Origin of the sequence: Schleiferilactobacillus perolens DSM 12744 (assembly GCF_001435585.1) — a bacterium.
GTDB classification, from domain to species: Bacteria; Bacillota; Bacilli; order Lactobacillales; family Lactobacillaceae; genus Schleiferilactobacillus; species Schleiferilactobacillus perolens.
The window spans coordinates 115,343-230,685 of the sequence record NZ_AZEC01000003.1 but is presented as its reverse complement, the minus strand read 5'-3'; the positions used below and the strand labels follow the sequence as shown (position 1 = coordinate 230,685).

Below are 115,343 nucleotides of genomic sequence, written 5' to 3'. Positions count from 1 at the left end.
CCACCTTGTTCGATGTAAGTATCGTACTTTTTAGGCATGTCTTGTACAAAAGAGTCAGCCTGAGCCATTTGACCAGCCTTCTCCACTTCAGCATCCGTTGCATGGGCATCGCCCCAACGCAAATTTTCGTAAATCGTACCGGAAAACAGTGTGTTATTTTGCAATACCATTGCCACAGCATCTCGCAAAGTACGTAAATCATAACGGCGCACATCGACACCGCCGACACTGACAGTTCCCTTGGTAATATCGTACAGTCGCGGAATCAACTGCACTAAGGTGGATTTACCAGAACCCGTCGCACCAATGATCCCGACGAACTCACCGGGTTTAATGTGCAGGGACACATTGTTCAAACTGGGATGAGCGGCATGCATGTAACTCATCGACACGTTCGCAAAGTCCACTGAGCCGTCCTTGACGGTGGTCACCGGATGTTCTGGATTCTCAATAGAAGGCTGCTCCCGCAATACGGCGGCGATTCGGTTGGCTGACGCTTGGGAAACAGACAGCATGGTGATGATATTGGAAAGCATCATCAAACTGAACAGAATACTCATTGTATAGGAAAAGAGTGACACCAATTGGCCAGTTTCCAGTGTTTTACCGACGATCATTTGTGCGCCAACCCAGGAAACCAGCAGCATGGTCGTGTTGATCATGAAGGTCATCACCGGGGCGTTCAAAGCCATCAGCCGTTGGGCCTTGGAGAAGATCGTATAAATACCGTTGGACGCATCTTTGAACTTGTTGGTTTCTTCCGTTTGCCGATCAAATGTCTTAATCACTCGGATGCCGCGCAGGTTTTCGTTCACGACCCGGTTAAGGACATCGTATCGCCGGAATACGCGCGCAAACATGGGATAGGCTGTATGGATAATGAAATACAGAATGACGGCCAAAATTGGTACCACAATGGCGAAGATACCAGACATTTCTGGGCTCACCCGATAGGACATAATCATGGAAAAGATGAACATTAATGGCGCCCGGAAGGCGATCCGAATTGAAATTTGATACGCCTGCTGAACATTGGTGATGTCAGTGGTCAAACGCGTCACCACGCTGGCCGTGGAAAAATGTTCAATGTTAGCAAACGAGAATTTTTGCACTTGGGCAAATTCGTCATGTCGTAAATTCTGGGCAAAGCCTGCGGCGGCATGACTGGAAAACCAGCTGGCGCCAGCGCCAGCAACCAGTGATACAATGGCGAGACCAACCAGCACCATGCCCCAGGTGTTGATGTAGTTCAGATTACCGGGGGTGATGCCGTAATCAATAATGTTCCCCATTAAGAAGGGAATATATGTTTCCAGGACAACTTCGATGGCGACTAATACGGGGGAGATGATCGACATCCACTTGTATTGCCGCACTGATTTGAGTAATATTCCTACCACAGCGAACCTACTTTCTAACTTTAAAGTCTTGATTACATATTTATGGACCGGTTTTTTAGCGGCCGTGCCAACATTGGAAAACAGCGTCCTAAAAAAATAGACCCTCAAAGGGCTTTCACACTTGCACTAACGTAATCATAACGCGATTTGTAAGTTTCTACACGTTTTGAGCTCACTGATTGCATTTGCCGGTTAGACTCGTTAAGCTGGTGACAAATACCCGAAAGGACGATGGCCAACATGCGCTATATCTGGCGTTTCTTCACTTTCTTGTTTCAGTTAGCAATCGTTGCTGGCCTACTGCTCCTGATGCTATTTGGCATTCGCAAGTGGCAAACTTACGACCAGGTACACCGGGTCAGTCAAATGATCTCTCAAGAACAAAACACCAGCGCCAGTGCACCCAAAAACTGGGATACATTGGAAGATTGGTGGTTGGTCAACGCAAATGGGCAGTTAATCTATAATACCAAAGCGTTGCCGCAATATCAAAACGAGGTAGCTCAAGCGGTCTCCTGGTGGAATAAAGCGGCGGGGAAACAGATCATCATTCCGCAAACGACCCAGACCATTGCGGACGTGTACTTTGCACCGGTGCGCAGTGAGTACCTCTCCTTCTCTGGCCTAGCTAGTAATAACCATAAGATTTTGTTTAACGAAACCGCGCAAAAAAATAATACAAATAACGCAGATGTGGTCAACATCTTCATCCACGAGTTGGGTCACGCGCTCGGGCTGGCCCACGCTCCGCAAAGCTATAATGATGTGATGTCCCCATCCCAAATCGCTTCCGGCGCTGTGCGCCAAGTTTCCCAGTACGATCGGGACGCGCTTACTTCTGCATTGAATCGAATCAATAAAGTTCGCAGCCAAAGTGTCTCCGCTGCGGCCTATGTCACGATTGCCGGGCAGCAGCCGGTCACCGCGGCCAGTTTGACCAACCTGAGCGATCCAATTCAAAATGCCCGCCAACCCTTGGCAGATGTCTTACAGCAAACAATTACCAAGGCGACTAATGCGGATAACGATCAAACCACGACGATTGATACAGCTAAACAGTATCTGCAGAAGTTGAAATATGACGCTGATGCCAATAATACGACGATCCACGCTGCCGAAAACGCATTGCGAGCGTTAATCGTGGCTAATAAGCAAGAGAAGTACTTCCCATTTGCTTTTTCGAATAGTGACACCCCTACCCAGCACAATGACGATTTGAATAACATTTTAGGGAACGATTAGTATTTGGCAGCGTTCTTTTCAAGCAATTTATCAAAGGTTTTCGGAAAATTGATCCTTTTCAAGTGTTTTGTCGTGCCAGCGGCGACCGAATGCATTACAATAGAGTTGTATCAAGTAAGAAAACAATGGAGGTATGAATTATGGCAGCAGTTGAAGATGGAACAGCAGGCGATCCTAAAGACATCGAAATGACGAGCATGCTGGACAAAAAGATGAACGAAGAGTTCGACTGGAGCGACAGCACGTTGCCGATTCGCGATGCATTGTGGGATTACTACATGGAAAAGAACAATCATAGCACTGACAAGACTGAGAAGGACATGGAACCCACTTTGAACATGTCTGACGATGACGTTAAGGCACTTGCTACGAAGTTGCTGAAGAAGTAAAGTTTGCCGTGTCAATATCATGGCGCCAGCAACGCTGATTATGAAAAGCACCGCGGGAATCCGCGGTGCTTTTTGTTGTAGCCAGAGGGCGGAGCGCCCCGGGTAGGCCCCGACCGCTAAGAACGGCCTGGGCATAAATCCCCCGGTCTTGGGGATTTTGACCAGGACGGGCTTAGCGCGAGGGGCCTGGGGCGCGGAGCCCGTTTCTGGAGGCTATGGTAAAGATTCCCCCCAGCCGTGCCAATGCTGCGCAAGCTACGGTGGGCTGGGGCTCAGCTTGCTCCACATTAGCACTACTTCCAGCAAACCCAAAAATAATGATTTTTTCCGCCGCAACCAAAAAGCAGGCCAGAATCCCCAAAACCGAATTCCAGTCTGCTTCACGTTTTTCTACCTGATAATGACTAGCTCAATTACTCCTCGCCGATCTCCATCACGTACATATTATTCGTATGGTGCGAACGGCCAAACGGTACGCCGAGGGTGATGACCATGCGGTCGCCCTTCTTAACGATATTTTCGCTCATCGCTACTTTTTCAGCGATCGCGTAGATCTCGTTAATATTTTCAGTGTCGTCAATCACGATGGGCTTAGTCCCCCAAGTGAGGATCAATGAATCAGCTACTTCTTGAGTGAAAGTCAACGCGATCAACGGAATGTTCGGGCGGAACCGGGAGATGCTGCGGGCAGTGAAGCCGTTGGCAGTCACAGCAACAATGGCTTTGGCACCAACGCGTTCTGCTGCGCTTACGACAGAGTAGCCTAAAGTGTCCGTGATACTGTCGTTGGCGTTGAATACATCCATGACGACTGAGTGTTGTGGTAAATCATCGTCAGAAGCCTCATCAATTTTGGCCATAGCGGTCACAGCTTCCACTGGATACTTACCATTGGCACTCTCACCAGACAACATGGTGGCGTCGGTACCGTCATACACTGAGTTAGCCACGTCAGCCACTTCAGCACGCGTTGGCCGCGGGTTCTCTTGCATCGAGTTCAACATCTGAGTAGCGGTGATAACCGGTTTGTGGGCCAGGTTGGCCTTGCGAATTAAAGACTTCTGAACTTTGGGTACTTCTTCGAAAGGAATTTCGACACCCATATCGCCCCGGGCAACCATTAAACCGTCGGCTACTTTCAAAATAGCATCGGCGTTGTCAATTCCTTCTTGGGATTCGATCTTCGGAATAATCATCACGTGGGGATTGGGGCCGGCATCCACGAGATCGCGAATATCTTTAACGTCGCTGGGCTTGCGCACGAAACTAGCGGAAATATAATTGAAGCCTTGTTGCAGACCCCATGTAATATCGTCGCGGTCTTTGTCGGTTAGGCCAGGCAAGTTAATGGCGACACCCGGTGCGTTGACACCCTTTTTACCGCCTAAGTCGCCTGCGTTTTCGACTACTGTCACCAGTTCCCGCTTGCTGTCGTCTTTTTCCAAGATCTTCATATCCAGCAAACCGTCATCAAACAATACGTGGCCGCCAACATGAACATCATCATACAAACCAGGATAACTGACCCCGATCAATTCTTTGCTGGTCCAAATGCTGGCATCCATACCGATGCGAACTTTGTCGCCCACAGCGAAATGAATTTTGCCATCTTCGTGGACATCTGAACTGCGGATTTCAGCACCCTTCGTGTCCAACATCAGGCCAACCCGTTTGCCAGTGACTGACATGGCTTCCTTAGCCTTCTTCACCCGGCCAAGTTGTTCTTCATGATCGCCGTGGGAAAAGTTGAAGCGGAAAATATCTGCCCCAGCATTGATCAGTTGCACCATGATGTCCGTGGTATTCGCCGCCGGACCGACTGTTGAAACAATTTTAGTTCTTCGCATTTAATCTCTAAACTCCTTCACTCGAATCAAATTATTTGAAAAGTGACACACAAACTTAGTATACGGGAAAACGGTTACCACGACAATATGTGCCGATTAATTTCGAGCAATTGGATAATCCGTATCCCCCTGGTCAGTGGCATTGACAGGAATCCGGACCAAAGTCCGCACTTGCTCTGCTGACGTGGTCAGGATGTTGTCTAAATAGACTTCTCGATGACCTTCAACGGTGCGCTTCATGTCATGGGCGGCCATGAATGTGGCCAGCGTATCCCATACTGGGTTGTCCGCCGTGACAGGTCCTTGCGTGAGTAATTGGACTTCAGTGCCTTCTGCCAACCGGCGATAGGCGACTTGCTTCGCCGCCCCGGTGGCGTCATGATCGGCCTGTTGCGCTTGGGTGAGTAATTCTGGCTCAGTAAAATTCGGCTGCTTAATCAGTAATGTGTACTGACCATTGGGTGCAATGTAGACACTCAATGGATACGGCACATAATCCCGATACCACGAAAGAGCCTGACTGTGCGCGGCGAGTTGATGAATGTCTTCCGCATACCGATACATTGCTATCGCAGCATCCTTGAATTCCGGGTTGGTTAATGTCGCCGGTCCAGCACCGTTAAACACGAGATAGTTGCGTGTTGTTAAAATGACGAGCGATGGTGTATCCCCCAAGTTGTACTCTGTTTGTTCAACCTCGCGATAATCAAATCGATCCATGAATTGGTCACTCCTTTTCAAAATTGACAAAGCTTTTTCTGCCTGCATTATATCCGGGAGTGACTAAAAATGGTGGCATAACGCTCATATCTATGGTGCGACGATTTCACCATATGTCGCAAAGCCTAATTTGCCCGGTTGGTCCGGGACGGAGACTAGTGGCGCCGCCTGGCCTGTCTGCCAATCATTTAACCAGTCAATCGTGGTGGCTAATCGTTGTTTTAAGCCGCCAAACCGGCTGTCCATCGTGTGCCAGCCGAATGTTGTCCGTTCCTGCCGCCACATTTGCCAGTATGCATCGTGCAATTCATCCAGCTGGTCGGCCAATACCGTCAGCTCACTGATGACCCCGGTCATTTCATCATGATCGTCATTGCGGTATGCATCAGTGAGTGCCTGCAGCACGTGGGCTTTGCGACTTAAATAGAGAGCCAGCTGATGGTAATAAGTGTACATTGGCCGGGTTTGCTGAGTCGTGACGGCGCTAGCGAGCTTATCCGCTAATACACGATAATGTTTTTCGGCATCGACACCGCCAAATTGGTGCCAGAATCGGGGATAGAGCCAATCCATGTAAAATAAAATCTTGCTGGGATTGCTGCCCTCTCGATTGGCTTTACCCCGCCGCTTGAAGTTGTCAAATTGATCCAGCGCCAAGAAACCATCGGCATCCTCATGCTGCATCAACCAAAACTGGGCGGCCACCCATTGTGGGGCCACCACAGTTTGATAGTGGTACTCTGCCACCATCTGCAGGCCCCATGCTAATGTTACCGCCGGGGTTTCTGCACCTTCCGAAAACAACGCTGCCGCCCACATGTCTTGGTCCCCTGCTGGCGTCGTCGCGGTCAAGTGCAATCGGCCTTGGTTAGGCGCCAAACCGCGATTTGTATAAAGCGGCACCACCGCACCGATCAGTGGTGAAGTCGCGTCTTCCCGCTTCCATGCGGTCACGGTGAACTGTAACCCTAACAAATGGGCATAGTGCTCTGCTGTCGCATAGTCCGTCCCCGGCATCGTGGCCACCAGCATCTGGTCATATCCGAGCATTGCTGCCCGCCGCAATAATTGCCGCAGCGCCGCGTCGTTTAAGCGGGCCGCCCCATGCTGATCCAGGAACAATCCCAGTTTCGCCGCCGGGGCCTTTTCCTGATAATCAAAATGTAATTCGTTTTGCGCGTGGGCAAGCCATTCAGTCAGTCCCCGCAAAAGTGTGGCCGCCGAAGAATACTGAATTGTGCCCGTGTCCGCCGCCCGGGAAATTCGTAGTCCGTCATTGCCCTGCGCCACGGTCAATTGCACCGCTGCCGTCGAAGTAACCGTTAAATCCCACTCCGCGGCCAATAAATCCACTGCGGTTTGGGCAGAAGACGGGATGCCATTTACTGCTAATTTCACTCTGCGCCACCTCCGCCAATAGTATAACGTACATACTCGCATTTCCGTGCCGAGGATGGTATCTTGATTAGTGTAAGCGTTCACGATATTGACTGAAAGAAGGATTCATTCATGGCTCAAAATGTATTTGTGGGGATTGATTTAGGTGGAACCAACGCTAAGGTGGCATTGTTTGACGACAATATGGTCGAGATTGGCGAAAAACGAGCACCCAGCCAGGCGACCGAAACGGCTGATGTCATTTTGAACAATTTACTGACCATTTTGGACGATCTGTTGACGGAAAAGAATCTGACTCGGAAAAACTTGACCGCTTTAGGAATTGGGGTACCCGGGTTAATGAATGTGCGTGCAGGGGTTTCCCATTATTTAGCAAACTTCCCCCAATGGCGAGACGTACCCGTGGTGCGCTGGTTTGAAAATCAACTGAGTATTCCCGTGGTATTGGATAATGATGTGCGGATGAATACCTATGGCGAATGGGCTAAGGGTGCGGCTAAAGGTGTCCAAAACGCCATTTTACTCACGCTGGGGACCGGCGTAGGCGCTGGCATTATCCTAGAAGGCCACATGCTTTACGGCACCACCGATAGTGCTGGCGAACTAGGCCATATGACGATTGATGACCATGGCCGCCCCTGTAATTGCGGCAACATTGGCTGCTGGGAACGTTACGTCTCAGCAACGGGATTAATTCAAACAGCCCAGGAAGCGCTGGTGGATGCACCGGATAGTTTGATGGGCCGATGGCAAAAAGCAGGCGAGCCATTGACCGGTAAAATGGTCTCCGATGCTTACGACCAGGGCGATGCTGTCGCCCACGCCGTTATGGCGCAAACCGGTGAATGGCTGGGTGCTGGTTTAGTGTCGATCATCAACGTATTTAATCCAGAAAAAATTATCATCGGCGGCGGGATGTCTGCCGCTGGCGACAGAATTTTAGTGCCTGCGCAAAAATATATTACTGCACATGCACTAGACCAACCACGCCAGGCCGTGCAAATTGTCCAAGCTGAATTGGGCGATCAGGCGGGTATGGTCGGGGCTGCAGCGCGGGGCCGCCAGAAGTGGGCAGATGCCCGTCAGTCGTGAGGTTAATCACAGATTGATTCCTTCAAATTTTTACTGTTTTATCGTCACAAAGTCTTCACACTTTCTGAGTAATATAAAATTGTCGAAAGGTAATACCTTTCCCCCAAACATTCTTTCTTTTCATGATTTTTCTTCTTTCCATTTTCCGCCATACATACTGTCCTCTCCCCAGGCAGCGGCGGAAAAATCGTACCACAGCGACCTCCCCTCGCTGTGGTATTTTTTTGTAGAGGGCGCAGCGCCCCGGGTAGGCCCCGACCGCTAAGAACGGCCTGGGCATAAATCCCCCGGTCTTGGGGATTTTGACCAGGACGGGCTTAGCGCGAGGGGCCTGGGGCGCGGAGCCCGTTTACGGAGGCTATAGTAAAGACGTCCACCCCACCCGTGCAATTGCTCCGCATTAGCACTAGATTTTCTCCACTTCTTACTTCTAGGCAACCTCACCACCCACAATTTGATCCACGTCAAAAATATTTTTATTCGCCAATATTCACCCGCTAATTCCGAACAATACCCATTGTTCGGAATTTTTTTATGGCAACAAATGAGTAGTCTGCCACCGACACCCTGTTCTTGTTCGGATTTTGTCCATCCGCTCAGTTTCATTGAAAACAATTGATATCAAGAATTTAATTTCCTCTCGCACTAATTATCAACAGGTTCGAATATAGTTCGGTGTTATCGTTCGGGAATATCTGCAGGCGTTTGTGAGAAGAAGATTAACACCAAAAAACACGTACGTTCTATAATTTTATCTATTTATAGTTAAGAATTTAGTTGTGCTCCCCCGGGCGTCATGCTAGACTGAATCCAATTCTTCTGATAGGGAGGTCCACATGGTAAAAGTTGCAGTCGTCATGGGTTCAGTCTCCGACTGGCCCACGTTAAAAGAAACATGTGCAGTGCTCCGGCAGCTGGAAATACCCTACACCACACAGGTGATTTCAGCGCATCGGATGCCAACAGAGATGCAGAAATTTGCCCAGGGTGTGCGGGCGGCGGGTTATTCCGTGATCATTGCAGGAGCGGGCGGCGCGGCGCATTTGCCGGGAATGTTGGCGGCCAACACGACGCTGCCGGTGATCGGTATTCCTGTCCAGACGCATGCATTGAACGGGATGGATTCTTTATTATCCATCGTCCAAATGCCCACGGGCGTGCCTGTTGCGACAGTAGCTATCGGTCATGCTGGGGCGGCCAACGCCGCGCTGCTGGCCGCTGAGATGCTGGGAATTCAAACACCAGCCATCGCGCAAAACTTAGCCGCTTATCGAAAAAAGCAGCACGACGCAGCTGTAGAAAGTGGGGTACAACTCGTTGAGTAAGTTATTGTTACCGCCAGCCACAATCGGAATCGTTGGTGGCGGCCAGCTGGGCCAAATGATGGCACTAGCGGCTAAGGCCATGGGTTATCGACTCATCGTCTTGGATCCGACGCCCCATGCACCCGCGGGTCAAGTCGCAGACGAGCAGATTGTTGCTGCCTATGATGATACAGAGGCCCTGTTACAGTTGGCCAAAGCCAGTGACGTGCTGACCTACGAGTTTGAGAATGTTGATCTCAACACTCTGCAACAAGCCCGACAGTTCGCCGCATTGCCCCAAGGCACCCAACTCTTAGCCATTTCCCGGGACCGAATTCGAGAGAAAACTTTTCTGGAAGACAACAGCTTACCGGTGACCCCTTTTGCCTCCGTGCCCACGGCCGCCGCGCTGCATGATGCCCTCGGCAAAATTGGCTATCCGGCCATTTTGAAGACCACCACCGGCGGTTACGACGGTCATGGGCAGCAAGACCTCAACTCCCCGGCAGACATCCCCGCCGCCTTGGCATTAGTCGACCAAACGCCTTGCATTCTAGAAAAGCGGCAGCATTTTACTCGGGAGCTATCGATTATGGTCACCCGGGATGGCGCAGGGACGGTCCGTTGCTTCCCAGTAGTGGAAAACCACCACGCCGCCCATATTTTGCACACCACGCTGGCGCCGGCGCCACGGCTTAATGACGGTAAGGTTCGGGCGATTGAAGGAATGGCTGCGAAGATTGCCAACGAATTGTCTTTGGCCGGTGTGTTGGGGATCGAATTATTTGATACTCCCGCCGGAATTTTAATCAACGAACTGGCACCCCGTCCCCACAATTCTGGTCATTACTCCATTGAAGCTTGCAACATTTCCCAGTTTGAAGCCCATATTCGCAGTATCTGCGGGTTGCCCATTCCGCCGATTCACCAACGCCGTAACGCGGTGATGCGCAATTTGCTGGGGGCCGACTTGACCACTGCGAAACACCTTTGGCCCAGCCATCCCGAATGGCATTTCCACGATTATGGCAAAGCTGAAATTCGACCTGGCCGCAAGATGGGCCATATCACCGTCGTCGCGGAAGAACGGCAATCCTTATCGACACTGCAACAATTGATTACTTGGAAGGAAGTTCATCATGACTGAAGCCACTCTCATTTATACCGGCAAAGCAAAACAACTATTGACCACTGACGATCCCGCTGTTTTAAAGGTTGTTTATCTCGATCAAGCCACCGCCCTGAACGGCAAGAAGAAGGTCGCCATCCGCGGTAAAGGCCCAGTTAACTGTGAAATCTCCACCTTGTTGTTCAAAACGGTCGCCGCAGCGGGGATCCCCACCCATTATGTAGCCACGCCCAACGACCACACCATGTTAGTCAAAAAATGCACGATGATCCCGTTGGAAGTGGTTTTCCGCAACTTTGCTTCCGGTCATTTTGAAAGTAAATTTCAAATCGACCATCTGCGGCCATTGACTCCCGCCGTACACGAATACTATTTCAAGTCGGACACACTGAATGATCCCTTCATCAACAACGACCAAATTCAAGCACTGGATATCGCCGACGCCGGCACGTTGAACGAATTACAGACTTATACGGATCAATTAAACGTCATTTTAACCGCCCGGTTTGCGGCTGCTGACATTCAATTAGTGGATGGCAAATTTGAGTTTGGCCGGTTGCCCAGTGGTGAATTGGTTCTGGCGGATGAATTATCTCCGGACAACTTCCGCCTGGTAGATATCCAGACCAAAGAATCCCTCGACAAGGATATTTTTCGCAAAGACGAAGGCCCATTGGTACCGGTGTATGAAGAAGTGCTGCGACGATTACAAGAGAGTGAGGCGTAACCATGTTTAAAGCTAAAATTTACGTGAACTACAAGCCGTCCGTGCTGGACCCTCAAGCGGAGGCTGTGAAAACTGCCCTCTCGCGCATGGGCCACGACAATGTGACCCATGTACTCTATGGCAAATATTTTGAACTCACGCTCACCAGCACCGACAAAGCCAGCGCCCAAGCAGAAGTGGAAACAATCTGTGATCGGTTGCTGGCCAATGTGAACATGGAAACGTACCGCTTCACCCTCGTTCCTGTACCAGTGGAGGTGGACTAATGCGGGCAGCGGTGATTACCTTCCCCGGTTCCAATTGCGACGAAGATTTGCAATGGGCATTGACTGAGATTAGCGGTATTCCAGCAGATCTTGTGGCGGCCACCGCCACCACATTAACCGGATACGACGCCGTCTTCCTGCCTGGCGGGTTCTCCTATGGAGATTACTTACGCAGTGGGGCCATTGCCCGCTTTTCACCGATCATGACCGCCGTCAAAAAGTTCGCCGCCGCGGGCGGGTTCGTCGTTGGCATCTGTAATGGCTTTCAGATCTTGACGGAAGCTGGTTTACTGCCGGGAACCTTACAGTGGAACACGTCTCTGCATTTCATCTGTGCCCCTGCACCGTTAGAGATCGTCAATTCTGACACCCCTTTTACCAACGCTTACCCGGCTGGCACCACCATCACCCTGCCGATTGCCCATGGTCAAGGCAACTATTATGCCGACCCGGCCACACTGGTGGCATTGGAAACCAATCACCAAATCATCTTCCGGTACACGGATAATCCCAATGGCAGTGTCCACGATATCGCCGGTATCACAAACGCGGCCGGTAATGTGCTGGGTATGATGCCCCACCCGGAACGGGCGATGGAGACGTTACTGGGCAGTACCGACGGTCGCGGTGTTTTTCAATCCTTAATTCACACCATGGAAGGAGCCGGCAGCAATGTTGCAAACTGAGTTGAGCCCGGAACAAATTCAAACCACTAAGCCTTACCGCCAATGGGATATGAGCGACGCCGAATACGATCGTTTCACTGCCCTCATCGGTCATCTGCCGACTTTTACCGAGGTCGGATTAGCCAGTGGCATGTGGAGCGAGCACTGTGCCTATAAATACAGTAAACCGGTTCTGCGGCAGTTTTGGACCAAGAACGAAAATGTCTTGATGGGTCCTGGCGAAGGCGCTGGCGTGATCCGCATCGGTGATGGCCTGGCCGTCGTGTTTAAGGCGGAAAGCCACAACCACCCCTCTGCCGTGGAGCCCTATGAAGGGGCCGCCACTGGCGTTGGGGGTATCATTCGGGATATCTTTTCCATCGGCGCTAAGCCTATTGCGATCCTCGATTCGCTGCGCTTCGGCGAATTAACCGACCCGCGCACGCGCCAATTACTGGATCAAATTGTCGCCGGGATCGCCGGTTACGGCAACGCCATCGGTATTCCCACAGTGGGCGGCGAAACAGCCTTCGATAATGCTTATGCCCGCAATCCCCTGGTCAACGCCATGTGCGTCGGGATCATGCGGGAGGACCAGCTGCAAAAAGGCCGCGCGGCCGGAATCGGTAATGCCATTCTCTATGTGGGCGCCAAGACGGGGCGCGACGGAATCAATGGGGCTTCTTTTGCCTCTGGAACTTTCTCAGATACAGAAGATGCCGATCGAGCGGCAGTCCAGGTCGGTGATCCCTTCATGGAAAAACTGTTGACCGATGCTTGTCTGAAAGTCACGAATGAACATCAAGACGCGCTGGTCGGGATGCAGGACATGGGCGCTGCCGGGCTGGTATCTTCCAGCGCCGAAATGGCCGCTAAAGCAGACAGCGGCATGGCCTTAAACTTGGATTTGGTCCCGCAGCGGGAACCGGACATGACGCCGTTTGAGATTATGCTCTCGGAATCCCAGGAACGGATGCTGTTGTGTATTGCCGAAGGACACGAACAGGAAATCATCGATATTTTTGCCGGCTACGGATTGGACGCTGTCGTGATTGGCCGGGTCACTCCCGGCCACGCCTACCAGTTGACCCATCACGGAGCCACGGTCTGCGATATCCCGGTGTCTGCTTTAACCACCGACGCGCCCGTGTATCACCAGCAATCCACCATGCCGGTGCGCCTAATTGCCCCGGCGGATGATTTCCAACCGGTCATCACCGATATGAATGCCGCCTGGATTGAACTCATGAACCAACCGACCATGGCGAGTAAAGCCAGCCTTTATCAGCGTTATGACGCCCAGGTGCAAACCAATACAGTGGTCTTACCCGGCAGCGATGCCGCAGTCCTGCGGATCAAGGGGACCAAGCGGGCCTTGGCCTTGACCACGGACAGCAATGGCCGCTACATTTACTTGGATCCTTACCAAGGCGGAGCGATGACTGTCGCCGAAGCCGCTCGGAACTTAGTGGCCAGCGGCGCCACCCCACTGGGCATCACCGACTGTCTCAATTACGGCGATTCCACCAAACCGGAAGTCTTCTTCGAACTAGAAGAGTCTGCTAAAGGAATGACAGCGGCGACTAAAGTATTCAATACCCCTGTCATTTCAGGCAATGTCTCCCTCTACAACGAAACCAACGGGACCCCCATTTATCCCACTCCGATGGTGGGGATGGTCGGACTGATCGAGGACTGCAGTACGATTACCACCCAAGAATTCAAACAAGCGGATGATTTGGTGTACGTGGTGGGCCAAACCCGCCCCGATTTCAATGGTTCAGAAATTCAAAAAATGATTACGGGATCGATCGGTGGTCGATTAGCCCCGATTGATTTACATGTGGAAAAAGCTCATCACGATTTAGTTTTAGCCGCCATTCGAACCCATTTGGTCACCGCCGCCCACGATCTGAGCGAAGGTGGGCTCTTGGCCGCGCTTGCAGAAATGGGTCTGCCAAAGTACATTGGCGCCGAATTACAGGTGGATATTCCCACTAGTTGGCTGTTTGCCGAAACTCCGGGCCGTTTCTTAATCACCGTGCGGCCGGAGCATCAAGCCGCTTTTGACGACATCATGGGTGATTCCGCTCGACTGCTCGGCCGCACCGTGGCGGCGCCACAATTTACGATTCAGGCCCCGAATCGGACCTTCACCACGACCATCGCCGCATTAGAAAAAAGTTGGGAGGACGGAATTCCATGCCGCATGAAATAAAGGAACTCAATGAAGAATGCGGTTTGTTCGGTGTATGGGGCGACCCCAACGCCGTCCCCATTACCCATCTCGGTCTGCATACCCTCCAGCATCGGGGACAAGAAGGCGCCGGTATTGTCGGTCTAACGCGAACCGGATTACGGCGCCACTATGGCCTAGGCCTGCTCAGCGAAGTATTTGCCAAGCCCGCCGATTTGGCCGAGATTGCCGGGAATGCGGCTCTAGGCCATGTCCGCTACGCCACGGCTGGTGGCCGGTTATTGGAAAACATTCAACCGCTGCTTTTTCGCTTCAGTACCGAAGCAATGGCGCTGGCCCACAATGGCAATTTAACCAATGCTTTGACTTTGCGCCGACAATTAGAAGACACCGGCGCCATTTTCCATACCACCAGTGATACCGAAGTGCTCATGCATTTGCTGCGCCGCTCGCCTCAACCCGGTTTCATCGGCCAACTCAAAGAGGCATTGAACCAAGTCCATGGCGGCTTTGCCTTTCTCTTACTCACAGAAACCGGCCTATATGCGGCTGTGGATCCCAATGGTTTCCGCCCACTGGTCCTCGGTAGACTGCCTGACGGTGGCGTGGTGATTTGCAGTGAGACCGCCGCCCTGGATGCGGTAGGCGCCAAATTTGTCCGAGACATCGAACCCGGTGAACTGGTCAGCGTTACCGCTGCCGGCGTTCATACGGAGCAATACACCACCCATACCCAGTTGAGTGTCTGTGCCATGGAATTTATCTATTTTGCCCGGCCCGATTCGCAGATTCATGGCGTTAACGTGCACCAAGCTCGGGTCGCCATGGGCCGCCGATTAGCCCAGGAGCAACCCGCCGATGCCGATATCGTCGTGGGGGTGCCGAATTCATCCCTGTCTGCCGCCATGGGATATGCCCGGGAAAGCGGAATTCCCTATGATCTCGGCTTGGTCAAAAGCCAATATGTGGCGCGCACCTTCATCCAACCGACCCAAGCACTGCGGGAGTTAGCCGTGAAGCGCAAGCTGAGCGCTGTCCGGGCCGTTGTCGAAGGAAAGTCCATCGCCTTGATTGATGACTCCATTGTCCGGGGCACCACTTCCATGCAACTGGTGAAGCTGTTGCGGGCAGCCGGTGCCAAAGCGGTGCATTTGCGGATTGCTTCGCCGCCGTTGCGGTTCCCTTGTTTCTACGGGATTGATATCCAGTCCACCCATGAACTGATGGCTGCCAATCATAGCGTGGCCGAAATGCGGGCAATGCTCGGGGTGGATTCGCTGGGCTTCTTATCCACCCAAGCCCTGGAAGAAAGCATTGACCTAGATCCCAGCGCTCCCCACCACGGCTTGTGTACCGCCTATTTTACTGGAGATTATCCCACGCCGTTATATGATTACGCGGCGACACTGCATAAGGAACTTGCTCAGTTAACGATGAATGTATCGGAGGTTTCGGCATGAGTATCGATTATCGTCAAGCAGGCGTCGACATCGTGGCAGGAGAAGAAACTGTCCGTGCCCTCGCCCCCTTGGCTGCCAGCACCTATGACGAACACGTGCGTACCGGCGTGGGCAGCTTTGCGGCAGCATATGCCTGGCCCAAAGACCCAGCTCAATTACTAGTCAGTGCCACTGATGGCGTGGGGACGAAGTTGCTCGTGGCCTTGGCCCAGCAAAAATTAGACACCATCGGCATTGATTTGGTCGCCATGATTGCCAACGACTTGCTCACCACCGGTGCCCAGCCATTGTTTTTCCTAGACTATCTGGCCGTGGACACCCTGCGGCCGACGGAAGCCACTGATATTTTGAAAGGGATCGTGGCCGGCTGCCGCCAAGCCCACCTGGCTTTGATTGGTGGGGAAACTGCAGAAATGCCGGGGATTTATCCGGCCAACCACTTTGACCTGGCCGGTTTCGGCGTCGGCCAAGTGGCGGCGGCAGCCCAATTGCCGCAGCACATCCAGTCCGGTGATGTCCTCTTGGGACTGCCCAGCAGCGGGTTGCACAGCAACGGCTACTCCTTGGTGCGCCAAGTCCTGCCCATTACAGATCCCGCACTGCTTATCCCGACCCGGATCTATGAATCCGTCGTCCGGCCACTTTTGGACCAGCAACTGCTCCATGGTTTGGCCCACATCACCGGCGGCGGCCTGGTCGAAAATGTCCCGCGGATGCTGCCGACAGATTTAGCCGCGCGGATCGATCCCGATCGCTGGACCTGGCCAACTATCTTCACTCGACTGCAGCAAACCGGTGACATTTCCCTCGCTGCCATGCGCCAGACCTTCAATTTAGGTATCGGCATGGTACTCGCGGCGGCGGCCGACCAAGTCACCGCGATTCAAGCGGTCTGCCCAGAGGTCATCACCATCGGCCAAGTTCTTCCCCGACGGAACGACGCATTGGAATGGGGGCCGTTGTAGTGAAACAAATCGCCGTTTTTGCTTCCGGCAATGGCACCAACTTTGCGGCGCTAGCCGATTACTTTGCCGATCCAACGCGTCAAGTGGAAATTGTGCGCCTGATTTGTGATCAACCAGGTGCCCCTGTGCTGGCCAAAGCCGCCGCGCGGCACATTACCACCCATGTGGTGGGTTATCGCCAATGCGGCAGCAAAAAAGCCGCGGAGGAAAACATTCTCGCCGCTTTACCCCCGGTGGACCTGATCGTTCTCGCTGGCTTCATGCGGATCATCGGTCCCACTTTATTGACCGCCTTTCCCCACAAAATCATCAATTTGCACCCGGCCCTACTGCCCGCTTTCCCCGGTCGCACCGGTATTGCTGATGCCTATGTCTACGGGGTGAAGGTGACTGGGGTCACCGTCCATTACGTGGACGCTGGCATTGATACCGGTGAAATCATTGCCCAAGAACCAGTCCGAATTCTGCCGGGAATGACTTTACCCGTGCTAGAAACCGCGATTCACCGGACCGAACACCAACTCTTACCTGCCACTATTGAACGCCTCATCGAAGAAGGAGCGATTTAAATTGCGTCGTGCATTGTTAAGCGTATCGGATAAATCAGGATTAGTGGAATTTGCTCAAGGATTAATTGACCAGGGCTTCATGTTGATCACCACTGGCGGCACGCGCCAAGCTTTGACCGCCGCCGGTGTGCCCAGCACGGAGGTCAGTGATGTGACCGGTTTCCCAGAAATGCTGGATGGCCGGGTCAAGACCCTGCATCCGGCCGTGCACGCCGGGATTTTAGCCCGCCGGGATTTGCCCAGCCATATGCAAGCTTTAGCCCATCACCATCTCGCCCCCATCGACCTGGTGTGCATCAATTTATATCCCTTCGCAGACACAATTAAGAAGCCCAATGTTACGCGGGCGGAAGCCATCGAACAAATCGATATCGGCGGTCCCACCGCACTACGGGCAGCCGCCAAGAATAGTGACAGCGTCTGGGCCGTGGTGGATCCGGCCGATTATGACACCGTATTAACGGCCTTAGCCGAAGACGATACCGATTATCGGCGGGCACTCGCAGCTAAAGTATTTCGCACCACCACCGCCTACGATGCTCAAATTGCCCACTATTTAACAGCTGATCCTTTCCCTGAACAATTCACGACCACTTATACGAAGAAGCAAAGCCTGCGGTACGGCGAAAACAGCCATCAAAAAGCCGCCTTCTATGCTGCCCCGGATGCCCCCGCAGATTCCTTGGTCAATGCCCGCCAATTGCACGGTAAGGAACTGTCCTATAACAACATCAAGGATGCGGATGCGGCATTACGCATGCTCGCTGAATATCCAGACGAACCCACGGTGGTCGCCGTGAAGCACATGAATCCTTGCGGCATTGGCCAAGGCACCACCATTGAAGAGGCGTGGGACCGAGCCTATGCCGCGGATTCCATGTCCATCTTTGGCGGTATCATTGCCCTCAATCGCCCAGTGGATGCAGCCACCGCCGAGAAGATGCACAAGCTGTTCTTGGAAATTATTATGGCCCCAGCGTATGACGATGACGCATTGCGGATTCTGGAAAAGAAAAAGAATGTCCGGGTACTCACGATCAATTTGCCAGAGCATACGGCGACACCCCGTTACGAAACAGTATCCGTCACCGGTGGTTTGTTGGTCCAAGAAAGCGACAACCGGCTAGAAGACGCTGATGATCTGACTGTCGTCACCGAAACTACACCGACAGACGCACAAATCGCAGATTTATTGTTTGCCCAAAGCGTGGTGAAACATGTCAAGAGCAACGCCATCGTGGTGGCTAAAAAAGGCCAGACATTGGGCATTGGCGCGGGTCAAATGAACCGGATCGGCTCTGTCGTCATCGCCTTGGAAGAAGCTCAGCAAAATGAACAGTTTGCCGGTGCCGTTTTGGCTTCCGACGCATTCTTCCCGATGGAAGACTGCGTCGATTACGCTGCCAAGCACGGTATTCGCGCCATCATTCAACCCGGCGGCAGTATCCGCGACAAAGATTCCGTGGCCAAAGCCAATGAATACGGCATTGCCATGGTCACCACCGGCGTCCGCCACTTCCGTCACTAATAAGGAGCAGGAATCGTCATGACGAAAATCTTAATTGTGGGTAACGGCGGCCGGGAAAGTGCCTTGGGTTTAAAGTTTTTACAATCGGCGCAAGTGGATACTGTATATGTCGCCCCCGGCAACGCCGGCATGCCCAAATTGGGTTTGCAGCCGGTCGCCATCAAACTGGATGACTTTGCCGGGTTAATTACCTTTGCTCAGGCCCACACAGTCGCTTTGACGTTCATCGGTCCGGAAGTGCCACTGGCCGCGGGCATCGTGGATGCGTTTGAAGCGGCCGGTCAACCGGTGTTTGGCCCGACCCAAGCCGCCGCCCAGTTAGAAGCCAGCAAGGCCTTTGCGAAAGACTTCATGCACCGCCATGGTCTTCCCACTGCAAAAAGCCAAACTATTCATTCTTTAGCCGCTGGCCAAGCTGTCCTCCAAGAATGGGGCATCCCGCTCGTCTTTAAGGCCAATGGTCTGGCCGCTGGGAAAGGCGTCATCGTCGCCATGACGAACGCGGATGCTGAAGCAGCAGTGGCTGCGTTGTATGCGCGAGATGCTGGTGCCACAGTTGTGGTGGAGGAATACTTGGTCGGTGAAGAAGCGTCACTGCTCGCCCTGTATCATCACGGGACCTATGTTGCGTTACCCTTGGCCCAGGACCACAAACGCCGCTTCGATCACGGCGCAGGTCCCAACACCGGCGGCATGGGCGCCATTGCCCCTGCGCCGCAATTCTCAGCGGACCAAAAAGAGGCCGCCCGCCACTTGCTCGTACAAACCATCGCGGGCATGAACAATGATGGCTTGGCCGGTTGCGGCGTCCTCTATATGGGGCTGATGTTTACGGCAGATGGACCGAAAATTCTAGAATATAACCTCCGCTTTGGCGATCCCGAAACCCAGGTCTTGCTGCCGCAGATTCAAAATGACTTTTATCAACTGCTGGTCGACTTGTTGGCCGATCGCCCAACACCTCTGCAGCTGAACGGCCGGACGTATGTCGGCATCGTCGCCGCGCATCCGGAATATCCGGGCGGCGCGATGAATCCCTTGCCGCTGGCGGAGTTACCCAGCAATTGGCCTATTGAGCGCTGGCTCCCGGCTGGGGTGAGCGAACAGGACGATCGGCTATACTCCCACGGCGGCCGAATCTTCACCGTCATCGGCAGCGGTGCCGATCTTCCGAGTGCACAAGCCGATGCCTATGCGGCCATGGCCCAAGTCCAGGGACCTCTGGCCATCCGCCAAGACATTGGTGATAAAGCATTGACCCGCTCTAAATAGGCGTTAGTATTTTTTGCACACAAATAGGGATTGGAACAAAACGTCGTCTCTGACCGCCGTGCCAAAGCTGCGCAATCTCCGGGAAAATGGGGCTGGAACGCTGTGACGGCGCTTTGAGCCCGCTGAGGAACGCGGTCTCAAAGTCGCCTAACCGCATATAAACTTGCCCAGGACCGGGGCAAGTTTATTGCGGTTTCCACAGCTGAGCCCCATTTTCCCTCCGATTGCTCCGCATTGGCACTGGTTGCGTCAGGGTCAGACACTGTTCCAATCCCTATTTGTGTTTGTCCTTTTCTAATTTTCAGTGCCGTTTAGGCTGTCCCAATTGAACTGGTTGCCGTATACCCGCAACCGGGCGGCGTAGCTGGGATGGTCTTCTTGGCTTTTGATCGTATCCTGTAAATCATGCAGATTATCCGTGATGATGCCGTCGGCGCCGATGAAGATCATTTCTTCCATTGTATCGGGATTATCCACGGTCCATGCCCAGACTTCTTTCCCCTGATCTTGGGCTTGATCGACAAAGTCCGCGCCTAGAGTAGTGTACTCCATCGTGTAAGCGTCGGCTTTGGTCTCAGGAAACACCAGATCGTAAGGAAGAATGAAGCTGGCATATAGTTTGGGTTTTTGCGCTTTAATGGCCGCAATGACCCGGTAATCTAAAGAATGAACGCGGTTATGATCCTTGATCAAGCGGTTGCCGTACTGTTTGATAAAATCATTCACTGCGTTCGGTGAATCGTGGGGCGTGGTCTTCACTTCTACGAGTAACTTCTGATGCAGCTTTTCAGCAGCGGCTAAATAGTCATCAAAACTGGCGACTGGGGCGGCGTGGTCATTTTCTTTCGCCGTTAATTTCGTCGCTTGGGCTAATGTTAACTGACGGGGTGTCTTATTCACACCGGTCAATGCGTCGTAGTTTTCGTCGTGCATCACGACCCACTGACCATCTTTGGTTTCGTGGATATCCATCTCAACATAATCCGGTTTCTCTTTTGCCGTAGTCTGCAGGGCAGGAATCGTGTTTTGCACGCCGTTGTGATCATCGACGCCCCGGTGAGAAATCGTGATGGGTGAGTAGTCAAAACCACCGGCCATGTAAACGGCGTTGTATACCAGGTAGATGCCGGCAGCGAAGATAATGACCAAAGCGGCCACGACCCGTGGCCACCGCTTGCGTTTCTTACGTTCTTTGACACTGATCGGTGCCGGCGCGGCCTTAATAACGGTATCTGGTGACACCAACAACAGATAATAGAGCGTGGTCGCCAGTGCAGTGATAAATAACCCGCTCACTTGCAAAGTGGCCATCGTCGCAATTGAACCCACATAGGCGAAGGTGGGCTGGGAATTATCCAAATAGGATTGGAGAAGAATAAGTCCTTCTGTCCACAAAGTTTGTACGACCGTGACTACCGCTGTGAGCCAAGTGATCCGCCAGAAGTAGAACCAGAAGTGTTTCCTTGTTTCTTGCCAACTATTATGCATTGCTTCGCCAGCACTTTGATCATCAAGAATCATGTACGGCAAGACCCGAATCAAGCGAATGCCCACATACAGCATGGCTAAGTAAAACATCCCAATTAAGAAACCATATAACGCATTCTCGTTCAGAAAATCTAAAATAAATTGCGGAATGCGTACCTTGTTCAACAAGGGGGAATTGATAATGCCACCCGCAAAAGGAATCACCAGGATAAAGTAGAAAACGAAGAAAAGGACGGTGGTCGGCCGAATGCGGCGCAAATCCCGCAAAGCCTCGCCGAAGACTGCCCGTAAGTTTTGCTGGCGTTGTTGGACTACGTTTTCAACCCCAATCAAAATCATCGCAAACTGGGCATAGACCAATAACAGCAGCAAAAAGAATAACAGCAGCAAAGCCACTGCGCCCCAGGTATGCTGCGTGATAATTTGGCCCAAATTATTGTATGACACATATGGAATACCGCTGGCCCCCAAGAGTGCTTGGGTCACATTGTGCAGTACGGGGACGATGATCAGACTAATGGCCTCGCCCACCACAAAGCTTAAAATAAAATAACTGCCCCAATGCCGGAAAAATTCCCGCAGCGCTTGTCCTGTATACCGAATGCTACGAAGTCCCATCTGTCATTCCCCCAAAATCATAACGTCACTCGCTATTATGCCACAATGCCCTGGCGTAAGCATATTTGACGCACTTTCAGCAAAAGGGACGTATAATAACCGCGCAATGTAAAAGAGGAGATGGGATTTTATGACTGATGTGCAAGTAACAAAAGACGTGATTTATGATACGGTCCATCAACAACCCACCGATATTTATACCAGTGAAGCAGTCACTGAGAAGTCACCCGCAATCATTATTATCCATGGCGGTGGTTGGTTCCGCGGGGATAAGTCTAAGGAAAACGACTTGGCCGAAATTCTGGCCGCCAAGGGCTATTTCACGATTGTACCCAATTACCGGTTGGCCCCCAAGGATCTCTTCCCGGCGTCCCGGGACGACATCGAGTCTGTGTTCACCTGGCTGAAGAATAGTGCGTATCCTTTCGATCATAGTAAAATTGCAGCGGTCGGGGCCAGTGCAGGCGGTAATTTATCCGTGGAATTGGCCTTGAAGTTTGGCATCCCGGCAGTATCCTGGTCCGGCATCTTTGATTTGTATGATTGGGTCAGCAAGCACCCCGACGTGGTCGCTGAACCGGACACCAAGCAAGACGCCACCAAACTGGCCAGTGCCCAGATCGATCAGGACGGTGCCCATGATGCTTTTTACAAGTGGTTCGTGCTGAACTACGTGGACGGTAACATGGATCAACTGAAAGAGGCCGATCCGATTCAACGGGTGAGCCGCCATTCAGGTCCGATTTACTTTGCGAATTCATTGAATGAACTGGTACCCATTAGCGGTGTGCAAAAAATGCAGGCAGAATTGAGTGCCGCGGGAATTGCCTCTATTGCTCAATTTATTCCAGGTAGTCGACACGGCAAAGCCTATCAAGCGGATGTGTTGAATAATACATTGGACTTCTTCACCAAGAATCTGCAGTAAGTCGTCATGACAAAAACAGCGGTCAACCCAGAATTCTGGGTTGACCGCTGTTTTTGTTGATCGTTTCGTTAAGGCAATTTAGCGGCTGCCTTGGCGGGGATCTCTTTTGGTTGGACTTGTTCCCAACTCAAAATGACATCGCGCGTCGGGTTGTAGGACACTTTGAGATAAGCATTGCGCTTTAAAGGTGTACTCCGATTGGAATTGAAAGTCACCTCGCGTTGCTTGCCTTCGCTATTCACCGCGGGCAAATCGTAATCATAAGACACTTGATATGTCTTGGGTGCGTCGCTGTCGATCACCCGCTTGCCACCGGTGGTGATCTTGACGTAGTAATCTTCACCTGTGTAGTTCTGGTGATACCACCACCCGCCGCCGATGGCCAATAGTGCGAAGATACCCAGTAATACCAAACCCACTTTTTTTAACATTTTTACTCCCCCCGTTGAAACTCCTCTGACTTCCCGCTGTGGAGCACAATACCGCTATACAGCTGGACGGTCAGGAAGTAATACAGCACATACAACACTAAGAAAATCAAGAATGGCAGCCAGATGTTGTGATACGGCTGCGGCAACAGTGAAGTGACCTTGAACATTTGCAACCCGAACAGAACGTGAATCACACCGAGGATACCGGGTAAGACGAACAATGTGCCAATCTCTTGGCGAATGGACTTCTTCAGTAAACTGCGGCGCGTCCCGATTTTTTCGAGCATCTGGTAACGCAGCGCGTCGCTGGCGGCGCCGGATAGGATCTTGAACATCAAGCAGGACGCCAGCATCGCCAGAAAAGCAATGCCCAAGAACAAGCCCATGAATTCAAAACCGGACATCATCGTATTGTATAGTGCGTAAACACTATACTTTTGATTCATCGACATGTTGGCGTTGGTGCTGCCCTCTTGTTTTTGGTCCGCAGCGACTAATGGTTTCAATTTATCCTTGATCGCCATGAAGTCTTTGGTGATATACAACTGAGTCGAATGGACAGTGCCGTTCACTTTAGCATAATCAGCTGCGTTCACGACGGTGATTGTTTGGTATGGTGCCTTTTGTGTTACTAAATCGGCCAATGTCTGCGTGTGGCCAGTGGGGTCTTTCAGCATCTCTGCTTCCCCGTAAGTCACTTTCTTGACCCCATAAGAACCGTCGGCGCGTTGTTGCGGCTGATTCTCTTTGAATGGTGCACGGTTAAAGTCAGAAGCTAGGAAATACACATTTTTGCCAGCGACCTTGTACTGATATGTACTGACACTGATTGGTGACAGCGCGTCGGCCTGCTTCTGGCTGGCTGTTGTGGGATCATGCAGCATCAAATCATAGGGTGAGATCTGTTCCGCCATGGTCTGAATGGTATCGTGGAAACCCAGCCCAACGGTAATTGCACCCAAGGCCAGAGCAAAGACGATCGACACCATGGAGAGCAAACGGGTGAAGTCCCGAATTCGAAAGCTTAACTGCCCCAAGGTGAAGCTGTGCAGTTCCTTGGTCCGGAAACGCTCATTGCGCCGCAACAACTGAATAATCATTAAGAAGAACGCATCAAACACGAAATATGAGCCTAAAACAATGGTCACCAGAGCGATGCCTAACCCAAACAATTGCAGCGTGTTGAGTTGAGCCATGCTCCAATAACCCACAGCCAAAAGGATCAGTCCACCGGCCACTTCAATCCCCCAAAGCACCGGATTGCGTTTGAACCGTGTCGGTGTTTTGGCTTGATTTAACAAATTCAGCACGGGTGTTTTTACCAATTTGCCAGCATTGTAGATGGCCGCAAAGGCAAACAATACCAGGAAGAAAACCGCTGTGACCAGCGCAGCCGAGGTGCTCCAGGGTGAGAAGTGGGTAATGGCAATATCCATCTGCTTCACCAGTACCTGACTGATGATGCTGGTTAACCCAACACCGACGGCACTCCCGACAACTGTCGAAATTACTCCGACTGCCACGGTTTCAATGAATATCAACTGGGCAATTTTGCTGGATTTCGCCCCCAGCATCATAAACATCGCGTATGTCCGCTGACGCATCGTGAGCAGAAACGAGTTGGCGTAAAGAATATACACTAAGGTGATGATTCCCAGCAGTACAGAGCCAAAATAGAAAATGAACACGATCATCCCCAGGGTGCTATTGGCCTTCAAAAATTCTGGATTGCTGGCGAGCGACTGGAACATGTAGAAAATAGCCGCGGAGATCGTGAGACCGGAGAAAAGAACGATGTAATCTTTGAGTCGGCTTTTAATACCGCCCAAGGCAAGTTTCCAAAGCATTGATGTTCTCCCTCCTAGTCTTCAAATGTCCCAAGTTCGTCCAGAATCTGGTGATAAAAAGTGGTCCGATCCTGATCCTTGCGCTTCAATTCCTGGCCAATCACCCCATCTTTGATGAACAGAATCCGCTGACAGTAGCTGGCGGAGAAAGGATCATGGGTGACCAGCAGGATGGAGACCCCATCGTTCTTGTTCAAAGTCGTCATGGTATCCAGCAGTTCGCGGGCGCTGTGTGAATCCAAGGCGCCAGTGGGTTCATCGGCAAATAGAATGGCCGGCTGTGTCACCAAGGCCCGGGCCGCGGCAACCCGCTGCTTTTGACCGCCAGAGATCTCAGTCGGATATTGATCCAAGATTTCAGTGATCGATAACTTCTCCGCGATGCTTTCGACTTGCGGGGCGATCTTTTTTGCACTGACCCCTTGCAAGGATAACGGTAACGCAATATTTTCCCGAGACGTAAGGTTCTCTAACAGATTGAAGTCTTGGAAAATGAAGCCGACTTCGCGGGAACGGAAGTCGGAAAGTTTATTACCTTTTAAGCCGGTAACATCTTGGTTGTTGATTTTGACATCGCCAGCGGTGGGCTTGTCTAAGGTAGATAATATGTTTAAGAGAGTTGATTTACCCGATCCAGACGCCCCCATGATGCCGATGAATTCTCCAGCTTGAACGTTGAAACTGACATCTTTGAGCGCCGTTGTTTGTTTTTCATTGGCCTTCCCGTACACTTTGCGGACTTTGTTCACTGTTACGACATTTGCCATAATTATGATTCCCACTTTCCAGAATTGAATATATTTTCCTGTGTTGCTTGACGTTTTCTAGTGTAGCAACGAAATAGATGGCGTGCGCTAACGATTCTGTCACAGAGGGCGGAGCGCCCCGATTAGAAGCGTAGAGATAAGGGCCAGCAGGCAAAAACCTAAGTGCGGGTTTTCTGCCTGCTGGCCCTTATCTCCTAGCTTCTGGGGCGCGGAGCCCGTTTGCAGCGGGCGCGCACTTAGGTTTTACGCCCTGCCGCCCTTATCCCCTAGCTTCTGCTCGGCTTTGCCCGTTTCGGAGAAACTAGCTTCTGCTGGCCTCCGCCCGTTTAGTGGGGCCCCTGCTTGGTGGAGCCCGTTTGCGTGAGCATGCAAAAGCAACAAAAAAACCGGGACAAGGGTTGTCTCCGGTCAACTATCTTTAGTGATTCGTTAATGGAACGAAACAAGCAGAGCCGCGGCTGCAAATAGCAAGATAAACCCAAGGACGATCATGTGGCGCCTCTTGTGCATGAGGGTGACGGCCACAAATTCGCGGAGAACAGCGTTAGGGAGGTAGTAGAATGAGGTATGCGCACCCTTGCCGTTAGCAGAGAGACCTGCATTGCGGGCGAAAAGACCTGCCCGGAAGATATGGTAATTATTGGATACGAAAATTGCCCGGTAGTGTTTGGTGAGTTCGCGTTTTTGAATTAACGCGTCACTAAAGCGCAGGTTTTCTTGGGTGGTGGTCGACATATCTTCTAGCAGCGTGTCTTCCAGCGGGATCCCATGAAGCACGGCATATGTGCGCATCGCTTTGGCCTCTGAAAGCTTTTCATCAGCCCCTTGTCCCCCAGAAAAAATCATTTTGGGCGCAGGTTGGCCCTTGGCAATTTGCTTGCGATAAAACTTCATTCCCCGTTCGATCCGCGCAGCGAGCAAAGGCGATACTGTATCGCCGTGGAGCAGTCCAGCGCCCAAGACAATGATGTACTGTTGGCGATAACGAATTGGGTAGAATTGGTAAAGAACCAGACTCGTAATGAAGTTAAAAAGAATCAAAGTGCCATAATTCAGGATGGTGTTCACGGTAAAGACCAGTACTTGCAACGGTTGAGGCAGGCGATCTACAAAAATCGTCAAAATGGTCAGGAGTAATAATCCCAGCCCGAGAAACAGCGTGAGCATGTTGGCCAAGCTGTGACTTTCCCGACGCCATACGATCCACGCATTCCACAGCAGCAAAATGGCCATAGATGCCCAAATCAGTGCCAGTATCAAGACAACAATCACAAATGCGGTGCCTGTAATCATAATGAGCAGATTATTCTGAGTCGCTATGATGGTAATACCCAACCACGCCCAAAAAACAACGAAGAAAATATTGAATATGACACCATTCAAAAGGCGGCGGGGTTCTGCCAGCCAGCACCACAGAAACAACGCCAACAAAATCAGTACACTTACCCCGCCGTAGCCAAATACATAGGGGAGATTGGGACTATTGAAAATTGCCAGCATCGCACGTAGGACCACCTATCATTGATTATTCCGAAACAGATATATACTGTAACTGTACCGAGATTTGGGGGGATTGTCCATTGTCAATTAGTCGATTTCAAGCGTTTAGCGATGGCGTTTTTGCCATCCTGATTACCATTCTGGTGTTAAACTTCAGTGTGCCGGAATACACAGTCGGCCACTTAGCTGCGGCTGTCTTAAAACAGTGGCCCACAATGGCTGCGTACATTGTGTCTTACTTCTATGTGGGCACCCTGTGGCTCTTTCACCATGATTACTTCAACACATTGAAAAAAATCGATCGCGGGGTCAACATTCTCAACCTATTACTCCTGTTCAGCATCACGTTGATCGATTATCCGATGTCCCTGGTGGCTCATACGCTGGCGACCGGTAATGTCGCAGACATGCGCCTCGCATTTATTCTATATGACCTGGTGGCGTTGTTTGTTTCCATGACGTTCTTCTTCATGTACTTATACCTGCATCGGCATATGGATTTGAAGGCCGCTCATGTCACCACGGATTTTTATACCACCATCAAATTTGATCCATTGCGCAGTGTGGCTATTTACGGCGCATCGATTGTGGCAGCCTTTTTCTCTATTCCTTTGTCCGCCCTGCTACTAATCCTTGGCATTCTGTTCCACTTCTTTGCCTATCTGCGCATGAGCGGTAATTTACGAAAAGCCAAAGTCAAAAAAATCCCGACGCCGCCGCGCCAGGATTCAGAACACTGATTACTTGTTGGCCGAAGCCGGAATTTCATTGAGTTCCTTGGTCATCCATTCGACGTAGCTTAACCCCTTGGGCTTTGTTTCTGTGACCCGCACCACAGGAACTCCAGACTTTTCAGCCAGAGTCGTTAATTGCGTAATCACCTTGCTGGTCGTTTGGGTATTAACCACGAAAAACTTGATGGACTTGTCTTTAATTGCTTTCTCGACTTTGGTATAAACCGCTGAAGAAGGATCCGTGCCGTTCTCTGTGGCGTTGGCGAAGGCTTCATCCATGACTTTATAGCCCAGCGCATCCAGCATGTTGCCAAAGACTGGCTCAGTCACAGCAACTTCGCCATTGTTGGTGGTCTTCTTTTCATCGATCAGCGGTGTCAGTTTGGCCAATTCCTTCTTGTACTTGGCGCCATTGGCCTCGAAATCTTTTTTATTCTTCGGCTGGAGCTTACTGAACTCGGCCACCAAGGCATCAGTCACTTTGCCCATTGTCTCTGGCCGATACCAAAGATGCTCATTGTCGCCATTTTTCGCACCCACGATCTTAGCCACCGTCAACAGCTTTACTTTGCTGTTGTTGGCGGCTAATTTATTCAACCAATGATCGTAACCTAAACCATTGACCAAGACGACGTTGGCCGCGGCGACCGTTTTGCCATCGGCTGTCGTCGGTTGGAAATCATGGGGGTTCACACTCGTACTATGAATAATCGGCTCGGCTTTACCATGACTACCTAAAACAGCTGCGGCAGGTTCCGCATAAAAGTCGGTGCTGGTGACATATGAAATCTTGTCATTGCCTGCACTGGCATTGCTGTTAGAGCAACCCGTCAAAAATAATCCGACAGATGCAAGTAAAACAAGAACTGGCCAAAATAATTTGCGCATATTAAAAATTTCCTCCTAAATAACAAATAAGGCATAAGCTCTTTTGATTAGCTTATGTCCCAGTATAAGCAGCCCCTGTCCGGGGTGCGTGCAAATATGTTCATATGCACATGTGTACAGACGATACGGTCATAAAACAGTGTGGTCGTGACCTAAGTAGTTGTGGTCAAAATCAATCTCAGTGGTTACATTGGGATAATACCGGCGCAAATCTGCTAGTATCCGTAAATTCAGTGTCTTATCATCCTCAGGATAATTGTCCGGGACCACCACATCGAATTGGACAATCCGAGTGTGATGGGGGCCAGGTTCAATATGAAAATCGTGGGTATGCAGGCCGCCGCCCATCTCCTGAATAATAGTTTGTAATCGCTCATAAACCTCGGCGGTTAAGCGATCATCAATATCGATCGGGTCAATGTGCCCCACCAATTCCACGTTAAATTTCTTCTGGAAATCCCGTTCAATCTTATCAATTTCTTCATGGGCCTGATCCAATGACCAACGGCTATCCAGTTCAATATGCACCGTGGCAAAAATCTGAGTCGGACCATAATGATGGATCATCAAATCGTGAAATCCGAGAATATCATCGTATTTGGACAGCTGATCGGTGTATTTTTGCACCTCTGCGTCTGAAGGCCGAATACCAATCAACTGATTGACCGACCCGCGAATACTCTGAATACCTTCGTAAATCAAATACAACGCCACAAACAAACCGATCCAGCCATCAATTTGAATGTGGGCAAATTGAGATAGAACAGCAGAAATCAATACCGCCGTGGTGGCTACCACGTCTGTTTGACTATCCATGGCGGTCGCCTTTAACGTATCCGAGGAAATTTCATCCCCCATCTGGCGATAAAAGAGATTCTGCCATAATTTAATAAAAATGGAGAGCAGCAGCGTAATCAGTACCACAAACGTGATTCGGTCCGCAGTGGGATGCTGAATCTTGCCGATCGAGCTTTGGACAAAATCAAGCCCTGCAAAGATCATCAACATGGAAACCAATACGCCGCTAATATATTCAAATCGCTCATGACCAAACGGATGGCCGCGATCTGGCCGTTTACCGGCCACTTTGAATCCAACCAGCGTGACGATGGAGCCGGCCGTGTCGGAAAGGTTATTGAAGGCATCCGCCATGATTGCGATGGAACCAGAGAATAAGCCAGTGGCCAGCTTAATCACGAACAACACAATGTTAGACAGCAGGCCGACGATCCCGGCCACCTTGCCCAAACCAGTCCGCTTTGTTTCTTCATCTGCATTGGCATGGGTGCGCTCATATAAAGCAATGACGCTTTTGGCAAACATCGGCAATCTCCTCCTTCAAAAAAATGTCCTACTTCCATTATACAGACTTTGACCAATTGTTTTGTGGGAAATGCCCGAAATCCGGTGAGCTGAAGCCAAAGTGTTAAAATGGATTTTGATAAATTAACGCGTTGGGGGAATTTCAGCATGGCTAAAACAAAGAAAAAGTGGTCCTTTAAGAAGAAACTCACAGTTTGGCTCAGCACAATCGTCGTCTTGCTCCTATTGGTATTGACTGGTGCCAGTCTTTATATGTACAACTACGGGTTTGTCCCCGGCAAGAAGGACTTCTTGAGTAATAAAAAAGATCCTGTCTTGGAACGGAATCAGCGATGGTTGGCGGCCACCAAGAAGTTTACTTGGCACGAAACCGCCGCCAATAGTTCATTGAGGTTAGTGGCCGATTATGTTCCAGCGGTCAAAAAAACGAACAAAACCATTGTAGTCGCGCATGGCTATATGAGTAACAAAGAAGGAATGGCCAACTACATCCGGATGTTTCACAATCTGGGGTATAACGTACTCGCTCCAGACGACCGCGGCCACGGTCAAAGTCAGGGCAACTACGCCGGCTATGGCTGGCCGGATCGGTTGGATGACATCAAATGGGTGAACCAGCTGATCGCGAAAGAAGGTACTCAGACACAGATTAGTCTGTTTGGTGTATCCATGGGCGGCGCTACTGTGATGTTCATGAGTGGCGAGAAACTTCCCAGCCAAGTCAAGGCGATTGTGGAAGATTGCGGTTATTCGTCAATTCATGACGAGTTGGCCTACGAGCTAAAGGAATTGTTTGGTTTGCCGCCTTTCCCGCTGATTAATACGGTCAATATCGTCGCGCAAATTCGGGCAGGATATAACTTTGATGACGGCGATGCACCCACCGCATTGGCTAAAAATAAATTACCGATTTTCTTCATTCACGGCAGTAAAGACACCTTTGTGCCGACCAAGATGGTATATACCAACTATCGTGCGGCCAAGCAGCCAAAACAGTTGTGGGTTGTGCCTGGTGCCACGCATGCCCAGTCTTATGAGAAAGAACCTACCCAATATCGGGCTAAAGTTCAAGCATTTCTTAACCATTACTGGCAATGAGCCAAATCGGGGCGGAACATCGAAGCGTTATGTTAAACTGACGGTGACTCACTAATGCCCCTAATGGCCGTTCTGATAGAAGGAAGTGATCCGCGTTTGGCAACCACCGACGCAAAGATTCAAGAAACCAATTTATCCACTGGCTTAACGACCGCCGAGGTGCAAAAGCGCCAAGCTGCTGGTCAACAGAACACTGCCCCCAAACCGTTAACTCGGACAGTCGGCCAGATTCTGCGGGCCAATATCATCACACTGTTCAACATCATCAACTTGCTACTGGGTGTCTTGATTGCCACGACCGGGTCATACAAGAATCTGTTCTTCTTAGTGGTCGTCGTCGTGAATACGGTCATCGGTACTTTCCAAGAAATTCGGTCAAAGCGGCAAGTCGACAAAGTATCGTTGTTGGCACGGCGACCATTGACAGTCCGCCGTGACGGTTCTGATCAAAAAATAGACCAAGAGGACGCGGTGCTGGACGACTTGCTTGTATTGCGCCGGGGCGATTCCGTCCCTGTGGATGGCATCGTTCGGGAAACGGCTGGCATCGAAGTCGATGAATCCCAAATTACGGGGGAATCCTTGCCCATCCGTAAAAGTGTGGGCGATCCAATGACATCTGGCAGTTTCCTGGTTAGCGGTACGGCCACTGTCCAAGTCACCGCCGTGGGTAATGCCAGTTTCGTGCATAAACTCGCGGCAGAGGCCAAGACCGAAAAAAGAAACAACAACAGTCAGTTATTGGACACCATCAACCAAATTATCCGGTTCATCACTTATGCGTTAGTGCCTTTGGGGGTGCTCTTATTTGCCCGCAGCATATGGCGGGGACGGACGGTCAATTATGCAATCCTGCGTACCAGTGCGGCAATGGTTGGCATGATTCCAGAGGGACTGGTGTTATTAACTTCCGTTGCCTTAGCCGTCGGAGCCATGAATTTGGGCAAGCGGCGTGTGCTGGTTCGGTCACTCACTGCGATTGAGGCACTGGCGCGGGTCGATATTCTCTGCTTAGATAAAACCGGCACCATCACCACTGGTAACCTGTCCGTCACTAAGGTCGTTGCGATGACCGGTTTTACCAATGACCAGGTCCAGCAGTGGCTCGCTCAAGCCATCTACACGATCAACGACGACAATCAAACCGCCATGGCTTTGAAACACTATTTCGCTAAACCAACCGAGTTGGCCCCCGCGCTGCATATCACGCCTTTCTCCTCTGCCCGTAAATGGAGCGGCTTGGGGTTAGCCAATGAAAGCATTTTGTTTGGTGCCCCAGAATTTATGTTCCATGGGTTGCCGGATCATATTTCCCGGGAAATAAATGATGCCGCCAAGGACGGTTATCGGGTGCTAGCCGTTGGTCGCAGTGCCGGTCCAATGACCAATGATACGATCCCCGCCGACCTTACCCTGGTCGGTCTGGTCTATATCGCCGATGAACTACGTAAAGAAGCCACGGGTACATTTGATTATTTACGGACGCAGGGGGTCACGATTAAAGTGATCTCCGGTGACAATCCGCTGACCGTAGCCAATGTGGCTGCCCGGGCAGGAATTCCGAATGCCAATGCGGCCATCGATATGAGTACGGTGGGTGAAGATGCCGATTTTGACCACTTGGTCGCCACCTATACCGTCTTTGGTCGGGTGACGCCGACCCAGAAGCGTAGTTTGGTGAAAGCCTACCAGAGGGCCGGTCACACTGTCGGCATGACTGGTGATGGCGTCAACGACATTCTGGCATTGCGGGAATCAAATTGTGCCATCGTCATGGCCACTGGTTCAGAGGCCGCTCAAGGAATCGCTGACTTCGTGCTATTAGATGCCAACTTCGACGCGATGATTTTCGTACTGAATGAAGGTCGCCGAGTCATCAATAACATCGAACGGGTGGCTTCCCTCTTCCTGGTGAAAACGATCTACTCCATCAGTCTGTCCTTGCTTAGTGTCATCTTCAGTCTGGAATATCCATTTATTCCGATTCAGTTGACGCCCATTTCAGCCCTGACCGTGGGAATCCCCACTTTCTTCCTGGCCCTCCAACCCGACTATCGGCCAATCGCTCGGAAATTCTATGAAAACGTGATGGCCACCGCCGCACCAGGAGCCCTATGCGTCATCATTTACGTCTTGGTAATCGGCGGTTTGAAACAATGGTTGGGCTTTTCAGCCGACACCACCGGTACGTTGACAGTCTTGCTGACCGGGTTGGTTGGTTTCACGGCATTAATGGCTGTGTCTCAACCGTTTGACCGGTTTAAAGTTTTGCTGGTGGTAGTCCTCATGGCGGCGTTCGCGGCTATCTTCATTATCCCAGCAGGTCGGGCATTCTTCAGCCTCACGTCAATCTGGACCGTGCGCAATTTGCTGGTGTGGATTCCGTTAACCGCCACGATTCCGGTGCTGTTCTTCCTGTTGCGAAACTTCTTAAGCAACCAGATTGCCCCACGGATTGCTTGGCGCAGTTAGACTTTGATGTTGATCACCAGTCATTCATTTCCACCTACATTGACGGGTTGGCTTGGCTTTCAAAGCGCCGTCACCACTTGCTACGCCTGCGGCTACGCACTAGCTGCGCGTCGCAGCGCCATTCAGCCGGAGATTGCGCAGCTTTGGCACGGCCGGCCCCCGGCATGAATTTCTTCCCGCTCACACTATTTTGAAAGAAGGTATTTTTCATGACTCAATATCAACTCCACACTGCTGCTGGTCAAGATGTCGCGGTCGATGTGACTGTACAAGACAATTCTATTCTGTTGAAAATTGATAATAATTCCTTTACCTGGACAATTACGGATGCGGGTAAGGCCTTTTTAGCCAGTCCAACTGAGAATATCTGGCCGGGCGGTGAAGGCGGGTCCGCCCCGATTCCTGCCAACGCCATTGGCCGGGCGGCCTTGGAAGAATATAGTCACCAATCTGGCCGGCGCGTGGTTTGCGGCGAGATAGAAACCGTCAGTCAATACGTTGATCGGGGTAACACCGCCGGGGTGATGCCCGTGCAAATTCGGGCTTATCGCTGCACCGATGAAGATATATTCCATATTCATTTCTTCCGCGAAGATGAAACCGATCATCACAATTACTCCATGTATCGTGATTTACCACAAAGTCTGGTCGGTCAACTCATGGCCGCGGATCGCTTATTTGCCATTGATTTTACGGACAAGGTCCGCGCCGCCATCTTTGGTCGGACCCTCGGCGAGTTCCTCACCAATTTAACTATGTTGCAACCGGGTCAACCGAAGTGAGAGGATGACACCATTGAAAATCGGTATTATTGGCGCCACTGGCCGAGTCGGTCGGCATTTGGCTGATGAGGCCTTGGCGCGGCAAGCGGACGTGCGCGGATTTGTCCGACACATTCCGCTATCGCATCCCCACGCCCTTAAACTGATTCAATCTGACTTGTTTACACTGACTGAACAAGATATTGCAGGCTTGGACGTGTTGATTAGTGCATTTCGAACCGCACCAGGTCGGGAACATGATTATGTCACTGCAGTGGAACATTTGGTTAGTCTCGTCCGCGCCGAACCAATTCGTCTGATTATTGTGGGCGGCGCCGGCAGCAGTTTTACCGACGATCAGAAGAAAACCTATTTCTACCAAACCCCGGATTTTCCACCATCGATCTATCGTATTTCCATGAATGTCGCCAGCGTCGCTAAGACCCTGGACTTCACGCCGAATATTAACTGGACCATGGTTTATCCAGCTGAATATTTCTTACCTGATGGCGACCGTACAGGGCATTATCGGACCAGTGCCGGTATCTTGATTCGCGATCAGAACGGCCGCTCCGCAATCAGTATGGCGGATTACGCCGTGGCAGTGTTAGATGCAATCGAAAAACCGCAGTATCCAAATCAAGAAATGAGTGTCGCATGGTAAGCACATCAACCCACAAAAATACCAGCCATCTAGTTTAGACGGCTGGTATTTTTGTATGGAATTAATAATCTTTTTGCTCTTTAGCGGTGTCCTTGGTCAGGTCGTTCACCATGAACATTTCCTCTGCTTCCCGTGATTCGTACAGTTCATCAACCGATTGATTTTGATAAATCATCCGAATAGCCTGGGCAATCAGCGGGCCGACAGACAACTGAACAAAACGATCACGAATCTTGTCCTCTGGTAATTGGATCGTGTCCGTAAAGACAATTTGTTCAAACGGTGCCGCTTCCAGCTTGTCGACTGCGCCAGCGGAAAATACGGCGTGCGTAATACCCGCGTAAATGCGTTTAGCACCAGCTGCTTGCAAGGAATAGGCCGAAGCAGCCATCCGAGTACCTGTATCGATCATATCGTCGACAATAATCGCAGTTTTATCCTTCACGTCCCCGATAATGTCCATCGGGTCCACAGTATCATCTGTCTCATCCCGCTTGTCTACGATGGCAATGGGCGAACCAAAATATTCACCTAAAGCCCGCGCCCGCTTGGTGGTCGAATGATCCGGCGCCACGACCACGATGTCATCGCCGCTTCCCAGATTTTGCTTGAGGAAATAAGTGGCAATTAACGGAATGGCCTGTAAATGATCCACCGGAATATCGAAGAATCCTTGAATCTGATCCGCATGCAGATCCACCGCGACGATCCGGGTGGCACCATCCATCTCGATCAAATTGGATACCAGCTTGGCCGTGATCGGTTCCCGCGACCGAGTCTTGCGATCTGCCCGAGAATAACCATAATATGGCAGCACCACATTAATTGTCCGTGCCGATGCCCGTCGCAAGGCGTCGATCATGATCATTAATTCCATAAAGTTCTCATTGACCGGATCAGCTACCGACTGGATAACGAAACAGTCATCCCCTCGCACACTGTGGTCAATATTGACTTGAATTTCACCATCGCTGAAATGCTTGACAGTGGCACCGCATAGCGGCATCCCGACTGCGTCGGCAATCCGCTGAGACAACGTCGGATTGCTGTTCAACGAAAACAACTTCAATTCTGGTATGTTACCCTTCTTAACCATGAGCGCCTCCAAAAGTTTTCACTAGTGTCATTATAATGGAAATTTCCTTCGCTGGCGACTGTTCCACCAGTTTCACTAAAAAAAGTCCGGAAATTCTGATCGGCACTATGCTAAACTGATGTCAATCATTGTTGAGAGGATGATTTTAATGACTGAACCGACTGCCTTACCGCTCCGTGCCGCTGTCCCTGAAAAATATACCTGGGACCTCACGACTTTGTATCCAACGGAAAAAGACTTCCATAACGCGTTACAACAATTTGCGACGGACTGTGCCGACTTTGTCAAAAATTACACTGGTCAAATTGATGACGCCCAAACTGCCTTAGAGGCATTGCCAGCGTATGCAGCGATTAATCGCGCCAGTGACCATTTAGGTACTTATGCCGAACTCTCCACATCAACTGATTTGACCAATGCCCACTTCCGTCAATTAGCTACCCAGGCGGAAGCTGTGCTCACCAAGGCCGAGGCCGATCTCACCTTTTTCACCAGCGCTTTGATGGACTTGCCGGATACCGAATTGGCCAAAGTTGCCGCCACCAATGATGACTATGCGCCTCTAGTACGGCATATCCGCCGGGATAAAAAAATTCGGTTAGATCCAGCCACTGAATCTGCGTTGGCCCAATTGCAACCGACATTGAATGCATTCAGTACCATCTATGGTCAAACCCGGTCAGCAGATATGCGCTTCCCTGACTTCATGGTGGCTGGCAAAACTTACCCGTTATCCTTCACCATGTATGAAGATCTCTACGCCTATAGTCCAAATACGGCTGTGCGGCGGACCGCTTTTCATGAATTCTCTAAAGTGCTGGCCCAATACCAAAATACCGTAGCCGCTAATTATTATGCCCAGGTCACTAAAGAAAAACGTATGGCGACTCTGCGCGGCTTCGATTCAGTCGTAGACTACCTGCTTTACGATCAGGAAGTGGATCGCAGCATGTTCAATCGTCAAATTGATTTGATCACCAACGAGTTCGGCCCGGTGATGCAACGCTACATCACCCACTTAAAAGAGGCCCGAGGCTTAGACGAAATGCAGTTTGCTGATCGGCTCATTGATTTGGATCCAGACTTTGCGCCCCAGGTCAGTGTAGAAGATTCTAAACATTATATTAGCGATGCGGTGGCCCAGCTCGGCGAAAAATATCACGACATGATCATGCAAGCCTACCCAGAGAGATGGGTGGATTTCTTGGGTAATATCGGTAAAGAAACCGGCGGCTTTTGTGCCCAGCCCTATCGCAGCCATCCGTTGATCCTGATGTCTTGGACCCACGAATTGGCCGATGTGTACACCCTCGTCCATGAGCTGGGGCACGCCGGTCAAGGGATTATGTCCGCTCAAAGCCACGGTCCCTTAGCGTTTACCCCTTCCACGTACATTATCGAATCACCGTCCACTTTCAACGAATTATTATTAACCAATTCACTGATTGCCCACACCAATGATGCGCGGATGAAACGGTTCGCCTACACGAAGTTACTGACTAATACGTACTTCCACAACTTTATTACCCATCTGCTGGAAGCGGCGTATCAACGGGAAGTGTACGCATTGGTGGATGCGGGTGAAAGCTTCGATGCCCAAACACTGAACGACATCACCCGCACGGTATTCAAACGGTTTTGGGGCGATAGCATGACATTTGACGCCGACAGCGATCTGACTTGGATGCGTCAATCTCATTATTACATGGGCTTGTATTCCTACACCTATTCCGCCAGCCTGACCGTCGCCACCCAAGCCTTCCTGCGTATTCGCGACCACCAACCAGGGGCCGTCGACAATTGGCTTCATTTCTTGCAACTGGGCGACAGCTTGGACCCGATCCAGTCGGCGAAAGTGGCAGGGGTGGATATCACCACCGACGCCCCGCTGCACAACACAATCCAATATCTCAGCAGTGTGGTGGATGACGTGATTCAGCTCTCAAAAAAACTCGACCACTAGTTGATAGAAGCACCAAGATAAAAAAGTAGCACCAAAAGTCGTCCTCACCGGCCGTGCTCATGCTGCGCAATCTCCGGTGGCAGGGGGCTGGAACGTGGTGACGGCGCTTCGAGCCTGCAAAGTGCGCAGTCTCAAAGTCGCCTAACAGCATATAAACTTGGCCAAGACCGGGCCAAGTTTATTGCTGTTCCCACCACTGAGCCCCCTGCCACCTCCGATTGCTCCGCATGAGCACTGGTTGTGTGGAAATAGATTCTTTGGTGCTACTTTTTTAATTTAACGTAATCCGCTTTTTCAACGGCCCTTTTGTGTCGGCAATCACCACGGCCATGTCTTGCGGCTGAGCCGTTTCTGAATGAACCCGGACGCCGGATTGGGTGACCAGTGTGAAGGGGTAATCGGCCGCTAGCGCCATTCGCAAAAGTTGTTTCTGCATCGTTGGTCCTAACCGACCGTTGATATAAAGATGCCCCGTGGGTAATGCCTGGATTGTCTTTTGCACTAAGGCCACCGGTAAACCGTTTTGAACCTGCCCCACCGTCAGTGCCAGTGCCACTCGATCCCGAAAATTACCAAGAAATTCGTGCTTATCGTCGGGATTGATTGTTGGATTGCCAAACATGTGGGCCTTGATATACTTCTCGACATCCATCATCGTGTTCACCTCAGCCGAATGCGGCTACTCGTTGATGTTCACTTTGTTCGTCAATGCCTTCTTATGCGCTCGCGAACGATCCTGATTAGCTCGGGCCACGTTAATCACATGCTGAATGCGGGCATTGACGACCACGATGTCCCGCGCTTTTTTTGCCCGATTAATGCCCTTATGGATTGCACTGTCGTCGCGCTGCACATAGTGATACAACGGTTCATTACTCAAATAATAATAATCACCCAGTAAAATGTACCGGGTATTAAAAAGCTGGTCCTCCATTAGGGCCACATCCGTATCAAACCGTAATCGATGCTTACTGATTAGTGCCCGCCGATAACACTTGTTCCATAAATATCCGCCAATCGGGCTATTCATGCGATTCACATAGTTGACCATCGTCTTTTGATCGACAATGCCCCGCTTACGAATGCGGCTGCGTTTGCCAAGTGGTTCTTTGATGAATCCGCACGATACCATGGCCACTTCGGGATGAGCAGCAAACTGGTCCATGTACCATTCGATTTGATTAGGCTCCACCCAGTCATCACCATCAGCGAACGCTAAAAAATCCCCAGTGGCCGCTGCCAAACCCGCATTGCGGGTACGTGAAATACCCACGTTGGTCGGCATTTGAACCAATTGTACACGGGAATCAAGACGCGCAAACTCCTGCGCCACCGCGCTGGTTTGATCTGTTGAACCATCGTCAACAATGATGACCTCCAGATTGTGGTAGGTCTGCTGCAAAATCGATTGAACACTGCGATTAAGTAAAGTTTCTAAGTTATATGCCGGGACAATAACGGATACGAGCGGTTGCAAGTGCAGATACCACCTTTCGCAAGTATTATAACAGACGGAGCGACAGTTGCTATAATGGAAGTGAGGTGAAAGAAATGGCTAACCGTGTTGTACCCATCGACGGCAGTGTCAATTTACGCGAATTAGGCGGTATTCCCACTGCAGATGGCCGCACCATTAAGTCCCACCAAATATTACGCGCAGGTACTTTGTCGGGCGTCACTCGCAAAGGCCAACAGCAACTTTGGGACTATGGGGTGCGCGTCGTCATTGATTTTCGTTCCCAATCAGAAGTGGATAGCACCCCTGATCAATTACCCGCTCAGATTGCCTACAATCACGATCCAGTTTATTCCATGACAGCTGGAGATAATGCCGGGGTGTTTGCCAAAATCAAAGCATTCTTCCATGGCCAATCGCAACCGCCCAAGGACTCCTTTGAATACGCGCCAGGTCTGGCCGGACTGTACCAACAGATCATCCTGGACCCGTTCAGTCAACGGGCGTACGCGTTCATGTTTCAGCAACTGCTTACCCACACCACTGCCAACCAGAGTGTCTTGTTCCATTGTGCCGCCGGCAAAGACCGCACAGGCATTGGCGCTGCACTCATTGAAAAAGCCCTGGGCGTGAGCCAGGCAGTGGCTGTCCAGGACTATTTATTGACGAACTTGGTTTTGGGCGGCATGAGCGATGACGAAATTGCCCACTACTTACAGGATCCCCAGGCGGATAGCCAGATCACCAAGATGAATATGATGATGGGGGAAGAAACCAATATTCCTGCCGTTTATTCCGCGATTGATGAAGTTTACGGCAGCTTTGTCGATTTTTGGGAAACAGGATTGGGATTTAGCCAAAAAGATTTAACCGATCTGCAATCCCATTATTTAGAATGAGTCTGATCATTGTGACGGTCATTAATCTTAGTTGATTGATGGCCGCTTTTTGTATCCTCCTCGTTATCCAACCGCTTCTGCAGATGATTACCCACAATAAAGACAGTAATGAACCCTGGTAATAATGAAATGAGGGCCAAGGTGCCAAAACCAGACCAGTAGAATCGATTACCCTCTAAAGCATAGGCATCCACCAAAATAATGGCCCAAAAGATTGCCGAATACAGCAAGAATCGTTCATTCGCGGACCAGTTATTCAGCGGCAACAGTACTGGTAGAGCCACGATTAATGTCATATATAGCGCATTAACCAGTGGCTGTTTAATGAACAATCCAGTGAGTGGTTGATGCAGGATCCAGCTCACCAGTACCGTTAGCGCCATGAAAAGAGCGAAGAAAAACAGCGTGTACAGCCACGGGTAACGAAACGGCCAATTAGGATTCTTGATCTTCGTTCTGATCACCTCCACCAAGGTTTTGCCACTGTCGAACAAGTGCGTCCTCAGTATACTGCTGGGCGATGGTTTGAGATGTTTTTTGGGCGGTGTTTAAACTTTTTTTATGGTGCAAAAGATCTTGAATTGCCCGAGTCATTAGCGTGTTTTGCCCCGCCGCCACGACGGTCCCATTTTCACCCCGGCGAATAAAGGGATTCACTGCATCCGGGTGATCTGTCGCCGCCACAATTCCCAGCCCATAGGCCAATGCACTAATCATGAAGGCGGGCGCCGGATATGGATCCACAGTCACAAAAATTTGATTCGTGGTCAAGGCCGCCTGCCACTGCTGGGGCGCCGTCAGGAATTGGACACTGCCCACCTGCTCATTGGCTGGCGTCACCACTGGCGTGCTGGCCAGATGAGGCTGATAAATGGTCAAACGAATTCCGGCCACTTGTTGCCGTAAAGTGGTAAATAGGTTCATCAGCACCCGGAGTCCTGCCCCCTGATCGTCCTCGCCTAAATAGGCCAACACAGTCCCGTGGGGCCGTTTAACCAACGGCGGAATCTCACCGGTGGGGAATTCAGCATGATACGGAAATTGCGCCACCATTAATTGTTCCCCCGTACGGGCGGCCCATCTGGTGGCGATGACCGCATCCGGGACGATCACCCCGCTGAAATCATGTAATAATGTCTGCATGTGATCCCACAATGAATCAGTTTGTGTTCGGTGCAGCAAAGAACTGTGGTGGGCAAATACCAGCCGCCGCGGCGTCGTCATTGCGGCCAGAGCATGTAATACCACTGGCGTATCCTGAGCCACCACCGTGCTCTGGGCCAGGTGACCATCCCGGGTGATCATATCACTCAGCAAAACGCCCATGGCGTGGGCCATATCAGTGCAGACCACCTCGCGCCCAGCCAATGCCGGTAAAATCACCATCCCGCCTCGAGCGACATGGTGCGGCACTGGGGTAAAGTATTGTTCCAATACTGCCGCCCCGTGAACATCCCAATAGATTTCCTGTTGCACATCGCCCACGGTGTTGAGATATTGGCTTACCGATTTGAAGCCGCGCCGATCATAGAAGTCCCGTTTACGTACAATGTCTCCCGGGGCATAATAATCGACATAGTCCAGCTGCGGGGAGTCGATGATCGTGTGCACCACCGCCAAACGCTGGCCGTCCCGATGATATTCTTGGGTAGCCATATTAATCTGCCAATCCTGCTGCCGACCTAAATGGAGATCCCGAAAGGTCAGCACCCGTTTGCTCAACTGCCCAACTTGTTGCAGTTCGTCCCAAACGTTGCGAACCAGCTGCTGGGCCGCACCATTCACAGGCGTCCGTTTGAGTAATCGATCATAATTCATCGTAAGCACGGTGGCGGCAGTCTGGTACTTTTGCAAAATTAGTGCCAGATCGATGCTTTGGGGGACAAAAGTGTCCGTCCCTTCTGGCAATTCATTTCCTAGAAAATAAAGCATGGCGGGAATCCTTTCTACAGTCAGTGCACGAGTGGTCTGGTAATCCGGTGGAGCGAATATGCTAAAATAAAACAGAATTCAGATGGAGGTAAAACAACAATGGCTAAATGGACTTTGGATGCTGATACATCCCATGGTGTCGTATATTGGCTCGCCTATTGGATCATTTTGGGCGGTGCACTGACCGCGTTACTTTGGTGGGGCAGCTGGCTGCTGGGCAGCACCTGGCCGGTATTGACCGCGCTGACCGTCTGGGGCGGCGCCACGGTGTTACTGGCGATCACCACCCTGCTGTTCAGCCCATTCGTGATTACGGTCTGTTTGGTCTTGGGCTTTGTCAGTATTTTGGTACTCTTCATCGCGACCCTGATTCACCTATTATAAGATATCGACACTGAAAGGAGCGAGTCATGAAATTAAAGAAAGTATTGCAAATTGGTGCCCCACTCGCCTTCTCGACGGGGACCGCTGTAGTCTCTGCCATTTTATATCAATATGCATTCAAACGGGCGGATGTCCCCGCCCAACCACCACGGATCACCGCAGATTCACCCTATTACGTCGGTGACCAATGGTATCAACAAGTCGCCAAGGAAAAGTGGCAGTTGAATCCCAGCGATCCTGAGCAGCAAATCCAGGGCTTCTATATTCCAGCGAAGGATCCGGACTCGAAAAAGGCCGTTATTATTTCCCACGGATACAAAGGCGAAGCCCGCAACATGGCAGGCAGCGCTAAGCTGTTTTGGGATGATGGCTACCATGTTTTGATGCCGGACAATCGCTCCCATGGCGGCTCGGCCGGCAAGTATATCAATTTTGGTTTGCTTGATCGATTGGATTATTTAGACTGGATCAATAAAATGATTGCGCGGTTGGGACCGGACTGTGAGATCGTCCTCTACGGAATCAGCATGGGCGGTGCAACGGTCATGATGGTCAGTGGTGAAGAACTGCCCAGTCAGGTGAAAGCAATTATTGAGGATTGCGGCTATTCGTCGGTGACGGAGGAACTCACATATCAGATGCGGGTTCAGTTCCATTTGCCAAAATGGCCATTTTTGCCGGTGGTTAGTGGGATCAACCGGATCACTTTGGGTATTTCATTGAACGATTCGGTATCGTCGATCAGTCAGTTGCACAAGAATACGCGACCGATTTTCTTTATTCATGGGGCTGAGGATACGTATGTGCCGACTTATATGTGTATTGATTGTTTTAATGCGACGGACGCGCCGAAGGATATGTGGATCGTGCCGCATGCCACGCATGCGAGTTCCTATGCGACTGATCCGGGGGAGTATACGCGGCGGGTGCAGCGGTTTTTGGCGAAGTATGTGCCAGCGGAGAAAGAACGGGATTAAGACTCTAGTCCACTCTTGCCGTGCCAAAGCTGCGCAATCTCCGGTGGCAGGTGGCTGGAACGCTGTGACGGCGGTTTGAGCCACCTGCCACCTACGATTGCTCCGCATTGGCACTAACTCAGACGAAGCTCAAAAACATTGTCTCCGCGTTAAACAAGAGATAATAAAACCATCAATTCTTTGCGCGGTGGGCGACGATGGCCATGACGTCGCGGGCGATCATGACTTCCTCGTTGGTGGTCACGACCATGGCTTTAATTTTTGATTCCGGCATCGTCAACATGCCGGTGCCTTGAATCGCCATTTTCGCTGGATTCTCAGCGATGCCCATGAAAGCGACGCGGTCGAGGATGCGGTGGCGGATGTAGCCGATGTGTTCGCCGACGCTGCCGGTGAACACGATGACGTCCAGACCATGCATTTCTGCGGTATAGGCGCCGATGTACCGCACGACAGAATTGACAAAGATTTGTTCCGCCATGGCCGCCCGCTCGTTACCGAGTGAGGCGGCTTTGTCGATCTCTCGGAAATCTTGGGAAAAGCCGGTTAAGCCCAGCATACCTGAATGGTCATTGAGAATCTTAATCATTTGATCGAAGGTTTTATCAGTCTTTTTTGCCAAATACGCCACCAGTGAAGGATCAATATCCCCTGACCGGGTACCCATAGTGAGCCCAGCCAGCGGGGTGAAGCCCATGGAGGTGTCCAGTGAGTGGCCCGCTTGGACGGCCGTGGCAGAGGAGCCGACGCCGAGATGAATGGAAATCATGCGCAGATCCTCCAGGGGAATCCCTAAGTACTTGGCCGCTTCATGGGCCGCAAAGTCATGGCTGGTGCCGTGGGCGCCATAGCGACGGGCACCGAACTTTTTATAATACGATATCGGAATGCTGTATAGAAAATTCACTGGCGGCATCGTCTGGTGAAACGCAGTATCGAATACAGCCACCATTGGTGTCTTGGGCAGGCGATGCATGAATGCACCCATATAATCCGCTTCAATCGGGTTATGCAGCGGCGCATATTCGGACAACCCCCGAACATCATCAATGACACGTTCGTCTACTCGTGTCGGGGCTGAGAACTCTTCGCCGCCGGCCACCACCCGGTGCCCCACCCCAGTCACGTCATCTGGATCAGCTAAAACATCCATTTTCGCTAAGTCAACCAAGACTGTGTTGACCGTGGCCGAGACATCCGTGAGACCGTGTCGAAAGGTGCGCTGCTTACCGGCAGGGGTCGTGATTGTTAAAACCGCCTCTGGGGTATTTGCCTGTTCAATTTTTCCTGCTGCGAGTGCAATCTCTGCAGGCATTTCGATCACTTCAAATTGGAGTGAGGTGTTCCGCGCATTAATTGCCAGTACTTTTGCCATGAAAATCCTGCTTTCCACCATTGAGTTCACTAATTTTCATTATAACATCCCACCTTCCATTGTCTTCGCCACCAAGCAAACAGCTCCGGTGAAATGACCAAAAATGGTAGAATAAAGGTATTGTTTTTCAATACGCTGCAAAGGAGATTTCCCATGAAGATTGCAATTGTCGGTGCGGGTCCCCGCGGTTTGATGACCATGGAGCGCCTTGTCGCATGGCAGCAACGCGACCACTTTCCATTGACGATATCGATTTATGATCCTGCCGGGATTGGCGGGAAGGTCTGGCAGCCCACCCAACCGTTGGCTTTGATCATGAACACCATTCCTATCCAAATCACCCTATTCACGGATAGGAGTGTCCGCTTGAGCGGTGGCCCTGTAACCACTGGGCCCAACCTTTATGAATGGGCCCACACCATCGCTGCGAACTGGTTGCCGCAACAACCTTGGCCGACACAGACGGCGTTGCAGCAAGAGGCAGCTCAGTTACACCCCCGGGGTTATGCCACCCGTGCGCTTTATGGGGCTTACACGCATTGGTTTTACGAGTACGTCACAACCCATGCATCTGCTGAGACCGAGATTCATTTTTCACCGATGATGGTCACCGATCTGCAGTGGCAAGATGACCACACAGTGCTGCTCCAAACAGCTGCCGGAACAACCACTTTCAATGGCGCCGTGTTAGCCTTGGGCTATAGTGAAAACCAACTGCCCGCTGATCAGCAAAAGTTAGCCGATCATGCGGCCGCGAACAAGGGCTTGCACTACATCCCCCAACGCAACCCAGCGGATGCCGATCTGTCCAACATTGACAATACGGATACCGTGATCTTGCGCGGGTTGGGCCTTAGCTTCTTTGATTACACCACCCTGCTTACCGCCGGTCGCGGCGGCACCTTCACGGAATCAGCCGAGCACGGGTTTAAATACCATCCCAGCGGTCGTGAACCCCGCATTCTGGCTAGTTCCCGCAGCGGGTTCCCGTACCGGGCCAAGGGGTATAACGAAAAAGACGACGGCGAAGAAGATACTCCGCAGTTTCTGACTGCCGCCCGCTTAGCCGCTTGGAAAAAAGCCGGTCATGTCGCGGGTGCGGAATTTTGGCAGCTATTACAGGCGGAAGTGGAATACGTCTATTACAGTTTGCTGGTTCAAAGGGAGTTTTCAGCCATTGATTTGTCTCAACTCCAAGACCAGATGCGGAAAACCGCTACCCCCACAGCGGCTGCTCAAGCGGCCGGTGTGCCGACCGCTCAACTGTGGCAGTGGCCAACGATTTTGGCACCACGCAAAGCTACCGATGCCGCCCAGTACGCTGACTATTTGCTCAATTACTTAATCCAAGATTATCAAGAAGCGGAAAAAGGCACCAAAACCGGACCGTTCACCAGTGCCTTGGAAGTTTTACGGGATATGCGCGATCCGATTCGCCAAATTGTGGAAACCGGCCTATTGACCGATGACGACTATGACCATGTCTTTCTCCATGAATTCCAACCGGCTAATGATTTCCTGTCTATCGGTCCACCCGCCCATCGTATTCAGGAACTGGCCGCTCTGATTGCCGCTGGCGTGGTGACGATCGTTGGCCCGGACATGACCGTATCTCCCACCACGGGCGGTTTCACAGTATCGTCCCAGGCCTATTCAGACCGCACCTATCGCGGAAATGTCCTCATTGAGGCCCGTTTGCCGGCGGTTCATTACCAGACGGCGATTAATCCGTTATTACGACAAATGAACGCTCATGGCCTGCTCCATGGTTACGTTTTACACCCGTCGGGACAAACCGTCCCAACGGGTGCCGTCACTGTTAATCGCCAAAATGCTGCGCTGATTACTGCGACAGGTCAAGAGTTACCGAACGTGGCTCTTTACGGTATTCCCACTGAGGGTTACCACTGGCTAACCACCGCCAGTCCGCGCCCCGATGTGAATGATCTCTCACTGCGAGAGACGGATGCACTGGTGGCAGCACTGATTCAACATCTTAGCTAGCCGCCCTCGGTCTACAGACCGATTTTACTTACAGCAAGTTTAAGAAAGCCCATCCGCCGTCAAGGGGGTGGGCTTTCCTGGTAAACTAAAATTATCAAAGAAGTTATTCAGGAGGAATTCCAATTATGCGTCGATTGACACGCTATCTATTAATTATCTTGGCGGCCGTCACCAGCTTGCTCGCACTGGCGACACCAGCCCACGCCGCCAGCAACGATTGGAGCGAACCCATCGTCACGCTGGGCAGCAGTTTAACAGACAGCCAGCGCAGCGGAACGGTTTCCACGCTGACCCAATCGTTCAACGGCAGCAATTACAACACCATTACGGTCAATGGGGCGACCTTGGTCAAATATCTCAACCCCAGCGGCGCCAACTTCACTACCAGTTCCGGTGTATGGTCCAGTGCCGCCGTGCAAAAGACCAGCAGCGGCAGCGGGATTAATGTCCAGATCTTGGACTATAACGGCAAAAACAACATTACCCAAATTACCGCGGATCAGTATAAAAATGCCGCGTTAACCGCTGGTGTCACCGATGCCAATATTTACGTCACTTCCGCGGTACCCATTGACGGTTCCGGCGCCTTAGCCGGGGTTTATGCGGCGTTTGCCCAAAATGGTGATGCCCTTAACCAAAGCCAAGTCACTGCCGCCCAAAATGAAATGGGGACCTTAAACGATATTACCCAGGCCAACAAGGGTAAGGACGGTTACTCTGACGCCCAATTGAACAATGCCGTGGCCGGCGCCAAAGAAGAAATGGCCAAACAAGGTACCAACATCACCGTGGGCCAGATCACCACGATTGTGAACAATCAGTTGAACAAAAATAATCTGGGTACAATTATCAACAACAACCAGAAACAACAGATTATCAATGTCTTAGTACAGGTCCGCGATTCTGGGGCATTAAAGAGTGACAGCTTCAAGGAGCAGGCCGGTAAAGTGATGAGCGACATTCAAAGCTCAGCCAAAGGTATTTTCGATAAGCTCAACACCCAGGAAAACCGCAACTTCTTGCAAAAGATTCTCGACAGCATCGGCCAATTCTTCCAGAGTGTGTGGAAGGAAATCCAGGGACTGTTCAGTTAATCAAGTTCCTAACGGGTTGAAATTCGTGGCAGAGCTTTACAGTATGAATGCATGTCGTGCCAATGCGGAGCAAGCGGAGGTGGCAGGGGGCTCAGCTGTGGAAACGTCACAGCGTTCCAGCCCCCTGCCACCGCAACTTGCGGAGCATTGGGACGGCAGCCAACGACAATTATTAATTTACACTTAGATTCCCGAAGGCTCAGACGTTGTCTGGGCCTTGTTTGCATTCCTAGAAATCGTTTTACAAACATGATAAAATATTTTTCTCACAATTGATTTTTCTGGGCAAAAATTCCCACTATAATCATGGTAGAGAGTCATCGTATTGGGCATGCTGTTCTTGTTTCCCGACAAAAATTTGGCCATTCGGTATTTTTCTGATTGGCGAGTGTTTTGGTGGGACTTTACAGAGACTGCGAGATATGATGAATGGGGCTTGCAGACAGACTGCGCCCTGCCCAGCGGGGCCCGGGCAATACCTGGGGCCGCGCCATTTAGACGAATAGGCTTGACAGACTATTCTCTCCATATTGGAGGGTAAACAAATGAAAAAAGAGGACTTACTGGAATCACGGACACGCCAAGATCTGGCTTTTATTCAGTATCTATATACCCACAACGGACACGCATTACGGAAACAGATGGCGACGGATCTGCAAGTGGATCCCCGACTCATCACCGACCACATGGCAGCTTTGGGTGACCAATTGAACACACTCTTTCCCAATGCGCCCTTTCATCTGGGTCCTTCAGAAACTGAATATATTCTCGATCTGGTTAATTTGCCCACACTGGAAGACATTACCAATCTGCTTATTCGCGAAGGGTATTCCTTCCAGATTTTGGCTTACATTTTTTGGCATAACGAATTCACCATGAGTGGCCTACAACGGGCGCTGCTCATGAGTTCCTCCACGCTTTTTCGCCATGTATCACGACTAAACACCCTTTTGGCGGAATTCAATATCGCCATTCGAAACAACCGGCTCATGGGCCGGGAACTAGACATTCGACATTTTTATTATCAATTATTTATCGTCTTAAACGGTCATGATCCTCGGCTGAGTGATACGAGCAATCGGGCCATCGAACGGTTCATCACTCTTTTTCAACAACGGATCACGGGTCCTTTGGATGAGAATATTCAACAAGCCATTCGCGTCTATTTGCATATCGTGCTGCAACGGGTGGCATCCAACCACCCCTTGAATGACAGTGTCGGTGTCTTTAAGTTGAACACCTTGATCAAGCTACCCAAAGTGCGGGAAATGCAGCAGATTTGGGAAGAAATGTTTGGCCGTAATCACCACATCGCTATTGAGTTCGAAAGTGTCGCGTTCTTTGTGTACACTTTTTATGCGCGGATTTTACCCTTGAAAAGCGATCTTTACCGGCAATTGTACCTGGGCACCTCATCATTCAGCATTAAAATGCGCGGTTATGTGCACACTGTGATGGATATTTTAAGCTCCAAATTCGAGATGCACAGCTATCATGAGGAGTTTCAGTTAATCTTTTTCACCGAGCTGACCACCATTGCATTACTGCCAGGCGTGATCACCACCGCCCACCAACTGATTTACACTGCCATGCAGGGGGTGTATTGGAAACCAGAATCTGGTCAAATGCGGTTCATCCGCTACATTATTGCCCAATTGCAAAAGAACTCCGAGGATTTCAGTCAACCTGGGGCTGTAGACGAACTTGAAGAACGGCTGCTGATGACGGTACTGCTGTTACTGCGTCACACTCACCGGCAATTTCAGATTGGTTTGCTGACCAGTAATGATTTGCCGATCAACTTCTACCTGTTGCGCGCGCTGAAGGAACAGATCGGAGCCAATTTCAACATTCACATTGAGAATTTCGACAGGCATCACCAATACGATATTATTTTGACGACCAGTATGGAATTGGCCGCCCAATTAGGGTTAAAAAACGATTTACCGCTGATTCAGTTGCAGGATTTTGGCACCAGTTCCGATTTTGTCGTGCTCTACTGGTACCTAGATACCCTGGTGTCCAATTATCTTAAGACTGATTTGGTGCTTTCTTGATTAATTCATCCATGGTCTTATTTAACAATTCATCCACAAAGACGTTGCCACTATTATTGGCGTGCCCTTTTGTCCAGACGAAATCGATGTGGGGAAAAGCGGGGAGTTCCGCGGCTAATTGCTGCCATAATTCGGCATTCGCCAACGGCTGATTATTAGCCCGTTGCCACCCTCGACGCTGCCACCCTGCCAGCCAGTGGTCGTTGATTGCCGAAAGAACATATTTGGAGTCCAGTGTCGCTAAAATCGGTTCACGATTAAGTTTGAGTGCTTGGAGCCGGCGCAGGCCTTGCAGCAAACCCATGATTTCCATGCGGTTGTTGGTGGCGCCAAACTCCCCAGCCGAGCCGCTGTACTGTATGCGTGTGCTTTCTGTCACAATGAGGTACGCCCAGGCTGCTGGGTCCGTGGTGCGCACGTGGCCGCCGGGAACATTGCCGGTATTACGGGACCCGCCATCGCTCCAAAACGCTACCGTGTATTGCTTGTTTGTCGACGGTTGGGGCGCCGCTTTAATATTTGCTTTAGTTGCTGGCTTCTTCTGTATAGGGCCTCCCGCATTCACCCAAGCTTGGGCTTCCTGGCGGGTGGGGAAACTCTTGTAGCGCGCGCCCGGGAATCCAGACACTTGTTTTTGAGTCGTTGGCCAATCTGTGAAAACGCCTGTTTTTTTACCCTTGGCCACTGCATAATACCTCTTTGCCATTTCCTGCCACCATCCATTCCATCGTTCCATCTTACCCAATCTCCAGCCAGCCGGCAACGCACATTCTGTGCGCCGCTGGTTGGCCTTTGTTATACTGGGGACAGAGACTAAAGGCGGTGCAAGCCGTTCTGGTGAAGGAGATTGAAGTATGGAACAATTCGAAAAGTATCACCCCATAATGACTCCTCGGTTTACGTTTGATTGGCTGACTACGGCCACTGTGAAAGAAATTTTTGCTCTGCGCCACGATCCGCAACTGGCCGCGCAAACCAATCGACCGGCGGATGATACGATTAACCAAACCGTCGACTACATCAGTCAAACCATGTTGGCCATCATGCGCAATCAGCAATTGACATGGGCGGTCTCCGACCGGGAAGCGGGTAAAGTGGTCGGAATCTTCGCTATCGCACCAATTGACGCGGACGCTGGGCAGGCAGGCCTGCATCTGGAAATCCAGCCGGATCTGCTCACAGCGGCCACGATCCGGGAAATTATCGGGCACATGTCTGCTTTTTGCTTTGCAGAGCTGGGCTTATCCTCTCTTACGATCTGGGTACCGGCCAATGCGCCGTATCAAGACACTTTGGTAACCCTGGGTTACAAAGCCGATTCTTTCACGGATAGTGATTATGCGGACTTCGATCTTTACCAAATCAGCCGGTCAGTATCCATCACCCCACCGACGAAATAGGTATTAAGGCTGACGCGCGCACTAGCCTGTTAGGCTATGATATGCCTATACGATTCAATTGAAGGAGTGAATTCGCGATGTTTTTTCCGATGTTCTTGTGGTATGACCCCACGTTCTATTTGGTCATTATCGGCCTGGTGATCTCATTAGCGGCTTCGGGTTATGTGAACAGCACATTCCGGAAGTATGATCAGGTACCCAGCCGGTCCGGAGTCAGTGGTACTGATGCGGCGGCCTACATTTTGCAATCTGCCGGCATCCATGATGTTCAAATTCGAGAAGTATCCGGCAATTTAACGGATAATTACAATAGCCAAGATAAAACATTGAATCTGTCCCAGTCGACGGCGCGTTCCACTTCTGTGGCGGCCATCGGCGTGGCAGCCCACGAGTGCGGGCACGCGGTACAGGATAAAGTACGGTATGCGCCGATGAACTTGCGAGCAGGGCTGGTACCAGTGGCCAACTTAGGCTCGACATTGTCCTTACCGATCATTTTTGCCGGTGTAATTTTTGGCATGAATCATATTATCATCAGTATTGGTTTGTGGGCCTTTGCGGCAGCGTTGATTTTCCAGCTGGTGACATTGCCGGTGGAATTCAACGCCTCTCGGCGGGCGGTGGCAATTCTTTCCAGTTCGCCATTGTTGTCGGGTGATGAAGTGGTGATGGTCAAGAAGGTTCTGTTTGCGGCGGCGCTGACTTATGTGGCGGCGGCGTTGACGACTTTCTTGCAACTGTTGCGGTTGATTATCTTGTTTGGTGGTAACCGGGATAATAATTAGGTTCAGATAAAAAAGCTGTTCGCCCGTGAGAAGACTCATGGGTGGACAGCTTTTTTCGTGTGGGCGCCGTGCCAGTGCTACGCACTGGCACTAAATCCGACAAATTCAAAATTATTTGTCGACATGTATTAACGGATAAAAGCCGGCACTTCTGAAGTCAGAAATGAATGTAATTGTTCGTTAAAAGCGGTTGGGACTTCGGCCATGATGTCGTGACCGCAGTTATCGATGATCGCGGTTTGGATGTGCTTGTTTTGGGCAGCACACCATTCTGCGTAGCCGTTGGGGAAATAAGGGCTTTGTTTGGCGCTTAGCATTAATGTGGGGACGGTGATTTGGGTCACCACAGAACGCCAATCTGCACTGAGATGGTCGATCAAAAGGCTTTGGGCGGCGATGCGAAAGAATGGGCGAGCGTGTTCGGCAGCCATCAATTTGCTGTATACACCGTCGTCTAAGCCATGTAATGTTTCATGCGCTTTGTCCATCCGTTTAAAGAAAGCCGGACAGTCGGCTTCGTCAAGGCCGCGAAAGCCATACCACCATTGGGCGGTATTGACCATCTTGGGACTCTGGTCAATGGTGACCACAGCATGGACCGGAAAATCCGGGTAATCTTTGAGAAAAGCCCAGATGACACTGGCCCCCATGGAATGACCAATTAAAATCGGCGATTTGATCCCCATTTTGGCCAACAGGGTATGCAAATCGCCCGCCAACTCCGTAACACTCGTTGCCACGTTACCAGTCGATGCGCCCTGTCCCCGATAATCGAACGTCACCACTTGATAGCCCCATGTGGTCAACGGCTTAATCTGAGCGGTCCATATTTCCTGGAAGCCGCCAAACCCGTTCAATAAAAGAATGGGCTGACCATGACCATATGTGTTCACGGCCAACTGTGTATTTTCTGCCACTTGTACCTGCATCTCAATCGCGTCCTTTTCTCTTGGCTGTTATTTTACTGCGAAAATTGAGAAATCACAAAATTGGCGATAACAGGCGGGAGAAATACTGCTTAAAACGCAGCCAGCGGGATTGTTGGGCAATGATTTCCTTCGTCAGTAAAGTACTATCCGCGATATCTGCGTTGAAGATATCCGTGAACTCTTGACTGACCTTGGAATCATAGATGAAGCAGTTTGCTTCAAAATTCAACGCATAACTGCGAATATCTTGATTCATCGACCCCACAGTAACGACTTTGTTATCCATCACCGCGGTTTTAGCATGGATGAAACCTTTATTGTAAATGTAAATTTTGATGCCTGTCATTGTCAGTAGATTAGCATAGTACTGCGTCGCCCGGTAAATAAACGGATGGTCCGGCCGATCGGGAATCATGATCCGCACATCCACCCCAGAAGCAGCAGCAATCATCAAGGTGTCAATCATACTGTCGTCGGGAATCAGGTAAGGCGTCTGAATCCACACCGATTTTTCCGCCAACATGATCATTCGCATCATTCCGCCCTTCAAAATCTGAGCGGTGGTATCTGGACCATCAGAAACAGTTTGAATATTGGCATGACCGCCCAAATCTGGGTCGGGGTGACGGAAGTATTTCGGCTGGAACGTGATCAATTCTTCATTTTTGCCCACTGAGGCGTTCCAGTCCATGACAAAGCGTTCCTGCAAAGACAATACCGCCGTCCCCACTAGACGAATCTGAGTGTCCCGCCAATAGCCAAACTTGGGAGTTGGCATCACATACTGGTCGCCCACGTTGAAACCGCCCGTGTAGCCGATCTTCCCATCAATGACCACGATCTTACGGTGTAAGTGATAGTTCAGCCGAGTCTTGGCGACCACGTTCTGAGCGGTAATAAATGGCACGACATGCCCGCCGGCATCGCGAAATGGCTTAAACCAGCGATTGCTGGTGTGCGGCGATCCCCATGGATCATAGATCAAGCGGACTTCCAATCCTTCTCGCGCCTTTTCCGTCAATAACGATAGGAATTGATTGCCAATATTGTCATTAAAAAACGCATAATACTCGACATGGACCGTTTCCTTGGCAGCTTTGATATCTGCGAAGATGGCTTGAATTTGATCTTGTCCATCCGTGTAAATTTTCACCGAATTTCGTTTCGTCAATGGGGCATCTTCCGCGTTGACAAAATACCGAATCAACTGGCGGGCGGTATGTGTGGTGGTGTGATCAGAGCGTTCATTATCCGGATCGGTTTTATCATCCGTCAAAATCATCCGCTTTAAATGTTGCAACCCAATATGCTCTCCGTGACTGATATCAAAAATCTTCTCTTGGGCCAAGCCACGACCCAAAAAAGCGTACAGAATAAAACCCAAAACTGGCAATAATACCAGTACCAAGAGCCAGGCTAACGTGCTCGCAATATTCCGGGGACGGTGAAAAACTGTCACCACAGCCCCGACGGTGTTGAAGATGAATAAAATGATCAAAATGTTGAGCACGATACCCACGAAAGTCACACTCCTCGATGTTCGTTATCTCCAGTATAAGCGTTGGCGCGGGTGAGGGGCAAATAACGGAATTGTAAGGACAGAGGGCGGAGCCGACCGGTTAGGGGCGTAAGCGCAAGAGCGAAGGCGCAGAAAACCCGCCCTTAGGTTTTATGTGCCTTCGCTCTTGCGCTNGGCGGAGCCGACCGGTTAGGGGCGTAAGCGCAAGAGCGAAGGCGCAGAAAACCCGCCCTTAGGTTTTATGTGCCTTCGCTCTTGCGCTCTAGCCCCTGGTCGGCGGAGCCCGTTTTGACAGCGCGTGGAAAACCTCGCAGTACGCTTTTAGGCCCGCCACTTCACGTATACGAAGGAATGGAAAAATGCGGATTAAGAACCAACACCACCTCCGTAAACGGGCAAAGCCGACCAGAAGCTATGTCAGAAGACCGGGGCGGCAAAAAAACCTAAGCGCGGGTTTTTCTGCCGCCCCGGTCTTCTGACGCCGCTTCTAACCGGTCGGCTTTGCCCTCTGGTACTTTTCTCTTGCCTTCTCTCCCTCCATGCTTTACCATAAACATGTAAGCACTTTACTTATTTTTTGATAGTAAGTGCCGCGAGTAAGAGATACACCATTATTTGAGGGAGGCTTTTTTAACATGGCGGATAAAATTAATGCATCCGATGCGATGATCAAGGTATTGCTCGATTGGGGGATCGATACGATTTACGGTTTACCGGGCGGTTCATTCGATTCCACGATGAACGCCCTTTATAATTTGCGGGACCGAATGCACTACATTCAGGTACGGCATGAAGAGGTCGGGGCGTTAGCAGCAGCCGGGCAAGCGAAGGTCTCAGGTCAGATTGCGGCCACTTTTGGTTCAGCCGGGCCTGGCGCTGTGCATTTATTGAACGGTCTTTATGACGCCCAATATGACCATGTTCCCGTGTTGGCATTAGTCGGCCAAGTACCGACGGGGGCCATGAATACATCTTACTTCCAAGAAATGAACGAAAACCCAATGTTTGCGGACGTGTCTGTTTACAACCGGACCGTCATGACAGCACAGCAAATGCCTGCGGTCGTGGATGAGGCCATTCGCCAAGCTTACCGGCACTCTGGGGTGGCCGTGGTGACCATTCCTAAGGATCTGGGCTGGCAGCAAATTGACGATAATTATGTCAGCTCGGCTTATACTTTCCAGAAACCGATCCTGCCAGAACCAGATTCTGCATTGATTGAAAAAGCGGCGGAGATTCTCGCCAATGCCAAACGTCCTTTGATTTACTTTGGTTTAGGTGCTAAGGGCGCCGGTAAAGATATCATTGCCCTATCCGAAAAACTGCACGCACCGATCATGTCTAGTGCCATTGCTAAGGGAATCGTCCCAGATGACTATCCTGCTTATCAAGGCGCAGCTGGCCGGGTCGCCACCAAACCCGGGGTAGAAACCATGGGCCAAGCCGACACCGTGTTAGCGATTGGTACGGATATGCCATTCCAGCCGTACTTTATCAAGCCAGATGCCAAATATATCCAGGTGGATATTGATAACACGAAGTTCACTCGCCGCCATCATGTTGATTTGGCTATTTTGGCCGATGCCACGAAGACGATTCAAGCCTTAAGAGAAAAGATTGCTGCATGGCCGGAAGATGGCTGGTATAAGGCGACTTTGGCCAACCGGGCTAACTGGACGAAATGGGTCGACAGCTTTGCTGATGATGATCGTACACCGTTGCGCGTTGAACCCATTTTCAAAGAAATCAACGCCATGGCCACTGACGATGCCATCTTCCAAGTGGATGTCGGCAACGTCACGATTGATGGCTATCGGTTCTTGAAGATGCATGATCAACAACGCTTCACCACCTCGGCCTGGTATGCCACCATGGGTTATGGTGTCCCTGCCGCTATCGGTGCGCAAACCAAGTATCCAGATCGTCAAGTATGGTCCATCTCCGGTGACGGCGGCTTCACAATGGTGATGCAGGATATCATTACCCAAGTAAAATATAACTTGCCCATCATCAACGTGATCTTGTCTAATGATTCCTTGGGCTTCATCGAAGCAGAACAAGATGACACCAAACAACCTCACTCCGGCGTTGCTTTGCAAGATGCTGACTTCGGCTTAGCGGCTAAAGCCATGGGGGCGACTGGCTTCACAGTACACACCCTGGCAGAATTACGTGATGCCTTTGCTCAGGCCAAGAATGCCAAGGGCCCTGTTGTCATTGATGTTCACATCGCTAATGACCGACCGCTGCCAGTGGAACAATTAGTCTTAGACAAAAAGACCCAAGACCCCGCAGCTGTTGACGCCTTCGTGGCCAAGTACCAAGCCCAAGGCCTCACACCATTAACTGACTTCTTAGCAGACAATAACGCCTAAACATCATCTTCTGTCTCAAAGTCCACGAATGTAAGTGGGACTGGGATAAAGTTTCAAATCTTGACGAGTGTAGTGCCAATGCGGAGCAATCGGAGGTGAAATGGGGCTCAGTGGTGGGAACCACACAGTGCGCGCACTTTGCGCACTGATGTGGTTAGGCGTCTTGAAGACCGCGTACTTTGCGGGCTTCAAGCGCCGTCACCACGTTCCAGCCCCATTTCACCGGAGATTGCGCAGCATTGGCACGGCTCCCAAGCTGAAATTTTATCCCAGTCCCCTTTTTTGCTCACATATCTCATTCTAAAGTCCATAGGGTGAACATGAGCACTGTGATATACTATTCACGAAATTAGTAAAGGGTGAAAAACGATAATGATTTGGACAACACTCATGTTCGCCATCGACGCGATGCTTCTCATCGGCTGCCTCGTCGCTATCTATTGGCAGGGACAGATCGTCATTCGGTCTCGCTACAATTTGTGGCCGTTATTGATGGGACTGCTCATCATGTCCTTTGGCTCCGTCGGTACGCTCGGACTAGATCAAATTGATAAATGGCTGTTTATCGTCGGTTTATCAGCGTTCATATTAAACTGCATTCAAGCCGGTGTCGGCGGTATCGGCGACAAGCGGCTGGTTAACAGCGGCTTCTTTTCCGCGACGGTCCAATACGATCGGTTAGCCGGTATCACGCTGATCCCACTCACTTTACCCAACGGCAAAGAACGGGTAGTCGCAATTTTTGTGACCAATGCCCAGCAGCGGATTCAATTATCGTTTTCCCAGGCGCTGCCCACGATTCAAAAAGAATTGCGGTCACTCGTGCCAGGCAATACCCCAATTGAAGTCCAAAATATCGAACAGTAAACTGACCACACCATCAAAAAATAAGGCCTTGAGTCCACTTACGGATTCAAGGCCTTATTCTGTGTTCTCTAAAGGATATATTCGCTTTGCATGTCCCGCAAAAAAGCGTCAAATTCCTGGCGGTACTTAGCAATGGCCGCCGGATTGTGATCAGCCAATAGTTGAATGAGCTGCCGTCGTTTGTTTTCAAACTGTTGACGAATGGCGCCATTATTTTCATTAGCTAAACGTTCCAGTTGCGTCAAAATCAATTGGTCTTCCTCTTCGTTCTTTTGCGGTACGGCGAAGGCATTTACCCGCTGCACAGTGGCTTGATCCACGGGTTGATTGACCACCGTCGGGGTGACCTCGATCGTCTGCTGAGTCAATTCATCCGTGGCTTCATTGCTCACCAAGATCTGCAACTCCCCATCGGCAGCCAATCGGAACGTAATGACGATTAATTCGTTAGCTTGCGGATGCTTTTGCAGGTGACATTCACCAATTTGCAGATTGTTGCGATTATGCATGCTTTCCCCCAAAAAGATGGGGATAAATACTTCAGTATCCGCTGGATTCGTGGCCAGCTTCACTGTCTTTTCAACAGGGAGCGGCTGGCCGCGTTCAATCAGCGGCACAAACCCGTCCGTTAACCAACCCGCAAAAGTTTTCCGCCTAGTTTGAATCCCATAAGAATGAGCGGCTGTGGGCGTCAAGATCATTTCCGGTCGCATCAAGTCTTGCAACGGCATGCCAGCTAACGCTGCCACGCCCAATGCCACCCGATCGCCAGGCGTATCACTGACAATGCTCAAATTGCCCTGCAGTGTGCGCACATGTTGCTGAATGACTGGAAATTCACCGCCGGCGCCGCTAAATACAATTTTATCCACCGCGGCCAACTGCCAGCCCACCCGATGCAAGACAGTCGCAAAGGGCTCAGTCAAAATATCGATCAACGGCGCAAATATTTTGCTCAGATGTTCCGCGGTTAACGTATATGTATATTCATCTCCACGCACAGTTAAAAAGACAGTTTCCTGATTTGTAAAATGAAGTCCCCGCTTGATAATTTCCATTTGGGTGGCGATTTGCATATAAGCTGCCGCATCCAACTCTGACAAACCCTTTTGCACAATGAAATCATCGACTAGTGTTTGGGTGAAATCAGCGCCGCCCAAGTGATTGACGGTGGCTTGGGCGGTCACTTGCCGCGTTTTGCCAATCGTATGCACGGCGCTCACTGTAAACCGGTCTCGACCCATGTCCGCCACCAAGACCCGACTTTCTTGATCCGCTGAAATCCCACTGGCCGCCAGCGCTGCCACTGGATCACAGACCAGCTTCATGACCGTTAACCCAGCCAGCTGTGCCGCTTGAATTAATGCATCGCGTTGCTGATTGTCAAAATACGACGGGACGCTCACAATTGCCTCACTAATTGTCTCGTGCAAATAGCGTTCAGCACTGATCCGTTGACTCTTAAGTACTAACGCAGTCAACTCAGTCGGCGTGAACTGCCGGTCTCGTAAATGATACTGTTTTGCTGTCCCCAACAACGATTTGAAGTTGGCAGCGGTGGCGTCTGGGTTTAAAATTCCCCGGCTTTGGGCCACCGCCCCCACGGTGACTTGTCCGGTTTCATCCACATTCACCACTGTGGGCGTCACTTCTGCGCCCCATTCATTGGGGATAATACGTGGTGCTTGACCATCGAAATATCCCACTAAAGAATTGGCTGTGCCAAAATCAATTCCAATTACCGTCATTGGTGCACCTCCCCCATTTTCTCAGACCCCATTCTGAGAATGCTTGTCTATATCATATCGGAAAATGGGAAAGCATTGGATTTAACTTTTAGACATAATTTTTGCCAATGGTGCATTTATTTAAGGAAAAAGGGGCGAACGTCGTGATAAGTGCTGCGCGATCTCCGGTGGGCTGGGGCTGCGAAGCGCAGAAAGTGCGAAGCCGCAGGCGTAGCAAGCTGTGACGGCGCTTTGAACCCGCTGAGGTACGCGGTTTCAAAGTTGCCTAACAGCTGAGCCCCATCCCACCTCCGATCACTCCGCACTTATCACTAACATGCGGGTGCCACAACTGCTCCCCTTTTTAACCTAGAATACCAAAACGATACCCGTTGTTTTTGTAATACTGAATAATGCTAGGGAGGGTTTGTAAAGTGACGTTCTTGTCTTCGGCATCGTGCATGAGGACGACGCGGTAGGCGCTATTGGGATAGACATTGAGTGAGGCGGCATGGTATTTCATTGAGGCCGACACGTTTTTCGGGGCGGCCGCACCGAGGGCATCGCCGACCGCTGCGTTCCAATCCATCCAGGTCATTCTTAACTTGGCTAAATCGGCATCCGCGGCGGCCAAGTTTTGCCAGGACATGTGACCGCCAGGATAACGCCAGGCGTGGGTCATGAATTGTTGACCCAGCACGCCGCGCATGGCGGTGAGTGATTTGATTGCTTCGTTATAAATTGCTGTGGGATTGGCTTTACGCTTAGGGTAGAGGGTACTGTACACGTGGGTGAAGCTGTGGATGCCAATGCCGTTGCCCTCATCATATTCCTGCTTCAATATTGGTGCAGTCTGGGCATTGATCGTATCGCCCACGACAAAGAAAGTCGCGTGGACCCCGAATTGTTTCAAAACAGCTAAGACCCGTGGACTCATCTTCGTATTGACACCATCGTCAAAGGTCAAGAAAACGACTTTTTGTTCACCTGGCGTGGCTCGTTGCGCCATTTTTTCCCGGACCGCCGCCGGATCATACGTATACGCATTAGCACTTGTAATATGATTTTCTCCGTCAGTGGGAACAGATGACAGACTGGCTTCTTTGGCACTAGTGCTGTGGGCGGCAGACGCTCGGTTTGACCGCTTAGCCGCCGACCGCTGAGACGACTGTTTTTTCTTGACAACCCGACTTTCCGCCGTACGGTTGGCCTGGGATAAATACCGCCACAAGACAGCTCCACCACCGCCTAAAAGGATTAACGCCCCAAAAATAATAACCAGCTTATTCCGCAACCGCATGAATCATTCCCCAATTTCTTGTGATTTGTAAATACTCCGCGCCATTATAACGAAAAAAACGACAAGAAAAAAGCACGTCGACTCACGGTCAACATGCCTTAATCAATTCATTACTTGTCTTCATTCTTAGCCCGTTTAGCTAAAAATTCCAAGATTTCAGTGGTATGCTTTACGCGTTTCTTAGCGCCATCCCGAGATACTGGCCGGCGATTGCTGGAAACACCTGTGTGGGTATTTTGTGACACGAGATCGTCCCCCTTTCCGCACATATACTAAGATACTATATAATTAATCTGCCCCTGGCGTCAATAGCCAGTTTGGACATGGCGTAAATAGGCTTGCTGTCCCAGTCCGGGATTGATACGCACCCGCCGTAAACTGAGCAGGCCCTGACTAGCGGTGGCTAATCCCGGCGCGGTGGTCAAACCAAGCTGGTACCCCGCCGCCGCAGCGTATCGCAATGTGTTCGCATTATAACGACCGGAAGGATAAGCAATGGTATTGGGCGCGGTACCTAATATTTCTCCCAGAACCCTGCGGGAATCGGCCAGTTCACTTTGTTGGCGCACATCGGGTAACTTATTCAATTCCAAATGACTGACGGTATGCGAGGCAAAATCCACCCCAGCCTGTTGCATCTCGTTAATCATCGCTTTCGTCAGATTCCAGTGGGCATTAATCGCGCCGCTAATTTCATTGATTGTGACCCGGGATTTGGTTTCTTTGAAGATCTGTAAGCCCGGGGTATACATTGAGCGATAGCCATCATCAAACGTGATCCAAACGAGTTTGTCCTGGGGTACTTTATTTTCTTTCAACACCACATACGCTTCTGCTGGCGTGAGTTCATAATACCCCGCCTGCTTCAGCCAGTTGAGCTGATTGCGTAATTGATCCGCTGGCATCTTCAAGGTATTACCCACATCAATGTCGTGATACATCAAAATCGGCAAATTGACTGGCGCATCGGCCTGGTGCCAGCGATCCAGCGGAATCCGGTCTGTACTGGTGGGATCAACGGCAGCTTTTTTAACCGCCGCCCTTTTCTCACTGGCCGCCCGCCGTTTACTGCTCGCCGCCGCCCGCTGCTGCCGTGATCGACGCTGCCGCACTGCTTCTTGACGGGCAGTCATCGCTTGTTGGTGCACTGTGTGCTGATGCCAAAAGAATCCCCCCGCAGCAATCAGTAACACGACAATGCCCAACAACCAAATTCGTTTCTTTCTCCCCATTTGATTTTTGCATCCTCACTTTGTTTGATTCTGCTTATCGTCAGATTTTGATTGATCCTGCGCTTGCCGCTGTCGCCGAGTATAATCCCGCAACCGATGCTGTACTTCTTTGACCCGTGGATCTTTAGCCAAATGAGCCATCGCAAACGCCTGCCACTGTTCCCGAGTCATCTGCCGACCGACATCCATCCCCTTGTCCGTCGTCGGTGCGGACTCATCATTGGCCACCCGACCATCCAGCCATTGCTGCAGTGTTTGCGACCAATCCTGGGGTTTGGCCTTTTTCCCATCTGCCCGCTGCTGACGGCGCTGTTTTTGCACTTGTTGCTGAAATGCCCGCATTTGTTCCGGTGTCAACTGCAAATACTGCGACCGCTGATCTGGAGTCAGTTGTGCCGCATCGTTCATTTGCTGCCGGGTAGTACCATTAAACAGCAAGTCCCGGACGGGATAAGATAGATAGAACCAAACCGCAATTTGTGGGAAAAACCAAGCAATCACCAGCAAGGCCAAATTCCAAATGAACAAAATTGGGTTTTGGGCACCATAAATTTTACCGTAAACCTGCCGCATTTTAGATTTATCCGTGTACCGGAAATGAATCACTGCTTTAGCCAATAGGCGGAAACAAAACGACATGACAATATTCAATACGCCATACGCCATCACCGTAATTCGAGTCGTGTTCGAGGCCATCATATTGGTGGCCAAGGGCATTAACGACAATACCGCCAGAAACAAAAAGTCGTACAACATGATGCGATAAGTCATATCGTCAATTTCACTAAAGGCAGTGGCATGCTGATACCACATATTGGCCACCAGTGCAAAACTGATGAAATAAATTCCAATCTCCTTGAGCAGACCCATGTAGGCTGGAATACTATTACGCAACACTGGCGTCAGATCCAGCACCATGATTGTCATGATGATGGCAATCACGGCATCACTGTATGCGTCCAAGCGGTTCTTAAGCTTTTTCATTTTAAATCAATTTCTTTCGAATGGAACCGGAAATAAAGTCCACTAGAGTGACCATGATGACAATCCCTAAGAGGATAATCCCGACCCGGGACCAGGCCCGTGCGGAAATGGCAAAGATTAACGGGGTCCCGATACCACCGGCGCCGACAATACCTAAGATCGATGCCGACCGAATGGCCAGTTCAAATCGATACAGGGTATTGGAAATCAGTTCCGGTAATAACTGGGGAATGGTGGCCAACATCGTGACATCCATCCGTGTACCCCCAGCCGAAGTGACCGACTCACCGGCCCCATTATCCAAGTTTTCAATAGCCTCTGAGAACAGTTTGGCCAACATCCCCACTGAGTGGAACCCGACTGCCAAGACCCCGGCAAAGGCGCTGGGACCAACAGCCTTGATGAACATTAACGCCAGCACAATTTCTGGGAAGGTCCGAATCGCTGTCAGCAAGAACTTGCCGCTGCGGGTGACCAGCCAAAACTCATGCTTGGTGTTCGCTGCCCAGAAGGCAAAGGGCAGACTGACAATGGCAGAAATGAACGTCCCGATAAAGGCGATGGCGATAGTTTGGAGTAAGGTGGACACCAAGTCTTCCCCATCGCCGCGGTATACATACGCCCAATCTGGATGGAAAATACCGGACATAATCGAGCCGCCGATTTGACCGGCGTTAGGCTTAATGGCAAATGCCGGCATGCCCACAAACGCCCAGATAATCAATGCTGCGACAAATGCCCAGGCTAAATACTTGGGCCATTCATTTTTCCGCTCACGAGGCGGCAATTTCTTATTTGTGGCATCCATTACATCAGCACCTCCCGCGTCTTCAATGATACATAGTCAATGACTAAGACGACTGCAAAAATAACCAAGACCATGATCGACACCCGATCGTAACGGAACTGACCCAGTGCCTGCTGTAAGAATACCCCGATACCACCGGCACCGACGTACCCCAGCACCGTAGACGCCCGGACATTGATTTCAAAGGCATACAGGAAGTAACTGACAAAATAGGAACTCACTTGGGGAATCACGGCGTAACGTACAATTTCCCATTTATTCGCCCCACTGGCGGTGAGGGCTTCAATCGGCCCTTCGTCAATGGTTTCCACCGCTTCATAGAACAGTTTGCCGACCATGCCGAAGGTGAAAATCGCCAGGGTAATAATACCCGCGACAGGACCAATCCCAACCACTGCGACGAATAGTGCTGCCAACAACAGATCCGGGATCGTTCGAATAATATTCAAGATGAAGCGCAAAATACCGGTGACAAACCGATTCTGAATAATATTGCGGGACACCAGGAACGCGTATGGCGCAGCCACTAAAGCGCCGATGGTCGTACCGATCACAGCCATTTTGATCGTTTCAATTAAAGGGGCAATCACATAGCTGGTGTAAGACCAGTCCGGACTCATCATTTGATCAAATATTTTCATAAACTGATCAAAATTGGCAAAGAACATGGGAATGTCGACGTTTGTTTCACCGGCTGACCAAAGAATCCCGGCGATCATCAGAATCGTCACAATCAGCTTTTCCCAACCAAACGGCTTTTTGGGCAGCGTCATCTGCGGCGCCGCCATTTTGCGGTCTGCCATGATTAGGCGCCCTCCTTCTCAGTATCCTTACCGGAATAAATCTCTGAGATCGTCGCATCATCCGCGGTGGCCACAGGACCATCGAAGACTTTCTCCCCCGCCCGAATTCCCACAATCCGAGAGCCATATTCCTTGGCCAAATCCACAGAGTGTAAGTTGATTAGGACCGTGATCCCCAGTTCCTCATTAATCCGCTTCAAGTCATCCATGACGTGACGGGTGGTTTGCGGATCCAAACTGGCCACCGGTTCATCTGCCAAGATAATCTGTGGATCTTGGGTCAACGCCCGGGCGATGGAAACTCGCTGCTGCTGGCCGCCGGATAATTCGTCTGCACGGGCGTAGACCTTATCGCCTAAATCCACGCGTTGCAATGACTCGTATGCCCGTTGTTTATCTTCTGGTGAAAAGAGACCAAAAATCATTTTCCAGGTGGGATAGTAACCAACCCGGCCGGTGAGGACATTGCGCAATACGGAAGCCCGCTTCACCAAATTAAAGTTCTGGAAAATCATGCCGATACCCCGGCGGATTTCCAACAATTCCTTGCCTTTAGCCTTCGTAATCGAGCGACCACCAATTTGAATATCGCCAGACGTAATATCGTGAAGTCGATTCACCGACCGCATCAGAGTACTCTTCCCGGCTCCGGAAAGACCAATCACGACGACGAATTCGCCGGGATAAATCTTGAGATTGATGTCTTTTAAACCTAACGCGCCGTTATCGTATACTTTTGACACGTGATCGAACTGAATGATCGGCTCCTGTGGCGCCGCTGTGGTACTCGGTACTTGCTGTTCAGCCATGCTAAGTGTCCTCTTTCTAGATGAATGTATAAAGCTGCACTTACCTATGAGTATAATGCCTTAAAAACGATAAAAATGCTAGAGGGCTGCGCCGACCGTTTAGGGGCGTAGGCACAGGACAGGGCAGGCAGAAAACCCGGTCTTAGGTTTTATGTCTGCCCTGTCCTGTGCCCTAGCCCCTGGTCGGCGCAGCCCGTTTACGAAGAACCATAAACACAAGAGCGCAGTGACAGAAAACCTGTACTTAGGTTTTATGTCGCTGCGCTCTTGTTATCTACGCTTCTCGTTGGCTCCGCCCGTTTACAGGGCCAAGCGCAGTGAAGAACCCGCACTCAAACGCCCGTACGCAGACAATCAACTGAGCCTAGTAATCAGGTTATTTCTTATTGTCGCCAACAATCTTCTCATACTGCCGCACAATGTCGAAGTTACTGTCCTTAGACGGCACATACGCTTCGTGGCTGTACACAGTGGAGATGATTTCGTGGCCCTTCTTCGTCTTAGCAATCTTGATGAAGGCCGCACTTAACTTCTTGCGGAAAGCGGCACTCATATCAGAACGAACAGAGATCGTATCGTTGGGAATGGGCTTGGTGAAGTAGATTGGTAAGACTTTGGTCATGATATCGGGATCATCTTTTTTAACCAAGTTACGGGCATCCTCGAAGACGAAAGCGGCATCTGTATCACCGTTCAAGACTGACAACACGCCCTGATCATGGCCCTTCACGGTCACCAATGTATCGTCCTTTTGCACGTCGATCCCTTTTTGCTTTAATTCTGCAGAAGGCCAGATATAACCGGCGGATGAAGTCACATCCTGGACGGCGATCTTCTTGCCCTTGAGATCCTTGTAAGACTTGATGCTGGAACCCTTCTTGACCACGATCATCGAACGATACGTGTTGGTCAATGTGGTGCCGTTACGGCCGCCGGGTTGCACGATCTTGTAACGTTCAGCTTGGAGCAATACATCGGCGTACCCTTGCTTGTGGGCTAATACATAGCCATCAGGCGGCAGGAAACCGACATCCACTTGTTTTGAACCCATGGCTTCAACGATAGTGTTATAGTCCGTTGAAACTGTAACCTTAACCGGAATCTTCAGTTCCTTTTGCAACAATCCAGCCAGTGGCTTCGCCTTGGCTTCAATCGTATTGGCTTGAGACGACGGTACGAATTGGACATTCAGACTCTTGGGTGTATAACCGCTGCTGCTCTTACTGCTGGCACTGCTGCTCTTGCTGCTATTGCCGCAAGCGGCCAGGGTGAACACGCTCACTGCAGCTAAGGCAGTGAGGGCAAGCTTTTTCCAGGACTTCATGAAAGTAACCCCTCCACAGGTTTGTGTGCGGGTCGGCCGATTATCACGTCATCCCCGAGCGGCCCGCACTTATTTTTCAATTCGTTCGTATTATACGAAAAAAACGCGGTTTGTACAACGGTTTAATTGTAAAGGATGTGTAAAAACCCGAACTATATTTTGTAAAATCCCATGCCATTCGGGAATGAAAGCACGTCCCTATGGGGTTTTCTCCCTTTTACAAGAATTTTACCTTTGTGCGGAGGGAGAGCGGCCAAAATACTTTTTGAACAACTTAGAGAAGTAGAGGGGGTCACTATACCCGACCCGACCGGCCACTTCTTTAATCGTGAGCGTGTCGTTAGGCAACAACTGGGCAGCCCGGCGCATGCGGATATCAGTGAGATAATTGCTCGGCGTTTGGCCGACCACAGTTTTAAACAGCCGCGATAAATGGGCACTGCTGACATGCAGATCGGCGGCTAACTGGGCTAAGGAAACATCTTCGGCGTAATGGGCGTTCAAATAATAGAGGGCTTGAGTCACAACAGCTTGGCTTTCTGCCGGCGACTCTTCACCGCCCAGAATCTGATCGTCGGCCACCGCGTTCTCGGGCAGCGCCCGCAATAAATACACTAACAGTGTAGTGACCAGCGATTGTTCCAAGAGCAATTTTCCCAATGCCTGCTGACTGCTTTCTTGAATCAGCTGATCAACCACATTAAAGAATGCCGTTTGCTGAGTGCCTAAATCAATGACACTGCTGGCGAAGGGCAGCTGATCGCTGCCGATCCCGGGCAGCACAAAATGGCGGAAACCGATGTGCACCTGTTCGCTGCTCGTCCCCACTGGCTGAGTTTCTTGATGCCAGGTGTGGGGATTAAACACCAGCACCTGCCCTTGAGTAATGTGGTAATAGCGATCTGCAATCCGATAATCGGCACACCCCTGGACCATGATCGAAATTTCAGGAAAATCATGCTGATGGTAGGGGCTGGTGCCTGGTTTGTGATTCGTATAGGGAAAAACGTAGAGTATTTCCGGTACGGAGCCGGCCAAATCCAACATGGCTCACCACAATCTTTCTACATTGATATCTTCATTATAGCGCTTTCGCCTGCTGGCTTATTGCGGTTCTTTGACGGCTGGGAATCACCCCGCGCACTCCGCCCCGGGGATCGGACATATCCCCAACATAGCGCGGGATCAGATGGCAGTGGCAATGGAAAACCGTCTGGCCAGCCGCTGCCCCGCAATTAAGACCGATGTTGTACCCATCTGGTTGAAACCGAGCGGCAAGTAATGCCTTGCCTTCTTCCAGTAACGCCGCCATGGCTTGCCTTTCCACATCCGTCATGGCAAACCAATCCCGCCGATGGGCCTTGGGAATGATCAACAAGTGCCCTGGATTCACTGGGGAACGATCAAAGAAGGCGACACACAGGTCGTTGGCCAACACGATTTGTGCGGGTGCAAGATGGCAAAATGGACAGTCAGCGGCTGTGTTGTGATTCTCAAGAGACATTCAATTACCTCCAAAATTTCGTATGCGCTTAATTTTCTCCTATTGGCAATTCCAACACAACATTTGTTTGAAAAAGTCAGGTCGACAAAATACTCCATTGTTATGGTCAAATCTTTCCATTCTCTTCTGTTGATTCTCCCGCATAATAGCTCGTAGTCATTATTTCGCACTGATTTTTGCACAAATACGGGAGGATAATTCATCATGAATCCATATCAATGGATCTGGCGGTATGCCCGGCGTTACAAGGGCAAAATGTGGCTGGCCGCCATCCTAATCATTGGCAACAGCCTGGGGATCATTGTGGTACCGCTGCTGGGCGGGGCCATCATTGACCAAGTCATCAACCAAGGCCACACGGAACGGCTGCCTTGGATGCTGGCCGTCATGATCGGCACCACCCTGGTACGCACGCTGATGCGTTATACATACCAAATCCTATGTGAGCGGGTCGGCCAAAATACGCTTTATGATGTGCGTAAAGACCTTTTTAACAAGCTGCAATCCTTGGATTTTAACTTCTTCAATACCGTCCGCACTGGCGATATCATGGCCCGGATGACCGGCGATATGGACGCTATTCGTCACTTTGTTTCGTGGGTCTCCTACCAAGTCATTGAATGTGTGCTCTGGTTTTTTACTGCCGTTGTGGTGATGAGCACCATTTCCTGGCCGCTGATGCTGGCGCTGGTAGCGGTCACACCGTTAATTGGAATTTTAACAATTAAGATGAGCCAGGCCGCTCACCCGGTCTTCTTCCAAATCCGCCAAAGTTTCTCCCGGCTCAATTCGATGGTCGAAGAAAACATCTCGGGCAACCGGGTCGTGAAGGCCTTTACTCAAGAGCCCTACGAAATTCAGAAATTCGATAAACTGAATGACGATTACAAGCAGCGCAATATGGCTTCGGCGGCAGTCTCCCGCCGGTATTTGCCCGTTCTTGATTTTCTCGCATCCATTTTGACCGTCATCGCGCTGCTTCTCGGCGGTTATTTTGTCATCACCAAGCAGATGACCTTGGGCGACTTGGTCGCTTTCAACGGTTTTTTGTGGATGCTGAATCAGCCAATGCGGATGAGTGGCTGGCTGATCAACGATATGCAACGTTTTTCCGCCGCCACCATTAAGATCCGCCAGATGCTCGGGGCCAAATCGCAGATTCCTGTCAACAACGCCGATCATTACGAAAAAATTCATGGCACGGTAGAATTTCGCCATGTGAACTTCGAATATGCCGACGATCCAACTCAGCCGGTGCTCCACGACATTAATTTCCAAGTCGCACCAGGTCAAACCATGGGTATCCTTGGAGAAACGGGGTCTGGGAAATCCACCCTGATGAACTTGATCACCCGCTTTTACGATCCCACCAGCGGAGAAGTATTGATTGATGGTAAAAATGCCAAGGACTATCCGGTCCGCCAACTGCGGGATCAAGTCACGATCGTCATGCAGGACCAATTTCTCTTTTCCGATACGATTAAAGACAACATCAATTACGGTAATCGCCAAGCGGATCCGGGCTTCATTCACGCCATGGCAGATGTGGCCGACGCGGAAGACTTCATCACCGATATGCCAGCGGGATACGACACCGTGGTGGGTGAACGAGGCGTGGGCTTATCCGGTGGTCAAAAACAGCGGATTTCTTTGACCCGGGCCTTGGTCAAAGACCCGGCCATCCTAATTCTCGATGACACCACATCTGCCTTGGACATGGAAACCGAAGCAAAGATTCAAAAAGAACTGCGGCGCATCACCGCGGACAAAACCACATTTATCATTGCGACCCGGATTTCTTCCATTCGCCAAGCCGATCAAATCATCGTGCTCCAGCACGGCCGCATTATCGAGCGCGGCACTCACGATGAGTTACTGGCGAAACACGGGTATTACTTTGACACCTATCAAAAACAACTGGGCGCACTAGGCGTGGCCCCGGGAGAGGAGTGAGCGGCATGGCCAAACGCAATACGTACCAAGAAGACGAAACATTAGAACAGGAATTTAACTGGTCCTACTACAAGCGGTTAGGGAAATACTTGAAGCCTTACCTGCGCCGCCTGCTCGTGGTGTTAGCCAGCATCTTAGTGGCCAACATCGCCGTGATCATGGGCCCGTATTTGACCAAGGTGGCCATTGACTCCGCCATTCCCAATCGTGATATGGGTCAATTGTGGCTGATTGCCGGTATCTTCCTGGTGACCCTGATCATCGCATTCTTTTGCATGCGCTATCGCATCTGGGCGATCACAGAAATCGGCCAGGACATGCTGCGGGATATGCGCTCCGATATTTTTAACCACCTCCAAGAACTGCCCTTCTCTTACTTTGATTCCCGCCCCCACGGCAAGATCCTGATTCGTGTGGTCAACTACATTAACACTTTGTCCGATCTGCTCAGCAATGGGTTGATCAACCTCATCTCGGATTTGATCAGTCTCATCGTGACCTTGGTCTTCATGTTCTTTATTGACTGGAAACTCACGCTATACAGTATGGTGCTGTTACCAATTCTGTTCATCTGGGCCTGGGTTATCAAAAACAAGCAGCGGGTAGCCTATCAGGTTCTGAGCAACAAACAGTCGAACCTGAACGCCTATATTCATGAAAGTATCGCCGGCATCAAGGTCACCCAAGGCTTTGCTCAGGAGGATAACGCCGCCAAGCGCTTTGCCGATGTGTCAGAGGAATACCGCACCACCTGGATGCACGCGGTGAAGATCCAATTTGCCCTGTGGCCAGGCGTGCAAAACATTGCCATCATGACCACAGCACTGATTTATTTCGTCGGGGTCAACCGTATCGGCGTGGCGGTGACTACCGGGACACTGATTGCATTCATCGGCTACATCAACAACTTCTGGAACCCCGTCATTAACATCGGTAATTTCTATAATTCCCTCATTACCGCCACGGCCTATCTGGAGCGAATTTTTGAAACGCTGGATGAAAAGCCCGAGATCGAAGATGCCCCAGATGCCTTCGCCCTGCCACCTATTAAGGGCGATGTGCGGTTTAATGATGTCTCATTCAAGTATGAGGAAAACGGGCCGATGATCTTACAACATGTGTCTTTCCACGCGACACCGGGGCAATCAATCGCGCTAGTCGGCCCCACTGGTGCGGGTAAATCTACGGTGATTAATTTACTGTCGCGCTTCTACAACGTCACGGATGGCGAAATCTTGATTGACGGGGTAAACATCAATCAAGTCACACTGAAGTCGCTGCGCCAGCAAATGGGAGTCATGCTCCAGGATACGTTCATTTTTTCTGGGACAATTCTGGATAACATTCGCTATGGTAAATTGGACGCCACCGAGGAAGAAGTGATTGCCGCAGCCAAGGTAGTCCGTGCCGATGATTTCATCCGCCACTTGAAAGACGGTTATCACACGGAACTGCAGGAGCGGGGGTCCACCCTCTCCGCTGGCCAGCGGCAACTCATTGCCTTTGCCCGGACGCTGCTGATCGATCCGCGCATCCTCATTCTAGATGAGGCCACAGCGGCGATCGATACCCAAACAGAGATTTTATTGCAGCAAGGATTGAATGCCCTTCTTAAGGGCCGAACGAGTTTCATCATCGCTCACCGGCTATCCACGATTCAAAATGCTGATCAGATTTTTGTGATCGATCATGGTGAAATTGTGGAACGGGGCAGTCATGCCACGCTGATGGCAGAACATGGCGCGTACTATGATTTGTACGATGCGCAGTACAAGATGCTGCAATCGATGTGACGATTTGAAAGAGGGCGCAGCCGACCGGTTAGAAGCGGCAATTGCTTGCCCCCCACCTAAGAAAACCCAAAAAGGACCGCCCGCAGTCATTCCTCTGCAGACGGTCCTTTAATCTATCCTATATTCCCTAAATCAAAGCTGCTGGCGCCGGATCACGCCGCGCAACTCATTGATCAAATCATTCGGGTGCCGTGTTGGGGTGGCCACGGTCTTGATGTTTAACAAGTCTTTATCAGATAAGTTGTGGGAAATTGAGTTCTTGCCGTAAGAACCAGTACCCAACGTTAACGACGGCGTTAAGGCGTTGAATAAACCGCCGATACCGCCCAAAGATGCGGGTTGGTTGACCAGAATCCGGCAGGCGGGCATCTTTTGACCGAAGTCGGCGATAACTTGCTTATTTTTCGTGTGCAGTGCCGCCGTATGGCCCAGGCCGCCGTAATTGAGCAGGGCCAAGCAAATATTGAAGGCGGCCTGTTCATTGTTGGCACGATACATGGATAATACCGGCGACAGCTTTTCACCGGACAGCGGATAATTCACACCAATGCCGCTGATGGCAGCAATTAATACTTTAGTTCCGGCAGGTACTTTGATACCGGCTAGCTTAGCGATCTTTTCAGCTGATTGACCAGCAATCGGACCACGGACGGTATGGCGTTCTGGATCAATGACGGCATCAGACAGCTTTTGCACATCTTCAGCGGGCACAAAGTAAGCCCCTTGTTTGGTGAATTCGGCTTTGACTTTGTCTTCAATATCGGCATCAATAACAATGCTGTTTTCAGAGGCACAGATCATGCCGTTGTCGAAGGTCTTGCTCAGCATAATGTCGCTGACCGCAGCATGGACATCGGCACTCTTTTCAATATAGGCCGGGGCATTACCGGGGCCAACGCCCAAGGCCGGTTTACCAGTGGAATAAGCGGCCTTGACCATACCTGGACCGCCAGTGGCTAAGACAATGGCCACTTGGGGATTATTCATTAAAGCGCTAGTGGCTTCGATACTCGGTTGATGGATGTATTGAATCAAATTCTCTGGCGCACCGGCATTCGTCGCTGCTTGGCTCAATACTTTGATCGTGGCGGCACCACATTGTTGGGCTTGGGGATGCAAGCCAAAGATAATCGCATTGCGGGTCTTTAAGGCCATCAAAATCTTGAAGATGACTGTCGAAGTGGGGTTCGTGACAGGTGTGACGCCAGCCACGACGCCAAGAGGTTCGGCATACGTCGTCAGTCCATGAACCGGATCTTCAGCAATCTTGCCGACAGTCTTATCATCTTTGATGTTGTTCCAAATATATTGACTGGCATAAATATTCTTGATCGCTTTATCTTCGGCATTACCCCGGCCAGTTTCCTTCCAGGCTAAGAAAGCCAATGCGCGGGAATGAGCGATAGCGGCGTTAACCACAGCCTGGCAAATCGCATTCACCTGGGCTTGATCAAATTGTTGGTATTCTTTAAAAGCGTGTTGGGCCTGGGCAACTAAATCGTTCACTTCTGTAGCGACGTTTTGATCTGCGTTATAAACCTTTTTCAATGCAACTGTCATGAATGACATCTCCTGATTACGATTGATTTCACAATTACCATAACGCCTCTGAATAACAATGTAAATAGCGTGAAAACGGGAGATAACAGCCGAAAAATGCTGTTAACATTTAATTTCACAAACTCGTCATAAGGCTATTCAGACCTTGTTCGAGCGTATTTCACAAATGAAAAATGGACTCGTTTTCAATTTCAACGACTATAACAGATATTTTTTTCAATGGAACAGAACAAAATTGCCTGACCTGCGGATACGGGTCGTATCAACAAGTCAGGCAATTTTAAAAATGAAACAGATTTATTTTTCGGCGGCCTTTTGCAACCGATCATAATCCGCCGTGGTCAAATGCAAGATGTCCGTTTGATGGTCTGCATCCACTAACGCTTCGTACCGATCATCTGGGAGCGCCGCGAGGAAAGTTTTCGCATCCACACCCACAGGCTGGAGCCAGCGTTCCAAGTGATGGGCATTGAAATAGCTGCTTTGCTGACGGTAGGTGGACTGGGTGGCGGCGGGATCGATTTCGATCTGGGTCGAATCCTTGGCAATCGTGATGGATGCTAAAGGTGCGGTGACTAAATAATGGGTGCCCAAATCAGTCACCCCCGTAATCGGATCGGCGACCTTCGCCACGGAACGCAATTGATCTTCGGGTAAAATATGCCATACCCGTTGGACAATTTTTTGCCGCCGGGCAAACATGATCAAGGTGCCGCCAGTGGTGATGACTAAGCAGGCTTCAATGAAGATGACAAAGATCAATGGTAATTGACCGCCCTGCTTGGTGCTGATCATTATCTGTTGAATAATCGCAATGACCAATGCGGCCAGCCAGGTCCCCGCGGTGATCCGCAAGGCCAATTGAATGCGGCGGCTGGCCTGAATGAGTTGTTGAATAGGTGCTTGTTCGTTGACTGTCATATAACAACTCCCCCTCCTAGGCCTGCATCACACCGAGCAATATACCGCCAGCGATGATGAGCGCACAGCCAAACAGTGTGTATACCAATTCTTTATGGGTTTTGTGCTCCCGCAAAATCAAGATTCCGCCTAAAGTGGAGATGACCACTCCCATTTGTGATAGCGAGAAACTGATGGCCAACCCGCCGAGTTGAATAGCCTGGGAATAAAATAGATTGCCCAGGCCCCAAAGCAATCCGAGAATGACATTGTAATACGTAAACCGGCTATTCATTTTGCGCGCCGGTTGACTACTGGCCGCCGCAAAACCCTCAATCATCACACCCACGGCTTGGGGTAAAAGCAATGCTGCCGGATCAGGACTGAAGGCTTTATTCACGATGGAATAAAGGGAAATGCCCACACCGGATAAGAGCACAGCCACAATGCCGACCACTTGCCGTTTGGCTGGAGTCACGGTGACACTTGGTTCTTGTTTCTTTTCTTTCACCGAAGTAAAAATAGCGCCGACAATCAAGATGACCAATGCGCTCAAGCCGAATAAGTAATCACGGCCATTGGTCCATTCGCCAAAGACAATTGCGCCCGCTAAGGTGGTGATAATTAACTGGGAAGCAGTCGAAATTGGCATGCCCATGGACACGCCGATCTCTTCTAACCCACGGAACTGTTGGTTTTGGCCCCAACAGTAAAAAAGACCCGACGCGATCCCGACCAAAGTAGTCTGCAAATCGATCGTCGGTTGAACGACAAAATAATACAACAGCGCAAACAACAGAATTCCGTAACTTTCGCCCAGAATCTGATTTTGGCTGTTGCCGCCAATCTTATGACTCACCACGGAGATGCTGCCCCAACACACCGCCGTGATCAGCGCGTACATAATGCCCACGTCCACCACTCCTATTACTGAAAAAGCGTATGAGCTACTTTACCATATTTCAGCCTTTTTTTCATTTCGCATGCTTGCAAGATACTGTTTGAACAACTCAATGTAAAGGTTGATGAACCGGTGATACGTGGCTGTACTCACCTGATTATCTGGGCCGAGGGCCACGGTGGCTAAACTGGGTTGGCGCACATCACCAGGAAATAGTCCGGCAGTCACAGGGACAGTTTGTTTCAGATGCTTTTCAGCAATGGTGGCAGTGAGTTGGACGAGGTCGGTAGCTGGGTCAGCCGTGGTGATTGCTACCCCGGAAGGACTGACGGCTGCTCCGATGATCAGTCCAGTCAAGCCTACCCCGAATTGCCGACTGATGCTTTGATTCGTACGACCCGCTGTCATGGCCAGCAGGCGGACTGTGCCAGGTAAAATGACACCCGCGTCATGGAGTTGAATGAGGGCAATGACGCCAGCTGCTAGCGCTGTGGTACCGGTCAAACTCACAAACCCCAATGTGGGCGAAGAGCCGCTGCCGATTTCTGCCAGCAGCGCAGTTTGGCGAGCGTGATCGGTAAGGATGTCGGCGGTGATGCGGTGTCTGGTGAGTAGTTTCTGTAGATAGTGGTTTTCCTGTGTTGGGTCATCAGCAGCGTCCAGCAAATCCTCCAAAATCCGATCATATTCAGCAAGACGCATTATTACCACCCCTTTAAATGTACCTCCATTGTAATCGGTATAGTGGGAAAGAACGAATAATTTGCTTACAAAAAAAGAGAGCCAAAAGTGGACAACGACCACCGTGCTAATGCTGCGCACTAGCACTCGTTGTATCGAAGTTCAGGCTTTTGTCTTCTCCCTTGGAAATGATTAATTACTTATCGAGGTGCATCGGTTGCAATTGTGGTTCGATGTCTTCGCGCTTCACGCCTGCCTGCAATAATGCGGCGGCAGTGTAAGCACCTTCGATGAATGCGACATCGTAGCGGTAGAGAGTTTTGTCGGTCATGTCTTTGACGAGATCGAGGTTCATCTTGGCACTGCCGAGGTCGTAGAAGACCATTAAATCGTCTTTGGCGTTTTCATCAATGGCTTTCAAAATATGGGTGGCATCGGTGCCGATGTCGCCGTCGCTAGTGCCGCCGGCGGTAGTTAAGGCGATATCCGGGGCCACTTGGCGGATGAGTTTGCTGATACCGGCGACGATTTCTGGTACATGGGAAACCAGCACCATGCCGGTTTTTTCGTTAGCTGCCATAAGCGTCCATCCTTTCTGATTAAGCGGTGGCTTGTAAGAGAGTCTTCAGTAACATGCCTGTGCTGACAGCGCCAGGGTCTAGGTGCCCGATGGAACGTTCACCCAGATAAGAAGCCCGACCCTTCAGAGCGCGCAAGGGCTTAGTGGCATCGACTAATTTATCAATGTTGGCGTCATTCAATTGACCGGCCTGGGCGTCCTTGGCCGCAGGTTCCCAGACATCGACCATGGTCTTATCGCCAACTTTGGCGCCACCGCGTTTGGCCACGCCATCCGCAGCCACTTGCAGCAAATTCGGAATATCCGTACCGCCAGATTTGGCTGCCTTGGCCATTTCTAGGAACGCCGTACCATACAGTGGACCAGCGGCACCACCGACTTTGCTGATCAGACTCATGGCGATGTTTTGGAACGCATGGGCTAAATCAGCGGGCTTGTCTTTTTCTAACCCGTCGGCCACAGCGGTCATGCCCCGAGCCATGTTGTTGCCATGGTCGCCATCACCAATATCTGTATCTAACTGGCTGAGGTAATCCTTGTTTTTCTCCACTTCAGCCTGGTACAACGTCATCCATTTTTCGACTTGTTCAACGTTCATTCCGAGAGTCCCCCCATCCAATTGTTGCGGCTGGTGCATTCAGATAATCCAGCCACTGATCATCCTGCATTTGTAAGAGTGTCAAAGATAGGCCAGTCATATCCAGTGATGTGACGTAATTGCCGACTTTGGTAAAAATCACGTCCGCCTTAGCATCCTTCAGCTGCTCCAAGACATCATTAGCGAATACAAACTGTTCACCCAACGGCGTCGCCCCAAAACCGTTCACTAAGACTGTGAACTTCTTACCGGCCACGCCGCCATCAAAATGGCCGCCGATCTTGCCCAGCAATTCTTTCGCTAATGCAGCAGAAGGCACCATCTTTTCTCGCTTGTAACCCGGTTCGTTATGGATGCCGACGCCGTATTCCATTTCGTCGGGCCCCAGTTCAAAACCAGGATGCCCTACTTCTGGCACCGTGGCAGCATGCAGTGCCACGCCGATCGTCTTGGTTTGAGCGATGACGGCTTTGCCTAATTTCACCAATGCCGCCAAGTCTAGACCGGCTTCTGCAGCGGCCCCGACGATCTTTTCGACCAGCACTGTGCCGGCCACACCGCGGCGGCCTTGGGTATAAAGTGAGTCTTCCACGGCCACATCATCATCAACCACGATGGATTCTACCTTGATATCATCAATGCTGGCCAGGTCCTTGGCCATATCAAAATTCATGACATCGCCGGAGTAATTCTTGACGATCAGCAAAACCCCTTTGCCTTGATCGGCGGCCTTCACTGCGGCATAGATCTGATCAGGGGTCGGTGAAGTGAACACTTGCCCTGGTACGGCGGCAGTTAACATGCCTTGACCTACAAAGCCCATATGTAAGGGCTCATGGCCGCTGCCGCCGCCGGATACGACACCGACTTTTGGCGCGTGTTTTTCATTAAATGCCCGGTCATTGCGGACCACCGCGAGGGTATCCGGAATTTGCCGGATATACTGCGGATAGCTGGCCACCATACCGGAGACCATTTCTGGTACTAAATTACTGGGATCATTCAGAATCTTTTTCAAATCGAAAACATCCCTTTCTATACTGGGATGGGACTGGCATAAAAAACGTCCTCCGCGCCGTACCAAAGCTGCGCAATCTCCGGGAAAATGGGGCTGGAACGCTGTGACGGCGCTTTGAGCCCGCAAAGTGCGCGGTCTCAAAGTCGCCTAACCGCATATAAACTTGCCCAGGACCGGGGCAAGTTTATTGCGGTTTCCACAGCTGAGCCCCATTTTCCCTCCGATTGCTCCGCATTGGCACTGGATACGTCAAGAATCATTATTCTATCCAGTACCACCACCTTGCTTACGCTTCCATTATAGGACAGTGGATGCGGTGGCGTGAAGGTGTTGGGAAAAGCTTTAAAAAATCAGTATTGATTCTTTTTTTAGAACTATTATCAAGTAAATCGTTCACAGCATTGAATCGGGCGCGTAACCCATGCTACACTGGAAGAGTATGGTTGTTGACAATTTAATTTCACAAAAAGGAGACGTGACAAAATGAAAGTTATTGTAGTCGGTTCATCTCACGGTGGTTACGAAACGGTGCGGGGAATTCTTGCGGACCAACCCGATACAGAAATTCAATGGTACGAAAAAGGTGATTTCTTATCTTTCCTATCCTGCGGTATGCAGCTCTACTTAGAGGGTGTGGTCAAGGACGTTAACACTGTCCGTTATGCCACACCAGAAGGCATGCGTGCCCAAGGTGTACACGTCTTTACACGCCAAGAAATCACAAGTGTGGACGCCGCAGCGCATCAAGTGACCGTCCATGACTTGGCCAATGACACGACACGCCAAGAATCCTATGATAAATTAGTATTGAGCGTGGGGGCGGTGCCTGTTAGCCTGCCCGTTCCCGGGACTGATTTGCAAAACGTCTACGCGATGCGTGGGCGGGACTGGGCGATTAAGCTGAAGGCCAAGACGGTGGATCCGACTGTCCACAACGTTGTGGTCATTGGTGCTGGCTATATCGGCGTCGAAGCCGCTGAAGTCTTTGCCAAAGCCGGTAAACACGTCACTTTAGTGGACATGATTGCCCGACCGCTGGGCGTTTATCTGGATGCGGAATTCACCGATGTACTCACTGACACGATGAAGGCCCACAATATTTATCCGGCGACTGGTCAAATGGTGAAAGAATTTGCGGGCCAAGATGGCCGCGTGACAAAAGTGGTCACAGACCAAGGCACCTACCCGGCAGATTTGGTCATCCAAACTGCGGGGATCAAAGCCAATACTGGTTGGCTCAAGGGTGTTGTCGATTTGGATGAAAAGGGCTTGGTCAAGATTAACGACCATCTGGAAACATCCGCTCCGGATATTTACGCTGTGGGCGACGCCACGAAGGTACCATTTGCACCAACTGGTGACTTAGAGCAAATCGCTTTAGCCACCAACGCCCGGCGTCAGGGTCGAATTGCTGCGATGAACTTGTTAGGCAAAAAGACCACTATGCCGGCTGTTTCGGGCTCTTCTGCCCTGTCTGTCTTTGATTACCACTTTGCTTCGACTGGGGTCAAGGAAGGCACTGCTGACAAATATGGGGTGAAAACAGCCTCTGTGTTTGTGACAGACTCCACCCAACCGCCCTTCGTTCCCACTGAAGCGGGCAATACCCAAGTTGACTTTAAGTTGACTTACGATCCAGAGAGTCACCGCGTCTTGGGTGCGCAAATTATGTCGAAGCGGGATGTCACCGCGAATATCAACGCGATCAGTTTAGCGATCCAAGGGAAGATGACGTTAGAAGACTTGGCTTATGCTGACTTCTTCTTCCAGCCTGGATTTGACCGGCCTTGGAACGTGATGAACGTGGCGGCGCAGAAAGCTTTGTTAGCGGAAAAACAGGCTGTCCGTAACTAGTATTGAACTGTCTGTTGCGCCAATACTGCGCAATTGGGACCTGGAATTATTCCAGGTCCTTTTTTTCGTCAAAAATCTTTAGGAATGCTCTGGCAACTGGAGATTGGATGCTGTTTTTGGGCCATATTAAGGTCATGGCAGTCGTCAATTTGGGAGTGAAGGGAATGAATGTGAGGGTTTGGTCGGTGGGGTCGAGGAGATGGCTGAGGGTGACTGCATAGCCGACACCGGCTCTGGTTAATAGTGCGGCGTTATAAATCAAGTTGTAGCGAGTGACCACTTGATTTTCGGTCAGAGGTGCCCCAAGCCAGTTCTCTACCATCTGCTGAACGGCGGCGCGGTCAGAAACCATGATTGGCAGGCGGGCCATATCCGCTGGCGTGATCCCCTTTTTCTTGGCGAGCGGTGCTGTGGGCAGCATCGCCAGACCCCAAATGTTGCGCCCGGGGATTGATGTCCAGGCGTATTTATTTTTGTCTGCCGGATCAATGACGACACCAAAATCTAATAACCCGTGATCCAACCGTTCAAAAATCTCATCCGCATTGCCGCTATAAATCCGCAAGTGGACCGCGGGGTATTGCTGGACTAGTTGCGCGGCGGCGGTTAAGACCGGCTGGTTCAGCGGGGATTCACCCAGACCGATCGATAGTGGTCCACTCAACGGTGTTTGTTGATCCAAGGCTGCGACCGTGCCATCCGTCAGCGCTAAAATCTGACGTGCTCGATTCACCAGATACGTCCCCGATGAAGTTAAGCTAATCCCCCGGCCGGACCGGTCAAATATGGTGGTGTGCAGCTCTTCTTCCAAGTCCATGATTTGCCGCGATAAGGCCGGTTGAGAGACATGCAATAATTGTGCGGCAGCAGTCATAGTGCCAGCATCGGCGATAGCCACTAAATAACGTAAAGTCCGTAGTTCCATGTTTTTTCCTCCTATAATCTGTGTGCATGGCGCCCTATCATCTATTAGTATTATACATTGTGTGGCCGGTGCTGTATGGTAATCATGAACACAAAGGAAGGACTCTTCGATATGACAAATCACGCAGAAAAGGGCGGTCTCTTCGGCTTAGGAGCCAAAAATACCGCTTATCAAAAGTATTTCATTGGTCAAAGTTACTTAAACGGCTTGATTCAAGCCGACGATGATATTGACGTCAATGTCGCAAATGTCACCTTCGAACCCGGCTGCCGCAACAACTGGCACATTCATCACAACGGTTTCCAGTTACTGCTGGTGACCGCTGGTGAAGGCTGGTATCAAGAAAAAGGAAAACCGGCCCGTCTCCTCCATCCCGGCGATACGGTGACCATTCGCCCAGGTGTCGAACACTGGCACGGCGCCACTAAGGATAGCTGGTTCACGCATTTGGCCATCACCCAAGGAACGACAGAATGGTTGGCCCCCGTGACTGATGCGGAATATGCCCAACTGGATCAAAACAAATGAACGACAAGCAGGCAATAGAAGGCTTTTCTAAACGTATTGCTCCCTTAGTCGGGGCAGTTGAACACTCTGGCGCCATGCACTTGAGCAGCGATCGGTTACTGATTCCGTTAATTGCTAGTATCTGTCAGGGAACTATTCCGCCGATCACGGCGCAAACCCAGGCCATCCTGGCCGCCGGCATCTCCCCGCAAATCCTACTGGAAACAGTGTATCAGCTCTCCCCAGTGGTGGGATCTTTGCGTGTCGAATCCGCACTTGCGGCCATTCAGGATGTCTTCACGGCCCAGCAGATCACGTTTACCCCTGCCATCCCCGATCAGACTGACGGCTTCGGTGCCCAAGCTCAAGCGGCGCTTTACGGCACTGAAATCAAGAATTTGTTGAAAGATTTGCCAGATAGTGCGGGCGAATTTATTCCTGCCGCCTTGACCAATCATTTCTTCAACGATTATTACCAATACGGTGTCTTAAGTGTCAAAGATCGGGAACGGTATGAACTGTTAGCGTTGATCACGATGAATGTCAGTTTTCAAATCAATGCCCATGCCCGCGGCAGTCTCAAGGCCGGCAATACGGAACGTGAATTGGTTTGGTCCGCCATCCAGCTGCTGCCCTATATCGGCTTTCCTTTGGTGATCAACAGTGTCCAAGCGATTCACCAAGCAGCTTTGGCGTTAACTAATCACAATAATTAATAAACACATTGGAGGTTATTTTATGGCTAAAAAACAAACGGCTGGTCGCGATCGTTTAGGCGACTTTGCCCCGAAATTTGCGGAACTGAATGATGATGTTTTGTTTGGTGAAGTATGGTCCCGGGAAGATAAGCTGTCTGCCCGTGATCGGAGTATGATCACTTGTGCTTCGCTTATGTCCCAGGGACTTTTCCCACAATTAGAGTCCCACATGAAGATGGCAAAGCAAAACGGTGTGACCAAAGACGAGATGGTCGAACTGATCACGCAGTTAGCCTTCTATGCTGGTTGGCCTAAGGCTTGGTCCGCATTTGGTTTGGCTAAAGAAATCTACACAGATTAGCAGAAAGGGCAGATCGCCACGACCTGCCCTTTTCTTATGCGCCAACAACCAAGCCTAGCCAAACTGCCGTCAAGCCTAGAATCACTGAGCCGCCCTCGTATAGCATTGCCCAGGACCATTGGCGGTTTCGCAATTGAATGACCATGTCTACTGTGAAAGTTGAGAACGTGGTGAATCCGCCACATAGACCAGTTAACAGGACCGTTTGCGCCATGGGCGACAGACCGGCCAAGTTGGTAAAAAAGCCCGCCGCGAAGGCTCCCGAAATATTGATGAGCATCGTGGCCCACGGCTTGCCGGGCCACCACGCCTTGCCCATCGTCGTCACGCCATACCGCAAGGCAGATCCGATCCCAGCACCAATTGCAATCCAAAGCCAGATCATCGCGATCCCTCCCGTTGAATTGTGGCCCGATCGCCTAGATAATAACCGAGGCCGGCAAGCAGTGCTCCGCCAATCAGATTAACCAACAATAAGCCCAGTGTTCTGCTGGGGGCCTGGTCGATGTTCGTCACAGTCGCCAGCATCAACGTGGAAAACGTCGTGTAGCCGCCAATTAAGCCCGTGCCCAGCCCGAGCACTAAAGTATCTGACAAATCACTATCCACAGCATAAGCAGTTAACAGCGCCAACAAGAAGCTGCCGCTCAGATTTTCAATCGTGGTTCCCACCAAATTAGTCGGATCACCAACCAATTGATTTAACCCGTATCGAGCCATCCCACCCAGCGCGCCGCCGAGAAAGACGACGACAATATTCCGTATTATTTTCAAATTGTTACTCCTTCCATCAAAAATGACGTCTACAGCGCACTGCTTTGGCAGCAACTGTAGACGTCATTAATTACGTTCTGTAATGGTTACGGCGAACGTCATCACCGATTAGATGCTTCACATTTTACCCGGAAAAGCCCCATCGCACAATGCCTAATCTGTATTCAGTCTCTCCCACCAACCACGATGGGCCTGATACCAATCAATCGTTTCCGACAGACCGGCATCAAAGGAAATGGTGGGTGCCCAGCCAAGCTCCCGCCGAATCTTGGTGGCATCCAGGGCGTATCGGGAATCATCACCCAATCGGTCTGGGACAAGCTGAATCAGCTGAGGATCAATATGCAGTTGTTGAATAATCCGGTGCACAATGGCGAGGTTGGCGTGTTCGTTATTGCCGGTCACATTGTAGATTGATCCGCTTTGACCCCGGCGCAGCACCAGGTCAATGGCGCGGCAATGATCGGTGACGTGGAGCCAATCCCGCTTCTTTTGACCATCGCCGTAAACAGGTAAGGGTTCCCCGGTTAACCCGTGCTGAATCATTAACGGAATCAGTTTTTCTGGATACTGATAGGGTCCGTAATTATTGGCACACCGGGTAATCACGACATCCAGTCCATAGGTATGGTGATCGGCCAGTGCCATCAAATCCGCGCTAGCTTTACTGGCGGCATAGGGGGAGCTGGGGCGCAACGGAGCGGCTTCTGTGACGTGGCCTGTGCCAGGAATGCTGCCGTATACTTCATCAGTGGAAACTTGGAGAAAGCGCGTAATCTGCGTTTGACGGGCCACATCCAATAGTGCGGCTGTCCCCCGCACATTCGTATCCACAAACACTAATGGATCCGCAATACTGCGGTCCACATGGGATTCAGCAGCAAAATTAACGATGGTGTCGACCTGGTACTGACGAATCACTTGGGTCACTAGATCACGATCCAGAATGTTGCCGTGGACAAAATGATAATGCGTCCCTTCCGCCACATCGGCCAAGTTGGTTAAGTTGCCGGCATAGGTTAACGCATCCAAATTGATTAAGACATCGTCCGGATGTTTTTGCCGCATGAATCGAATAAAGTTGCTGCCGATAAAGCCAGCGCCACCGGTCACTAAAATATGCATAGAATTCTCCTCAGCAATTCGCTCGTCCACGATTTTTGTTTCTCTATTGTTCATTCTACCAATGGTTGGTATAGTTTCACCAGATTCAAAAAAGCGATGGCCTCTGTGACCACCGCTGAAAAATGGAGATATTAATTTGGAATTATTCACGATCCACAATCAACACGCACACCGCTACCCGATCGTCATCAGCCTGCCCCATAGCGGTACCTGGATACCAGACGATATGCGCCAAGCCCTTCTGCCTGATGCAATTTTGGCCAACACGGATTGGTTTTTGCCGGAACTGTACCGGTTTTTGCCAGATGCCGGGTTCACCACTTTAGCAAACCACGTGAACCGCTATGTGGCCGATCCGAATCGGCCGACTATTGTCGCCCCAGTGGGCAGTTATCAGCGAACCACGATCTACCAGCAAAACACATTTGGGCATCCGCTTTACGCCGAACCGTTATCTTTAGAGACTATCCAAGAACGATTAAAAGCATACTATCAACCGTACCGCGGGGCGTTACAGCAACTATTGGCGGACAAGATCGCCGCATTTGGTCATGTGACCCTGATCGACCTGCACAGTTTTGCGTTTTATCCAGGCCAGCCGGGGATCAACCCCCAAGATATCGTTCTAGGCAACGCCCATGACCAAACAAGCAGCAAGGCCTTTCGCCTGCAGATCACAGATGTCTTGAATCAGGCTGGTTTTTCCGTCTCCAACAACTATCCGTTCCGGGGCGGCGATATTACACGCCATTATGGCCAAGATCCGCGAGTCACAGCCTTGCAAATTGAGCTGAATTACCGCTGCTATATTGGTCGCCGACGATTTGGCGAAGAAGAGCTGACCGGTTATGATCGGCCATTGTTTATCGAGGCATCACGCCGCCTGAGTCCGATAAAACAGTTGCTTGAGCAGATCCAATAACACCGCAAAGATGATTACCCCCGCAATGACGATCAGGTAAGGACCAATCGCCACTTGCGGCGTGATAATCCCGGTTAAGGCCATGATTGTGGTTAACACCATATTCAAGCAGGTCACACCTAGGACAGTCCGGCTGGGAATTGCCCGCCAAAACGCACCGCGGGTCCGGGTCATATAAATTGTCGCCATTGCAGAGAAGATTAAATAGGCAAAGAGCAAGGTACTGACATTATCTGCGGGCAGTTGAAGTTGATATTCAAAGTACCACAACAGTGCAAAGCCTAATACCAACCAGCCCACGGTCAAACCGCTGGCAATTTTGGCTAAATCGCCTAAATGCCACCGGGTCGGACGATCACTGGGATAAGTTCGATCTGTTCCCAGTGTGAGGGTCACCGAATCGTTCATCATGACGATGAAAACAATCATACTCAATGAAATTGGAAAATAACCAGTAAACAGATAGCCGAAGGTCAACAGGATCGTCAACTGGGCCGTCCGGGTCAATTTAGTGATGATCCAGGTCATCATCCGTTGATATACCCGTTGGCCAGAGTCCACGACATCATTAATGGCGCCCAGGTCTGGTTCGGTCAAAATCACATCGGCCGCCAGTTTGGCAATATCGGTGGCGGTGGTGACGGCGATGCCGACATCTGCCTGTTTCAAGGCCGGGGCATCATTCACCCCATCACCCAACATGCCAACCACGGCGCCGGTCTTTTGTAAATCTTGGACCAACCGGAACTTATCGGCTGGCAAGACATTGGCAAAGCCCGCATAATCCCGCGGGGCGCGATCCATATCATCAGGCGTGCCGATGTCCCCCTGCAAACCAACTTGGCCGGCCACGGCCTGGGCCGTGGCCCGGGTATCACCAGTCAGCATAATGACCTGTACTCCGCGGGTCCGCAACCGTTTGATCAATTCTGGAACGTCCGGTTTGATCGGGTCGGCAATGGCGACCAAGCCAATAATGGCGCCATCAACCGCCACGGCCACCACCCGCGCGCCGGTGGCCGTCAATTTCGCCAATTCGGCTGTGAGATTATCTGGCACTTGGGCTTCCTTCATGAGAATCGTGGGCGAGCCTAATTGCACAGCATGGTCGGCATTTTGCCAATTAACCGTGGCCTTCGAATATTTCGTGGCCGGATCAAACGGTGTAAAAGTCGCCGGTGCCAGCAAAGTGCCTTGTTTCTGGGCGCCCTCGCGAATGGCTCTTTCAATGCTGCTGCGGCCCTGGGGATCACAGGCAGCTGCCGCCAGAGTTAACACAGCGTCCTGATTAAAAGTAGTGGGCTGCAGAGCCGTGACGGCTGCCAAAGCAGTGCGATCCTGAGTCAGCGTCCCAGTCTTGTCCACCAGTAACACATCCAGCGAAGCCGCTTCTTGAATCCCCGTCAAACCACTAACGAGGATTTTTTTCTTCGCTAACCGCGACGCTTCCACCGAGTTAGCCACGGTGAAGCTGGACGGCATCGCCACAGGAATCGTGGCAATGAACAAAATAACCAGGAACGGCAGCAAAGTCATGATGCTCGTGCCCCGCAGTAACGCTGTCGCAGTCAAGACGACGACCAGGGCCACATCCAGAATCACCAATAAACGGACAATGCCGAATAGGAGTTTTTCCAATCGGCCAGGGGCCGTGGCATGGGTCAACAGTTCGGCGGTTTTACCATAACTGCTGTGTGTCCCGGTCTTAGTCACTTGCACAATGGCATCACCGGAAACCACCGTAGCAGCTGCATAGACGGGGTCTTTGACCGCCTTCGCCACTGGTACGCTTTCACCAGTCAAAGCCGCCTGATCGGCACTAAGGCTGCCAATAAGCACTGTCCCGTCGGCGGGGATCACATCCCCCAGTTGAATGTGGACAATATCCCCGGGAACGAGTTCATCCGCAGGCATGTTTTCCCATTGAGTCCCTCGCTTGTCCCGCGATTGCGTGCGCAGATCGGCGTGCAGGCCGCCCAAAGCTTTCATCGACCGTTTCTTTTGCACAGCGCCATCAACAGCGGAGAAAACCAGCAGCAAAAGAATAAATGTCGCCTGCAGACCTTTACCGAGAAAGAATTCCAGGATAATGGCGGCCTCCAATAACCAGGGCAGCGGTCCCCACAAACCGTTTAACACCAAGCACCAAAACGCGGTGGGCAGCGCCGGTTGCCGATTGGCCCCAAATTCTTTTTGTTTCGCAGTGACTTCTGCAGAGGTTAGCCCCGCTTGTGTATATTGTTCTTCCATTGGCGTTCCAGCCATGATGCGCCATCCCTTTCTTTACTCTACAAAAACAATTATACCCATGCAGTTAACAAAACCTGCATGGGTATAACTGAGATAATCACATGTCTTAACTAAACCGGCATGGCCGGTATTAATTTGGGACTCGGCTGATTAGTCTAAGTCAACGTTATCGGGGAAGTAGGCAATCTTAGCTTGGTCACCCAATTCTTCCTCGATCCGCAGTAATTCATTGTACTTAGCCAGTCGTTCACCACGGGCTGGCGCACCAGCCTTAAGTTGTTCAGCGTGCATCGCGACAGAGAAGTCAGCGATGAAGTCATCGGTGGTTTCACCAGAACGGTGGGATACCATGACCGTGCAGTTGTTCTTGCGAGCCAACCGAATGGCCTCCATGGTCTCGCTGACAGTACCGATCTGATTCAACTTGATCAAGAACGATGTGGCTAAACCAGCCTTGATGGCCTTACGAATCAGCTTCGGGTTGGTGCAGACATTATCATCGGTGACAATTTGCACCCGATCCTTATTCTTTTGAGTAAACTTAGAGAAGTTGTCCCAATCATTTTCACCGAAAGGATCTTCAATAGAGACAATGGCTGGATACTTCTTCAGCAAGTCCTCATAGTAGGCGGTCATTTCGGCAACAGACCGCTTCTTACCCTCAAACAAGTAAGTGCCATCTTTTTGCGCAAAGCTAGAAGCGGCGGCATCAAAGGCAATCCCGATTTCCTTGCGGGGTTCGTAGCCGGCGTCCTTAATGGCCTTGACCAGTTCTTGAATCGCTGCTTCATCAGACGGCAAGTTCGGGGCAAAACCGCCTTCGTCGCCTAAGCCAGTGGACAAGCCTTCTTTTTCAAAGTTGGCCTGTAATTGATGATAGACATTCACGATCTTCTCGAAACCATCGCGGAAACTCTTGCGTTCGATGGGTGTAATCATGAACTCTTGGATGTCGATATCATTGTCGGCATGTTCGCCACCGTTGATGACGTTGTGGAAGGTTTGTGGTAATTCCAAATCCACCCCGCCAAGGTAACGATACAACGGTTCGTGCAGGGAATCAGCAGCCGCCCGCGCAACGGCCATGGAAGTGCCTAAAATGGCATTGGCCCCCAAACGACCCTTGTTCGGCGTACCGTCTAATTCAATTAACTGATGATCGATTTCGGCCTGATTGAACGGTGAAACGCCCTGTAAGTGTTCGTTGATCTCACCATTGACATTACCCACGGCCTTCAACACACCTTTGCCGCCAAGACGAGAACCGCCGTCGCGTAATTCAACGGCTTCATTTTCCCCAGTGGACTTGCCAGAGGGTACGCCGGCACGGCCAAAGCCGCCGTCGCTCAAGCGGACATCAACCTCTACTGTGGGATTGCCCCGTGAATCAAAAATTTCGCGACCATGTACTTGACTAATCGTAACTGCCATCACCAAAAACTTCCTTTCCCAAAAATAAATAAAAAGACGCCTACAATAGGCCGCTCGCAGCGGAATATTGCAGACGTCATCAATTACGGAGTGTAATATTTGAAGTGCTGTTAAATACAGCACCACTGGCGAACGTCATCGCCTATTTACTTATTACTCTTCAAGAATAACGCTCGGTTTTGGAAAGTGCAAGGTAGTTTTCAGAAATTGGGTCTTTGGCAGCCGTGCCAATGCTGCGCAATCTGCGGTGAAATGGGGCTGCGAAGCGCAGCAAGTGCGAAGCCGCAGGCGTAGCAAGCTGTGACGGCGCTTTGAACCCGCTGAGGTGCGCGGTTTCAAAGTCGCCTAACAGTATATAAACTTGGCCAGGACCGGGCCAAGTTTATTACTGTTTCCACAGCTGAGCCCCCTGCCACCTTCGCTTGCTCCGCATTGGCACTAGATCCGGGAACATTCAAAGTTTTCAGTGCTACCTTATTCGTCCTCTCTTTTTCAGAGAGAAATCCCGGCAATCACGAGGCGTTCGGCGAGGTCGGTGTTTTGGAGGACTTGGACGCGGTTCTCTTGGACATAGCCAACTGCTTCGTCCTCTTCTTCGGGGAGGTGGCCGGTGGTGACAAACCATTTGATGGGGACAAAGGTGTCGAATTTTTCGAAAGTGGTGTATTGATAGGCCACCATTTTCTGAATGCCAGCTTCGTCGACCACACCGTCATCTTGTTGGGCATGGACGAAGACCACCGCGCCAAGTTTACGGAAAACTGCAATGACATCCGCCGCAGCACTGGGTTCGTCTGTGGTGGGCAACTGGGAGATCGCCGGAAAGATGATTTCGGTGGCACCTAATTGAGTCAAATAGTGGGCAATTAACTGATGATATTGTTTCTCGGGCATCTTCAGTAACGCTGCTTGCATCTGTGCAATGTCCTTTTGACTTGGTTCACTTGCCTGGGTTTCCTGGCTTGGCGTGAGCAAAGCTTGGACATCGGTAACCGATTGACCGGTCAGTTTCAGGTCAGTCCCCCGAAATTTCAAAATGGATGTCAAAGCCGGTCCTAATTGGCGCTTGGTGGGAACCACCATGTCCAAAGGCTTCACGGTCACCACGAAGCCGATATCATGGGCCTGGGCAATGGCCGGTTCGACTTGCGGGCCATTGGTGACTTTAAAGAGATGGAAATGATGGCCCTCCGGTACCACCACGACATCCCCCGCATCTAATTGCAGAAAATAATACAGCCAGTGGCTGCGGGTACCAGTGGCCCAGGGTAAGTTCATTTGTTGGCCTAAACCTTGGAAATAAACGGCAAAATCAGACTTTGTCATTTGCTGGGCGTGACGGATCAAGTTCTCGCCTTCGCCTGCTATGACAAAGGCTGCGTATCCGGTTGATAATTTGTTTTCTTCTTCCAATAACCGCTTTTGTTCTGCGGCAGATGTCTGGTTATAAATGCGATGCATTAAGTACACGGTCGACAAGCCCCCTCAATGATGATCCGCGCTGGCAATCCCCAGATGGTAACGCCTACGATAGTATCTTAAGGTATTATACCAATCATTAACCGATTTCTAAAATCGAAATGATAAAAATAGCTTAAAGATGAGCTGCCGGGGTGTGGGCCATTCAATTCGAAATTTAACTTTAAGCCATCGTTCTGCGCTGTCAAATCAGATTATCTTTCAGACACGACTATCAGATGACTGTCTTGTAAACGCCAGACCACATCACAGACACCTAGAGTTTCTGATCGATGGGTGATCATCAGGACCATGCCGGAATAGTAGTGTTTTACACTAGTCAAGATGATTTTTTCGTTTAAGACATCGAGATTACTGGTGGGTTCATCGAGGATCAGGAGGGATGACGGGTGCAGGAAGGCACGGGCTAAGGCAAGGCGTTGTAGTTCACCAGCGGATAGTGCTGGGGCAGTGGGATCGATAATGGTTTGCAGGCCCTGCGGTAATTGGGCAATGCGGTGGGTCAATTTCACCTGTTCAAGGACTCGGGTGATGGCCGGGTCTGTAATCTCGGTGTCGCCTAGGGTCAGGTTTTGCTGGATAGTGGTGTGGAAAATTTGGGCCTGTTGGGGCAAGTAGTTGATCCGCTGCCACAATGATTGAGTCTGGATGTCAGTAATAGACAAATCGTTGATCCGAATGGTGCCGACGGGCGCCGGGTACCATTTCATCAGGAGCTTCACCAGGGTCGACTTGCCCGCCCCGCTTTCGCCGATAATGCCGCCAATTTGACCACTATGCAGTGTTAACGAGACATCCTCCAGGATGGTCTGGGACCGCTCAGGATAGGCAAATGTGAGGTGGTCCACGGCGATTTCGTCAATTGGTCGCGCCAGTTTAACTTCTCCGGTATTGGTGACCGGTTCTGGCGTGTCCAATAGTGCAAAAATGCGGCGGGTGGCACCTAATCCTTTACTTAATGCATCTGGCAGACTTGAGAGCGCCAGCAACGGTCGGAAGGAAAAGGGAAAAGCCAACAGTAACGGCACCAGTGTCCGGGAAAAATTCGTTTGTACCCCGATCCACGCGGCCAGCAGCAACCAACTAGCCAAAATAATGACCCATGCCAGCCAGTTCTTTTGCCAGTTAAGCAATCCCACTTTCTGCTGGGCAGGGGCTTCTTCTTGATACTGATCATCCACGGTTTGCATTTGCTGATCCACGGCAGCCAACTGCAATAGGGCATCTCTCCCGCGCACGGCTTCTAACATTTCTTGTTGGGTGGTGGCTTGCACTGTGGCTAATTGGGCATTGGCCTGGGCCAACTGGTGATACTTAAAAAACGGCAAGGCAAAGCCAATCACTGCCGCCACTAGCAGCATCACCACTGCCGCCGCCAGACTAATTTGGGCGTATCCCACCGCAAGGATGATGGTGAAGCCAATCCCAATGGCGATAGGTACTAACGTGTGGGCATAAAAGACTTCCATGGCCTCAATATCACTGCCCACTGCCTTTAATAAATCACCAGAGCGCTTGGCAGAAAGGCCAGCCGGAGCCAGCCGTTCCACTTTGGCGTAAACCGTATTACGCAGATCAGCCAATACTTTGAAGGCCACATAATGTCCGGCATATTGCTCCGCGAAGGCACACAATGCGGCCAGAATCACGCCTGCGGCCAAGGTCCACGCAAGGCTTTGCAATTGGGTGCTGGGACTGATCAAAATGCGGCCGGTTTGCCAGGCGACAAACACTTGCCCCAACTCGGCTACCATCCCGGCCAGCCAACTCAGTATCAATACGGGCAATAAATAGCGGACATACGCCACCATTCGTTTGATCATCCCGCCGCTTCCATTTCTTTTTGGGTATCCAGTAACCGTTTGAAACCGGCATTGTCTTGATACAGCACAGGTGCGGCCCCCGTGGTGATGTGCTGATTGGTCAAGAAGTGAATAACCGCCAAGGCTTCAATGGACCGCCATTCATGAGTGATGCACAGTACAATTATCGATTCGCTCAGCCTTTTCATCACAGTCATCATCACTTGGACATTGTCAGCATCAATATTGGCCGTGGCTTCATCGAAAATATAGATATGTTTATTCATCAATACCAAACGGGCAAAGGCAATTTGCTGCCGCTGCCCCGGGGAAAGGAACCGCCCGTTTTCACCAATGGGGGTGGCTAGCCCCTCCGGGAGAGTCTCCACGAATGCACACAGCCCCAGTTGCCGCACTTTTTGCCACCAATCTGTTTGATTCCTCACCCCGAGGCTAATATTCTCGGCAATCGTCCCAGAGAATAAATAGGGATGGTCATTGAGGTAACCCACATGCTGGAGAAAATCGGCGGTGGTCAGCTGATCGATATCGGTTTGATTAAACTGCACCTGTCCCGCGGTAGGTGCTAGTTCACCCCGTAAAATTCGAGCCAGGGTGCTTTTCCCCGTGCCATTTTCTCCCACGAGACCGTAAAGCTGGCCCGGCTGCAAAACGAAGGAAACGTCTTGCCACAAAGGCTGACCGTCGGGATAACCAAAACCAGCTTGGGCAAAAGTCACGGTGTGCACAGGTGCAGTCACGGCTGTATAAGCCGATTGCGGTACCTCTCCACCGGCCGCAATAACCCGAAAGATATTCTTCAGTGCTGGCCGGGTGGACATCACAATATGGAAGAAATACCCCAACTGCCGCTCTGCGACTAATAATTGAGCCAGCAGCAGCCATAACACGCCGGCCTGAACAATGGACAGGCCACCGTTAGCGACGGCCGGATAAAGAACAAACGCCCCAGCACCCATGGTCGCAAAGACCAGACCGTTGAGAATAAACAGCGACTGCAACTGATATTTCAGCAAAGCCATGGTTTTGCCTCGGAAAAATTCAGCGTCCTCGGCGAAGGATTGTCCGTAACGCTTCTGGGCACCATACATCACCAGCGTGTTCATACCGCCTAAATCATCTAAAAAAGGACCGCCCAACCGCAGGAAACCCTGTAAGTATTGCCGGTTGATATTAGGACTGATTTTTTGCAAGCACATCATCCCCACTCCCATCAACAGGAAGCAAAGAATAGGCAACAGCCACAGCCAGCTGTGCCAGGCGATGGCGAGGCCAATCAAAAGGAGAAAGGAAAAGCCGCTGGCGCAGATCGCCGGTAGAAAGACGCCGTAAAAACTGTCCAAGCGGCCAATTCCGGCCAGATCCCGCTGAATCACCTTATTGCTGGTTAATTCCTGGGAATCCGTCAGGCTCGGGGTAAATAATCCCCGCAAATAATCACGGCGAATCTCGCGTTTAGCCAAAACGGTCCATTGCTGGATCCGTTGGCGTGCGCCTGGCGTGAGAAAGTAGATGGCATAAACCAGTACGAACCCACCAAGCACAACCGCGCCCCACCAATTCAAGCCGCGAGCCGTCCACCAGGACAAGACGATCCCACCAGCCGCCACCGGCAGCACCAGCAGCAGCCACTCATCCACCATTTGCTGGATTGCCCCGCTCCGGCCGGCGCGGCCGTATTTAAAAAGTTGTTTGATCATCTGTTTTTCTCCTATTCAACATACTATCCAACCAACCAGAAATCATGATCGATGGATAATCCCGACAAAAAAGCAGCACTCGGCAAAACCATACCGAGTAATCACTTTTTTGTCATCGGTATGTTGAATTCAGAATACAGCAGTACCCCCTTAATTTCAATCTGAATAAACCGCTTAATTAATGCAGGATCGTCTCTCTCGTGCGATTCCTATTATTTCTGATTTTTCCCATTCTCAAGCGCATACCGCTGCTGCGCCCTGTTCCATTTATACGCCTTAATTAGGGCCAATGCCCGGGCTTGCGTTTTCTTGTTGGGACTGTGCAAGCGCCGGTGAGCACTCGCCATATCTGTTTTTTCCGTCACAATCAAAGATCTCCATTTAGTAAGTTACTCGGTCCATGCTACAGCAAGAAAAACGGTCATGAATGCAGATATGAGCATGTGCGCAAATAGCCATATAAAAAGGCCAAAACTCAATTATGAGTTCTGGCCGACATTATGGATTCATGCCTTAATCTGTCGCTCCTGCTCGCGATACACCCGCGGCGACACGCCAACCTGCTTCTTAAACACCTTATAAAAATACCCGTTATTCTGGTACCCCACTTCTTCCGCGATCAAACCAATATCCAAACCACCTTGCCGCAGCAAGGACTTGGCTCGGTTAATGCGCCAATCGGCTAAATACTGGGAAAAAGTCTGGCCAGTTTCCTTCTTAAAAAGCTGACCTAAATAGACAGCGTTCAAATGCAGCTCATCTGCAATATCGGTAATCTGCACCGGCTCATGATAGTGGTGCTGAATAATATCCACGACCTGCTGCACGCTAGCGGAATAGTTGGTGTTCTGCACGGTTTTGGCGGTGAGGATCGCCGCTCCCAATGTCTTGGTCAAACCAGATACCGTGTCCGCGTTATTAATTTGACTGACATATTCTTCATAATGGGGCAGCGCGTGGTGGGTACGGCTGTTCAGAGCCATGAGGAAGACCAGCCCCAACTGGCGAGCGTAGGCGACGGATACCTGTTGTTTGGTGATCTGTTCATACAGCGTCAGCATCTCGTCTTCCATTTGATTTAAGTCCATCGTCGCCAATTGATCCGCCACCCAGTCCAATGCGGGAATCGGCAATTTGGGCGGTGCCGCCGCGGTTTGCGGAATGACCACCAGCCCATCGGCAGCCTGATAGAAATAAGCAATCTGACCCGCATGGAGCACCGCAGTGTATTGTCGGTGCAACTCGGCCGGGGCCATTACCGGCGGCGAAATCACCACCGGTCGCCGGGTCGGACCAATCCCCGCCGGCATGGTGCTCAGCCAATGACGGACATTCGGCCAGGTGCCGGATAACAACAAGATAGCATCCTGCTGCTCCCAAAAGTACCCAACCACAGCTGGTGACCGGGCCAAAAAAGCCTCTAACAACTTGCGGTCTGGATTGAGAATGGCCACCACTCGCAATTCGACATGTTCATCCGGAGATTGCAGACCCAAATCCTGCATGATTTCCGTATTTTGATAACCCGTGGCCGTCACCAGGACGTGCTGCAATTGTTGTTGTTGCGCCAAGGCGGATTCTTCCCGCCGTTTGGCCACGCCGCTTAGTTCCTTGCGGGCTTTCGTTAACGCCGCCGTGAGCTCATCTGGATCGACCGGTTTACGCAAATAATCCAACGCCCCATTTTGCAAACCCGCCCGGACGTATTCAAAGTCCCCATAACCGGATAGCACAATGATGGCAATATCCGGTTGGGCTGAACGCACCTGAGCAATGAAGTCCGGTCCATCAATCTCCGGCATGTTCATGTCCGTAATCAGTAATTGCGGCTGCGGCTGCCGAACAAACTGCAAGGCCTGATTAGGATCTTGAAAGGTACTGACGATGTCAAACCCCAGCTCCTGCCAGTCGATCAGTTTTTGTAAGCCCCGCAAAATCATATATTCATCATCCACCAGGATGGTTGGTATCATTTTCTTCGCCACTCCTCCCGTTTGACACCCGGAATGCCACAGTGGTCGTAATGCCATTGTACTCATTCCGGTGCAGTGTTAAAGACACACTATCCCCCAAGTATTGCACCAGCCGGGCGTATACATTTTGCAACCCAATCGAATCCGGTTCACCGGAAATTGGCGCGACGACCCGCTGGTTGATTTGTTCCAATTCTTTGTCCGTCAACGACTTGCCGTTGTTGACAACGTCAATTTGCACCCGTTGACCGACTTGTTTGGCGACAATGGCAATGGCATTATCCTCCCGGGCAAAATCCACGCCGTGCACGAAGTAGTTTTCGACCAGCGGTTGTAACGAAAAGCGCGGCAAAACCAGTTTAGTCAGTCCGGAATCAATCGTAATTTGATAGGCCAGGCGCTGGGGAAAGCGGACCTGATACAGATAGATATACTTTTCTACAAACTTCAATTCGTCCCCGAGCGTTGCAATGGGTCGTTGATCCGTGTTGTTGCGCAACAGACTAGCAAAGCTGAAGACCACCTGGGCCAAATCCCGTTCCCCAGCATCCAGTGCCGCCATCCGGATGTACTCCAGCGTGTTGTACATGAAATGGGGGTTAATCTGGGCTTGCAGTGCCTTCATATGGGCCTCTTGTTGAGCAATTTTCAACTGGTAAATCTCATACACATAGCGATTAATGGCGACCAGCATATCGTTGACCCCATTGGCCAACACATTCAGATCGTCATCACTGCCGTTGCCGGACAGGCGTTCGCCTAAATCTCCAGAGCCGATCTGGTGCATCTTCTTAATCATATTCCGCAATTGCGCCTGGTACCGCCGGAAGGTCAAGAGAAATGACGTGACAAACAGCAGCAACAACAACAGTCCCACTGCCACAATGGGAAAGACAATAGACACCAGCTGATTCATGTGCGCCGATCGATTCACCAGGACATACAGCGTGTACCCGCCGGATATCGGCTCCGTCAGCGTCATATATTTGCCAGAACGAACCAGATCATCAATTTGCCCCTTACTGACGGCTTGGGCAATTGTTTGGCTTTCACTATGGGTCACCGAGCGATCCACATAGTGCAGCAACAACCGATTGGTATCACTGATCACTAGTGCCTGCACATGGTCGTTGACATGGATTTGGCGTAAGTCCTGTTTAATAATCTGCGGATTAAAAGTAAAGGACAAGGTCCCCGTACTGGCCAAGGTCAATGGATTGATCAATGCCGCCGTCATCGTCAAACCGCTAATATCGTGTTTTTCTTTGCGCAGATCACCGCCCTTGTTTTCGGTGGTGACCAAGTACGTCAGCTCCGAATTCTGCAGTTGAATCCGCATCGTCTGGATTTCTGGATTCCGGATCATCACTGTTTGCGCCTCATTGGGCAGGAAGAAATACTGGCCGGTGGACTGACTTTGATCAATGGCATAATTCGCATAATCCGCCAAAGAATGATGAAAGAACATGTCGACGTTCGCCACATCGGCGCTAGAAGTCGTGAGCTGACTGGCGAAATCGGTGGTGATGTTTTGATACCGATCCACCGTGTCCGCCACCCGGCTCATGACTAGATTGCGATTCTGCTGCAATGTGGTGTTGAATCCGCGGATTTGGAAGAAGGCGGCCATCGTCGTCACCAATACGGTGGTGACTGCCAAAATGGCAATATAAACCCGCACCAAGCGGCGAAAACTCACATTCACGAAAACAGCCCCCTTCCCTGCAACCCAAGCGGTTTAGCTTGTGGCTAACATCTTATCAATCTTGGCATACCAGTTTTTACCACAATGGTTAAACCACATCACCACAGTGCCAATGGTCAGGAAAATCAGCAGCCCCGGCCACATGTAAGAAGCAACCCCGATGGCGACCAGCCCAAGAACAGTGAGTAAAAACTTGGTGAAATTGTCAAAGAACTGACCAAATGCCAATTTGATTGCATTCTTGGTCTCCACCGCGAACCGGCTCACTAGTAATAAAGTGTCCCCGGCCAAAACGATGTTGGCTAAAGCAGCAAAAATCAGAATGAACTGAATCACGAATACCCACAACCCCCGCAGTTGGGTGGATAAAGACAAGTTGTATAACAATACTGCCTCGACCACGGCGAAACCGTAAAACTGTTTGTTGGCGGCCCAGAAGTATTGTTTGAAATAGTGCCACCCGCGTTTGGGGTTAACGTTTTGGTAATCGCTTTGACTGTCTAAATACAATTCCGTAATTGTGCGCAGCGCTGGCCCGACACCCAGGACAATCCCGCCCAATAACGTGAATCCCCAAAACATCAGATCCAGCAGGATGAGAACGTAAATCTTGATAAAGACACTTTGGCTCATCTTTCCTAACATTGTGTTTCCTTCTTTCCCATTTTCTATTGTACCCGGGTTTCCAGCAAAACGCTGACTTAGGCTTGAAACATAACGAGGGGAGAAGCCCTTGGTCAGCTTCTCCCCTCATTGTCATTCATCCAGTGATGATTACTTCTTAGCAGCTAAGAAAGCATCATACTGTTTCTGAATTGCGGCTAATACTTTATCCATACCCGCTGTCTTCAATTCAGCGTCCATCTTCTTGATGGTCGGAATCGGATCAGCAGTACCGGTATCGAGGATCGGACCATACTTGCTGTATACGTTCGAGATATTGGACAATTCAGTCTTGTAGCTCGAAGTATCCGGCAGGAAGCCCAGCATAGCAGATTCCTTGGCATCCTTGATGCTGCTATCGCGTTTGGCAATTTGAGCATCGGTGATGGAGTCTTGCGTGTAGAGAATGCTGTTGTTCCCCATCATCCAAGCACCCATGAAGTAACCAGGCTTGTAATCCTTCGTGGTCTTGATCTTGCCGTCCTTCTTATCCGTGAAGTTCCATTGTTTCCCTTCAAGACCCCAAACCAATGTGTTCAGGACCTTCGGATTCGTGTTCAGTTCGCTCAATACTTCCATGGCTTCCTTCTTGTGCTTAGAAGACTTGGAAATACCCCACAAAGCAACTTGGGCTTGGGCTTCACTCTTATACGGATCAGTGATTGGCCGAATCTGAATATCTTTACCGTTGGAAGCATTCTTCAATGCAGTGTTGCCATAATCCATCGGTCCAGTGGTTTCTTGACGCATGAACCAAGTGTCGTCTTGCAAGTTGTACGTGGTGGTAGAAGTGGCCGCGTCCTTAGGCAGCAGACCCTTCTTGTACCATTCGTGCAATGTTTCCAAATTCTTTTGCGTTTCTGGCAAATCATACAGATTGTGCACCTTGGTATCCTTACCGCTGGAATCGACAACGATTGGATAGTTATTGGTGACCGGATATTCTAAGGCTTGATCAGAAACCTTGAAGTCCTTACCAATGGCGAAACCGGCAACGCTTGGTTCGCTCTTCTTCACCTTTTCAAGCAGCGGAGTCGCGTCGGCGTACGAGTTAACTTTGCTGATGTCTAAGTTGTATTTCTTGATGAATGTCGGATTGAAAGCCAATGCGTTTTGCGCAAAGACGTTGGCGTTGATCGGGAAGGCATAAATCTTATCCTTAATCGTTAAGCCCTTCCAATAAGCGGGATCAACAGACTCGTAAGCTTTCTTAGCCACACCGTTCTTCAAGTAATCCGTCATATCCGCATAAGCACCCTTTTGGGCGTTGGTCGGATAGTTTTGAACGAATGCCAAGTCATAAGAATCCCCAGAAGTGACCATAACAGAATACTTCTGACCATAGTCGCCCCAACCGATAAACTTAATTTCCAGTTGAATCTTCGGATATTTCTTCTGGATTTCTTTGTTCACGGACTTCATGACTTCATCGTAGTTCTTGTTCTTGTCACCCGGCATATACATGCTGATCGTGGTCTTGTCGCTGCTACCGCTACCGCTCTTGCTGGAGCTGCCGCAAGCGGCCAATGTCAGCATGGCGCCTGTGGCCATGGCTGCAATTGCTACATTACGCCATTTTTTCATGGTAAAAAATTCTCCCCTCTGAGAGGGCAGCATGGCCCGTTCAGGCCTCGACCGCTAAGGCAAGACCAGTCAAAATCCCGTACTTAGGATTTTGCACTGGGATTGACTTAGCGCGAGAGGCCTGGGGCATGTTGCCCGTTTACTTAAAACCAACTAAAACTGAAACCAACACACTCAACTAACCTTTGACACCACCGATGGTCATGCCCTTGACGAAATACTTCTGGAAGAACGGATAGGTTAGAGCAATTGGCAGGGTGGCAATCACAACCATCGCCATCCGGGTACCTTCAGTCGGAATTTGCGCTGCTGCCGCACCAAGATTGGCACTTTGTCCAGCGTTTTGTACCAACGCATCCATGTTGTTTTGAATCCGGACCAGCAAGTACTGTAATGGTACGAGCTTGTCGTTGTTGATATACAACAGGGCGTTCATCCAGTCGTTCCAATAACCCAGGGCAGTGAACAAACTGATCGTCGCAATCCCCGGTACCGCTAACGGCACCACGATCTTACGGAAAATTAAGAGCTCGCCAGCCCCGTCGATCCGGGCGGATTCGATAATGGCATCCGGCACCTGAGTCTGATAGAACGTGCGCATGATCAAGACGTTATACACGCCGAAGGCCATGGGCAAAATCAGTGCCCAGATGTTATCCTGCAGCCCTAATCCTTGGGTCACGATCAAGTAGGTCGGGACCATCCCGGGTGCGAATAACATGGAAATAAGAGCAAAAATCGTGAAGAATTTGCGATAGCGGAAGTCTTTCCGGGAAATCGCGTAAGCATAAGTGGCGGAAAACAGGGTGTTCATGATGGTCCCCACAACAGTGATGAAGATCGAAACGAATAGTGACTGTACCACTTGTGCGCCGAATTGTTTCAGGTAGATATAACTCGCAGCCGACCAATTCTTAGGCCAAAACTGATACCCGTAAATGGTCAAATCGCTTTCCTTCGTCAGGGAAATGATGATGATGAAGAAAAACGGAATCAAACAGCTGATTGCAAACAACGCCAGAAAAATATTAAAGAATAGGTTGGCCCCAGCGCTGAAGCTGCGGATATCCACCGCAGTAATAGGTTTCTTTTTTCGCAAAATGGCCGCCCCTTTCTAAAATAGTGCTGATTCTGGTTCTGCGTGCCGTACGATCCAGTTTGCCGTGAGTAACAACAGCAACCCAACAACTGATTGAATCAACCCAGCCGCCGTCGCCATGCCGATATCGTTCGTCTGCGCTAAAGCTCGATAAATATATGTGTCGAACGTTTGCGAGATATTAATTAATGTCGGCGATTGTTTCGGTACCAGGTAGAACAGTCCGAAGTCGCTGCGGAAGATACCCCCGATATTGAGGATCAACATCAATGTCGCGACAGGCAAGATATGCGGCAAAACAATGTGTTTGATTTGCTGCCACTTGTTGGCCCCATCGATCATTGCGGCGTCGTAATACGCCGGGTCAATCCCCATGATCGTCGCGAAGTACAAAATACTGTTGTAGCCTATCCCTTTCCATACACCAAGCAGAATCAGGATGAGCGGCCACCATGTGGGATCGTTATACCAGTCAATCGGTTGTCCGCCGACAGCCTTGATAATGGAGTTCAAGACCCCTTTATCTGGGCTGAGGAAGGCATAAACGAAGTACGCCAGGATTGCCCATGACAGGAAATAAGGGAACAACATGCTGGTCTGATACGCCTTCAACAGTCTGCGGTTACGCAATTGACTCATGATGACCGCAAAGAAGATTGCAAAGAAGAAGTTCAGGAGCAGGAATGTTAAGTTGTACCCGACGGTGTTCCGCACCACAATCCAGAAGTCCGACGACATAAAGAAGAACTTGAAGTTGTCGAATCCAGACCATTTACTTTGCATCAGACTGGCAATGAAACCGCCGTCGCTGTAATGAAAGTCCTTGAACGCAACGATGTTTGCGAGTACTGGTACATAGAAGAAAACGATCAGGAAGAGTGTGCCTGGAGCAACAAATAAGAAGAACACGCGGTTGTCCCAGATATGACCCCATACGGTGTTCCGATTTTTCCGTGCCTTGGGATGAACTGGCGCTGTACTGGTAGTTGCCTTATCCATGTTTCCGCCTCCTTTCCATCAATGACTTACCACCAACACGTATGTTACAGCGCTTTCAGTCTTGAAAGTAGGCACTAATTTTAGGAAATCGCGCACAAATCTTAGGTAGCGCATACAAATCTGTTCTTCTTATTTTGTCACCGCTTCCATTGTAGAGAAGTATTGGGTTTATTGCAAAGAAAGATAAAGTTTGCACAAATTTTGTGGTGGATAAATACTGGGTTTCTGACGTCGTGCCAATGCTGCGCAAGCTGCGGTGAAATGGGGCTGGTTTCGTCGGTGTTCGTAGCTATCCCGCAGACGCAAAGACGGCAGTCTAAATTGTCATGTAGACAATCTGGACTGCCGTCTTTGTGGATTACAGTGCTAAATTAGTTAAGCCTGTCAATGTCAGCTGGCGATCGTTTCCAATCAGGATGATCGTGGGCTTGGTAAAGAAGACATTGGTGAGTGTTAGGCGCACGCTTTCGTCAATGTGCAGTAGCGGCACATCGGCGGTGGGGGTGATTTGGCAATTGGTCATGGTCAACGCGACGGCTTCACCCCGCCCCACGAAGAGTGAGGTGTCAGTGATGTCCGCGATCTGAACGTTGTCTAGCGTGAACGACTGGAGTGCGGGACCGTCTTGTAGGGCGGTGGGTTCACTGCGGAGATAGGTGACCAAGTGAGAGACGTGGTCGATGCTCGCGTTTTTGATCGTGACATCAGCGGTGGGTGTGGTGATGGGATCGACCTGCATCGCGAAATACATGAAGACATTGAGCGTCTCGTATTTGTGATCAGACAGGTGGGAAAACTTGCCAGGACCGCGGAATGTGCAGTGGTCAAAGACAATGTCGCTGCCCCCGACCCGCAAGCCATTACAGGCGGTATTTAGATATGTGTCGCGGACAGACAACCCGTGGATATCGTAACCCGCCAGACAATCATCCCCAGTTTCCAGTCGGCAGCCGGTGATCGTCACGTCTTTGGCATGGTGCAAGTCGAAACCGTCATGACCGCCAAGAATCGTCACGTTGTCGATCTGGACATTCTCACAAGCCGGGAGGACATTGGCCCAGTTTGCCGAATTGATGAATGTGTAACCTTGCAACCGCACATCCTGGACTCGGGCGAAAACTAAACCCATCGGTCCGCGGAAATGTTCTTCACCGTGGGGATCTTGGACATTACGCCCGTCAATCAGACTGCCGGCTTCGCCGATCACAGCCACATCCACCGCATCATAGGCGTTCACCAATGCCTGGAAATAATAGGTTGGCAAGTGCCAATCCTGAATGTAATGGGCATCTGTCAGATAGCGAATGTCGGTGGTTTCGCCAAAATTCGTGTAATCCGCTAAATCTGGACTGCCCTGCAACACCGCCCCCGCAAGTAAATGCAGCGTCGTGTGGCTAAACAAGCGGAGACTGCCGGTGATGAAGCGGCCCGCTGGGATGACGACGGTACCGCCACCAGCCTGGTGGCAGGCATCCAAGGCTGCTTGCAGTGCCTCGGTTTGTACCGCCATTCGCCCTGCTTCGGCGCCATAATCGGTGATTAAGAATTGCGAATCAGTCATTGGCACCAACCTGTTTGAACCGATACGTCCGGATTTCAGCCGGCCGCAGGGTGGTATTCACAGAAACACCAACGATGGGTTTCTCCAAGAAATCAACGACAGCGTCCGGCGCCTGGCCTTGATAAGTCACCGCCACATCCTGTGGGGCACTGGTCATGTTGTAACCACGGACCAACACGTCGCCAGTGTCTGGACTGACATGCATGGCAGTGATGGCAAAGGCCGGATTATCCACCTGCAAATAGGTGTGGTCAGCGGCCAGTGCCCCTTCGTGGGCCACTGGTAATTGCTGGACATCCACGGTGATTTGGCCCGCCCGCGCTGTTTGCCATGCGGCTAGCGTATCCGTCCGGCTGCCGTCGTGGAGCTGCACCGTTAAGTCCCCGGTAAACGGTCCTTGGCATTGGGCATCAGGCGTGGGGAAGTAGCCCCAGTCACCCATTTCACCCACGCATCGCAGGACGGTGACGGCAATCGTGCCGGTCTTCGGCAGCACTTGGTATTCATTCAAGCCAAAGTTGCCCACAGTCACACCCTTTTGGGCATCGCTCAAGTCCACAAAGGCCTGTTGATGCTGGGGATCTTCGGGATTCTCCCATTGTTTGCCGGGCGTGTTGGGCCGAGTGACCACTTCGAAGATGGACTCAGCCTGATGGTGATCACTTTGAATACCCGTGACAAACAGGGCTTGAATCCGGTGGTCCCGCATTTGATTATCGCCCGCCACATGAATCTTTAATTGCCGACTACCCGCCGGTAGGGTCAACGTGACATGCAGGGTCAAATCGGCCAGCTGGGTACTGCGCTGAGCATGACGTTCAGTAATATCCGTGACGCTTTGTTGTTCCACCGCCAATTGTTCGTCGGCACTGACGGGAATCCGTAACACTTGTTCATAAGCCAGAGTCTGCCCGCCAGCGGTGACCGTGCGGGTTAAATTCTTGGCAGGCCCAGCTTGTATAGGTTGATCGTTGGCAACGTCTTTGAAGATGTATTCGTTACCCACATCGCCAGTATCCACAAACCGCAGACAATGGTCGTAAGTCTGCTGCTGGCGGCGATCAGTAATGCTGACCGAGCCATCTGCCGTGACCTGAGCTTGTAAAGCATCATTTTGAATCAGCGGTTCTTGGTCACTGGCCACTTGCGGATGCCCTGTCCCCGGAACCAGCGCAAAGCCGGCCCAACTGTGCGCAGCCACGGTGGCAGCGACGGCGACGGTAATATATAACCCCATGTATGGTACCCGGAATGCCCGGTCTGGCAAATCATAGTGGAACTTCACTTGGGTGTCCACCACTTGGGCTGGAATCATCTTACCTTCCCGATCGATCACATGGAAGTCGCCCAACGCCTGCCGCTTTTCCTCTAACATGGCATACAGCGCATTAGGTTTGCCGGCGGTGAACGGTGCTCGTTCCCATTCCAGCGTGACATTCACCGTATCGTGTTGCGGGACACTGCTATTATTGATGAGCAAAAACGGCCGGCTCTCTCCCGGGAAGTTGCGGGTATCGATTTTGTTGGCCAACTTGGTCAACGCCGCATCTCCCAGCCAGTGCCCGACTTGTTGCGCCCGGGCGTACCGGTCCATCATGCCGCGATGGACTTCATCCACAGAACAGCCGCAAATACTGTCGTGGGGGTCATTTTGCAAAAGCGTCTGCCAGGCATAGGTCAACCGATCCTGATTGGCGGCATCGGTGAGTCCGCTCAAGGCCATCAACGGTTCTGTGTGATTTTCCAATAAGCGCTCTGTGGCGGTATTATGCTGCTTCAGGTAAATCCGGCTGGAGGCGGTGTTGGCCAAAGTATACCAACCATCTGTGGCCTGGGAAGTCAGTTCCCCCTTGACCGTGGTTAAGTCCTTAGGCAAGTCGGCCTTCAAGGCTTTGATGTAATCCGGGAAGTTAGAGTGAATGAATTCATAATCCGGGAAAAGTTCCCGGGCCAGCGCCAATGCGTCACTCAAATTTTTCTGGACTGGTTGGTGGTCCACCCCATTCATGAACAAAAGATCTGGGGTAGCGGCGTACTTTTCAGCTGCTGCCAGATGCTCCGTCCAGAAGGCCTTCGCCGCCTCTTTGGTGTCCGGAATCTCATTGCCGTTGCTGTACCAGTTAGCAAATAAAATACCAAGTACTTTGGAAGAATCTGGGCTTTGCCAGTACATCTCTGAATAGGTGGAATCATAATCGCCCAAGTCGCCAGTTTGGTTATTGAAGCCAGTGGGCGTCACGCCGCGGCCAAATGCCACGGTATCCAAATGGCCTAACCGCATCATCTGGGGAACTTGGCCGGCGTTACCGAATGTATCCGGAAAGTAACCCAAGGGTACTGGTTGACCCCACTTTTCAGCCAACTTGCGGCCCAAAATCGTGTTACGCGTGTTGGCTTCTGGACTGATCAAGAAGTCATCTTGCAAGATGTAAAATGGTCCGACCCGTAATTTACCCACATCAATCCAGTGCTGCAATTCTGCCCGTTTCTCCGGACGGACAGCCAGATAATCGTCCAAAATAATCGTTTGACCATCCAAGTGGAAACTATTGAAATTCGGGTCATTTTCAAACAAATCAAACAAATCATCCATCAACTGAACTAGCCGCATATGGTGATTCTCAAAAGCCATGTACCATTCCCGGTCCCAGTGGCTGTGGGAAATTACAAATACTTTTTTCTTAGTCATTTTTCAAACTCCTCACTGTTTAACCCGTAAATCAAAGTAATCCATCACTAATTCACAAAACATCATATTGGCCCACGAGAACCATTCCCGGGTATACAGAGTGGGATCATCCACTTGGAAAGATTCGTGCATCATGCCGGTGCCGCCGGTGGTGCGCGCTAGCAGATCCAAGTACGCCGCTTTCTCCGACTTGCTATCGGTGGTCAGTCCTTCCATCGCCAGGGCGATTGGCCAGATGTAATGAGGCGGGGTGTGGGGCGAACCCAATCCGCCGCCGACGCTGCCTTCGTAATAGTAGGGATTCTCTGGACTGAGCACAGTCCGCCGGGTGTTTTGGTAAATCGGGTCGGTGGCGTCCACATAGCCTAAATATGGTGCTGCTAACAGGTTGGGCACATTGCCGTCGTCCATGACCAATTGATTTCCCAGACCATCTACCTCATAGGCGTAAATCGTCTCACCGGCTTCGTTCGTGGTGGTACCGTAATCGCGAATGCCCTGTTGAATCGTGGCCGCCAAGTCTAAGAATTCTTGGGCCTGGGCATTGTTGTGCAGCACCGTGGTGTAAATCTTGGCCAATTGGCGCAATACCACCACTGCAAACATATTCGCCGGTACCAGATAGCCATACACACAGGCGTCATCACTGGGGCGGAAGCCGTTCCAAGACATGCCGGTATCACCCACCGGTCGGCCGACCCCATTGATCAAGGTATCCTCCGGCCGGTCATGATTCCGCTCAAAGCGGTACGGTGAGGTTTCATGGTGCTGCTCTGTCCGAATGACGTGAATCATCTTGGCTACCGCCTGTTGGAAGAGGTCGTCAAAGTGATCGGTACGCCCCGTATTTTGCCATAACAGATAGGCCAGCTGGACTGGATAGCATAGGGAATCCAGTTCATACTTGCGCTCCCAAATCCAAGGCGTCATGGCCGTGTCGTCATCTTGGTGTCCGGCATTGTTGGCAGTTTGGTTGAATGCATTAGCGTAAGGATCATGATCCATATTGAAAAAAAGCCGCCGTACCACCGCACTGATCACGTCGGCCATGGCCTCATCGTGCTGGGCCATAATCAGATACGGCCGCATCTGGGCCGTGGTATCCCGCTGCCACATAGCCGGGATGTCACCGGTTAGAACGAAGATCCGGTCTGCGCCATCGGGCTTCAAGGCGTTAGCCAGCGTATCGGTGTAAGTCCGGGCGAAAATGTCGGCCCAGGCGGCATGGTCAGTCCCGCAACGCTGGCGGATGTCACTCACAAATTGGTCAACTTCAGGGGTCACATAGGTTGTCATCTTTATTTGCTCCTTGGTATGTTTTTCTACCGAAAGTATACCATCTTGTTGCAAATAAATCGCTATCACTATGGCAAATTGGCGTAAAAAGTGGTATCTTCTGACTATATCAACCCCAGGAGGTGTCGCCGTGACAGCGAAATACAGAGAAATATACCAAGTTCTCCGGCGTGAGATTCTGTCTGGCCGGATGGCACCGGATACACCGCTGCCCAGCGAAAATGCACTGGCGGTGCGTTATGGCGTTAGCCGGATCACGTCGAAACGGGCCTTGAATGAATTGGCCAATGCCGACTTGATCTATCGCCTCCAAGGTCGGGGCAGTTTCGTCAAGGGCCACCATAATCCCAGTCGCTCTCACCGTATTCTGCTGGTGATCCCCTTTGCCGACAGCCACGGCATCGGCAATTACGAACAAGGCATTAGCAATGCCCTGGCTGCTACAGACTGGGCGCTGTTGAGTATGCCCAATGACCAGTTTGCCCGGCTGCCCATTGACCGCATTCGGGAAGAATATGCTGGGGTGATATACTACCCCACCGCTTTGAATGAAGATATGCGCGAGCTGATCAATCTGTATTTGGCGAAGATCCCGATTGTCTTAATGGATAAAACCATTCCGGGGATCGAAATTCCCAGTGTGACTGCCGATAACGAAAGCGGCGGTCAGTTGGCCGTGAATCATCTGCTGGAACTCGGTCATCGGCGAATTGCCTTCTTGGCCCGCACCCCGTTTTGGGAAACCTTCACGGGAACCGTGAGTGCGCGTTTCTTCGGATATTTGAACGGTTACCGCGACGAGGCGGAAAGCGACGTGGATCCGCTAGGCTGGGCCCAGGCGTTGACGAACCGGGCGACACCGGTGGAACGGGCAGCGTTTTTGCAGGCGGAGAAGATTACCGGATTAGTGGTGGAAAATGATCTGGAGGCGTTGAATTTGATGCAGCAGCTGCATCATTTGCATTGGCAATTGCCCGCGGATTTGAGTGTCGTGGGGTTTGATGATTTGCCGGCGGCGGCGTTGGCGCGGCCGGCGTTGACGACGGTACGGCAGGATTTTGTGCATAGTGGTGAGCAGGCGGTGAACACGTTGTTGGCGCAGATGAATAATCCGAGTTCGCGGCTGCCGGTGCACCGGCGGATTCCTGTTGAACTGGTTACGCGGCAATCAACGGTATCGAAAAAGTAAATGTGGTGGTTACGCGCCGTGCCAATGCTGCGCAAGCTGCGGGAAAATGGGGCTGGAACGCTGTGACGGCGCTTTGAGCCCGCTGAGGAACGCGGTCTCAAAGTCGCCTAACCGCATATTATCTTGCCCAGAACTGGGGCAAGATAATTGCGGTTCCCACAGCTGAGCCCCATTTTCCCTCCGCTTGCTCCGCATTGGCACTGGATACGTTTCTATTCAGAGCTTTGCTTGCACCGTTAATTTCGTGCAAGAGACGTCACCAGACGAGACGGAATAGACACAAAACTACGACGACTAAAACTAAAATAACAAAGGAGTTTCTCATGATCTCGATTGATACTCGGACTGGGACTGCCAGTCATCCTAATTTTTCCCATGGCAATACGTTACCGCTGACCGGAGTGCCGTTTGGTATGAACTATTTGGCCGTGCAGACGGCTGGTGAGAATGGGGCTTGGTTTTTTGATCCGGAAAGTCGGAATTATCAAGGGATTCGGTTGACGCATCAGCCGAGTCCGTGGATTGGTGATTTTCAGCACTGTTTATTTAATGCCGTCCCCCAAGGCAGTCATGATGCCACCGGCGTGTACCAGCCGGATGCGGCGACTTTCTCGCCTGCGCTGATCAATATCTTTGATGAACATCATCAGGTTCGCACCCAGGCGACGGCCACTGCGCGAGGCGGAGCTTTGCGATTTACCAGTCATGCAGAGACGTTGGATCTACAAATGAACGCGCCGGATCGGTGGCAAGTGCTGCGCCATGATGAAAATAGCATTGTGTTGCAATTACAAAACTTTGCGGCCAGTGAAGATTCGAATTTCAGTATGTACTTAGCCCTCGGGACTGACGCGCAGATTGATTGGTTCGCCGCGACGGTGCTGCTTGATAAGACCCAGTCTGGGCCATTCACGACCCCAGTGACGGCTGGTGGGACCCTGATTTTGCCGGGTACCAATGACGGCCCAACCACTGTTTGGTTTGCGACTTCGTTCATTAGTCCAGAATTTGCGCAGCGTGAATTAGCCAAATTGCGGCCGCAATCTTTCTTTTCATTGGCACAGGCCAATCAAACAACATGGGATGACAAAATGGCGATCTTTCAGGTTCAAGATCGCCACGCCGATCGGGTCCAAACTTTTTATACAAATTGGTACCGGGCGCTGCTCTATCCCATGCGCTTCTATGAACGGGATGAGCAAGGCAGCCCCGTCCATTACAGTACGATTAAGCAAACTGTGCTGCCTGGCCGGTTGTATACCAACACTGGTTTCTGGGATACCTACAAGACCAGCTTTCCATTATATGCACTGGTACTGCCAGAACAGTACGGCTACTTCTTGGAGGGCTTCTTAAACAGTGCCAAGGAAACCGGCTATTTGCCAAAATGGCTGTCACCGGATGAACGCGGCATGATGCCCGGTACCATGGCCGATGCTGTGGTCGCCGACGCGGTCACCAAGGGAATTCGGCCGGATCTTTGGCCTGAGTTATTGGCAGCGATGGTCCACGGGGCGACCGTACCGAGCCCCGATGGCAAATATGGTCGGCCCAACTTGAAGGATTACCATACTTACGGTTACTTGCCCGCTGACATTCACGAAAGTGTAAACCAGACTCTAGACTATGCTTATTCCGATGCCTTGATTGGCGTGGTTGCCAAAGCATTAGGCAAAAATGACCTGGCCGAGAAATACACCAAGGCCGGCCATAACTATCGCCATCTGTTCGATCCCCAATACGGCTTAATGCATCCCAAAGATCGGTCCGGACGGTTTGTACCCGACTTTGATCCCTTCACCTGGGGGACCGGCTTCACAGAAGGCAGCGCTTGGCAAAACAGTTTCGCAGTCTATCAAGATATCCCCGGCCTAATTAATCTCGCGGGCGGTCCCCGGCCCTTCTTGCGCACCCTGCACGCTTTGGCCAATGCGGCACCGCAGTTTAACGTGGGTACTTACGGCGGCGTGATTCATGAAATGGCCGAAATGAGTGCACTGAGCTTTGGCCAGATCGCCATCTCCAACCAGCCCAGCTTCCATATTCCGTATCTCTTTGCGCTGGCTGGTGAAAAATCAGCCACTGAACTCATCGTGAAGCAGCTCTTGCTGCACGTGTTCAACGCCGGTCCTGCCGGCTTCCCTGGCGATGAAGACAACGGCTCCATGAGCAGCTGGTATTTGTGGTCCGCGCTGGGCCTCTATCCGGTACGGCCTGGATTCGATGACTACGTGTGGGGGATTCCGCTGTTTGACGAAGTAACGATTCAGTTACCCGACCACGCGTTGAATTTAACCACTGAAAACAACGCAGATTATTTGTTGTTCGTGAAAGAACGGATTGCGGACGGTCAGCCAATTGACCAAGCGACGATTACACATCAGAAGTTGATTGATACCCAGCAATTAACCACTGATTTACAATTACTACCAAGTCTTTAGCTTAAATTGGATGACTAACGGCCACGATTTGCTCTTGGCTCCATCAATAGGTGCTGCGCGTTTTCATTTCATGGTGGAAACGGGCTCCGCCGACCAGAAGCTATGTCAGAAGGCAGGAGCGGCAAAAAAGCCTAAAGTGCGGGTNAGAAGCTAGCACATAAGAGCGGCGGGCCATAAAACCTAAGTTCGGGTTTTCTGGCCCGCCGCTCTTATGCGTACGCTTCTACCGCTCGACTTTGCCCTCTGCCACTCAAAAAGCATGAGAAGTTTCCCGAGGAGGTGAGAAACTTCCCATGCTTTTTGTATTCAACGTAAAAGCTCTAACGTTTTCGTCGAATCAGTTGGCCACTGCAGCCAGTTCAGAACGATACTTCGCCTCTTCTTCTTTGTTGCAATAGACGAAGTGGCCAGGCAAAATCTCAACTAAGCTAGGTTTATCATTTTCATAGTGATGTATCTTTGGATCGTACACAATCAGTTTCTTGTGTTGTGCTAGTTTTGGATCAGGTACTGGCACTGCAGACAAGAGGGCCTGCGTATACGGGTGGATCGGGTGGGTGAATAGTTCCTCTGTTTCCGCCACTTCCACGATCCGGCCGCGGCGAATAACGGCGATCCGGTCTGAGATATAGCGTACAACCGAAAGATCATGGGCAATGAAGAGGTACGTGATCCCAGCCTCTTGCTGGAACTTCTTCAACAGGTTCAACACCTGTGCCCGAATGGACATATCGAGCGCTGAAATTGGTTCGTCTGCGACCACCAGATCCGGTTGCATGATTAATGCGCGAGCGATCCCGATCCGCTGCCGTTGACCACCGGAGAATTCATGGGGATAACGGTAGAGCTGTTCTGGGAGCAGCCCCACTTCTTCCATCATTTTGCGTACCTTATTTTCCCGATCTTCTTCGGAATCAAATAAGTGATAGTTGTACAGACCTTCTGAAATGATGTAATCCACGGTGGCCCGTTCGTTCAAGGAAGCTGCTGGGTCCTGGAAAATCATTTGAATTTTGCGGTCAATGCTGTGACGCAATTTTTGGGGTAATTTGCCATTGATCTTAGTACCCTCGAAATTGATCGATCCGGAACTCGTGGGATTGATTCCTAAAACAGCTTTCGCAATCGTGGATTTTCCGGAACCCGATTCACCAACCAGAGAAAAGGTTTCTCCTTTATGAATATCAAAGTTCACGTGTTCCACTGCAGTTAATGCCGATTTGCCGGAACCATAAGTCACTGCCAGATCCCGAATGGATAATACTGTTTCTACTTCACTACCATTAGCTAGCATTGACTTCTCCTTCCGTTTCTGCGCGCTTCATAAAGTCAGACTCCATTTGTTTTTCAATCCGCTCATGCAGATTTTGAATGATTTCTGGCTTCTCAATTTTTGGCGCACGAGGATCAAGCAACCATGTCCGCGCATAATGTGTGTCAGTGATTTTGAATAATGGTGGTTCCCGTTCAAAATCAACCTTCAACGCATAAGGATCTCGCGGGGCAAAGGCGTCCCCTTTAATCTCAGAATACAATGAAGGGGGCGTTCCCGGAATGGAATAAAGATTGGTATCCTTAGTGGCCAGTTGCGGTAGAGAGGACAATAAACTCCAAGTGTACGGGTGACGGGGATCATAAAAGATCTCATCCACAGTACCCACTTCAATCAACCGGCCAGAATACATGACTGCAATGCGATCTGCAATGGATGCCACAACGCCCAGATCGTGGGTGATGAAGATAATACTGAAGTGATATTCTTCTTTCAGATCACGAATCAAATCCAAAATTTGAGCCTGTGTCGTGACGTCCAATGCCGTTGTCGGCTCGTCACAAATCAAAATCTTCGGGTGACAAGCTAAAGCAATAGCAATAACAATCCGCTGGCGCATACCGCCGGAATATTCAAACGGATAATCGCCGTAACGCTCTGCCGCATCTGGAATGCCAGTTCGGCCCATTAATTCGATGGCCATCTTCTTGGCTTCCGATTTTGACTTACCTTGGTGCTTCACGATGACTTCACTAATCTGAGATCCAATCGTATGAATTGGATCAAGTGAGGTCATTGGATCCTGAAATACCGTAGCAATTTCCTTACCCCGGATTTTGACCCATTGCTTATCGTTTTTTAAATCCGTCAGCATTTGACCATTATATTCAATCGTGCCGCCAGATACGTGCCCATTTTGTTCCAGCATACCGGTAAATGTCTTGGTCAACACCGATTTACCAGAACCTGATTCACCCACGATGGCTAATGTCTCGCCATCGTGCAAATCTAATGACACATGGTGAATGGCTTTCAGCGTCTTCCCGCGTACTTGGAACTCCACAGAGAGGTCCCGTACTTTCAGAATGGTCTTTTGTTCTTCTTCACTCATCTGTATGTCCTCTCTTTCTACATGTGCGTCCGCGGATCAGATGCATCAGCTAAGTTCTGACCGACAATATACAATGATATTGTGATCAGTGCGAGTGCAATCACTGGGAACCAGAACAAATATGGATAACTGGTCATAAAAGTCTGATACTGATTAATCAATCTCCCTAAAGAAGGTGTGTTCTGACTCAGGCCAACCCCCACGAAGGAAAGGAACACTTCGTAGGAAATGAAACTTGGCAAGGACAAAGATACTTGAGTCACAATAACCGAAGTCAGGTAAGGAAGAATGTTACGCGTGACAATTCGCAAAGTTGGTGTTCCCAATGTTCGAGACGCGGTATTGTATTCACGGTCTCGATACATCATGACGTAAACCCGAATGGAATATGCTGTACCCAACCAAGACGTCACAGTCATGGCGAAAACCAAATTCCAAAAGCCATTGCCCAATGTATAGGACATGACGATGACGATCAGCAATACTGGAATATTGGTGATAACGTTGTAAACTTCCAACATGACCCGATCAATCTTCTTAGAAACGCCCCAAATGGCACCAACCACAACACCAATGACAGTGACAATGACTGTGGAAATAACACCAATTGAAATAGACGTCCGGGCACCTGCCCA

100 protein-coding genes, 2 pseudogenes and 2 riboswitches (2 of these 104 running past the window's edge) are annotated in these 115,343 nt (G+C 50.8%); of the genes and pseudogenes, 40 read left to right on the top strand and 62 right to left on the bottom strand.

All coding sequences use genetic code 11. The features are described 5' to 3' along the window. Positions 1-1,400, bottom strand: partial view of an ABC transporter ATP-binding protein gene (locus tag FD09_RS04780; RefSeq protein WP_057818871.1) — the 5' portion only. It extends 367 nt beyond the left edge of the window; only the first 1,400 of its 1,767 coding nucleotides appear in the window; its start codon is at positions 1,398-1,400; the stop codon falls past the left edge of the window. A 240-nt stretch (positions 1,401-1,640) separates the two neighbouring features. Here FD09_RS04780 and FD09_RS04775 point away from each other — a divergent pair, with 240 nt between their 5' ends. Beyond that, a complete protein-coding gene (locus tag FD09_RS04775; protein ID WP_057818869.1) occupies positions 1,641-2,642 on the top strand; it encodes a matrixin family metalloprotease in 1,002 nt (333 codons plus the stop codon). A 140-nt stretch (positions 2,643-2,782) separates the two neighbouring features. Further along, on the top strand, positions 2,783-3,031 hold the full coding sequence (locus FD09_RS04770) for a P8 family protein (RefSeq protein WP_057818867.1): 249 nt from the start codon (positions 2,783-2,785) through the stop codon (positions 3,029-3,031). A gap of 416 nt (positions 3,032-3,447) precedes the next feature. On the opposite strand, the pseudogene pyk reads toward FD09_RS04770, so the two are convergent. From pyk to FD09_RS04755, 3 genes and pseudogenes are all read right to left on the bottom strand, one after another. Next, positions 3,448-4,878: pseudogene (gene pyk, locus FD09_RS04765) on the bottom strand (pyruvate kinase); the annotation flags it as partial. Between the two features lie 96 nt (positions 4,879-4,974). Continuing rightward, a complete protein-coding gene (locus FD09_RS04760; RefSeq protein WP_057818864.1) occupies positions 4,975-5,598 on the bottom strand; it encodes a hypothetical protein in 624 nt (207 codons plus the stop codon). Between the two features lie 90 nt (positions 5,599-5,688). Then, entirely contained in the window at positions 5,689-6,996 is a 1,308-nt protein-coding gene (locus FD09_RS04755; protein WP_057818861.1) for a hypothetical protein, read from the bottom strand. 111 nt (positions 6,997-7,107) lie between these two features. Here FD09_RS04755 and FD09_RS04750 point away from each other — a divergent pair, with 111 nt between their 5' ends. From FD09_RS04750 to purD, 12 genes are all read left to right on the top strand, one after another. Then, positions 7,108-8,088 (top strand): ROK family protein, encoded by a 981-nt coding sequence (locus FD09_RS04750; RefSeq protein WP_057818860.1) that lies wholly within the window; start codon positions 7,108-7,110, stop codon positions 8,086-8,088. Between the two features lie 836 nt (positions 8,089-8,924). Continuing rightward, positions 8,925-9,413 (top strand): 5-(carboxyamino)imidazole ribonucleotide mutase, encoded by a 489-nt coding sequence (purE, locus tag FD09_RS04745; protein WP_057818858.1) that lies wholly within the window; start codon positions 8,925-8,927, stop codon positions 9,411-9,413. Further along, positions 9,406-10,539: a 5-(carboxyamino)imidazole ribonucleotide synthase gene (gene purK / locus FD09_RS04740; protein ID WP_083487538.1), complete on the top strand. Its 1,134-nt coding sequence runs from the start codon at positions 9,406-9,408 to the stop codon at positions 10,537-10,539. Before purE ends, purK begins: the two co-directional genes overlap by 8 nt. Further along, entirely contained in the window at positions 10,532-11,248 is a 717-nt protein-coding gene (locus tag FD09_RS04735; RefSeq protein WP_057818854.1) for a phosphoribosylaminoimidazolesuccinocarboxamide synthase, read from the top strand. The genes purK and FD09_RS04735 overlap by 8 nt, the downstream gene beginning before the upstream one ends. Positions 11,249-11,250: 2 nt before the next feature. Then, the gene (gene purS / locus FD09_RS04730) at positions 11,251-11,514 is read left to right on the top strand and encodes a phosphoribosylformylglycinamidine synthase subunit PurS (RefSeq protein ID WP_057818852.1); all 264 of its coding nucleotides are present in this window, start codon (positions 11,251-11,253) and stop codon (positions 11,512-11,514) included. Next, on the top strand, positions 11,514-12,200 hold the full coding sequence (gene purQ, locus FD09_RS04725; protein ID WP_057818850.1) for a phosphoribosylformylglycinamidine synthase subunit PurQ: 687 nt from the start codon (positions 11,514-11,516) through the stop codon (positions 12,198-12,200). Before purS ends, purQ begins: the two co-directional genes overlap by 1 nt. Further along, a complete protein-coding gene (gene purL, locus FD09_RS04720; RefSeq protein ID WP_057818848.1) occupies positions 12,187-14,397 on the top strand; it encodes a phosphoribosylformylglycinamidine synthase subunit PurL in 2,211 nt (736 codons plus the stop codon). Before purQ ends, purL begins: the two co-directional genes overlap by 14 nt. Then, entirely contained in the window at positions 14,382-15,836 is a 1,455-nt protein-coding gene (gene purF / locus FD09_RS04715; protein WP_057818846.1) for an amidophosphoribosyltransferase, read from the top strand. The genes purL and purF overlap by 16 nt, the downstream gene beginning before the upstream one ends. Then, complete coding sequence (gene purM / locus FD09_RS04710; protein WP_057818844.1) at positions 15,833-16,801, top strand: phosphoribosylformylglycinamidine cyclo-ligase; 969 nt, start codon at positions 15,833-15,835, stop codon at positions 16,799-16,801. The genes purF and purM overlap by 4 nt, the downstream gene beginning before the upstream one ends. Beyond that, positions 16,801-17,370: a phosphoribosylglycinamide formyltransferase gene (gene purN / locus FD09_RS04705; protein WP_057818842.1), complete on the top strand. Its 570-nt coding sequence runs from the start codon at positions 16,801-16,803 to the stop codon at positions 17,368-17,370. The genes purM and purN overlap by 1 nt, the downstream gene beginning before the upstream one ends. Position 17,371: 1 nt before the next feature. Then, complete coding sequence (gene purH / locus FD09_RS04700) at positions 17,372-18,898, top strand: bifunctional phosphoribosylaminoimidazolecarboxamide formyltransferase/IMP cyclohydrolase (protein WP_057818840.1); 1,527 nt, start codon at positions 17,372-17,374, stop codon at positions 18,896-18,898. Positions 18,899-18,916: 18 nt separating this feature from the next. Beyond that, positions 18,917-20,170, top strand: a complete 1,254-nt coding sequence (purD, locus tag FD09_RS04695; protein ID WP_057818838.1) for a phosphoribosylamine--glycine ligase — start codon at positions 18,917-18,919, stop codon at positions 20,168-20,170. A 3-nt stretch (positions 20,171-20,173) separates the two neighbouring features. Here purD and FD09_RS17005 read toward each other — a convergent pair. Next, positions 20,174-20,405: pseudogene (locus FD09_RS17005) on the bottom strand (hypothetical protein). A 59-nt stretch (positions 20,406-20,464) separates the two neighbouring features. Further along, positions 20,465-22,276, bottom strand: a complete 1,812-nt coding sequence (locus FD09_RS04690) for a glycerophosphoryl diester phosphodiesterase membrane domain-containing protein (RefSeq protein ID WP_057818836.1) — start codon at positions 22,274-22,276, stop codon at positions 20,465-20,467. A gap of 130 nt (positions 22,277-22,406) precedes the next feature. On the opposite strand from FD09_RS04690, the gene FD09_RS04685 reads away from it, so the two are divergent. Beyond that, complete coding sequence (locus tag FD09_RS04685; protein ID WP_057818834.1) at positions 22,407-23,204, top strand: alpha/beta hydrolase fold domain-containing protein; 798 nt, start codon at positions 22,407-22,409, stop codon at positions 23,202-23,204. A gap of 68 nt (positions 23,205-23,272) precedes the next feature. On the opposite strand, the gene FD09_RS04680 is transcribed toward FD09_RS04685, so the two are convergent. The 4 genes from FD09_RS04680 to FD09_RS04665 form a co-directional block, all read right to left on the bottom strand. Beyond that, a complete protein-coding gene (locus FD09_RS04680; protein ID WP_057818832.1) occupies positions 23,273-23,635 on the bottom strand; it encodes a YxeA family protein in 363 nt (120 codons plus the stop codon). A 2-nt stretch (positions 23,636-23,637) separates the two neighbouring features. Beyond that, positions 23,638-25,482, bottom strand: coding sequence for an FtsX-like permease family protein (locus FD09_RS04675; RefSeq protein WP_057818830.1), 1,845 nt, complete (start codon positions 25,480-25,482; stop codon positions 23,638-23,640). 14 nt (positions 25,483-25,496) lie between these two features. Continuing rightward, on the bottom strand, positions 25,497-26,249 hold the full coding sequence (locus FD09_RS04670) for an ABC transporter ATP-binding protein (protein WP_057818828.1): 753 nt from the start codon (positions 26,247-26,249) through the stop codon (positions 25,497-25,499). Between the two features lie 429 nt (positions 26,250-26,678). Continuing rightward, on the bottom strand, positions 26,679-27,749 hold the full coding sequence (locus tag FD09_RS04665; RefSeq protein ID WP_083487536.1) for a YdcF family protein: 1,071 nt from the start codon (positions 27,747-27,749) through the stop codon (positions 26,679-26,681). An 80-nt stretch (positions 27,750-27,829) separates the two neighbouring features. Here FD09_RS04665 and FD09_RS04660 point away from each other — a divergent pair, with 80 nt between their 5' ends. Beyond that, the gene (locus tag FD09_RS04660; protein ID WP_057818826.1) at positions 27,830-28,489 is read left to right on the top strand and encodes a TMEM175 family protein; all 660 of its coding nucleotides are present in this window, start codon (positions 27,830-27,832) and stop codon (positions 28,487-28,489) included. Here the strand turns inward: FD09_RS04660 and FD09_RS04655 are convergent, their stop codons facing one another. Next, the gene (locus FD09_RS04655) at positions 28,490-29,371 is read right to left on the bottom strand and encodes a metal ABC transporter solute-binding protein, Zn/Mn family (protein ID WP_057818824.1); all 882 of its coding nucleotides are present in this window, start codon (positions 29,369-29,371) and stop codon (positions 28,490-28,492) included. 129 nt (positions 29,372-29,500) lie between these two features. Beyond that, entirely contained in the window at positions 29,501-30,694 is a 1,194-nt protein-coding gene (locus FD09_RS04650; protein ID WP_057818822.1) for a cation diffusion facilitator family transporter, read from the bottom strand. A gap of 147 nt (positions 30,695-30,841) precedes the next feature. Here FD09_RS04650 and FD09_RS04645 point away from each other — a divergent pair, with 147 nt between their 5' ends. The 4 genes from FD09_RS04645 to FD09_RS04630 all read left to right on the top strand — a co-directional run bounded on the left by FD09_RS04645 (position 30,842) and on the right by FD09_RS04630 (position 35,689). Then, positions 30,842-31,792, top strand: a complete 951-nt coding sequence (locus FD09_RS04645; protein WP_057818820.1) for an alpha/beta hydrolase — start codon at positions 30,842-30,844, stop codon at positions 31,790-31,792. 117 nt (positions 31,793-31,909) lie between these two features. Next, positions 31,910-34,264, top strand: coding sequence for an HAD-IC family P-type ATPase (locus FD09_RS04640; RefSeq protein ID WP_057819039.1), 2,355 nt, complete (start codon positions 31,910-31,912; stop codon positions 34,262-34,264). 209 nt (positions 34,265-34,473) lie between these two features. Then, complete coding sequence (locus FD09_RS04635) at positions 34,474-35,046, top strand: hypothetical protein (protein WP_057818818.1); 573 nt, start codon at positions 34,474-34,476, stop codon at positions 35,044-35,046. A 13-nt stretch (positions 35,047-35,059) separates the two neighbouring features. Continuing rightward, complete coding sequence (locus tag FD09_RS04630) at positions 35,060-35,689, top strand: NAD(P)-dependent oxidoreductase (RefSeq protein ID WP_162261475.1); 630 nt, start codon at positions 35,060-35,062, stop codon at positions 35,687-35,689. 61 nt (positions 35,690-35,750) lie between these two features. Here FD09_RS04630 and FD09_RS04625 read toward each other — a convergent pair whose 3' ends face one another. After that, entirely contained in the window at positions 35,751-36,785 is a 1,035-nt protein-coding gene (locus FD09_RS04625; RefSeq protein WP_057818814.1) for a ribose-phosphate diphosphokinase, read from the bottom strand. Between the two features lie 148 nt (positions 36,786-36,933). Between FD09_RS04625 and pepF the strand changes: the two genes are divergently transcribed. Then, positions 36,934-38,748, top strand: a complete 1,815-nt coding sequence (gene pepF / locus FD09_RS04620) for an oligoendopeptidase F (protein ID WP_057818812.1) — start codon at positions 36,934-36,936, stop codon at positions 38,746-38,748. Here the strand turns inward: pepF and FD09_RS17000 are convergent. The 3 genes from FD09_RS17000 to FD09_RS04610 all read right to left on the bottom strand — a co-directional run bounded on the left by FD09_RS17000 (position 38,696) and on the right by FD09_RS04610 (position 40,225). Next, complete coding sequence (locus FD09_RS17000) at positions 38,696-38,899, bottom strand: hypothetical protein (protein ID WP_083487534.1); 204 nt, start codon at positions 38,897-38,899, stop codon at positions 38,696-38,698. The two genes, pepF and FD09_RS17000, sit on opposite strands and share 53 nt — an antisense overlap. A 120-nt stretch (positions 38,900-39,019) precedes the next feature. Continuing rightward, positions 39,020-39,400 carry a DUF1694 domain-containing protein gene (locus FD09_RS04615; protein WP_057818810.1) on the bottom strand — a complete coding sequence of 127 codons (381 nt, stop codon included), beginning with the start codon at positions 39,398-39,400 and terminating at the stop codon, positions 39,020-39,022. A 27-nt stretch (positions 39,401-39,427) separates the two neighbouring features. Beyond that, positions 39,428-40,225, bottom strand: coding sequence for a glycosyltransferase family 2 protein (locus tag FD09_RS04610; protein ID WP_057818808.1), 798 nt, complete (start codon positions 40,223-40,225; stop codon positions 39,428-39,430). Between the two features lie 74 nt (positions 40,226-40,299). On the opposite strand from FD09_RS04610, the gene FD09_RS04605 reads away from it, so the two are divergent. Next, on the top strand, positions 40,300-41,103 hold the full coding sequence (locus FD09_RS04605; protein ID WP_057818807.1) for a tyrosine-protein phosphatase: 804 nt from the start codon (positions 40,300-40,302) through the stop codon (positions 41,101-41,103). Here the strand turns inward: FD09_RS04605 and FD09_RS04600 are convergent. Continuing rightward, a complete protein-coding gene (locus tag FD09_RS04600) occupies positions 41,091-41,567 on the bottom strand; it encodes a hypothetical protein (RefSeq protein ID WP_057818805.1) in 477 nt (158 codons plus the stop codon). The genes FD09_RS04605 and FD09_RS04600 overlap by 13 nt on opposite strands. Continuing rightward, positions 41,539-43,035, bottom strand: coding sequence for a glycosyltransferase (locus FD09_RS04595; RefSeq protein WP_057818803.1), 1,497 nt, complete (start codon positions 43,033-43,035; stop codon positions 41,539-41,541). Before FD09_RS04595 ends, FD09_RS04600 begins: the two co-directional genes overlap by 29 nt. A gap of 99 nt (positions 43,036-43,134) precedes the next feature. Between FD09_RS04595 and FD09_RS04590 the strand changes: the two genes are divergently transcribed. Next, entirely contained in the window at positions 43,135-43,419 is a 285-nt protein-coding gene (locus tag FD09_RS04590) for a hypothetical protein (protein ID WP_057818801.1), read from the top strand. 26 nt (positions 43,420-43,445) lie between these two features. Further along, positions 43,446-44,396, top strand: coding sequence for an alpha/beta hydrolase (locus FD09_RS04585; protein ID WP_057818799.1), 951 nt, complete (start codon positions 43,446-43,448; stop codon positions 44,394-44,396). A gap of 172 nt (positions 44,397-44,568) precedes the next feature. Here the strand turns inward: FD09_RS04585 and FD09_RS04580 are convergent, their stop codons facing one another. Further along, entirely contained in the window at positions 44,569-45,771 is a 1,203-nt protein-coding gene (locus FD09_RS04580; protein ID WP_057818797.1) for an acetate/propionate family kinase, read from the bottom strand. Positions 45,772-45,924: 153 nt separating this feature from the next. Here FD09_RS04580 and FD09_RS04575 point away from each other — a divergent pair, with 153 nt between their 5' ends. The 3 genes from FD09_RS04575 (at position 45,925) to FD09_RS16600 (ending at position 50,926) form a co-directional block, all read left to right on the top strand. Continuing rightward, positions 45,925-47,775 carry an FAD/NAD(P)-binding protein gene (locus FD09_RS04575; protein WP_057818795.1) on the top strand — a complete coding sequence of 617 codons (1,851 nt, stop codon included), beginning with the start codon at positions 45,925-45,927 and terminating at the stop codon, positions 47,773-47,775. Positions 47,776-47,900: 125 nt separating this feature from the next. Beyond that, positions 47,901-48,869 (top strand): DUF1002 domain-containing protein, encoded by a 969-nt coding sequence (locus tag FD09_RS04570; protein ID WP_057818793.1) that lies wholly within the window; start codon positions 47,901-47,903, stop codon positions 48,867-48,869. 545 nt (positions 48,870-49,414) lie between these two features. Further along, on the top strand, positions 49,415-50,926 hold the full coding sequence (locus tag FD09_RS16600; protein WP_057818791.1) for an AcpB/EbpR/MafR family transcriptional regulator: 1,512 nt from the start codon (positions 49,415-49,417) through the stop codon (positions 50,924-50,926). Here the strand turns inward: FD09_RS16600 and FD09_RS04560 are convergent. Continuing rightward, complete coding sequence (locus FD09_RS04560; RefSeq protein WP_057819037.1) at positions 50,901-51,632, bottom strand: ribonuclease H family protein; 732 nt, start codon at positions 51,630-51,632, stop codon at positions 50,901-50,903. The two genes, FD09_RS16600 and FD09_RS04560, sit on opposite strands and share 26 nt — an antisense overlap. A 148-nt stretch (positions 51,633-51,780) precedes the next feature. Here FD09_RS04560 and FD09_RS04555 point away from each other — a divergent pair, with 148 nt between their 5' ends. Together FD09_RS04555 and FD09_RS04550 are read left to right on the top strand one after the other, a co-directional pair. Next, positions 51,781-52,326 carry a GNAT family N-acetyltransferase gene (locus FD09_RS04555; protein ID WP_057818789.1) on the top strand — a complete coding sequence of 182 codons (546 nt, stop codon included), beginning with the start codon at positions 51,781-51,783 and terminating at the stop codon, positions 52,324-52,326. Between the two features lie 77 nt (positions 52,327-52,403). Next, complete coding sequence (locus FD09_RS04550) at positions 52,404-53,111, top strand: zinc metallopeptidase (RefSeq protein ID WP_157053681.1); 708 nt, start codon at positions 52,404-52,406, stop codon at positions 53,109-53,111. 128 nt (positions 53,112-53,239) lie between these two features. Here FD09_RS04550 and FD09_RS04545 read toward each other — a convergent pair whose 3' ends face one another. Beyond that, the gene (locus tag FD09_RS04545; protein ID WP_057818787.1) at positions 53,240-54,040 is read right to left on the bottom strand and encodes an alpha/beta fold hydrolase; all 801 of its coding nucleotides are present in this window, start codon (positions 54,038-54,040) and stop codon (positions 53,240-53,242) included. Between the two features lie 52 nt (positions 54,041-54,092). Beyond that, entirely contained in the window at positions 54,093-55,559 is a 1,467-nt protein-coding gene (gene cls, locus FD09_RS04540; RefSeq protein ID WP_057818785.1) for a cardiolipin synthase, read from the bottom strand. A 635-nt stretch (positions 55,560-56,194) separates the two neighbouring features. On the opposite strand from cls, the gene spxB reads away from it, so the two are divergent. Next, positions 56,195-57,934, top strand: coding sequence for a pyruvate oxidase (gene spxB, locus FD09_RS04535; protein ID WP_057818783.1), 1,740 nt, complete (start codon positions 56,195-56,197; stop codon positions 57,932-57,934). Between the two features lie 372 nt (positions 57,935-58,306). After that, positions 58,307-58,801, top strand: coding sequence for a hypothetical protein (locus FD09_RS04530; protein ID WP_057818781.1), 495 nt, complete (start codon positions 58,307-58,309; stop codon positions 58,799-58,801). Between the two features lie 68 nt (positions 58,802-58,869). Here the strand turns inward: FD09_RS04530 and FD09_RS04525 are convergent, their stop codons facing one another. From FD09_RS04525 to FD09_RS04480, 11 genes are all read right to left on the bottom strand, one after another. Then, complete coding sequence (locus tag FD09_RS04525; protein ID WP_057818779.1) at positions 58,870-60,549, bottom strand: Hsp70 family protein; 1,680 nt, start codon at positions 60,547-60,549, stop codon at positions 58,870-58,872. A gap of 343 nt (positions 60,550-60,892) precedes the next feature. Next, positions 60,893-61,828 carry a polysaccharide deacetylase family protein gene (locus tag FD09_RS04520; protein ID WP_057818777.1) on the bottom strand — a complete coding sequence of 312 codons (936 nt, stop codon included), beginning with the start codon at positions 61,826-61,828 and terminating at the stop codon, positions 60,893-60,895. A 110-nt stretch (positions 61,829-61,938) separates the two neighbouring features. Beyond that, the gene (locus tag FD09_RS16895) at positions 61,939-62,073 is read right to left on the bottom strand and encodes a hypothetical protein (protein WP_268873281.1); all 135 of its coding nucleotides are present in this window, start codon (positions 62,071-62,073) and stop codon (positions 61,939-61,941) included. Positions 62,074-62,133: 60 nt separating this feature from the next. Beyond that, the gene (locus FD09_RS04515) at positions 62,134-63,060 is read right to left on the bottom strand and encodes a polysaccharide deacetylase family protein (RefSeq protein ID WP_057818775.1); all 927 of its coding nucleotides are present in this window, start codon (positions 63,058-63,060) and stop codon (positions 62,134-62,136) included. A gap of 15 nt (positions 63,061-63,075) precedes the next feature. Beyond that, positions 63,076-64,044: a TMEM175 family protein gene (locus FD09_RS04510; RefSeq protein ID WP_057818774.1), complete on the bottom strand. Its 969-nt coding sequence runs from the start codon at positions 64,042-64,044 to the stop codon at positions 63,076-63,078. A 1-nt stretch (position 64,045) separates the two neighbouring features. Next, positions 64,046-64,852, bottom strand: coding sequence for a phosphonate ABC transporter, permease protein PhnE (gene phnE, locus FD09_RS04505; RefSeq protein WP_057818772.1), 807 nt, complete (start codon positions 64,850-64,852; stop codon positions 64,046-64,048). Continuing rightward, entirely contained in the window at positions 64,852-65,640 is a 789-nt protein-coding gene (phnE, locus tag FD09_RS04500) for a phosphonate ABC transporter, permease protein PhnE (RefSeq protein WP_057819032.1), read from the bottom strand. The genes phnE (FD09_RS04505) and phnE (FD09_RS04500) overlap by 1 nt, the downstream gene beginning before the upstream one ends. A 17-nt stretch (positions 65,641-65,657) precedes the next feature. Then, positions 65,658-66,464: a phosphonate ABC transporter ATP-binding protein gene (gene phnC / locus FD09_RS04495; RefSeq protein ID WP_057818770.1), complete on the bottom strand. Its 807-nt coding sequence runs from the start codon at positions 66,462-66,464 to the stop codon at positions 65,658-65,660. A 376-nt stretch (positions 66,465-66,840) separates the two neighbouring features. Beyond that, positions 66,841-67,788: a phosphate/phosphite/phosphonate ABC transporter substrate-binding protein gene (locus FD09_RS04490; RefSeq protein ID WP_057818768.1), complete on the bottom strand. Its 948-nt coding sequence runs from the start codon at positions 67,786-67,788 to the stop codon at positions 66,841-66,843. A gap of 228 nt (positions 67,789-68,016) precedes the next feature. After that, positions 68,017-68,835, bottom strand: coding sequence for an AraC family transcriptional regulator (locus tag FD09_RS04485; RefSeq protein ID WP_057818766.1), 819 nt, complete (start codon positions 68,833-68,835; stop codon positions 68,017-68,019). 34 nt (positions 68,836-68,869) lie between these two features. Further along, complete coding sequence (locus FD09_RS04480; RefSeq protein WP_057818764.1) at positions 68,870-69,292, bottom strand: HIT family protein; 423 nt, start codon at positions 69,290-69,292, stop codon at positions 68,870-68,872. Positions 69,293-69,496: 204 nt separating this feature from the next. Here FD09_RS04480 and FD09_RS04475 point away from each other — a divergent pair, with 204 nt between their 5' ends. Together FD09_RS04475 and FD09_RS04470 are read left to right on the top strand one after the other, a co-directional pair. Continuing rightward, positions 69,497-71,245 (top strand): ABC transporter ATP-binding protein, encoded by a 1,749-nt coding sequence (locus tag FD09_RS04475; RefSeq protein ID WP_057818762.1) that lies wholly within the window; start codon positions 69,497-69,499, stop codon positions 71,243-71,245. Between the two features lie 5 nt (positions 71,246-71,250). Then, positions 71,251-73,038 carry an ABC transporter ATP-binding protein gene (locus FD09_RS04470; RefSeq protein WP_057818760.1) on the top strand — a complete coding sequence of 596 codons (1,788 nt, stop codon included), beginning with the start codon at positions 71,251-71,253 and terminating at the stop codon, positions 73,036-73,038. 132 nt (positions 73,039-73,170) lie between these two features. On the opposite strand, the gene FD09_RS04465 is transcribed toward FD09_RS04470, so the two are convergent. The 7 genes from FD09_RS04465 to dhaK all read right to left on the bottom strand — a co-directional run bounded on the left by FD09_RS04465 (position 73,171) and on the right by dhaK (position 79,276). After that, positions 73,171-74,598: an aldehyde dehydrogenase family protein gene (locus FD09_RS04465; RefSeq protein ID WP_057818758.1), complete on the bottom strand. Its 1,428-nt coding sequence runs from the start codon at positions 74,596-74,598 to the stop codon at positions 73,171-73,173. A gap of 297 nt (positions 74,599-74,895) precedes the next feature. Next, positions 74,896-75,519: a hypothetical protein gene (locus FD09_RS04460; RefSeq protein ID WP_057818756.1), complete on the bottom strand. Its 624-nt coding sequence runs from the start codon at positions 75,517-75,519 to the stop codon at positions 74,896-74,898. Between the two features lie 16 nt (positions 75,520-75,535). Continuing rightward, complete coding sequence (locus tag FD09_RS04455) at positions 75,536-76,402, bottom strand: GRP family sugar transporter (RefSeq protein WP_235812214.1); 867 nt, start codon at positions 76,400-76,402, stop codon at positions 75,536-75,538. 48 nt (positions 76,403-76,450) lie between these two features. Next, the gene (locus FD09_RS04450) at positions 76,451-77,101 is read right to left on the bottom strand and encodes a hypothetical protein (protein ID WP_057818753.1); all 651 of its coding nucleotides are present in this window, start codon (positions 77,099-77,101) and stop codon (positions 76,451-76,453) included. A 175-nt stretch (positions 77,102-77,276) separates the two neighbouring features. Continuing rightward, a complete protein-coding gene (dhaM, locus tag FD09_RS04445) occupies positions 77,277-77,660 on the bottom strand; it encodes a dihydroxyacetone kinase phosphoryl donor subunit DhaM (RefSeq protein WP_057818751.1) in 384 nt (127 codons plus the stop codon). Positions 77,661-77,679: 19 nt separating this feature from the next. Then, positions 77,680-78,258 (bottom strand): dihydroxyacetone kinase subunit DhaL, encoded by a 579-nt coding sequence (gene dhaL, locus FD09_RS04440; RefSeq protein WP_057818749.1) that lies wholly within the window; start codon positions 78,256-78,258, stop codon positions 77,680-77,682. Next, the gene (dhaK, locus tag FD09_RS04435) at positions 78,248-79,276 is read right to left on the bottom strand and encodes a dihydroxyacetone kinase subunit DhaK (protein ID WP_057818747.1); all 1,029 of its coding nucleotides are present in this window, start codon (positions 79,274-79,276) and stop codon (positions 78,248-78,250) included. Before dhaK ends, dhaL begins: the two co-directional genes overlap by 11 nt. A 483-nt stretch (positions 79,277-79,759) precedes the next feature. On the opposite strand from dhaK, the gene FD09_RS04430 reads away from it, so the two are divergent. Beyond that, positions 79,760-81,130 (top strand): FAD-dependent oxidoreductase, encoded by a 1,371-nt coding sequence (locus FD09_RS04430; protein ID WP_057818744.1) that lies wholly within the window; start codon positions 79,760-79,762, stop codon positions 81,128-81,130. A gap of 46 nt (positions 81,131-81,176) precedes the next feature. On the opposite strand, the gene FD09_RS04425 is transcribed toward FD09_RS04430, so the two are convergent. Next, positions 81,177-82,055, bottom strand: a complete 879-nt coding sequence (locus FD09_RS04425) for a LysR family transcriptional regulator (protein ID WP_057818743.1) — start codon at positions 82,053-82,055, stop codon at positions 81,177-81,179. Between the two features lie 111 nt (positions 82,056-82,166). Here FD09_RS04425 and FD09_RS04420 point away from each other — a divergent pair, with 111 nt between their 5' ends. From FD09_RS04420 to FD09_RS04410, 3 genes are read left to right on the top strand one after another with little or no spacing between them, the layout of a single operon-like run. Beyond that, positions 82,167-82,583, top strand: coding sequence for a cupin domain-containing protein (locus FD09_RS04420; RefSeq protein WP_057818741.1), 417 nt, complete (start codon positions 82,167-82,169; stop codon positions 82,581-82,583). Then, positions 82,580-83,278, top strand: a complete 699-nt coding sequence (locus FD09_RS04415; protein WP_057818739.1) for a carboxymuconolactone decarboxylase family protein — start codon at positions 82,580-82,582, stop codon at positions 83,276-83,278. Before FD09_RS04420 ends, FD09_RS04415 begins: the two co-directional genes overlap by 4 nt. A gap of 22 nt (positions 83,279-83,300) precedes the next feature. After that, positions 83,301-83,621: a carboxymuconolactone decarboxylase family protein gene (locus FD09_RS04410; protein WP_057818737.1), complete on the top strand. Its 321-nt coding sequence runs from the start codon at positions 83,301-83,303 to the stop codon at positions 83,619-83,621. 34 nt (positions 83,622-83,655) lie between these two features. On the opposite strand, the gene crcB is transcribed toward FD09_RS04410, so the two are convergent. The 3 genes from crcB to rfbB form a co-directional block, all read right to left on the bottom strand. Then, positions 83,656-84,003, bottom strand: a complete 348-nt coding sequence (crcB, locus tag FD09_RS04405; protein WP_157053690.1) for a fluoride efflux transporter CrcB — start codon at positions 84,001-84,003, stop codon at positions 83,656-83,658. Continuing rightward, on the bottom strand, positions 84,003-84,395 hold the full coding sequence (locus FD09_RS04400) for a fluoride efflux transporter FluC (protein WP_057818732.1): 393 nt from the start codon (positions 84,393-84,395) through the stop codon (positions 84,003-84,005). Before FD09_RS04400 ends, crcB begins: the two co-directional genes overlap by 1 nt. A 50-nt stretch (positions 84,396-84,445) precedes the next feature. After that, a riboswitch (Fluoride riboswitch) is annotated at positions 84,446-84,510 on the bottom strand. 38 nt (positions 84,511-84,548) lie between these two features. After that, on the bottom strand, positions 84,549-85,520 hold the full coding sequence (gene rfbB / locus FD09_RS04395; protein WP_057818730.1) for a dTDP-glucose 4,6-dehydratase: 972 nt from the start codon (positions 85,518-85,520) through the stop codon (positions 84,549-84,551). Positions 85,521-85,656: 136 nt separating this feature from the next. On the opposite strand from rfbB, the gene FD09_RS04390 reads away from it, so the two are divergent. Further along, a complete protein-coding gene (locus FD09_RS04390) occupies positions 85,657-86,442 on the top strand; it encodes an N-formylglutamate amidohydrolase (protein ID WP_057818728.1) in 786 nt (261 codons plus the stop codon). Here the strand turns inward: FD09_RS04390 and FD09_RS04385 are convergent. From FD09_RS04385 to FD09_RS04320, 15 genes are all read right to left on the bottom strand, one after another. Further along, positions 86,395-88,707 (bottom strand): HAD-IC family P-type ATPase, encoded by a 2,313-nt coding sequence (locus FD09_RS04385; RefSeq protein WP_057818727.1) that lies wholly within the window; start codon positions 88,705-88,707, stop codon positions 86,395-86,397. The two genes, FD09_RS04390 and FD09_RS04385, sit on opposite strands and share 48 nt — an antisense overlap. A 135-nt stretch (positions 88,708-88,842) precedes the next feature. Continuing rightward, positions 88,843-90,123, bottom strand: a complete 1,281-nt coding sequence (eno, locus tag FD09_RS04380; RefSeq protein ID WP_057818725.1) for a phosphopyruvate hydratase — start codon at positions 90,121-90,123, stop codon at positions 88,843-88,845. A 63-nt stretch (positions 90,124-90,186) separates the two neighbouring features. Beyond that, positions 90,187-90,275, bottom strand: a riboswitch (Fluoride riboswitch). A 340-nt stretch (positions 90,276-90,615) separates the two neighbouring features. Next, on the bottom strand, positions 90,616-91,584 hold the full coding sequence (locus FD09_RS04375; protein WP_162261473.1) for a hypothetical protein: 969 nt from the start codon (positions 91,582-91,584) through the stop codon (positions 90,616-90,618). Between the two features lie 212 nt (positions 91,585-91,796). After that, the gene (locus FD09_RS04370; protein ID WP_057818721.1) at positions 91,797-93,425 is read right to left on the bottom strand and encodes an amino acid ABC transporter ATP-binding/permease protein; all 1,629 of its coding nucleotides are present in this window, start codon (positions 93,423-93,425) and stop codon (positions 91,797-91,799) included. Next, complete coding sequence (locus FD09_RS04365; RefSeq protein WP_057818719.1) at positions 93,422-95,125, bottom strand: ATP-binding cassette domain-containing protein; 1,704 nt, start codon at positions 95,123-95,125, stop codon at positions 93,422-93,424. The genes FD09_RS04370 and FD09_RS04365 overlap by 4 nt, the downstream gene beginning before the upstream one ends. 212 nt (positions 95,126-95,337) lie before the next feature. Further along, positions 95,338-95,490 carry a putative metal homeostasis protein gene (locus FD09_RS16210; protein ID WP_157053679.1) on the bottom strand — a complete coding sequence of 51 codons (153 nt, stop codon included), beginning with the start codon at positions 95,488-95,490 and terminating at the stop codon, positions 95,338-95,340. A 141-nt stretch (positions 95,491-95,631) separates the two neighbouring features. After that, on the bottom strand, positions 95,632-97,098 hold the full coding sequence (locus tag FD09_RS04360) for a response regulator transcription factor (RefSeq protein WP_057818716.1): 1,467 nt from the start codon (positions 97,096-97,098) through the stop codon (positions 95,632-95,634). Continuing rightward, positions 97,073-98,803: a sensor histidine kinase gene (locus FD09_RS04355; RefSeq protein WP_057818714.1), complete on the bottom strand. Its 1,731-nt coding sequence runs from the start codon at positions 98,801-98,803 to the stop codon at positions 97,073-97,075. Before FD09_RS04355 ends, FD09_RS04360 begins: the two co-directional genes overlap by 26 nt. A 33-nt stretch (positions 98,804-98,836) precedes the next feature. Beyond that, entirely contained in the window at positions 98,837-99,448 is a 612-nt protein-coding gene (locus FD09_RS04350) for a YesL family protein (protein ID WP_057818712.1), read from the bottom strand. A 129-nt stretch (positions 99,449-99,577) separates the two neighbouring features. Then, positions 99,578-101,050: an ABC transporter substrate-binding protein gene (locus FD09_RS04345; protein ID WP_057818710.1), complete on the bottom strand. Its 1,473-nt coding sequence runs from the start codon at positions 101,048-101,050 to the stop codon at positions 99,578-99,580. Positions 101,051-101,228: 178 nt separating this feature from the next. Beyond that, positions 101,229-102,149, bottom strand: coding sequence for a carbohydrate ABC transporter permease (locus tag FD09_RS04340; protein ID WP_057818708.1), 921 nt, complete (start codon positions 102,147-102,149; stop codon positions 101,229-101,231). A 15-nt stretch (positions 102,150-102,164) separates the two neighbouring features. Then, on the bottom strand, positions 102,165-103,148 hold the full coding sequence (locus tag FD09_RS04335; RefSeq protein ID WP_057818706.1) for an ABC transporter permease: 984 nt from the start codon (positions 103,146-103,148) through the stop codon (positions 102,165-102,167). Between the two features lie 358 nt (positions 103,149-103,506). After that, positions 103,507-104,709 carry a glycoside hydrolase family 28 protein gene (locus FD09_RS04330; protein ID WP_057818704.1) on the bottom strand — a complete coding sequence of 401 codons (1,203 nt, stop codon included), beginning with the start codon at positions 104,707-104,709 and terminating at the stop codon, positions 103,507-103,509. After that, positions 104,702-107,398, bottom strand: coding sequence for an alpha-mannosidase (locus FD09_RS04325; RefSeq protein WP_057818702.1), 2,697 nt, complete (start codon positions 107,396-107,398; stop codon positions 104,702-104,704). Before FD09_RS04325 ends, FD09_RS04330 begins: the two co-directional genes overlap by 8 nt. A gap of 12 nt (positions 107,399-107,410) precedes the next feature. Beyond that, the gene (locus tag FD09_RS04320; protein ID WP_057818700.1) at positions 107,411-108,694 is read right to left on the bottom strand and encodes a glycoside hydrolase family 125 protein; all 1,284 of its coding nucleotides are present in this window, start codon (positions 108,692-108,694) and stop codon (positions 107,411-107,413) included. A 130-nt stretch (positions 108,695-108,824) separates the two neighbouring features. Between FD09_RS04320 and FD09_RS04315 the strand changes: the two genes are divergently transcribed. Together FD09_RS04315 and FD09_RS04310 are read left to right on the top strand one after the other, a co-directional pair. Continuing rightward, entirely contained in the window at positions 108,825-109,883 is a 1,059-nt protein-coding gene (locus tag FD09_RS04315; RefSeq protein ID WP_057818698.1) for a GntR family transcriptional regulator, read from the top strand. A 323-nt stretch (positions 109,884-110,206) separates the two neighbouring features. Next, the gene (locus FD09_RS04310) at positions 110,207-112,324 is read left to right on the top strand and encodes a GH92 family glycosyl hydrolase (protein ID WP_057818697.1); all 2,118 of its coding nucleotides are present in this window, start codon (positions 110,207-110,209) and stop codon (positions 112,322-112,324) included. Positions 112,325-112,661: 337 nt separating this feature from the next. On the opposite strand, the gene FD09_RS04305 is transcribed toward FD09_RS04310, so the two are convergent. The 3 genes in view from FD09_RS04305 to oppC are tightly spaced (at most 17 nt apart) and all read right to left on the bottom strand, a layout consistent with a single transcriptional unit that may run on beyond the window. After that, positions 112,662-113,618: an ATP-binding cassette domain-containing protein gene (locus tag FD09_RS04305; RefSeq protein WP_057818693.1), complete on the bottom strand. Its 957-nt coding sequence runs from the start codon at positions 113,616-113,618 to the stop codon at positions 112,662-112,664. Beyond that, complete coding sequence (locus FD09_RS04300; protein WP_057818691.1) at positions 113,608-114,708, bottom strand: ABC transporter ATP-binding protein; 1,101 nt, start codon at positions 114,706-114,708, stop codon at positions 113,608-113,610. The genes FD09_RS04305 and FD09_RS04300 overlap by 11 nt, the downstream gene beginning before the upstream one ends. A gap of 17 nt (positions 114,709-114,725) precedes the next feature. Next, positions 114,726-115,343, bottom strand: partial view of an oligopeptide ABC transporter permease OppC gene (gene oppC / locus FD09_RS04295; RefSeq protein WP_057819030.1) — the 3' portion only. The gene runs 315 nt beyond the window's last position; the window shows 618 of its 933 coding nt (coding positions 316-933); its start codon lies off the right edge, out of view; it ends in the stop codon at positions 114,726-114,728.

Excerpts from the sequence above, each read along its gene's own strand:
- FD09_RS04775 (WP_057818869.1), top strand. The coding sequence starts at position 1,641 with ATGCGCTATATCTGGCGTTTCTTCACTTTCTTGTTTCAGTTAGCAATC.
- FD09_RS04770 (WP_057818867.1), top strand. The coding sequence starts at position 2,783 with ATGGCAGCAGTTGAAGATGGAACAGCAGGCGATCCTAAAGACATCGAA.
- FD09_RS04760 (WP_057818864.1), bottom strand. The coding sequence starts at position 5,598 with ATGGATCGATTTGATTATCGCGAGGTTGAACAAACAGAGTACAACTTG.
- FD09_RS04750 (WP_057818860.1), top strand. The coding sequence starts at position 7,108 with ATGGCTCAAAATGTATTTGTGGGGATTGATTTAGGTGGAACCAACGCT.
- purE (WP_057818858.1), top strand. The coding sequence starts at position 8,925 with ATGGTAAAAGTTGCAGTCGTCATGGGTTCAGTCTCCGACTGGCCCACG.
- FD09_RS04735 (WP_057818854.1), top strand. The coding sequence starts at position 10,532 with ATGACTGAAGCCACTCTCATTTATACCGGCAAAGCAAAACAACTATTG.
- purS (WP_057818852.1), top strand. The coding sequence starts at position 11,251 with ATGTTTAAAGCTAAAATTTACGTGAACTACAAGCCGTCCGTGCTGGAC.
- purQ (WP_057818850.1), top strand. The coding sequence starts at position 11,514 with ATGCGGGCAGCGGTGATTACCTTCCCCGGTTCCAATTGCGACGAAGAT.
- purL (WP_057818848.1), top strand. The coding sequence starts at position 12,187 with ATGTTGCAAACTGAGTTGAGCCCGGAACAAATTCAAACCACTAAGCCT.
- purF (WP_057818846.1), top strand. The coding sequence starts at position 14,382 with ATGCCGCATGAAATAAAGGAACTCAATGAAGAATGCGGTTTGTTCGGT.
- purM (WP_057818844.1), top strand. The coding sequence starts at position 15,833 with ATGAGTATCGATTATCGTCAAGCAGGCGTCGACATCGTGGCAGGAGAA.
- purD (WP_057818838.1), top strand. The coding sequence starts at position 18,917 with ATGACGAAAATCTTAATTGTGGGTAACGGCGGCCGGGAAAGTGCCTTG.
- FD09_RS04690 (WP_057818836.1), bottom strand. The coding sequence starts at position 22,276 with ATGGGACTTCGTAGCATTCGGTATACAGGACAAGCGCTGCGGGAATTT.
- FD09_RS04685 (WP_057818834.1), top strand. The coding sequence starts at position 22,407 with ATGACTGATGTGCAAGTAACAAAAGACGTGATTTATGATACGGTCCAT.
- FD09_RS04680 (WP_057818832.1), bottom strand. The coding sequence starts at position 23,635 with ATGTTAAAAAAAGTGGGTTTGGTATTACTGGGTATCTTCGCACTATTG.
- FD09_RS04675 (WP_057818830.1), bottom strand. The coding sequence starts at position 25,482 with ATGCTTTGGAAACTTGCCTTGGGCGGTATTAAAAGCCGACTCAAAGAT.
- FD09_RS04670 (WP_057818828.1), bottom strand. The coding sequence starts at position 26,249 with ATGGCAAATGTCGTAACAGTGAACAAAGTCCGCAAAGTGTACGGGAAG.
- FD09_RS04665 (WP_083487536.1), bottom strand. The coding sequence starts at position 27,749 with ATGCTGGCAATTTTCAATAGTCCCAATCTCCCCTATGTATTTGGCTAC.
- FD09_RS04655 (WP_057818824.1), bottom strand. The coding sequence starts at position 29,371 with ATGCGCAAATTATTTTGGCCAGTTCTTGTTTTACTTGCATCTGTCGGA.
- FD09_RS04650 (WP_057818822.1), bottom strand. The coding sequence starts at position 30,694 with ATGTTTGCCAAAAGCGTCATTGCTTTATATGAGCGCACCCATGCCAAT.
- FD09_RS04645 (WP_057818820.1), top strand. The coding sequence starts at position 30,842 with ATGGCTAAAACAAAGAAAAAGTGGTCCTTTAAGAAGAAACTCACAGTT.
- FD09_RS04635 (WP_057818818.1), top strand. The coding sequence starts at position 34,474 with ATGACTCAATATCAACTCCACACTGCTGCTGGTCAAGATGTCGCGGTC.
- FD09_RS04625 (WP_057818814.1), bottom strand. The coding sequence starts at position 36,785 with ATGGTTAAGAAGGGTAACATACCAGAATTGAAGTTGTTTTCGTTGAAC.
- pepF (WP_057818812.1), top strand. The coding sequence starts at position 36,934 with ATGACTGAACCGACTGCCTTACCGCTCCGTGCCGCTGTCCCTGAAAAA.
- FD09_RS17000 (WP_083487534.1), bottom strand. The coding sequence starts at position 38,899 with ATGCTGTTAGGCGACTTTGAGACTGCGCACTTTGCAGGCTCGAAGCGC.
- FD09_RS04615 (WP_057818810.1), bottom strand. The coding sequence starts at position 39,400 with ATGGATGTCGAGAAGTATATCAAGGCCCACATGTTTGGCAATCCAACA.
- FD09_RS04605 (WP_057818807.1), top strand. The coding sequence starts at position 40,300 with ATGGCTAACCGTGTTGTACCCATCGACGGCAGTGTCAATTTACGCGAA.
- FD09_RS04595 (WP_057818803.1), bottom strand. The coding sequence starts at position 43,035 with ATGCTTTATTTTCTAGGAAATGAATTGCCAGAAGGGACGGACACTTTT.
- FD09_RS04590 (WP_057818801.1), top strand. The coding sequence starts at position 43,135 with ATGGCTAAATGGACTTTGGATGCTGATACATCCCATGGTGTCGTATAT.
- FD09_RS04585 (WP_057818799.1), top strand. The coding sequence starts at position 43,446 with ATGAAATTAAAGAAAGTATTGCAAATTGGTGCCCCACTCGCCTTCTCG.
- FD09_RS04580 (WP_057818797.1), bottom strand. The coding sequence starts at position 45,771 with ATGGCAAAAGTACTGGCAATTAATGCGCGGAACACCTCACTCCAATTT.
- FD09_RS04575 (WP_057818795.1), top strand. The coding sequence starts at position 45,925 with ATGAAGATTGCAATTGTCGGTGCGGGTCCCCGCGGTTTGATGACCATG.
- FD09_RS04570 (WP_057818793.1), top strand. The coding sequence starts at position 47,901 with ATGCGTCGATTGACACGCTATCTATTAATTATCTTGGCGGCCGTCACC.
- FD09_RS16600 (WP_057818791.1), top strand. The coding sequence starts at position 49,415 with ATGAAAAAAGAGGACTTACTGGAATCACGGACACGCCAAGATCTGGCT.
- FD09_RS04560 (WP_057819037.1), bottom strand. The coding sequence starts at position 51,632 with ATGGCAAAGAGGTATTATGCAGTGGCCAAGGGTAAAAAAACAGGCGTT.
- FD09_RS04555 (WP_057818789.1), top strand. The coding sequence starts at position 51,781 with ATGGAACAATTCGAAAAGTATCACCCCATAATGACTCCTCGGTTTACG.
- FD09_RS04550 (WP_157053681.1), top strand. The coding sequence starts at position 52,404 with ATGTTTTTTCCGATGTTCTTGTGGTATGACCCCACGTTCTATTTGGTC.
- FD09_RS04545 (WP_057818787.1), bottom strand. The coding sequence starts at position 54,040 with ATGCAGGTACAAGTGGCAGAAAATACACAGTTGGCCGTGAACACATAT.
- spxB (WP_057818783.1), top strand. The coding sequence starts at position 56,195 with ATGGCGGATAAAATTAATGCATCCGATGCGATGATCAAGGTATTGCTC.
- FD09_RS04530 (WP_057818781.1), top strand. The coding sequence starts at position 58,307 with ATGATTTGGACAACACTCATGTTCGCCATCGACGCGATGCTTCTCATC.
- FD09_RS04525 (WP_057818779.1), bottom strand. The coding sequence starts at position 60,549 with ATGACGGTAATTGGAATTGATTTTGGCACAGCCAATTCTTTAGTGGGA.
- FD09_RS04520 (WP_057818777.1), bottom strand. The coding sequence starts at position 61,828 with ATGCGGTTGCGGAATAAGCTGGTTATTATTTTTGGGGCGTTAATCCTT.
- FD09_RS04515 (WP_057818775.1), bottom strand. The coding sequence starts at position 63,060 with ATGGGGAGAAAGAAACGAATTTGGTTGTTGGGCATTGTCGTGTTACTG.
- FD09_RS04510 (WP_057818774.1), bottom strand. The coding sequence starts at position 64,044 with ATGAAAAAGCTTAAGAACCGCTTGGACGCATACAGTGATGCCGTGATT.
- phnE (WP_057818772.1), bottom strand. The coding sequence starts at position 64,852 with ATGGATGCCACAAATAAGAAATTGCCGCCTCGTGAGCGGAAAAATGAA.
- phnE (WP_057819032.1), bottom strand. The coding sequence starts at position 65,640 with ATGGCGGCGCCGCAGATGACGCTGCCCAAAAAGCCGTTTGGTTGGGAA.
- phnC (WP_057818770.1), bottom strand. The coding sequence starts at position 66,464 with ATGGCTGAACAGCAAGTACCGAGTACCACAGCGGCGCCACAGGAGCCG.
- FD09_RS04490 (WP_057818768.1), bottom strand. The coding sequence starts at position 67,788 with ATGAAGTCCTGGAAAAAGCTTGCCCTCACTGCCTTAGCTGCAGTGAGC.
- FD09_RS04485 (WP_057818766.1), bottom strand. The coding sequence starts at position 68,835 with ATGTTGGATTTGGCCGGCTCCGTACCGGAAATACTCTACGTTTTTCCC.
- FD09_RS04480 (WP_057818764.1), bottom strand. The coding sequence starts at position 69,292 with ATGTCTCTTGAGAATCACAACACAGCCGCTGACTGTCCATTTTGCCAT.
- FD09_RS04475 (WP_057818762.1), top strand. The coding sequence starts at position 69,497 with ATGAATCCATATCAATGGATCTGGCGGTATGCCCGGCGTTACAAGGGC.
- FD09_RS04470 (WP_057818760.1), top strand. The coding sequence starts at position 71,251 with ATGGCCAAACGCAATACGTACCAAGAAGACGAAACATTAGAACAGGAA.
- FD09_RS04465 (WP_057818758.1), bottom strand. The coding sequence starts at position 74,598 with ATGACAGTTGCATTGAAAAAGGTTTATAACGCAGATCAAAACGTCGCT.
- FD09_RS04460 (WP_057818756.1), bottom strand. The coding sequence starts at position 75,519 with ATGACAGTCAACGAACAAGCACCTATTCAACAACTCATTCAGGCCAGC.
- FD09_RS04455 (WP_235812214.1), bottom strand. The coding sequence starts at position 76,402 with ATGTACGCGCTGATCACGGCGGTGTGTTGGGGCAGCATCTCCGTGGTG.
- FD09_RS04450 (WP_057818753.1), bottom strand. The coding sequence starts at position 77,101 with ATGCGTCTTGCTGAATATGATCGGATTTTGGAGGATTTGCTGGACGCT.
- dhaM (WP_057818751.1), bottom strand. The coding sequence starts at position 77,660 with ATGGCAGCTAACGAAAAAACCGGCATGGTGCTGGTTTCCCATGTACCA.
- dhaL (WP_057818749.1), bottom strand. The coding sequence starts at position 78,258 with ATGAACGTTGAACAAGTCGAAAAATGGATGACGTTGTACCAGGCTGAA.
- FD09_RS04430 (WP_057818744.1), top strand. The coding sequence starts at position 79,760 with ATGAAAGTTATTGTAGTCGGTTCATCTCACGGTGGTTACGAAACGGTG.
- FD09_RS04425 (WP_057818743.1), bottom strand. The coding sequence starts at position 82,055 with ATGGAACTACGGACTTTACGTTATTTAGTGGCTATCGCCGATGCTGGC.
- FD09_RS04420 (WP_057818741.1), top strand. The coding sequence starts at position 82,167 with ATGACAAATCACGCAGAAAAGGGCGGTCTCTTCGGCTTAGGAGCCAAA.
- FD09_RS04415 (WP_057818739.1), top strand. The coding sequence starts at position 82,580 with ATGAACGACAAGCAGGCAATAGAAGGCTTTTCTAAACGTATTGCTCCC.
- FD09_RS04410 (WP_057818737.1), top strand. The coding sequence starts at position 83,301 with ATGGCTAAAAAACAAACGGCTGGTCGCGATCGTTTAGGCGACTTTGCC.
- rfbB (WP_057818730.1), bottom strand. The coding sequence starts at position 85,520 with ATGCATATTTTAGTGACCGGTGGCGCTGGCTTTATCGGCAGCAACTTT.
- FD09_RS04385 (WP_057818727.1), bottom strand. The coding sequence starts at position 88,707 with ATGGCTGGAACGCCAATGGAAGAACAATATACACAAGCGGGGCTAACC.
- eno (WP_057818725.1), bottom strand. The coding sequence starts at position 90,123 with ATGGCAGTTACGATTAGTCAAGTACATGGTCGCGAAATTTTTGATTCA.
- FD09_RS04375 (WP_162261473.1), bottom strand. The coding sequence starts at position 91,584 with ATGCATCGCATTTATAACCAGACATCTGCCGCAGAACAAAAGCGGTTA.
- FD09_RS04370 (WP_057818721.1), bottom strand. The coding sequence starts at position 93,425 with ATGATCAAACGAATGGTGGCGTATGTCCGCTATTTATTGCCCGTATTG.
- FD09_RS04365 (WP_057818719.1), bottom strand. The coding sequence starts at position 95,125 with ATGATCAAACAACTTTTTAAATACGGCCGCGCCGGCCGGAGCGGGGCA.
- FD09_RS04360 (WP_057818716.1), bottom strand. The coding sequence starts at position 97,098 with ATGATACCAACCATCCTGGTGGATGATGAATATATGATTTTGCGGGGC.
- FD09_RS04350 (WP_057818712.1), bottom strand. The coding sequence starts at position 99,448 with ATGTTAGGAAAGATGAGCCAAAGTGTCTTTATCAAGATTTACGTTCTC.
- FD09_RS04345 (WP_057818710.1), bottom strand. The coding sequence starts at position 101,050 with ATGAAAAAATGGCGTAATGTAGCAATTGCAGCCATGGCCACAGGCGCC.
- FD09_RS04335 (WP_057818706.1), bottom strand. The coding sequence starts at position 103,148 with ATGGATAAGGCAACTACCAGTACAGCGCCAGTTCATCCCAAGGCACGG.
- FD09_RS04330 (WP_057818704.1), bottom strand. The coding sequence starts at position 104,709 with ATGACTGATTCGCAATTCTTAATCACCGATTATGGCGCCGAAGCAGGG.
- FD09_RS04325 (WP_057818702.1), bottom strand. The coding sequence starts at position 107,398 with ATGACTAAGAAAAAAGTATTTGTAATTTCCCACAGCCACTGGGACCGG.
- FD09_RS04320 (WP_057818700.1), bottom strand. The coding sequence starts at position 108,694 with ATGACAACCTATGTGACCCCTGAAGTTGACCAATTTGTGAGTGACATC.
- FD09_RS04310 (WP_057818697.1), top strand. The coding sequence starts at position 110,207 with ATGATCTCGATTGATACTCGGACTGGGACTGCCAGTCATCCTAATTTT.
- FD09_RS04305 (WP_057818693.1), bottom strand. The coding sequence starts at position 113,618 with ATGCTAGCTAATGGTAGTGAAGTAGAAACAGTATTATCCATTCGGGAT.
- FD09_RS04300 (WP_057818691.1), bottom strand. The coding sequence starts at position 114,708 with ATGAGTGAAGAAGAACAAAAGACCATTCTGAAAGTACGGGACCTCTCT.